The 115,343-nt window shown below is 55.4% G+C and carries 92 protein-coding genes and 3 pseudogenes (2 of these 95 only partly in view); 61 read left to right on the forward strand and 34 right to left on the reverse strand.

The annotated features are described in order from the left end of the window. The 7 genes from prmB to SD961_RS13160 form a co-directional block, all read left to right on the forward strand. Nucleotides 1–822, forward strand: the 3' portion of a protein-coding gene (gene prmB / locus SD961_RS13130; protein WP_318790799.1) for a 50S ribosomal protein L3 N(5)-glutamine methyltransferase. Its footprint begins 111 nt before the window's first position; the window shows 822 of its 933 coding nt (coding positions 112–933); the start codon falls outside the window, past its left edge; the stop codon is at nt 820–822. A gap of 21 nt (nt 823–843) precedes the next feature. Then, the gene (gene aroC / locus SD961_RS13135; RefSeq protein WP_318790800.1) at nt 844–1,929 is read left to right on the forward strand and encodes a chorismate synthase; all 1,086 of its coding nucleotides are present in this window, start codon (nt 844–846) and stop codon (nt 1,927–1,929) included. 4 nt (nt 1,930–1,933) lie between these two features. Continuing rightward, the gene (gene mepA / locus SD961_RS13140; protein ID WP_318790801.1) at nt 1,934–2,758 is read left to right on the forward strand and encodes a penicillin-insensitive murein endopeptidase; all 825 of its coding nucleotides are present in this window, start codon (nt 1,934–1,936) and stop codon (nt 2,756–2,758) included. A 9-nt stretch (nt 2,759–2,767) separates the two neighbouring features. Beyond that, on the forward strand, nt 2,768–3,571 hold the full coding sequence (locus SD961_RS13145) for a sulfite exporter TauE/SafE family protein (protein ID WP_318790802.1): 804 nt from the start codon (nt 2,768–2,770) through the stop codon (nt 3,569–3,571). A gap of 71 nt (nt 3,572–3,642) precedes the next feature. Next, complete coding sequence (locus SD961_RS13150; protein WP_318790803.1) at nt 3,643–4,188, forward strand: elongation factor P hydroxylase; 546 nt, start codon at nt 3,643–3,645, stop codon at nt 4,186–4,188. 28 nt (nt 4,189–4,216) lie between these two features. Continuing rightward, nucleotides 4,217–4,498, forward strand: a complete 282-nt coding sequence (locus SD961_RS13155; protein WP_318790804.1) for a YfcL family protein — start codon at nt 4,217–4,219, stop codon at nt 4,496–4,498. Between the two features lie 508 nt (nt 4,499–5,006). After that, entirely contained in the window at nt 5,007–5,945 is a 939-nt protein-coding gene (locus tag SD961_RS13160) for an Rpn family recombination-promoting nuclease/putative transposase (protein ID WP_412916682.1), read from the forward strand. Between the two features lie 390 nt (nt 5,946–6,335). On the opposite strand, the gene mnmC is transcribed toward SD961_RS13160, so the two are convergent. After that, nucleotides 6,336–8,345, reverse strand: coding sequence for a bifunctional tRNA (5-methylaminomethyl-2-thiouridine)(34)-methyltransferase MnmD/FAD-dependent 5-carboxymethylaminomethyl-2-thiouridine(34) oxidoreductase MnmC (gene mnmC / locus SD961_RS13165; RefSeq protein ID WP_318790806.1), 2,010 nt, complete (start codon nt 8,343–8,345; stop codon nt 6,336–6,338). Nucleotides 8,346–8,502: 157 nt separating this feature from the next. On the opposite strand from mnmC, the gene fabB reads away from it, so the two are divergent. Then, nucleotides 8,503–9,723 carry a beta-ketoacyl-ACP synthase I gene (gene fabB / locus SD961_RS13170; protein ID WP_318790807.1) on the forward strand — a complete coding sequence of 407 codons (1,221 nt, stop codon included), beginning with the start codon at nt 8,503–8,505 and terminating at the stop codon, nt 9,721–9,723. Between the two features lie 79 nt (nt 9,724–9,802). On the opposite strand, the gene SD961_RS13175 is transcribed toward fabB, so the two are convergent. The 6 genes from SD961_RS13175 to SD961_RS13200 all read right to left on the reverse strand — a co-directional run bounded on the left by SD961_RS13175 (nt 9,803) and on the right by SD961_RS13200 (nt 16,609). Continuing rightward, on the reverse strand, nt 9,803–10,408 hold the full coding sequence (locus SD961_RS13175) for an SIS domain-containing protein (RefSeq protein WP_318790954.1): 606 nt from the start codon (nt 10,406–10,408) through the stop codon (nt 9,803–9,805). An 89-nt stretch (nt 10,409–10,497) separates the two neighbouring features. After that, complete coding sequence (locus SD961_RS13180; protein ID WP_318790808.1) at nt 10,498–12,132, reverse strand: FGGY-family carbohydrate kinase; 1,635 nt, start codon at nt 12,130–12,132, stop codon at nt 10,498–10,500. Further along, nucleotides 12,129–13,088: an ABC transporter permease gene (locus SD961_RS13185; RefSeq protein ID WP_318790809.1), complete on the reverse strand. Its 960-nt coding sequence runs from the start codon at nt 13,086–13,088 to the stop codon at nt 12,129–12,131. The genes SD961_RS13180 and SD961_RS13185 overlap by 4 nt, the downstream gene beginning before the upstream one ends. Before the next feature lies 1 nt (nt 13,089). Continuing rightward, on the reverse strand, nt 13,090–14,076 hold the full coding sequence (locus SD961_RS13190) for an ABC transporter permease (RefSeq protein WP_318790810.1): 987 nt from the start codon (nt 14,074–14,076) through the stop codon (nt 13,090–13,092). Then, the gene (locus tag SD961_RS13195) at nt 14,069–15,562 is read right to left on the reverse strand and encodes a sugar ABC transporter ATP-binding protein (RefSeq protein ID WP_318790811.1); all 1,494 of its coding nucleotides are present in this window, start codon (nt 15,560–15,562) and stop codon (nt 14,069–14,071) included. Before SD961_RS13195 ends, SD961_RS13190 begins: the two co-directional genes overlap by 8 nt. Before the next feature lie 63 nt (nt 15,563–15,625). Then, entirely contained in the window at nt 15,626–16,609 is a 984-nt protein-coding gene (locus SD961_RS13200) for an autoinducer 2 ABC transporter substrate-binding protein (RefSeq protein WP_318790812.1), read from the reverse strand. 621 nt (nt 16,610–17,230) lie between these two features. Here SD961_RS13200 and SD961_RS13205 point away from each other — a divergent pair. Continuing rightward, nucleotides 17,231–18,406, forward strand: a complete 1,176-nt coding sequence (locus SD961_RS13205) for an MFS transporter (RefSeq protein ID WP_318790813.1) — start codon at nt 17,231–17,233, stop codon at nt 18,404–18,406. A gap of 179 nt (nt 18,407–18,585) precedes the next feature. Here the strand turns inward: SD961_RS13205 and SD961_RS13210 are convergent, their stop codons facing one another. The 9 genes from SD961_RS13210 to SD961_RS13255 all read right to left on the reverse strand — a co-directional run bounded on the left by SD961_RS13210 (nt 18,586) and on the right by SD961_RS13255 (nt 27,723). Next, on the reverse strand, nt 18,586–19,500 hold the full coding sequence (locus SD961_RS13210) for an NmrA family NAD(P)-binding protein (protein WP_318790814.1): 915 nt from the start codon (nt 19,498–19,500) through the stop codon (nt 18,586–18,588). 59 nt (nt 19,501–19,559) lie between these two features. Next, complete coding sequence (locus SD961_RS13215; protein ID WP_318790815.1) at nt 19,560–21,035, reverse strand: DHA2 family efflux MFS transporter permease subunit; 1,476 nt, start codon at nt 21,033–21,035, stop codon at nt 19,560–19,562. A 66-nt stretch (nt 21,036–21,101) separates the two neighbouring features. Next, a complete protein-coding gene (locus SD961_RS13220; RefSeq protein WP_318790816.1) occupies nt 21,102–21,848 on the reverse strand; it encodes an NADPH-dependent F420 reductase in 747 nt (248 codons plus the stop codon). Nucleotides 21,849–21,975: 127 nt separating this feature from the next. After that, the gene (locus tag SD961_RS13225) at nt 21,976–22,692 is read right to left on the reverse strand and encodes a nitroreductase (RefSeq protein ID WP_318790817.1); all 717 of its coding nucleotides are present in this window, start codon (nt 22,690–22,692) and stop codon (nt 21,976–21,978) included. Nucleotides 22,693–22,890: 198 nt separating this feature from the next. Further along, on the reverse strand, nt 22,891–23,322 hold the full coding sequence (locus tag SD961_RS13230) for a MarR family transcriptional regulator (RefSeq protein ID WP_318790818.1): 432 nt from the start codon (nt 23,320–23,322) through the stop codon (nt 22,891–22,893). 253 nt (nt 23,323–23,575) lie between these two features. Continuing rightward, nucleotides 23,576–24,613, reverse strand: a complete 1,038-nt coding sequence (flk, locus tag SD961_RS13240; RefSeq protein ID WP_318790819.1) for a flagella biosynthesis regulator Flk — start codon at nt 24,611–24,613, stop codon at nt 23,576–23,578. A gap of 168 nt (nt 24,614–24,781) precedes the next feature. Further along, nucleotides 24,782–26,287, reverse strand: a complete 1,506-nt coding sequence (locus SD961_RS13245) for a tripartite tricarboxylate transporter permease (RefSeq protein WP_318790820.1) — start codon at nt 26,285–26,287, stop codon at nt 24,782–24,784. 11 nt (nt 26,288–26,298) lie between these two features. Further along, a complete protein-coding gene (locus SD961_RS13250) occupies nt 26,299–26,730 on the reverse strand; it encodes a tripartite tricarboxylate transporter TctB family protein (protein WP_318790821.1) in 432 nt (143 codons plus the stop codon). Nucleotides 26,731–26,742: 12 nt separating this feature from the next. Then, nucleotides 26,743–27,723: a tripartite tricarboxylate transporter substrate binding protein gene (locus tag SD961_RS13255; RefSeq protein WP_318790822.1), complete on the reverse strand. Its 981-nt coding sequence runs from the start codon at nt 27,721–27,723 to the stop codon at nt 26,743–26,745. Nucleotides 27,724–27,844: 121 nt separating this feature from the next. Between SD961_RS13255 and tctD the strand changes: the two genes are divergently transcribed. Both tctD and SD961_RS13265 read left to right on the forward strand, forming a co-directional pair. Next, a complete protein-coding gene (gene tctD / locus SD961_RS13260; protein WP_318790823.1) occupies nt 27,845–28,510 on the forward strand; it encodes a transcriptional regulator TctD in 666 nt (221 codons plus the stop codon). Then, complete coding sequence (locus SD961_RS13265; protein WP_318790824.1) at nt 28,498–29,967, forward strand: sensor histidine kinase N-terminal domain-containing protein; 1,470 nt, start codon at nt 28,498–28,500, stop codon at nt 29,965–29,967. The genes tctD and SD961_RS13265 overlap by 13 nt, the downstream gene beginning before the upstream one ends. Here SD961_RS13265 and SD961_RS13270 read toward each other — a convergent pair. Beyond that, the gene (locus tag SD961_RS13270) at nt 29,876–30,784 is read right to left on the reverse strand and encodes a DMT family transporter (RefSeq protein ID WP_318790825.1); all 909 of its coding nucleotides are present in this window, start codon (nt 30,782–30,784) and stop codon (nt 29,876–29,878) included. The two genes, SD961_RS13265 and SD961_RS13270, sit on opposite strands and share 92 nt — an antisense overlap. Before the next feature lie 146 nt (nt 30,785–30,930). Between SD961_RS13270 and pdxB the strand changes: the two genes are divergently transcribed. The 14 genes from pdxB (at nt 30,931) to hisP (ending at nt 44,234) form a co-directional block, all read left to right on the forward strand. Further along, complete coding sequence (gene pdxB, locus SD961_RS13275) at nt 30,931–32,067, forward strand: 4-phosphoerythronate dehydrogenase PdxB (RefSeq protein WP_318790826.1); 1,137 nt, start codon at nt 30,931–30,933, stop codon at nt 32,065–32,067. A 77-nt stretch (nt 32,068–32,144) separates the two neighbouring features. Next, on the forward strand, nt 32,145–33,155 hold the full coding sequence (locus SD961_RS13280; protein ID WP_318790827.1) for an aspartate-semialdehyde dehydrogenase: 1,011 nt from the start codon (nt 32,145–32,147) through the stop codon (nt 33,153–33,155). Beyond that, nucleotides 33,155–33,970 (forward strand): tRNA pseudouridine(38-40) synthase TruA, encoded by an 816-nt coding sequence (truA, locus tag SD961_RS13285; RefSeq protein WP_318790828.1) that lies wholly within the window; start codon nt 33,155–33,157, stop codon nt 33,968–33,970. Before SD961_RS13280 ends, truA begins: the two co-directional genes overlap by 1 nt. A gap of 29 nt (nt 33,971–33,999) precedes the next feature. Continuing rightward, complete coding sequence (locus SD961_RS13290) at nt 34,000–34,662, forward strand: DedA family protein (RefSeq protein ID WP_318790829.1); 663 nt, start codon at nt 34,000–34,002, stop codon at nt 34,660–34,662. 147 nt (nt 34,663–34,809) lie between these two features. Next, the gene (accD, locus tag SD961_RS13295) at nt 34,810–35,721 is read left to right on the forward strand and encodes an acetyl-CoA carboxylase, carboxyltransferase subunit beta (RefSeq protein ID WP_318790830.1); all 912 of its coding nucleotides are present in this window, start codon (nt 34,810–34,812) and stop codon (nt 35,719–35,721) included. A gap of 64 nt (nt 35,722–35,785) precedes the next feature. Next, nucleotides 35,786–37,048, forward strand: coding sequence for a bifunctional tetrahydrofolate synthase/dihydrofolate synthase (folC, locus tag SD961_RS13300; protein ID WP_318790831.1), 1,263 nt, complete (start codon nt 35,786–35,788; stop codon nt 37,046–37,048). Continuing rightward, complete coding sequence (gene dedD / locus SD961_RS13305) at nt 37,038–37,769, forward strand: cell division protein DedD (protein WP_318790832.1); 732 nt, start codon at nt 37,038–37,040, stop codon at nt 37,767–37,769. Before folC ends, dedD begins: the two co-directional genes overlap by 11 nt. 399 nt (nt 37,770–38,168) lie before the next feature. Next, complete coding sequence (gene cvpA / locus SD961_RS13310; protein WP_306211542.1) at nt 38,169–38,654, forward strand: colicin V production protein; 486 nt, start codon at nt 38,169–38,171, stop codon at nt 38,652–38,654. A 36-nt stretch (nt 38,655–38,690) separates the two neighbouring features. Then, nucleotides 38,691–40,208: an amidophosphoribosyltransferase gene (gene purF, locus SD961_RS13315; RefSeq protein WP_318790833.1), complete on the forward strand. Its 1,518-nt coding sequence runs from the start codon at nt 38,691–38,693 to the stop codon at nt 40,206–40,208. A 105-nt stretch (nt 40,209–40,313) separates the two neighbouring features. Then, complete coding sequence (locus SD961_RS13320) at nt 40,314–40,883, forward strand: UbiX family flavin prenyltransferase (RefSeq protein ID WP_318790834.1); 570 nt, start codon at nt 40,314–40,316, stop codon at nt 40,881–40,883. Between the two features lie 284 nt (nt 40,884–41,167). Continuing rightward, on the forward strand, nt 41,168–41,950 hold the full coding sequence (gene argT, locus SD961_RS13325; protein ID WP_318790835.1) for a lysine/arginine/ornithine ABC transporter substrate-binding protein ArgT: 783 nt from the start codon (nt 41,168–41,170) through the stop codon (nt 41,948–41,950). A 103-nt stretch (nt 41,951–42,053) separates the two neighbouring features. Beyond that, nucleotides 42,054–42,740 (forward strand): histidine ABC transporter permease HisQ, encoded by a 687-nt coding sequence (locus SD961_RS13330; RefSeq protein WP_318790836.1) that lies wholly within the window; start codon nt 42,054–42,056, stop codon nt 42,738–42,740. Continuing rightward, complete coding sequence (locus tag SD961_RS13335; protein ID WP_318790837.1) at nt 42,737–43,453, forward strand: ABC transporter permease; 717 nt, start codon at nt 42,737–42,739, stop codon at nt 43,451–43,453. The genes SD961_RS13330 and SD961_RS13335 overlap by 4 nt, the downstream gene beginning before the upstream one ends. Nucleotides 43,454–43,460: 7 nt before the next feature. Continuing rightward, nucleotides 43,461–44,234, forward strand: coding sequence for a histidine ABC transporter ATP-binding protein HisP (gene hisP, locus SD961_RS13340; protein ID WP_318790838.1), 774 nt, complete (start codon nt 43,461–43,463; stop codon nt 44,232–44,234). A gap of 132 nt (nt 44,235–44,366) precedes the next feature. Here the strand turns inward: hisP and SD961_RS13345 are convergent, their stop codons facing one another. After that, complete coding sequence (locus SD961_RS13345) at nt 44,367–45,260, reverse strand: TIGR01777 family oxidoreductase (protein ID WP_318790839.1); 894 nt, start codon at nt 45,258–45,260, stop codon at nt 44,367–44,369. Between the two features lie 131 nt (nt 45,261–45,391). Here SD961_RS13345 and yfcF point away from each other — a divergent pair, with 131 nt between their 5' ends. Together yfcF and yfcD are read left to right on the forward strand one after the other, a co-directional pair. Further along, entirely contained in the window at nt 45,392–46,036 is a 645-nt protein-coding gene (gene yfcF, locus SD961_RS13350) for a glutathione transferase (RefSeq protein WP_318790840.1), read from the forward strand. Nucleotides 46,037–46,132: 96 nt separating this feature from the next. Then, nucleotides 46,133–46,675, forward strand: a complete 543-nt coding sequence (gene yfcD, locus SD961_RS13355; RefSeq protein ID WP_318790841.1) for an NUDIX hydrolase YfcD — start codon at nt 46,133–46,135, stop codon at nt 46,673–46,675. 119 nt (nt 46,676–46,794) lie between these two features. Here the strand turns inward: yfcD and SD961_RS13360 are convergent, their stop codons facing one another. After that, the gene (locus SD961_RS13360) at nt 46,795–47,787 is read right to left on the reverse strand and encodes a TIGR04086 family membrane protein (RefSeq protein WP_318790842.1); all 993 of its coding nucleotides are present in this window, start codon (nt 47,785–47,787) and stop codon (nt 46,795–46,797) included. Between the two features lie 203 nt (nt 47,788–47,990). On the opposite strand from SD961_RS13360, the gene SD961_RS13365 reads away from it, so the two are divergent. Next, nucleotides 47,991–48,149, forward strand: coding sequence for a hypothetical protein (locus SD961_RS13365; protein ID WP_318790843.1), 159 nt, complete (start codon nt 47,991–47,993; stop codon nt 48,147–48,149). On the opposite strand, the gene pta is transcribed toward SD961_RS13365, so the two are convergent. Together pta and ackA are read right to left on the reverse strand one after the other, a co-directional pair. Then, nucleotides 48,129–50,273, reverse strand: a complete 2,145-nt coding sequence (gene pta, locus SD961_RS13370; RefSeq protein ID WP_318790844.1) for a phosphate acetyltransferase — start codon at nt 50,271–50,273, stop codon at nt 48,129–48,131. The genes SD961_RS13365 and pta overlap by 21 nt on opposite strands. Nucleotides 50,274–50,376: 103 nt before the next feature. Continuing rightward, nucleotides 50,377–51,579 (reverse strand): acetate kinase, encoded by a 1,203-nt coding sequence (gene ackA, locus SD961_RS13375; RefSeq protein ID WP_318790845.1) that lies wholly within the window; start codon nt 51,577–51,579, stop codon nt 50,377–50,379. A gap of 332 nt (nt 51,580–51,911) precedes the next feature. Between ackA and yfbV the strand changes: the two genes are divergently transcribed. The 4 genes from yfbV (at nt 51,912) to SD961_RS13395 (ending at nt 55,598) form a co-directional block, all read left to right on the forward strand. After that, a complete protein-coding gene (gene yfbV, locus SD961_RS13380) occupies nt 51,912–52,364 on the forward strand; it encodes a terminus macrodomain insulation protein YfbV (protein ID WP_318790846.1) in 453 nt (150 codons plus the stop codon). A 149-nt stretch (nt 52,365–52,513) separates the two neighbouring features. Further along, the gene (locus SD961_RS13385; protein ID WP_318790955.1) at nt 52,514–53,008 is read left to right on the forward strand and encodes a YfbU family protein; all 495 of its coding nucleotides are present in this window, start codon (nt 52,514–52,516) and stop codon (nt 53,006–53,008) included. Nucleotides 53,009–53,022: 14 nt separating this feature from the next. Further along, a complete protein-coding gene (locus tag SD961_RS13390) occupies nt 53,023–53,682 on the forward strand; it encodes a sugar phosphatase (protein ID WP_318790847.1) in 660 nt (219 codons plus the stop codon). Nucleotides 53,683–53,759: 77 nt separating this feature from the next. Continuing rightward, the gene (locus SD961_RS13395; protein WP_318790848.1) at nt 53,760–55,598 is read left to right on the forward strand and encodes an SLC13 family permease; all 1,839 of its coding nucleotides are present in this window, start codon (nt 53,760–53,762) and stop codon (nt 55,596–55,598) included. Here SD961_RS13395 and yfbR read toward each other — a convergent pair. Then, on the reverse strand, nt 55,595–56,191 hold the full coding sequence (gene yfbR / locus SD961_RS13400) for a 5'-deoxynucleotidase (RefSeq protein WP_318790849.1): 597 nt from the start codon (nt 56,189–56,191) through the stop codon (nt 55,595–55,597). The genes SD961_RS13395 and yfbR overlap by 4 nt on opposite strands. Before the next feature lie 115 nt (nt 56,192–56,306). After that, nucleotides 56,307–57,521 carry a pyridoxal phosphate-dependent aminotransferase gene (locus SD961_RS13405; protein WP_318790850.1) on the reverse strand — a complete coding sequence of 405 codons (1,215 nt, stop codon included), beginning with the start codon at nt 57,519–57,521 and terminating at the stop codon, nt 56,307–56,309. Between the two features lie 1,006 nt (nt 57,522–58,527). On the opposite strand from SD961_RS13405, the gene lrhA reads away from it, so the two are divergent. The 15 genes from lrhA (at nt 58,528) to SD961_RS13480 (ending at nt 75,837) form a co-directional block, all read left to right on the forward strand. Next, nucleotides 58,528–59,454, forward strand: a complete 927-nt coding sequence (gene lrhA, locus SD961_RS13410) for a transcriptional regulator LrhA (RefSeq protein WP_318790851.1) — start codon at nt 58,528–58,530, stop codon at nt 59,452–59,454. A gap of 669 nt (nt 59,455–60,123) precedes the next feature. Then, on the forward strand, nt 60,124–60,561 hold the full coding sequence (locus SD961_RS13415) for an NADH-quinone oxidoreductase subunit A (RefSeq protein WP_318790852.1): 438 nt from the start codon (nt 60,124–60,126) through the stop codon (nt 60,559–60,561). Between the two features lie 15 nt (nt 60,562–60,576). Beyond that, on the forward strand, nt 60,577–61,251 hold the full coding sequence (locus tag SD961_RS13420) for a NuoB/complex I 20 kDa subunit family protein (protein ID WP_306211584.1): 675 nt from the start codon (nt 60,577–60,579) through the stop codon (nt 61,249–61,251). A gap of 177 nt (nt 61,252–61,428) precedes the next feature. Then, nucleotides 61,429–63,228 carry an NADH-quinone oxidoreductase subunit C/D gene (gene nuoC / locus SD961_RS13425; protein ID WP_318790853.1) on the forward strand — a complete coding sequence of 600 codons (1,800 nt, stop codon included), beginning with the start codon at nt 61,429–61,431 and terminating at the stop codon, nt 63,226–63,228. Nucleotides 63,229–63,230: 2 nt separating this feature from the next. Continuing rightward, the gene (gene nuoE, locus SD961_RS13430; RefSeq protein WP_306211588.1) at nt 63,231–63,746 is read left to right on the forward strand and encodes an NADH-quinone oxidoreductase subunit NuoE; all 516 of its coding nucleotides are present in this window, start codon (nt 63,231–63,233) and stop codon (nt 63,744–63,746) included. Continuing rightward, complete coding sequence (gene nuoF, locus SD961_RS13435; RefSeq protein WP_318790854.1) at nt 63,743–65,089, forward strand: NADH-quinone oxidoreductase subunit NuoF; 1,347 nt, start codon at nt 63,743–63,745, stop codon at nt 65,087–65,089. Before nuoE ends, nuoF begins: the two co-directional genes overlap by 4 nt. A 62-nt stretch (nt 65,090–65,151) precedes the next feature. After that, entirely contained in the window at nt 65,152–67,878 is a 2,727-nt protein-coding gene (nuoG, locus tag SD961_RS13440) for an NADH-quinone oxidoreductase subunit NuoG (protein WP_318790855.1), read from the forward strand. After that, nucleotides 67,875–68,852: an NADH-quinone oxidoreductase subunit NuoH gene (gene nuoH / locus SD961_RS13445; RefSeq protein ID WP_318790856.1), complete on the forward strand. Its 978-nt coding sequence runs from the start codon at nt 67,875–67,877 to the stop codon at nt 68,850–68,852. Before nuoG ends, nuoH begins: the two co-directional genes overlap by 4 nt. An 11-nt stretch (nt 68,853–68,863) precedes the next feature. Then, complete coding sequence (gene nuoI, locus SD961_RS13450) at nt 68,864–69,406, forward strand: NADH-quinone oxidoreductase subunit NuoI (protein ID WP_306211595.1); 543 nt, start codon at nt 68,864–68,866, stop codon at nt 69,404–69,406. Nucleotides 69,407–69,416: 10 nt separating this feature from the next. Further along, nucleotides 69,417–69,971 carry an NADH-quinone oxidoreductase subunit J gene (gene nuoJ, locus SD961_RS13455; protein WP_318790857.1) on the forward strand — a complete coding sequence of 185 codons (555 nt, stop codon included), beginning with the start codon at nt 69,417–69,419 and terminating at the stop codon, nt 69,969–69,971. Next, nucleotides 69,968–70,270: an NADH-quinone oxidoreductase subunit NuoK gene (gene nuoK, locus SD961_RS13460; protein ID WP_306211598.1), complete on the forward strand. Its 303-nt coding sequence runs from the start codon at nt 69,968–69,970 to the stop codon at nt 70,268–70,270. The genes nuoJ and nuoK overlap by 4 nt, the downstream gene beginning before the upstream one ends. Then, nucleotides 70,267–72,105 carry an NADH-quinone oxidoreductase subunit L gene (gene nuoL / locus SD961_RS13465; RefSeq protein ID WP_318790858.1) on the forward strand — a complete coding sequence of 613 codons (1,839 nt, stop codon included), beginning with the start codon at nt 70,267–70,269 and terminating at the stop codon, nt 72,103–72,105. The genes nuoK and nuoL overlap by 4 nt, the downstream gene beginning before the upstream one ends. 205 nt (nt 72,106–72,310) lie before the next feature. Next, nucleotides 72,311–73,831 carry an NADH-quinone oxidoreductase subunit M gene (gene nuoM / locus SD961_RS13470; RefSeq protein WP_318790859.1) on the forward strand — a complete coding sequence of 507 codons (1,521 nt, stop codon included), beginning with the start codon at nt 72,311–72,313 and terminating at the stop codon, nt 73,829–73,831. Between the two features lie 6 nt (nt 73,832–73,837). Further along, nucleotides 73,838–75,295: an NADH-quinone oxidoreductase subunit NuoN gene (nuoN, locus tag SD961_RS13475; protein ID WP_318790860.1), complete on the forward strand. Its 1,458-nt coding sequence runs from the start codon at nt 73,838–73,840 to the stop codon at nt 75,293–75,295. 83 nt (nt 75,296–75,378) lie between these two features. Next, on the forward strand, nt 75,379–75,837 hold the full coding sequence (locus SD961_RS13480) for a GNAT family N-acetyltransferase (protein WP_318790861.1): 459 nt from the start codon (nt 75,379–75,381) through the stop codon (nt 75,835–75,837). 437 nt (nt 75,838–76,274) lie between these two features. Here the strand turns inward: SD961_RS13480 and SD961_RS13485 are convergent, their stop codons facing one another. Together SD961_RS13485 and SD961_RS13490 are read right to left on the reverse strand one after the other, a co-directional pair. After that, nucleotides 76,275–77,933, reverse strand: coding sequence for a glucan biosynthesis protein (locus SD961_RS13485; RefSeq protein WP_318790862.1), 1,659 nt, complete (start codon nt 77,931–77,933; stop codon nt 76,275–76,277). A 187-nt stretch (nt 77,934–78,120) separates the two neighbouring features. Next, nucleotides 78,121–79,014: a LysR family transcriptional regulator gene (locus SD961_RS13490; RefSeq protein WP_318790863.1), complete on the reverse strand. Its 894-nt coding sequence runs from the start codon at nt 79,012–79,014 to the stop codon at nt 78,121–78,123. 118 nt (nt 79,015–79,132) lie between these two features. Here SD961_RS13490 and SD961_RS13495 point away from each other — a divergent pair, with 118 nt between their 5' ends. The 8 genes and pseudogenes from SD961_RS13495 to menE all read left to right on the forward strand — a co-directional run bounded on the left by SD961_RS13495 (nt 79,133) and on the right by menE (nt 87,387). Continuing rightward, a complete protein-coding gene (locus tag SD961_RS13495) occupies nt 79,133–79,558 on the forward strand; it encodes a VOC family protein (RefSeq protein ID WP_318790864.1) in 426 nt (141 codons plus the stop codon). 191 nt (nt 79,559–79,749) lie between these two features. Beyond that, on the forward strand, nt 79,750–80,061 hold the full coding sequence (gene elaB / locus SD961_RS13500; protein WP_318790865.1) for a stress response protein ElaB: 312 nt from the start codon (nt 79,750–79,752) through the stop codon (nt 80,059–80,061). A 134-nt stretch (nt 80,062–80,195) separates the two neighbouring features. Continuing rightward, entirely contained in the window at nt 80,196–81,488 is a 1,293-nt protein-coding gene (locus tag SD961_RS13505; protein WP_318790866.1) for an isochorismate synthase, read from the forward strand. A gap of 50 nt (nt 81,489–81,538) precedes the next feature. Beyond that, nucleotides 81,539–83,329 (forward strand): annotated as a pseudogene (gene menD, locus SD961_RS13510) (2-succinyl-5-enolpyruvyl-6-hydroxy-3-cyclohexene-1-carboxylic-acid synthase); the annotation flags it as partial. A gap of 98 nt (nt 83,330–83,427) precedes the next feature. Beyond that, complete coding sequence (gene menH / locus SD961_RS13515; protein ID WP_318790956.1) at nt 83,428–84,204, forward strand: 2-succinyl-6-hydroxy-2,4-cyclohexadiene-1-carboxylate synthase; 777 nt, start codon at nt 83,428–83,430, stop codon at nt 84,202–84,204. Beyond that, entirely contained in the window at nt 84,201–85,058 is an 858-nt protein-coding gene (menB, locus tag SD961_RS13520; RefSeq protein WP_318790867.1) for a 1,4-dihydroxy-2-naphthoyl-CoA synthase, read from the forward strand. Before menH ends, menB begins: the two co-directional genes overlap by 4 nt. Continuing rightward, nucleotides 85,058–86,026, forward strand: a complete 969-nt coding sequence (gene menC / locus SD961_RS13525; protein WP_318790868.1) for an o-succinylbenzoate synthase — start codon at nt 85,058–85,060, stop codon at nt 86,024–86,026. The genes menB and menC overlap by 1 nt, the downstream gene beginning before the upstream one ends. After that, complete coding sequence (menE, locus tag SD961_RS13530; RefSeq protein ID WP_318790869.1) at nt 86,014–87,387, forward strand: o-succinylbenzoate--CoA ligase; 1,374 nt, start codon at nt 86,014–86,016, stop codon at nt 87,385–87,387. Before menC ends, menE begins: the two co-directional genes overlap by 13 nt. A 131-nt stretch (nt 87,388–87,518) precedes the next feature. Here the strand turns inward: menE and SD961_RS13535 are convergent, their stop codons facing one another. Further along, on the reverse strand, nt 87,519–88,958 hold the full coding sequence (locus SD961_RS13535; RefSeq protein WP_318790870.1) for a catalase: 1,440 nt from the start codon (nt 88,956–88,958) through the stop codon (nt 87,519–87,521). Nucleotides 88,959–89,176: 218 nt separating this feature from the next. On the opposite strand from SD961_RS13535, the gene SD961_RS13540 reads away from it, so the two are divergent. Continuing rightward, on the forward strand, nt 89,177–90,373 hold the full coding sequence (locus SD961_RS13540; protein ID WP_318790871.1) for a nicotinamide mononucleotide deamidase-related protein YfaY: 1,197 nt from the start codon (nt 89,177–89,179) through the stop codon (nt 90,371–90,373). An 82-nt stretch (nt 90,374–90,455) separates the two neighbouring features. Here the strand turns inward: SD961_RS13540 and yfaE are convergent, their stop codons facing one another. The 4 genes from yfaE to SD961_RS13560 form a co-directional block, all read right to left on the reverse strand. Continuing rightward, a complete protein-coding gene (gene yfaE, locus SD961_RS13545; RefSeq protein WP_318790872.1) occupies nt 90,456–90,716 on the reverse strand; it encodes a class I ribonucleotide reductase maintenance protein YfaE in 261 nt (86 codons plus the stop codon). A 1-nt stretch (nt 90,717) separates the two neighbouring features. Then, on the reverse strand, nt 90,718–91,848 hold the full coding sequence (gene nrdB, locus SD961_RS13550) for a class Ia ribonucleoside-diphosphate reductase subunit beta (RefSeq protein WP_318790873.1): 1,131 nt from the start codon (nt 91,846–91,848) through the stop codon (nt 90,718–90,720). Nucleotides 91,849–91,933: 85 nt separating this feature from the next. Then, nucleotides 91,934–94,219, reverse strand: coding sequence for a class 1a ribonucleoside-diphosphate reductase subunit alpha (gene nrdA, locus SD961_RS13555; RefSeq protein WP_306211634.1), 2,286 nt, complete (start codon nt 94,217–94,219; stop codon nt 91,934–91,936). A gap of 181 nt (nt 94,220–94,400) precedes the next feature. Beyond that, nucleotides 94,401–94,697 carry a hypothetical protein gene (locus SD961_RS13560; RefSeq protein WP_318790874.1) on the reverse strand — a complete coding sequence of 99 codons (297 nt, stop codon included), beginning with the start codon at nt 94,695–94,697 and terminating at the stop codon, nt 94,401–94,403. A 223-nt stretch (nt 94,698–94,920) separates the two neighbouring features. Between SD961_RS13560 and SD961_RS13565 the strand changes: the two are divergent. Beyond that, nucleotides 94,921–95,037 (forward strand): annotated as a pseudogene (locus SD961_RS13565) (DUF2778 domain-containing protein); the annotation flags it as partial. Next, a pseudogene (locus tag SD961_RS13570) lies at nt 95,034–95,234 on the forward strand (hypothetical protein); the annotation flags it as partial. The pseudogenes SD961_RS13565 and SD961_RS13570, both read left to right, overlap by 4 nt. Nucleotides 95,235–95,417: 183 nt before the next feature. Here the strand turns inward: SD961_RS13570 and ubiG are convergent. Continuing rightward, nucleotides 95,418–96,146, reverse strand: a complete 729-nt coding sequence (gene ubiG / locus SD961_RS13575; protein ID WP_318790875.1) for a bifunctional 2-polyprenyl-6-hydroxyphenol methylase/3-demethylubiquinol 3-O-methyltransferase UbiG — start codon at nt 96,144–96,146, stop codon at nt 95,418–95,420. 191 nt (nt 96,147–96,337) lie between these two features. On the opposite strand from ubiG, the gene gyrA reads away from it, so the two are divergent. After that, nucleotides 96,338–98,977: a DNA topoisomerase (ATP-hydrolyzing) subunit A gene (gyrA, locus tag SD961_RS13580; protein WP_318790876.1), complete on the forward strand. Its 2,640-nt coding sequence runs from the start codon at nt 96,338–96,340 to the stop codon at nt 98,975–98,977. Nucleotides 98,978–99,118: 141 nt separating this feature from the next. Beyond that, the gene (gene rcsC, locus SD961_RS13585; protein ID WP_318790877.1) at nt 99,119–101,968 is read left to right on the forward strand and encodes a two-component system sensor histidine kinase RcsC; all 2,850 of its coding nucleotides are present in this window, start codon (nt 99,119–99,121) and stop codon (nt 101,966–101,968) included. Nucleotides 101,969–102,025: 57 nt separating this feature from the next. Here rcsC and rcsB read toward each other — a convergent pair whose 3' ends face one another. Genes rcsB through SD961_RS13600 form a run of 3 tightly spaced genes read right to left on the reverse strand, consistent with a single transcriptional unit; the run spans nt 102,026 to nt 106,513 of the window. Beyond that, nucleotides 102,026–102,676 (reverse strand): response regulator transcription factor RcsB, encoded by a 651-nt coding sequence (gene rcsB, locus SD961_RS13590; protein ID WP_306211643.1) that lies wholly within the window; start codon nt 102,674–102,676, stop codon nt 102,026–102,028. A 1-nt stretch (nt 102,677) separates the two neighbouring features. Then, nucleotides 102,678–105,338 carry a phosphotransferase RcsD gene (rcsD, locus tag SD961_RS13595; protein ID WP_318790878.1) on the reverse strand — a complete coding sequence of 887 codons (2,661 nt, stop codon included), beginning with the start codon at nt 105,336–105,338 and terminating at the stop codon, nt 102,678–102,680. A 20-nt stretch (nt 105,339–105,358) separates the two neighbouring features. Next, nucleotides 105,359–106,513 carry an MFS transporter gene (locus SD961_RS13600; protein ID WP_318790879.1) on the reverse strand — a complete coding sequence of 385 codons (1,155 nt, stop codon included), beginning with the start codon at nt 106,511–106,513 and terminating at the stop codon, nt 105,359–105,361. Between the two features lie 804 nt (nt 106,514–107,317). Between SD961_RS13600 and SD961_RS13605 the strand changes: the two genes are divergently transcribed. Beyond that, on the forward strand, nt 107,318–115,343 hold the start of the coding sequence (locus tag SD961_RS13605; RefSeq protein ID WP_318790880.1) for an Ig-like domain-containing protein. Its footprint extends 10,238 nt past the window's final position; 8,026 of the gene's 18,264 nt are visible here — the first part of the coding sequence; its start codon is at nt 107,318–107,320; its stop codon lies beyond the right edge, outside the window.

The raw sequence follows: 115,343 nt of genomic DNA on the forward strand, positions 1-115,343 counted from the left end.
ACCGATAATCCCTGGGATGAAGCCGTGCAGCTGGTATTGCCCACCCTCTATCTGCCGCTGGATATCCCGGAAGATATGCGCACGGCAAGGCTGACCTCCAGCGAGCGTCACCGCATTGTTGAACGTGTTATTCGCCGCATCAATGAACGTATTCCGGTCTCTTACCTCACTAACAAAGCCTGGTTCTGTGGTCACGAGTTTTACGTTGACGAGCGGGTGCTGGTCCCACGTTCGCCAATTGGTGAGCTGATCAACGACCGGTTCGCCGGGCTGATCTCCGGTGATCCGACGCATATTCTGGATATGTGTACCGGCAGCGGCTGTATCGCTATCGCCTGCGCTTACGCCTTCCCGGAGGCCGAAGTGGATGCGGTGGATATCTCTACCGATGCGCTGGCGGTGACGGAGCAAAACATTGAAGCTCATGGCCTTACGCACCAGGTAACGCCAATCCGCGCCGACCTGTTCCGCGAGTTGCCAAAAACCCCTTATGACCTGATTGTCACCAATCCGCCTTATGTGGATGAGGAAGATATGGGTGATTTGCCGGGCGAATTCCGCCACGAACCAGAACTGGGTCTGGCCGCCGGGAGCGATGGTCTGAAACTGGCCCGCCGTATTCTGGCTAATGCGCCGGACTACCTGACAGAACAGGGTGTGTTAATTTGTGAAGTGGGCAACAGCATGGTGCATATGATGGATCACTACCCGGACGTGCCTTTTACCTGGCTGGAATTTGAAAACGGCGGCGACGGCGTCTTTATGTTGACCCGTCAGCAGATTGTTGACGCCCGGCACCACTTCAGCATCTATAAAGATTAATAAAAATATTAAGAGGACATCATGGCCGGTAACACGATTGGACAACTCTTCCGCGTCACCACCTTCGGGGAGTCTCACGGACTGGCGCTTGGCTGTATTGTTGATGGCGTGCCGCCCGGCATTCCGCTGACGGAAGCTGATTTGCAGCACGATCTGGATCGCCGCCGTCCGGGCACGTCTCGCTATACCACTCAGCGCCGTGAACCGGATCAGGTGAAAATTTTATCGGGCGTGTTTGAAGGCGTCACCACCGGCACCAGCATTGGCTTGCTGATTGAAAATACCGACCAGCGTTCGCAGGATTACAGTGAAATCAAGGATGTATTCCGTCCCGGTCATGCTGATTACACCTACGAGCAGAAATATGGCCTGCGCGACTACCGTGGCGGCGGGCGTTCTTCAGCCCGTGAAACAGCGATGCGCGTCGCGGCGGGGGCTATTGCAAAAAAATATCTGGCGCTGAAACATGGCATCAAAGTGCGCGGCTATCTGGCGCAGATTGGCGATGTCGCCTGCGAGCTGAAAGAGTGGGCTCAGGTCGAGCAAAACCCCTTCTTCTGCCCCGATCCGGATAAAATCGAGGCGCTGGATGAGCTGATGCGCGCGCTCAAAAAAGAGGGCGACTCTATTGGTGCCAAAGTCTCTGTTATGGCAGAAAACGTGCCCACAGGCTTGGGTGAGCCGGTGTTTGACCGTCTGGATGCGGATCTGGCCCATGCGCTGATGAGCATCAATGCGGTGAAAGGGGTGGAGATTGGTGACGGCTTCGCCGTGGTCAGCCAGCGTGGCAGTCAGCATCGTGATGAGATCCGTGCGGATGGCTTCCAGAGCAATCATGCGGGCGGCATTTTAGGCGGCATCAGCAGCGGGCAGCCGATCCTGGCAACTCTGGCGATGAAGCCCACCTCCAGCATTACCGTGCCGGGCAAAACCATCAACCGCTTCGGAGAAGAAGTGGAGATGATCACCAAAGGCCGCCACGATCCCTGCGTAGGGATCCGCGCGGTGCCGATCGCCGAGGCGATGATGGCGATCGTATTGATGGATCATTTATTGCGTCAGCGTGCTCAGAATGCTGATGTGCACACGGATATTCCTCGCTGGTAACCGAATGAAAAAGACGCTGTTTGCGCTTTGTGCTCTGCTGGTCACTACCGCCACTCTGGCGGCCACGCCATGGCAATCCATTCGCCAGCCGATTAGCGGTTCGCCACAGTCGATTGGCCAGTTTGCCAACGGCTGTATCGTTGGCGCGCAGGCGCTGCCGCTTAACTCTCCTGATTACCAGGTGATGCGGCAGGATCAGCGCCGTTATTATGGTCATCCTGATCTGATCCTGTTTATTCAGCGTCTCAGCACCCAGGTGCATAACCTGCAGCTGGGTGAAGTGCTGATTGGCGATATGGGTATGGCGGCGGGCGGGCGCTTCAGCAGCGGTCACGCCAGCCACCAGTCGGGGCTGGATGTCGATATCTGGCTCCAGCTGCCGAAAACGCGCTGGACCTCGCAGATGTTACTCAAGCCGCAGCCGCTGGATCTGGTGGCCGCAAACGGTAAAAATGTGGTGGCGCGCCACTGGCAGCCGGAGATAGACAGCCTGATTAAACTTGCAGCTAAAGATGAGGAAGTAACACGGATCTTCGTTAATCCTGCAATTAAAAAGCAGCTTTGTGAAGATGCAGGGGCCGATCGTGACTGGCTGCGTAAAGTGCGTCCTTGGTTTGGACATCGGGCGCATATGCACGTCCGCCTGCGCTGTCCCGTTGGCAGTCTGGAGTGCCAGGATCAGCCTGTGCCGCCTGCCGGAGACGGCTGTGGTGCCGAGCTGCAAAGCTGGTTCCTGCCGCCAAAACCAGGCACGGGTACACCGGTGAAGCGTGAGCCGCCGCCGTTGCCGCCTTCCTGTCAGGCATTACTGGATAAACATCTGCTTTAGGAACCGAAGATGGATTGGTTTGTCATCAGCCCCCTGCTGGTTGGGCTGCTGTTCTTTGTGGCTATGCTGGCCGGATTTATTGATTCTATCGCCGGAGGCGGTGGATTACTCACCGTTCCTGCGCTGATGTCCGTGGGTCTCTCCCCGGCGCAGGCTATTGCCACCAACAAATTGCAGTCAGTGGGCGGCTCGTTCTCAGCGAGCCTCTATTTTGTGCGCAGGAAAGCGGTCAACCTGAGCGAACAGAAGCTCAATATTGCGATGACGTTTATTGGCGCGATAATCGGCGCAATCCTGATCCAGCATATCCGGGCGGAGCTGCTGCGCCAGATCCTGCCAGTGCTGCTGATTGCGATAGGCCTCTATTTTCTGCTGATGCCTAAAATTGGCGAGGAAGACCGCCAGCGCCGTCTGCATGGGCTGCCGTTTGCGCTGGTTGCGGGCGGCTGCGTGGGCTTTTACGACGGCTTCTTTGGCCCCGGCGCGGGTTCGTTCTATGCGCTCGCTTTTGTTACTCTGTGCGGCTATAACCTGGCGAAATCGACCGCGCATGCCAAAGTGCTCAATTTTACCTCCAACTTAGGCGGCCTGCTGTTCTTTATGTTTGGCGGCAAAGTGGTATGGGGTACCGGGCTGGTGATGCTGGTGGGGGCTATTTGCGGCGCACGTCTGGGCGCCCGCATGGTGCTGAGCCGTGGCCAGACGCTGATCCGTCCGATGGTAGTGATTGTCTCTGCGGTAATGAGCGCCAAATTGCTCTATGAGAGCCACGGCGCGGCCATCGCCGCATGGTGCCATCAGCTGTTTAGCTGAAGGCGAATGGCAGAGGGAACTGCCCGGATCTGGTGCAGCGTGTTAATTCAATTCAGAGTTTCAGAAGAAAAATGAACGAGACCCATCACTATTCGCAGCTGATTGAGATTTTTGACCGCTGCTTTTTTCATGATTTTCAGACACGCCTGATTAAAGGCGACGACGAACCGATCTATCTTCCTGCTGATGAGCAGGTTGACTATCACCGCGTAATCTTTGCTCACGGCTACTATGCCAGCGCACTGCACGAAATTTCACACTGGTGTATCGCAGGCAGCGAGCGGCGTAAACAGATCGATTTTGGCTACTGGTACTGCCCGGACGGGCGGGATGCCATGACTCAGAATCAGTTTGAAGCGGTGGAAGTGAAACCGCAGTCGCTGGAGTGGATGTTTTGTGTTGCGGCAGGGTTTCCCTTCAATGTAAGTTGTGACAATCTCAATGGAGATTGTGAACCGGATCGCATCGCGTTTCAGCGGAAAGTCCATGCTCAGGTAATGATGCATCTGGAGAAGGGCCTGCCAGCCCGTCCAGCCCGTTTTGTTACCGAACTCTGCTCGTATTACTCAACACCCCCGTTAACGGCGGCACAGTTTCCCTGGCCGGAAGATCTGTAACCGCGGGGAAGAATGGATAAGGAATGGTATGATCGATGAATTTGAGGCGCGTATTCTGGCTCTGATCGACGATATGGTGGAAAGCGCCAGCGACGACGAACTCTTTGCCAGCGGCTATCTGCGCGGGCATCTGACGCTGGCGGTGGCCGAGATTGAACAGAAGGGGGAACATACCCCGGAAGCACTGCAGATTCAGGTGCAACAGAGCCTGCAAAACGCCATTCACGCCGGTGAGCTGTCGCCGCGCGATCAGGCGCTGGTGATCGGCATGTGGGATAATCTCTTCCTGCAGGCCCGTAAACCAGTCTGAGACCGGGCGGCCACCGTGCCGCCTGGCTTCTTCATCAGCCTCTTTCAGCCTTTCCCTCATCAAGCCTGTTAAGCCCAGGGGTTCCTTGCAGAGTGATCTGACATAGTACGGAAATTCGTCACTCAGCGTGCAAATCCGGTCAGATATCTCTGAGGAGATCTCAAGTCCGAAATGCTCAAATCCACTTTCAACGATACGCTGACGGCCGGGAGAATGAAGTGCCGGCTCGAGCTGCCTTTCTCTGCCAAACAGCTTCTCTGGTGTTCTGACAGGTACGCTGAGCGTAAGCACTTCATTAAGCCTGGTTGCAAATGTATTCGAATCACAGCCAGCAATACTCATAGCCATTTGCTCCAGAAGTAGCATTACTGAATTTAGCTATTGTCCTGATTTCAGGAGAGTAAGACATTACATGGCGTAAGGAGTAGTAATACAACTCTCGGTCAATACCAGCGTTCTGGCGGCTGTGGTAACCTATCCGGGTCATTTTTCGAAACCCGGACTGATGATGAAGAAAAGCAGCATTTCCACACCCCACGATGCCATGTTCCGGCAGTTTCTGACGCAGCCGGATATTGCCCGTGATTTCATGGAACTTCACCTCCCCGCAGAACTGCGTGCCATCTGCGATCTCAACACACTGAAGCTGGAGTCCGGCTCTTTCGTCGAGGATGACCTCCGTCAGTATTTCAGCGACGTGCTCTACAGCCTGAAAACTTCAGCCGGTGACGGTTACATTCATGTACTGATCGAACACCAGTCAACGCCAGATAAACATATGGCATTTCGCCTGATCCGCTATGCGGTGGCCGCCATGCAGCGCCATCTGGAGGCAGGCCATAAAAAATTACCACTGGTAATACCGGTGCTGTTCTATACCGGTAAGCGCAGCCCGTATCCCTACTCCACCCGATGGCTGGATGAGTTTGACGATCCGGAACTGGCAGGCAGGCTCTACAGCACTGCTTTCCCGCTGGTCGATGTTACCGTCATTCCGGATGACGAAATCGCAGGTCATCGCAGTATGGCCGCCCTGACCCTGCTGCAGAAACATATTCATCAGCGGGACCTGGCAGAACTGGTGGACAGGCTGGTGCCTATTTTACTGGCCGGATATCTTTCTTCATCACAGGTAGTATCACTGGTACACTATATTGTACAGGCTGGCGAAACCTCAGACGCCGAAGCCTTTGTTCACGAGCTGGCACAGCGTGTGCCGCAACACGGAGACGCACTTATGTCCATCGCACAACAACTTGAAGAGAAGGGTATCGAGAAGGGTATCGAGAAGGGTATCCAGCTTGGAGAACAACGTGGCGTTGAGAAAGGTAAACTCGAAGGCAAACTTGAAGTAGCCCGAACCATGCTGCAGAACGGCCTTGATTGCAACACCATCATGAAAATGACTGGTCTTACTGAAGACGATTTGGCACAGATTCGCCACTAACTTCCTTTTCAGACGCTCCCTGTCTGACCGTCAGCACATACAGTTCATGCAGGACGACATCCTGGTCAGGTTCAGCCTGCCAGAATATTAAATAACTTCGCCAGACCGCCCACATTGTCGTCAGCCGTGCCACAGCGGATTAAGAGTTGTCGGCCATCATCCTCAAAAGCTCCATCGAAGCGTGGCCAGTTGCACCCAGGGATAAGGCGACGTCAGACCGAAACCGGCACGGGTAAGTATAAACGTCAACCAGCTCAAGTCCCGGACTACGGGGCCGGACTGAAAGACCAGCGACTCAGCAGAGATATTTTTAATGAACACAGCATAATGTCTGCTTTTCGTTCATAGCAGCCCATGGGTTCACGGCTTTCTCTGTCAGCCGCTTCCCTTTCAAAGGGATGTCTTCACCGCTTTTCCCTTCAGCAACTTTCTTATCCAGTAACGATTAGGGTGCATTGCGCCCAGCGTATCGGCATCCAGGGGGATCGGCTCACCACACATCTCTGCGGCCAGCACTTCTGCCGCCAGCGGGCCACTGCACAGACCGCGAGATCCCAACGCGCCCAGCACGAAGAGTCCCGGATAGAGGGGGGCCGGGGGGGCCTGCTCCCTTTTTTGCGCTAAATCCGCATAGGTTTCCAGCGTCCGTTGATAGTCGGGCAGCGGGCCAAACATCGGCAGATGATCGCGGCTGGCGCAGCGGACACCGCTGCGGGCCTCGCCTGCGCTGACGTCTACCTCCTTCGGCCAGTCTGCCTCAGGCAGGCAGCGGATCAGGCGCTCGCGATTTTCCTGCTGATCTCCTTCCCGGTATGCCGTTGAAGTATCGGCGCGGTGATAGCTGGCACCAATACAGTGATGCTGATTAACGGGGTTAGCGGGTGTCAGATAGCCATCGTAACAGAGCACCTGCCTGAGTCTGCTGAGCGCCGCTGTGGTGGGAATATGGGTGACCTGGCCGCTCACCGCATAGGCCGGCAGGTTTTCACTCTGTTCAAAGGAAGCCAGCGTGTGGCCGGTTGCCAGTACCACGTTGCCGTGGCGCCGTGTTGGCTGCTGGCTGAACCGGAGCTGCCAGCTCTCCTCCTCACTATGAAGGGATATCAGCTGATGTTCCCAGTAAACGCTCAGCCCTTGCTGACAGGCCAGCGCCAACAGTGCTGACGTTAACTCGCCGGGGGAAAGCCAGCCGCCCAGCGGATAAGTGATGCCGCCACAGCCGGTTTCAACGCCGCACAACGCTTCAGCCTCTGCGGTTGGAACCTCTTTAGCAATCACTTCGGGCAGCCCCATAGTTAAAAGCTTAGCGATTTTCTCACGGCTTTTCTCATCCCAACCCAACTGCGTGACGCCGCACCAGTCATGGTCAAAATCCACGGGCAGGCTGTCATATAACCGGCGGGCAAAGGTGAAGGCGCTGGGGAAAAAGCGTGCCAGCGCCGGGTCGTGCTGATTAAGCAACGGATAGAGCGCGCCCTGTCGGTTGCCGGAAGCGCCCTGAGCGGGAAGGGGATCGGCACAATAGAGCGTGACTTTTTTGCCCCGACGCAGCAGCGCCAGAGAGAGAAGAGCGCTGGCAATGCCGCCGCCGATGATGGCGATATCGTCATCTCTGGCAGCGGGACGTGAGTACCACGGCAGACGATCGGCAGCGGGAAGCGCCTCGTCCAGCGTGCCGCAGAGCATTTCGCGTTTAGGGCCAAATCCTTTGCTGCGCACCACGTTAAATCCGGCCGCCTGTAAACCCCTGCGAACAAAGCCTGCCGCAGTAAACGTGGCAAAGGTGGCGCCCTTACGGGCAAGGCGGGCCATGCAGCTAAACAGCTCTGGTGTCCACATATCGGGGTTCTTCGACGGCGCAAAGCCATCCAGGAACCAGGCATCCACCTGCTGTTGCAGAGTGTCATCAAAACCAGGGATTAGCTGGTTAATATCACCAAACCAGAGGTCAAGCGTGATGCGGCCCCCTGCCAGCAGCAGGCGATGACAGCCGGGCAGGGCAACCGGCCACTGCTCGCGCAGTCTGGCCGCATAGTCAGCCAGCTCAGGCCAGCTGGCATGGGCGCTGGCTAAATCGGTGACGCTTAAAGGATATTTCTCACAGCTGATAAAGTGTAAACGCTGTAACCTCGCTTCTGGCTGAGTTTTTAGGTAGCGATCGAACGCCTGCCACAGCGTTAAAAAATTAAGACCTGTCCCAAAACCTGTCTCGGCGGCAATAAAAAGATCGCGCGAATGATGAGCGAAACGATCGGGCAGCTGATTACCGCCCAGGAACACATGGCGCGTCTCTTCCAGCCCGCTCTCGTTTGAGAAATAGACGTCGCCAAAGGCTCGGGATACAGGTGTACCCTGATCGTTCCAGCTTAATTCAGCATGCTCGATTGGAGTGGTTTTCAAGGTAAAAGCTCAGTTATCAGGCGGTGCCGCGATTGTAACGGTGTGAGCTGGCCCACGCAAATTTACAAAAGTTAAACGCTGATCGGACTTGTTCGGCGTACAACTGTAAGCTAAAGTGCGTGTCGAATCCTAATATAAGCAGTGAATGAGGTATTGAATGAAACGTGCAGTGATTACTGGCTTGGGTATCGTTTCCAGCATTGGTAATAACCAAGAGGAAGTCCTGGCTTCTCTGCGTGAGGGACGCTCAGGCATCACTTTCGCTCAGGAGCTGAAAGATTCCGGCATGCGTAGTCACGTCTGGGGTAACGTCAAACTTTCTAAAGACGAAATTTCCAGCCTCATCGACCGCAAAGTGCTGCGTTTTATGAGTGATGCGTCCATTTATGCTTACATCTCTATGCTGGAAGCAGTAAAAGACTCCGGTCTGACCGAAGAGCAGTACCAGAACAACCCGCGTGTGGGTCTGGTTGCCGGTTCCGGCGGCGGCTCGCCTTTCTACCAGGCAGCCAGCGTTGACGGCATGCGTGCCAAAGGGCTGCGCGGCGTGGGTCCTTATATGGTGACCAAAGCGATGGCGTCTGGCGTATCAGCCTGTCTGGCCACACCGTTTAAAATTCACGGTGTGAACTACTCCATCAGCTCGGCGTGCGCCACCTCTGCTCACTGCATCGGTAACGCGGTTGAACAGATTCAGCTGGGCAAACAGGATGTGGTGTTTGCTGGCGGCGGTGAAGAGCTGTGCTGGGAAATGTCCTGTGAGTTTGACGCCATGGGCGCGCTCTCTACCAAGTACAACGAAACGCCGGAAAAAGCGTCCCGTACTTACGATACCAACCGTGACGGTTTTGTTATCGCTGGCGGCGGCGGCATGGTAGTTGTTGAGGAACTGGAACACGCGCTGGCTCGCGGTGCACACATCTATGCAGAAGTGGTGGGCTATGGCGCAACTTCTGACGGTGCGGATATGGTTGCCCCTTCTGGCGAAGGCGCAATGCGCTGCATGCGTCTGGCTATGGCTGACGTTGATACCCCAATCGATTACCTGAACACTCACGGTACCTCTACGCCAGTGGGCGATGTGAAGGAGCTGGGTGCAATCCGTGAAGTGTTCAGCGACACTATGCCTGCGATGTCTGCTACCAAAGCTATGACCGGTCACTCGCTGGGTGCGGCAGGCGTACAGGAAGCTATCTACTCGCTGCTGATGTTGGAGCACGGTTTCATCGCGCCAAGCATCAATATTGATGAGCTGGACCCGGCGGCAGAGGGCCTGAACATCGTGACCAAACCTACCGAGCAGAAGCTGAAGACCGTGATGTCCAACAGCTTTGGCTTTGGCGGGACCAACGCCACGCTGGTGATGCGTAAGCTGTAATCGCGGCTCACCACAACGTAAAAACGCCCGCTGTTTCAGCGGGCGTTTTTGTTTGCATCGCATAAACAGCTGCTATAAATCACTCACCCCGCAGCGTTTTCCCTACGTTTCCCCCCGGATGGACAGCCAGCAGCTGCTCTTTACCAAAGCCGCTCTCACTCATCAGCCCCGCGATCATGCCGTCAAACAGCGCCAGCACCACCATAATGGAGGTGGTTGCCAGCATCTTCAGCGGGTCAATCTCCTCAACCCGTGGCGTCAGCAACAGCTGGTCTGCGCTTCTGGCCAGCGCAGAGTCGGGATTTTCGGTAACACAAATCAGCTTTGTCCCTTTGGCCTTAACCGTGGGAAGCAGCCGCGTCAGCTCGTCAGAGTTGCCGCCGCGTGAAAGCATAATCAGCAGATCCTCGGGGCGAAGAAAACCGCTGTCGCCATGTGCCGCATCTGCCGCACTGAGCCAGATTGCAGGTTGCTCGATGCAGGCCAGCATATGGGCAATTTTCCGCGCCGCGATCCCGGAAGTGCCAACGCCGGTTACCGCGATTTTGCCCCGGCATCCGGCGATAAGCGCCAGCACCGCCTGCCACTGCTGGCGATCTACCTGCGTATCCAGCACCGCCAGCGTCTGGCTCCAGGTGTGCCAGCCTTGCTGCGCCTGTTGCCAGGCTTGCTCTTCCTGCTGCATCGTGCTTGCGGCATTCTCTGAGGTGACTTCATGTTCCTTCGCCTTCAGGCTTCCGGCATTGCCTGGAGCAACTTCGTGTTCCTTTCCCATCACGCCTCCTGCATCATCTGGCGATACTTCATATGGTCGTGATACATTTCACGGAAAACCTGGTATTTCTGGTCATAGAACCGTTTTATTTCATTGGTTTGCGGGGTGACGGTTTTGCCAATGCGGCTCATGGCATTCATCGCTTCGGGCAATGATTCGTAGACGCCTGCGGCCACGGTGCCCATCATGGCGCTGCCCAGAAGCATCGCTTCGCTCTCTTCCGGCAGCAGCATGGCGCAGCCAGTGGCGTTGGCGTGTTCCTGCACAAAGACAGGGTTTTTTGTGCCGCCGCCGCTGGCCATAATCGTGTCGATGCTGTAACCCGTCTGGTTCATGGTTTCGATAATATGCCGTGCACCCAGCGCGATAGCCTGAACGGTAGCCAGATAGTGCAACGCCATATCTTCCGGCGTACGTGAGAGCTTAAGACCAGTCAGAATACCGGTAAGGTTCGGATTAGCGCGGGGCGAACGGTTGCCGTGGAAGTAGGGGAGCATATGAATATCGCGGGTCAGAAAGGCGATCTTTTCCGGCTCCCCCGCCATTTTCCGCAGCCGATCGTTCAGCACTTCGTAAATCGTTTTCCCCTGGGCTTTGCCCTGATCGCGCAGCGTGGCATAACAGGGGTGCGACTGGATCATATGGTCAATCAGCGCACCGGTGGCTGACTGCCCACCCTCATTTAGCCAGAGATCGGGCAAAATAGCGGAAAAGTAGGGGCCCCAGACGCCCTTAATAAAGCGTGGCTCTTTGGAAATAGCCATATGGCCGGTGGACGTGCCGCCGATTAACGCGATCCGGCGGTCAAAGTCCGCATGCTCACCGGATGCCCCGGCAGCGCCAAGCGTGCCCAGGCTGCCTGCATGAGCATCAATGATCGAGACGCTGACTGCGGTGCCGGGCAATAATCCCATTTCGCTGGCAGCGCGCTGCGTCAGTCCGTGGCCCAGAGGTTCGCCCATCGTTTTTACTTCGCGCCCGATTTTAGCAGCGTCGTGCTCAAGCAAATCTTCCAGCCCAATCTGGCGGAAATAGCTCTCATCCCAGCGGTTTTCATGGCCCATATAGGTCCATTTGCATGCCAGTGAGCAGAGCGAGCGGGTCTCATCCTGAGTTGCGCGCCAGGTAAGGAAGTCGGGCAGATCAAACAGGTGGCCGATATTCTGCCAGCTGTTAGGCATATGCTGCTTCAGCCATAACAGCTTTGGCGTTTGCATCTCTGGTGAGATCACGCCGCCGACGTAATCCAACACCCGATGTTTCGTTGCGTTAATGCGTTCCGCCTGAGAAATAGCACGATGATCCATCCAGACGATAATATTCTGCTCGCTGCGGCCGGAAGGGCTGACCGTCAGCGGTTTACCCTCTTTATCCAGCACCACCAGCGAGCAGGTGGCATCAAAGCCGATGCCTTTAATCTGCACGGGATTGATGTTGCTCTGATTAACAGCATCGCGTACGGCCTGACATACCGCCTGCCAGATATTGTCGGAAGATTGCTCAACAAAATCTGCCTGCGGGCGAAACAGCGCGATTTCGCGGCTGGCCTGACCCATCATTCTTCCCTTAAGGTCGAAAATACCTGCCCTCGCGCTACCGGTTCCTACATCCACACCCAGATAATAACTTGTCATTGTCGGCCTCTGCGATTCTGTAACGCGATAAACAGGATAAGCACACCGCCCCAAAGCGCCATCGTGAGATAGCTGCTTACCCCCAGCAAATTCAATCCACTCTCCAGCATTTGCAGCACGATAAGCGCCAGCACCATGCCAATGACCCGGCCAAATCCCCCTTCCGGGTTGATGCCGCCCAGCACCGAAGCCAGAATGGTCACCAGCAGCCAGGACTCGCCATAGCCCGCCTTGGCGGAGTTGAACATTGACATCATCAGCAGCGCTGCGCCCCAGCTCAGCAGAGCCGAGAAGATATAAACCGTGATCTGCACCCTGGCCGTGTTAACGCCGCTGAAGCGGGTAGCCTGCTCGTTCGACCCCAGCAGATAAATGCTGCGTCCCAGCGTGGTCTGTTCCAGCAAGACCCACAGGGCAAAAGCCACCAGCAGAAACAGCAGCAGGGCAAAGGGCACGCCAAACAGATCGCCATTGCCCAGAAACTGAATCAGCGGGGGGAAACCTGAAATCACCGCGCCGTTGGAAAGCAGGATGTTCAGTCCGGCGATCAACGTCATGGTGCCGAGCGTGGCAAGAATGGGGGAGACGCCAATAACCGCAATCAGCAGGCCGTTCAGCGTACCGATCACCACAGCCAGCAGCGCACCGGCGATCAGGGCCAGCAGCAGGAACAGCGGCTGATCGGGATGCGCAACGATAATTGCACCCATCAGCAGCGAGCAGGCGTTGGCGCTGGCAATAATCGACAGGTTAATCCCGCCGGTGAGCATGGTCAGCCCCATACCCAGCGCCAGCAGGCCCATTACGGGAAGCTGGGTCGCTATCGACTGAAAATTACCGGCGCTGAAGAAGCGGCCGCCCAACGTGAGCGAGAACAGCGCCAGCACAATAACAATCATCAGCAGCTGCAGGCGGATGATCCGGTCGCCGGGTAAGAGAGTACTTAAGGTGTTCATGCTATATCCCCTTCGCCAGTTTGCGTTTTTCATTCCAGGCTGTGGCGCTGACGCTGACCAGAATAATCAGCCCGCTAAACACCATATGCCAGTAGGAGGAGACCGCCAGCAGCGTCAGCCCGTTTTGCAGGAAAGCGAGCAGTAGCACCCCCAGCAGCGTACCCACCAGCGACCCGCGGCCACCGGTCATGCTGGTGCCGCCCAGTACCACGGCGGCCAGCACCGTAAGTTCATATCCGACCAGCGAGTTAGGCGCCACCGACTGTGTGGTCTGCGCCTGTACCACCGCCGCAACGCCCGCCAGCAGGCCCATATAGCCGTAAACGTAGAAGTGCAGCGTCAGCAGGTTCATTCCCAGCCGCGAAGCAGATTCCCGGCTGCCGCCCATGGCATAAATCTGTCTGCCCAGACGGGTGTAACGCATCAGGATGCCGGTCAGCACAAATACCGCCAGCAGGCAGAGCAGGGGAAGGGTCAGGCCATATTCATAGCCGTCGGCGGCGGTGAAGGAGAGCCAGTTAATGCCGTTCATAAACCAGTCGGGAAAACCATAAAGCCAGGTGCCGTTGGTGAACCAGACCAGCAGTCCATAGAACAGATTTAGCGTGGCTATGGTAATAATGATCGCCGGTACGCGCAGAAAATAGACCAGGGCACCGTTGATCAGGCCAAGGATTAATCCGCAGGCCATGGCAATAGCGAAGACCAGCAGGAAATTGCCGCCATGAGCCAGCATCGTGCTGGCCATCACATACTGGGCGATAGCGGTCATCGCCGGAAAAGAGATATCAATGCCGCCGGCAATCAGCACCACAAACAGACCGCAGGCCAGAATGCCCAAAATGGCGTAGCTGGTAGCAACATCTGTGAGATTGCCAAGGGTCAGAAACTCGCTGGTACGCAGGCTCAGCCCTGCCGCAAGCAGCAGGATTAACATCCCCAGCCAGAACTCGTGATGGGTAATAAGATGACGCAATTTGTTATTCATTCACCACTCCGGCAATCTCTTCCTGCTGACACTGATGAGGGGCAAAGCTGGCCACCAGCTCTCCTTTGCGCATCACCAGCACGCGATGGCTGTTGTAATACGCCTCGGGAATTTCATCGCATATCATCAACACTGCCATGCCAGATTCGGCGAGATCGCGGGCAATGCGATAGATCCCCTCTTTGTTAGCAATATCGACTCCGACGGTGGGGGAGTCCAGGATCAGGACTTTAGGCTGGGCGGGAACCCATTTGGCAATAGCGACGCGCTGGGCGTTGCCGCCGGAAAGCGTCTGTACGGGGAGCTGGCTGTCCGACACCTTGATATTAAGATCGTGGATCAGCGTGGCTACCTGATGACGAGCTTTGCGTCTGTCGAGCAAGCCGGCACGGCTACGAATACGGTTAAATACCGGCACCAGCAAATTGTCAAAAATGGACTGCTGCATCACCAGTCCCTGGGTCTGGCGATCTTCAGAGACATAGGCAATTCCGTGACGAATGGCGTCACGATTGCTCTTCAGGCGCACCTCTTTGCCTTCAATGCTGATGCCGCCGCTGTCCGGCTGAGTCATGCCAAACAGCGAGAGACAAAGTTCGGTACGCCCTGCACCCAGCAGACCAACGATAGAGGTGATTTCACCCCGTCTCAGGCTGAGGTTCACTGAGTGATACTCCCCTTTACGAGAAAGGTTATGTACTTCTAACAGCGGCGTTTCACTTTTGTCCGCGCGCGCCGGGAGATGGCTGAAGGTAAAACGCTGTCCGGTCATCAGGAACGACAGCTCATCGCTGTTCAGCTCGCTGGCTGGGAAGGTGCCCACCAGCTTGCCATCGCGCATCACGCTTATCCGGTCTGCAACCTCCATCACTTCATCCAGCTTGTGGCTGACAAAGACCACACAGATCCCCGCAGCCTTCAGCTCATTAACGACCCGCAGCAACCCGTTCACTTCATGGCGCGTCAGCGAGGCGGTGGGTTCATCCATAATCACAAGGCTGGCATCCGCCGCCAGCGCCCGACAGATGGCAACCAGCTGACGATCGGCAATGGAGAGCTTTTCCACTTTTCTGTCGGGATCGAGCGTGACGCCGATGCGCTGGAGCGTGTCGAGCGCCAGTTTGCGCATGGCGCTGCGTTTTACCCAGAAACCTCCGCCGGGCAGATAGCGGTGTACGGCGATATTCTCCGCGACGGTGAGATTTGGAAACAGCGACAGATCCTGATAAATCACCTGTACGCCATAAAAAGCGGAGAGCGAAGGGGAGAGATGGCTGAACAGCTTGCCATCAATGCCAAGGTGCGACCCTTTGTCAGGCTGATAAACGCCGGAAATCACTTTGATTAGCGTGCTTTTCCCGCAGCCATTCTGCCCGGCAAGGCAGTGGACTTCCCCTTTTTTCAGGGTCAGGCTGACGTTATCCAGCGCTCTGACACCGGGAAAGGATTTACTGATGTTTTCAAGAGAGAGAAACGTTTGCGACATAGAATAGCTACCCCTGGAAGCGGCCTGAATGCCGGTCAGCCGTCGACCGGCAGGATCCAGCCACTAAAAACCGAGCGTTTTGGCGTTATCTTTGGTGACTTCCAGAATGCGGTTAAAGCGGATCACATGCGTTTTCATATCCACATCCGCCTTGCCCACTCCATCGATGGTCAGATCGCTGTTGACCTGTTTGCCCTGAAGCAGCTGGTCGGCCAGGCTGACCAGCGCAAAACCGGCGTCTTTCGGGTCCCACAGCAGCGCTTTTTTGATATCGCCAGAGGCCAGATAAGGCGCAGCCTGAGCAGGCATCGCGATGCCTACGACGGCAATTTTGTTTTTAGCGCGTTTACTTTTCACCGCCTGACCGGCGCCAATCGGGCCGAGTGAACCAAAACCGATAATGCCTTTCAGGTCAGGATAGGTACGCATCAGATCCAGCGTGGTAGCGTAGGATTTATCGATACTTTCAGCTACCGGCAGACGCGAGGTTACTTCCTTCATCTCCGGGTACTTCTCTTTCTGATATTTGATAGCCGCATCGGCCCAGGCGTTGTGCAGCGGCACGGTCAGCGAGCCGACATAAATGGCGTAGCCCCCTTTACCGCCCATGGCGCTGGCCAGCTCATCCATGTTCTTTTCAGCGTACTTCTGGCTGTCGATGGTTTCGACATCCCACTGGCCAATCTGCTGGTCTGGTGATTCATGCGACAGCACTACGATGCCCTGCTCGCGAGCTTTCTTCAGCACCGGCTCAAGCACTTTGGCATCGTTGGGTACCACAATAATGGCGTCGACTTTTTTAGCGATCAGATCTTCAATCACTTTGACCTGCTGAGCCGGATCGGGGGTGGAGCCGCCAACCTGGTAGGCATTAACGTCAAGCCTGGCGGCTGCTTCTTTTACCCCGACTTCCATTCGGGTAAACCACGGGATACCTGTCACTTTTGCCACCACGGCGATATCATATTTTTCTGCTGAATAAGAGGGTGTTGTGAACAGCATGCAGGCAGAAACCAAACCTGCACATAATGCGACGTTGAATTTCATAGCAATACCTTTCTGTAGGGGCGGAGTATTCGTTTTATTGCCTGCATGTTGCAGGCTTATAGTGACCCAAGGTGATTTTCACTACGCAAGCAAGATAGCAATCACTTTCGCCAGAGCAGGCGGGTTTCCGACAGAAGTGTGACGGGTGACTTTTTATGTTATAAAAATTCATCTATATGGTTAATAAATAGTTAAAAATGCAAATCATGTAGGAATGTTACGTCATATAAATGTTTTTATTTTGTTAAAATATAAGCAATTGAAGATATTTTGATAACATTTATCTCGGGCGTTGCCGTTACAGCAGACAAAAAGCCTCAATAAAGCCGCTATGTGAGAAATTCTTTATTGAAACTGCGAGAGAGATCCCAGATATGTTGAGATACTCGCAGCATTTAGCAGCTTTTATGGTTGTTTTACCCCGTAAACGGGTTACAGAGCGTTTTTTGTGGCAATTGACGGTGGAGAGCCTTTGCTCCACAATTTTACGGAAAGTTTCTCCCTTCAACGTCGTCACGATGTTGCGTAAGCGTTTGATGTTAATCAGCGTGCTTCTGACAGTGCTACAGCAATGATGGATGTGCGGGCGAAGCGCGCCATTACGTAATAACAAGGATATCCATGCCGACCACCTTCACTGACCGTTCGACCAGCCCCGGAACCTCGCTGGCCAGCATCTCTTTTGCCGTTTTTCTTACTTATCTGACCGCAGGGCTTGCTCTGCCGGTGATCCCGCTCTTTGTACATCAGGAGTTAGGGCTGAATAACGTCATGGTGGGCATTGCCGTTGGTATCCAGTTCTTCGCGACGCTACTGACGCGAGGCTATGCCGGCAGACTGGCCGACCAGCGCGGTGCCAAACGCTCGGTGATGCAGGGCATGCTCGCCTGTACGCTGGTGGGGCTGGCCTATGTGCTGGCTGCTCTCCTTCCGCTGCCGGTGATGGGTAAATTTGCGCTGTTGGTGGTGGGGCGGTTGCTGCTCGGTTTTGGCGAAAGCCAACTGCTGACAGGAAATCTCACCTGGGGCCTGGGGCTGGTGGGGCCAAAGCGTTCCGGCAAGGTGATGTCCTGGAACGGCATGGCGATTTATGGTGCGCTGGCGGCCGGTGCGCCGCTTGGCCTGATGTTGCACAGTCAGGGAGGATTTATGCTGATGGGCATTGCCACCATGATCCTGCCAGCGATCGCTTTGCTGTTTAATTTCTGGGTCAAACCAGTGCCCACCCACGGCGGCGAACGCCCGTCATTATGGTCGGTGGTGGGGCAGATCCTCTCTCCCGGATTCGGCCTGGCATTGCAGGGCGTGGGCTTCGCCGTGATTGGCACTTTCACCACGCTCTATTTTGCCAGCCAGCAGTGGGGCAATGCGGGTTTTGCCTTAACGGCGTTTGGCATCGCTTTTGTGGTAGTGAGAATTCTGTTTGGCTGGATGCCGGACCGTCTGGGTGGCATCAGAGTTGCTCTGATTTCGCTGAGCATTGAAGCAGCAGGGCTGCTGGTGCTGGGATTTTCTGCCACGGCCTGGATGGCGCTGGCCGGGGCCGCGCTGACCGGCGCCGGTTGTTCACTGGTTTTCCCCGCACTGGGGGTGGAAGTGGTAAAACGTGTCGCTCCACAGGTGCGCGGCACGGCGCTGGGAGGATTCTCCGCCTTTCAGGATATTGCTTACGGTGCCAGCGGTCCGTTAACCGGTATTCTTGCCACATCGTCAGGGTATGGTTCGGTCTATCTGGCGGGTGCCGCCTGCGCAGTCGCAGGGATTGCAGTGATCTTAAACTTCGCCCGTCATCAGTGATCATGCTGCGTGTCGTGTCGTGTCGTGTCGTGGACGGACCGACAGCTGCATGGCCGTCCGGCGATAAAAAACCCCGCCGTTCACGGCCGCTAAACTCTTAAGCTGCGGGGATTTTTTTCATTGTTCCAACCTCTTCCCTGAAGAGGGGTAGCTTTGCTCAGACCCTGCCGGAAAATTCTTCAGGTCGATGGACTATCAACGAATGCCAGCAACTGCGCTTTGTGCATCTCCGCCCAGGCGCGGACCCCGATCGCCGGTCTACCCAGCAGATAGGGCACATCATTCTTGACGGTGCCCATGTATCCCATCCGACCGTCGGCGAACTGCGTCAGAAGCTCGAACGAGCTGCGGGCATACCAGTCCTCAACCTCCACCGTGCCTTGCTTGAAATGAGCCTCCATCTCTGAGGGTTCGAGCACATTGCAGTGAATCGTGCGGTCGAGCACTTCGCCGAATACGGTGGCCAGCTCCGGGCCGGTCATGGTTTCGGTGCTGAGGTAATAATCCTTTGAGGCATGGCGTTCGGGGCCGTCGCGCAGGACCCTGGCGGTTACGGCGGCCAGATCGTGGAGTGCGACGTAGCCGACCCGGTGCTCGCCCCAGAATACTGAGAAGGTACCGCCAACAGGCTGTGATACGCTCAGCATGTTTTCGAGAAACACGTTGGGATGCAGGTGCGTCCAGGCGATGCCACTGGCCTCGATATAGGCTTCGACCAGCGCGAACCAGCAATATTTCGAATCGGTAGCGTCTTCCGCAGCAAAGACGCCCTGGTTGACGATGTGTTTCACACCCGCCTTCTTCGCCGCGTCCACCACGGTCTTGGTCTGGTGGGTCATGGCGATGGTATAGCCGGTCAGGATGTTCATGCGATCGACGCCGCAGAGCGCTTCGGCAAAGGTCAAGGGATTGTCAAGGTCGAACAGAACGGCGTCGCGACCCTCAGCGCGCAGCCGCTCCAGATCCTTCTGCTTGCGTACACCGATGCGGATGCGTACGTCACCGGGGTTTCGGTCGAAATCCTCCAGAATCAGGCGGCCAGTCTGGCCGGTGGTGCCCATAAGGAAGATGAGAGGAGTGGTATTGTTCGTCATAAATATTCTCCGATTATGATGTAATGGTTTGAATGGACCGCGCGGGTGTAGGGGTCACGTCAGTGCGTCGCCACAGTGGAGCTCGCAGAGGCGACCTGGCGAGGCAGGAAGAGAGCGGCTACGAGGGCTGCCAGCCCGAAGCCGCTAAAGACGAGGTAGGTCCATTGCGAGCCGTACGCCATCGCGGAAGCAACGTGTTCGCCAGCTTTGATGTATCCCTCGCTGACGGTGCCCATGACCGAGAACGCGATGGCGATGCCCGCTGCCCCGACCAGCTGCTGGAGCGTGTTTAAGATAGCGCTGCCATGGGGAAGAAGGTGCGGACTCAGAACACCAAGGGAGGCGGTGAACAGTGGGGTCCACATAAGAGCCTGTCCGAGGACGATAAAGAGGTAGGTGCCGAGGAGCAACCAGATGGGGGTGCCAGGGTCGAGGGTGGACAAGTAAAATTGTCCCACAGCGATGATGATCGCGCCGGTGACGACAAACAGGCGCGGCCCGACGCGAGGGTACATGCGCCCAACAAAGGCGGAAGTAATGGCGATGGTGATCCCGCCGGGCATGATGAAGAGGCCTGTCTGAAGAGGCGTTAACCCGTACGACGCCTGGAGAATAACGGGCATCAGGGCCAGAGTGCCATAACCGGCCGTAATGAAGCACAGCATCGCCGCGGCGCAGACGCTGAAGGTGCGGATCCTGAACGGGCGCATATCAAGTTGCGCGCGGTCGGACTTTTGCAGCTGGATCTGTCGGGCAAGGAATACCGCGACCACTGCCACTCCCAGCCCAAGGGAAGGCCAGGGCGAAATTATTCCCTGCGCCGCACCCTCTCCGAATGACGCGAGGCCATAAACGACACTGGCGAACCCCACCGCCGAGAGAACTACCGAAAGGGCGTCCAGCCCTACCTTCCGCGGGGTACCCGGCACGCGAATCATGATGTTCCCGATGACCAGGGAGCTCACGGCAATGGGCAACAGCGTGATGAAGAGCCAGTGCCAGTCGAGGCGCGACAGAATTGCGCCTGTGACCACCGGGCCGATTGAGGGCGCGGCGGATGCGGCGACAGTGATAAGTGCCATCACGCTACCACGGCGCGTCTCCGGCACCAGCGTACTGACGGCAGTGTAGGAGAGCGGCAGCACAATCGCAGTGCCGACCGCCTGAATGATGCGGCCGACCAGCAGCACGTCGAAGCCGGGAGCAATGGCGGCGACAAGGGTCCCGGCCGTGAAGAGCGACATCGCCAACGTGAAGACCGTGCGCATCCGATACCGTTCGGTCAGGAACCCGGTCGCCGGGATCACAACGGCCATCGTCAGCATATATGCTGTCGTCAGCCACTGCGCAGTTGCGGCGGAAAGGTCAAGATCCGCCATAACACGAGGCAGGGCGATCACCATCAGCATCTCATTGAGGATCACGGTGAAGGTTGAGATGACGAGCACCGTAATGATCACGACGGCTTCACGTGTCAGCTTCTCCCGAGCGGCAGAAGGAGGCAGCGGGGCACGCCTGGTTGCGGGAAACGACATGTCTGGTACCTGTTACAGAGGTAATTGGAAGCAACGGGCTGGAGATCCTCCCGCCCGTTGCGTCAGTCACATGAAGAGCGCGCGAGTCAGACGCACGGCGTAGTCCGAGTCGGGGTTGGTGGTACTGTCGCCAACCCGTTCCATGATCGCCTCAATCGCGAGGTCGCGGCGTCTGGGCAGACGGGCCCGCTCGGTCGCGGCCAGGGCAGCGGGCAGCTCGTCGCGCGTCAGGTCCGTGCAGTAGCTCGGCGATCCGGGCTGCTGGCGCCATGACTCGCTGAGCGGTCCTGAATAAACGGCGTCGAGTCCGGTCTCGTCCACCAGACTCATCGCCACATCGCGTTCCCGCTCGCCGTCGGCGGCAACGGGAATGGCGATCCGTCCGGCTGTTCCTGCGGGGAGGCCCTTCTGCGCGAAGGAAGCTGAGGTGATAGCGTTCCACGCTTTGGCGATGGAGCGGCCAAGCTGCCCGGCAACCCACTCACTCTCGGTTTGACCGGCTTCGATGGCAGCGATCTCGCCGTCACGTTTGGGATAGTAGTTGGATGTGTCGATCACGACGGTGTTGGCGGGTACCCCCGCCAACAGCGGGGCGATTTTCTGAATGGCGCTGAGCGGCGTCGACAGGATCACCACGTCAACACCAGCCACTGCTTCGGTGGAGGTGACGGCCTGAGCGCCGTGGGTCAGGATGTCGCCTTCGATTGTGTCGGGGCCGCGCGAGTTAGCGACCTTTACGTCATGGCCTGCAGCGCTGAGTTTCAAAACCAGCGTTTTGCCGATGTTGCCGGTGCCCAGTATGCCAATCTTCATGATGTTATCCTCGTGTGATTGATCGCCGAGAGGGAGTCGGCAGATCGCGCGGCAAAGTCATATCACCGCCGTGTGACTGATGCGGTAGAGGGCGCGGCGGGCAAAACGAGGCCGCTCCCCTGGTATTTCAATCGTGGAAGGTCACGCTTGTGTCGACCGGCACGCGATCCATGTGGATCCGGTTGCCGGGTGCTGCCTCGTCCGGGTAGCCGAAAGAAATGCCAAAGAGCAATTTCAACTCGTCGGGAATGCCGAGGAATTCGCGGATTGTTTCGGCAAAAAAACCGAGTGCGGTTTGGGGGATGCCACCGAGACCGCGCGCCGCCAGCGAAAGCAGGAAAGTTTGGCCATACATACCTATGTCACCTGCAACACGGACATTGTCGCCAAACGAGGGCATGAACAGGAACGCAACCTGCGGAGCATTGAAGAACGAGTAGTTCATTGCTCCCACGCGCCGCCGCCCATCCTTGTCCTCGCGCATTACATTCATGGCTTCGTAATAGGCTTTGCCCAGGGCGTCGTTACGCTTACGATAGTCGCCGTAATAGTCGTTCTGGTCGAAAGAGAAGTCCGGCGTGAACTCTCCCGCGTCGTTTTTGGCGTGCAGGATTTGGGAAAGCTGCCTGAGTTTCTCGCCGCGGACAATGTGAGTATTCCAGGGCTGCGTATTGCAGTTGGACGGTGCGCACTGGGCATCCTCCAGCACCTCACGGATTATGCTTACCGGCACGGGCTTGTCGAGAAAGCCGCGGATCGAGCGACGCATGCGGGTCGCCTCTTTGAACGACAGCGTCTCGTCGGGCGACGTTTCGGTCTCAGGCTGGATAAGATTCATAGTCATAACTACTTCCTTAGTCAGGGGGTTAGTGGTTACCGGGGAACCTGACCAGCACAGCGATAGTCACGATGGCTCTGAAGGAGAGTTTCTTTCGACCATCCGATGACCTCAGCTGCGGGTCGTCATTTTGCACAATATCTCTAGTTCCCCATAATATAGTGTACTAGATAAAATGGCGCGAATATGTTGTCGTCGCTATCTCTACTCTTGCCGCGGCCTACTGAGATCCTGCAAGGTATCGCGAAGCTCGATTAGCCCAGTTTCATCCAATTTACAGGCGCTCTTGATCTTCTGACTAATGCTCCAGATTTCGTCCCGAATGCTCTCGGCCTTTGGGGTCAGATCGACAAGCACACGTCGTTCATCGTTCGGGTCGCGAGTACGAGTAACAAATCCCGCAGTCTCGAGCCGTTTGACAAGAGGCGTGATAGTGCCGGTGTCCATGTCGAGAGAAGCGCCAAGCGTGCCCACAGATAACGGCGATCCATTCAGCAGTTCAAGCATCACCAGGTATTGCGGGAACGTCAGGCCTAACGGCTCCAGGAACGGCTTATGCATCCGGGCCATGCGGTTAGCCGCTCCATAGAGAGCGAAAGAGAGCTCCATACCGACGCTGCGGGACTTTTTCATCATTATCTCGACCAATATCTTCTAGCGCACTAGAGTAAACCATCACTAAATAATTTCAAGAGCCATTCGCCCCTGCAACGGGCAAAAAATGGCTCAACCAAAGATGCGTGGAAGCTGACGTCAGCAGGGTATCAGGGAAAGGAGTTAAGTAGCAGGCTCGATTTCTGGTTACGTGACCAGCATCCGGTCACGCAGGGAAAGACAGCAGTAGAGTGACCTGCAGAGTTAACGTTAAACGAGAGTGTTTGTCAGAGACTCAAAGGAAAATCCACAGCAGGAACAGGATCAGCACCAGCACCGCAAATGCGGTAAACGCCGGACGGTTCACCAGCGGCTGCAGAACCGGCGGCACATAACCAAACAGCGGCGCAACAATCGGCTGCGGCTGGATATCGATATCGGCCACCAGCTGTTCGCGCAGGCGTTCGGCGCGGCGGGCAAACAGCAGGTTCATCAGATCCTGGGCCTGGGCGGGGGTAAGGATCGCCAGCGGCGGCTGCTGAAAACGTTGCAGGCTGGCATCTTCGAGCATGCGCTGCTCGGCATGGTCCGGCGGCACCTTCAGCGAGGAGAGCAGCATCGGCAGCGTTGGGGCGGCATGCTGGCTTAGCGTCTGGCTGACCTGGAGATACTGTGTCAGCAGCGGGAACAGGCGCGAAGGAACAGGATCGCCGCTATGCAGGTTAACCACTTTCATAACCGAAGCCCACAGCTTCACTGGCTGTTCGCCCGTGGCGGCAGCCAGGCGGGCGATTTGCTGATTCAGCGTATGATGTTCAGCAGGCAGTAGCGTGCGGTCGCTGATACGGTTTTGCTGCGGCTGCGGGATCGCCATCTGACCATTCTGCAACATGGTTAATACCTGACGCAGCTGGTCCGGATTGAGCGAGCTGAGCACCGTATGGCCAAACTGTTGACGGATAAAGTCGCTCACCGCCTGACGATTGTTCCCCTGCGGCAACAGATCCGTCAGTTGCTGGAAAAGCTGGCGGTTAGCGTGGGTATTTTGCACCTGAGAGAGGCGGGTATTGAGAAACTGTTCCGCCGCAGGGAAATGGCGCGCCAGCAGACCCGCATCGTTTTTCACCCCCACTTCATGACGCAAGCCAGCCCACAGCTCGGGCGACTTCAGCGAACTCAACGCCATAATTTTGACAATCAGTCTTTCCAGCGTGGTGCGCTGGACCGGCGTTAGCGGCTGATCTCCAGGGCCAGGGCGGGTAGTGCCTGCTTTGGCATCGACCGCTGTACGATCGCCAGGGATCGGCGCACCGGGGCCGCTAAGAGGTTGCATGAAAAAATCCTTAACTCAAAGGTCAACATCCGGGGCAGGCCGGAGAAAGGGTGATTGGCTATGATAACAATCCCGCCCGGTGATAGGTAGTAGCGTGGGCCTGGCGGGGGGAAATATTTTCCTCTTAGCGGCTAAAGAAAAGGCCGGGTTGCCCCGGCCGCTTTTTATTTACTCAGTAACAGCCTGTAAACGCCTGCGCCGCCAGCGTTTCCAGATAAAGGGCACCACCAGCACGGCCACGGCCAGCACCAGCAGTACTTTACAGATCAGGCTTTCCCACAGGATAGGAAGATTACCGTTGCTGATTGACAAGGCGCGGCGCAGGTTCTGCTCCAGCATTTCGCCCAGCACAAAGCCCAGGATCAGCGGCGACATCGGGAAATCCATCTTACGCAGGATATAGCCGAATATACCCAGCCCGACCATCAGCAGCAGGTCAAAGGTATTGCTGTGCACGGCATAGACGCCTACCGTTGAGATGGCCGCAATAGCCGGGACCAGGAACCAGAGCGGGATTGTCAGCATCCGTGCAAAAATATTGATCATCGGGATGTTCATGATCAGCAGCATCACGTTACCAATCAGCAGGGCAGCAATCAGCCCCCAGACAATATCGGGCTGCTCGGTAAACATCGCAGGACCCGGCGTGATGTTATACAGCGTCAGGGCACCCACCATCACCGCCGTGGTGCCGGAACCGGGAATACCCAGCGTCAGCATCGGGATAAACGACCCGCAGGCCGAGGCGTTATTTGCGGCTTCCGGTGCCGCCACGCCGCGAATGTCACCTTTACCAAAGGTTTCGCCACCGCGAATTTTCTTCTCGGTCATATAGGCAATAGCACTGGCGATGGTCGCCCCTGCACCTGGCAACACACCAACAAAAAAGCCGACAAATGATGAGCGCAGGGTTGCACCTGTACAATCAGCCGCCTCTTTCAGATTGAACATCATGCGGCCGCTGGCCCGCACGACTTTCTGCCCGCCGCTGGTGGATTCCAGCATCAGCAGAATTTCGCTGACCGAGAACAAGCCAATGACAACCACAACAAACTGAATGCCGTCAGAGAGATGCACACTTTCGAAGGTGAAGCGATAAACGCCCGTGTTGGCATCGACGCCGACTGTCGCCATGCCCAGGCCGATTAACGCGGCCAGGAAAGATTTCAGCGGGTTCTGGCTCATCATGCTGCCCAGGCAGGCAATGGCGAACACCATCAGCGCAAAGTATTCCGCCGGGCCAAAGGCCAGCGACCAGTTTGCCAGAATGGGAGCAAACAGAATAATGCCCAGAATGGCGATGGTTGATCCAACAAACGAGCTGACGGCGGAAATGGAAAGCGCAACGCCAGCGCGCCCCTGTTTCGCCATAGGGTAGCCATCCAGTGCGGTCATAATGGCACCAGCATCCCCCGGCACGTTCAGCAGAATGGAGGAGATACGTCCGCCATATTCGCAGCCAATATAGACCGTAGCCAGCAGGATCAACGCTGATTCCGCAGGCAGGTGCAGCGCAAAGGCCAGCGGCATCAGGATGGCTACGCCGTTAATCGGGCCAAGCCCCGGCAGCAGACCGACAATGGTACCGATAAAGCAGCCAACTAAAGCAATCAGCAGGTTGGTTGGCGTCATCGCGACCGCAAACCCCTGCATAAGAAAGGACCAGGTTTCCATGCGGTTCTCCGTTAGCTCAGCCAGCTGCCGAGCGGTAAAGTCACTTCCAGCAGGCGGTCAAACGCGTAAAACAGCGCCACGCCCATGATCACGCCAGAGATCGCCGCAGCCCACCAGCGTGCGCCAAACAGCATACCGATACCAAAGGTGAGGAGCGTGGTCATGACCGGGAAGCCGAGGCGCTCAAAAAACAAGCCGTACAGCATCATGATCGCCATCAATGCCAGCAGCCTCAGCAACGTCCCGCGTTTTGGCCAGTGAATAGTATCGGGCTTTCGCAGCAGCATGCAGATTGCACAGAGAGCCATCAGCCCGAGGATAATCATCGGAAAGGGGCGGGGGCCTACAGGCTCGTAGCTATACTCGCTGTGCAGCCCCCAGGCGATATAAAGACCGCCCACACAGAGCAGCAGCCAGATGCCGGCAAAAATACGATCGCTCATTGGGCGCTCCTGTTATTTCGCCAGGCCAAAGGATTTGGCTTTTTCACGGTAGTCGTTGACCTGATTCTTCACATAGCTATCCAGCTCCTGACCGAACATATTGAATTCAAACAGGCCACGCATATCACGCTGTTTCTTGAACTCATCCGTAGCGACCATCTTTTTGAACGCGTCAGACCACCAGTTATATTCCGCATCGGTGACTTTCGGCCCCAGATAGAAGCCACGGATCACCGGCCATTCAATATCGAAGCCCTGCTCTTTAGCTGTAGGAACATCCGCAAGCTGCCCCGGTAGTCGGTTCGGTGCCATTACGGCCAGCACGCGTAGCTTGCCCGCTTTCAGGTGGGGAACCATCTCACTCATATCGCCGGAAACCACCTGAATGTGGTTGCCCAACAGCGCCGTAACGGGTTCACCGCCGCCTTCAAACGCCACATAGCGCATTTTGCGGGGATCGATTCCAACCTCGCGGGCGAGCAGGGCAGTTTTCATCCAGTCCTGGCTGCCAATGGAGGCGCCGGCTCCCACCACCACTTTGTTCGGGTCGGCTTTCATTGCGGCCATCAACTCTTTCAGATCTTTATAGGGTGAGTCTGCCCGCACCGCGACCATGCCGTAATCGGTGCCCACGGCGGCCAGCCATTTCACGTCATCGACGGTATAACGACCAAATTTTCCCTGAGAAAGATTGAGTAACGAGCCGCCGGAAAAGGCCACTACGGTTCCGGCCTCAGCCGGGCGCTGGGCAACGATGGCGTTGTAAGCCACAGCGCCCACGCCGCCGGGCATATAGGTTACGCGCATTGGCGACTCAATCTGTTTGGTTTCCTGTAGCGAAACCTGAAGCAGCTTACAGGTCAGATCAAAGCCGCCGCCAGGTTTTGCCGGGGCAATACATTCGGTACGATCCGGGGCTTCAGCGGCAAAGCTGGCCTGCGAAGCCAGGGTCAGCAAAGCAGCGGCAAGCGCAGTGCGGGTCATTTTTTTCATTAATTGCTCCGTTCTTTTCTTCCAGAGTGTGAGCTTTCCCGAACTTCCGGGGTTGTAGAATTGTTAAAACATTAACCTTTCATTTACCTTTCAGTGGGCAGGAAAACTGACAGGATGTGATATGCGTCTCTTACTGGTAGAAGATACGGCCGGACTGGCTTGCTGGCTGCAAAAGGCGTTAACCCAGGCAGGGTTTGCCGTTGACTGGCTGGCCGATGGGTTGGCTGCGGATCAGGTATTACAAACGGAACAGTACTCGCTGGTGGTGCTGGATATCTCGCTGCCCAGGCTGGATGGTCTGTCGTTGCTGGGGCGAATGCGAAAAAGAGGGCAAAACGTGCCGGTGCTGCTGCTGACGGCAAGAACCGGAGTGGCAGACCGCGTACGCGGGCTGAATCAGGGAGCAGATGACTATCTGAGCAAGCCTTTCGAGCTGGAAGAGCTGGAGGCGCGCATCCGCGCATTGCTGCGGCGCAGCCAGGGCCAGAGCCAGGAAGCGCAGGCCTTTGGCGAGCTGATTTTCCATGATGAAGGCTACTTTGAACTTCAGCATAAGCCGCTGGCGTTGACCCCGCGTGAATCCAGCGTGCTTACCACACTGATGCAAAGGCGCGGACGTCCGGTCTCGCGGCAGCAGCTCTATGAGCAAACCTTTACCCTGGCGGATGAGGCCAGCCAGGAAAGCATTGAACTCTATGTGCACCGCGTCAGAAAAAAACTCTCCGGCAGTAATGTCTCAATCGTTACGCTACGTGGATTGGGCTACAGCCTCGAATGCCAGTCATAAAGTCGGTTTCCCTGCGTCGGCAGCTGCTGTTATGGCTGGGGCTGCCGCTGATCCTGCTGTGGGGACTTTCTGTTTACACCCACTATGCAAGCGCATTGCAGGCCGCTACCCAGGCTTACGATCGCTCGCTGCTGGCTTCAGCCCGCACCGTGGCGGAACGGCTGCGGGTGAAGAACAATCGTCTGGAAGTGGATGTCCCCTGGGTGGTGCTGGACAGCTTCGAGCGCAACATGAACGATCAGTTGTTTTACCAGGTCATCTCGCCGGAAGGCAAAACGCTTTCCGGTTATGACGATATCCCCCCGCTGCCTGCGGATGTGCCGCGTTCAGTGAATTATCCCGCGTTGGTACACTTCTACGACGCGACTTACCGTCAGCAGGCTATCCGGGTGGCCGCGCTCTGGCAACCGGTGAGCGAGGAGAACCTTCACGGCATGGCGCTGATACTGGTAGCAGAAACGCTGACATCCCGCGAAGAGTTTGCGGGAAAATTACTGAAGACTGCGCTGCTCAGCCAGGGGGCGCTGGTTTTGATGACGCTGCTACTGGCCGCCGTGATGCTGAAAAAAGTGCTGCGACCGTTGCGCCGCTTGTCTGGCCTGATGGCGCGACGAGACCCTGGCGATCTCACCCCTTTACCGGCAGTATTGCCGTGGACTGAAATGCAGCCGCTGATACTCTCTGTGAATCGCTATATAGAGCGGCTGCGTCAAATGATGGCGCGCCAGCAACGATTTAGCGCCGATGCCTCGCATCAGTTGCGTACGCCGCTCACTATCCTGAAAACACAGGTGGCCGTAGCCCTGAAAAGCGACCACCCCGAAAGCTGGAAAGAGAGTTTACAAGCCATGCGCGTCACGTTGGATGAAACCATCTCGCTCACCAATCGCCTGTTACAGCTTTCACGCCTGCGGGCACACCAGACTACGGAGGTGCCGTTGCAGGCGGTTGATCTGGCCGCTCTGGCCAAAGAGGCCTGTTTCTCCCATTTTGCTCAGGCCAGAGCAAAGCAGATCGATTTGGGCTATGAGGGGGAAGAGGGGTTTCTGGTGCGCGGTGACGCGCTGCTGATCGGGGAGCTTTGCGCCAATCTGATCGACAATGCCATCAAGTACACCCCGGCTAAAGGTACAATAACCGTCAGCGTGCGCGACGGCGTACTGACGGTTGAAGACAGCGGGAAGGGGATAGCCGCCGCACAGCGCCAGCAGGCGATGCAGCCCTTTCATCGTTTAACGGAGATCGGTGCCGTGGGCGGTGCCGGGCTTGGACTGGCGCTGGTGAAAGACATTGCCGACTGGCATGGCACTCACGCCGAACTGCATAGCAGTCCGGCGCTGGGAGGGCTGCTGGTCCGGCTGGCGTTTACGCAGTGGGATCGGAATCCGCCGCCGCTGCCCGCTTCAGCCGCAGAGGAGTTCGCAGGCGCTGCGCCAGAAAAACGCCCAGCAGAGTAATGCCGCCGCCGATAAAGTGATAGCTGTGCAGCGTCTCGTGCAGGAACAGCACGGCGATAATCGCCGTGAAGATCGGGGCCAGATTCATAAAAATGGTCGCGGTATTGGCTCCCATCCGCATCACGCCCTGGATCCACAGGAAAGGGGCGATAATTGACGCCGGGATCCCGGCAAACAGCACCAGCGGAATATTGTGCAGGTTAAGCGAAACGTCCTGCGCCAGCAAAAAGTTGGGCAGCAGCAGCAGTACGCCGAACACAATCTGCATATAGAGGCTTTGCCAGTTGGGCAGTGCAATGGCCCACCGTTTGGTCAGTACGCCGTACAGGGCGTAAGAAGTGGAGGCGGCAAACATCATCACTTCCCCCTTTCCTAAGCCTTGCGAAATCAGTTGCTGGGGGTTGCCCTGACTCACCAGCCACACCAGCCCGCTAAACGACAGCAGGCTGCCCAACAGGATCCCCAGCGTCGGTGCCAGCCGCAGCAGCAGCAGACTGATCAGCACTGTTAATAGCGGGATCAGCGCGTTCAGGATCCCCATAAACAACGCGGTCACGCTGTGCGCTGCGTAATAGGCCAGACTCTGATAGAGCACCATACCTAACAGCCCCAGGATCAGCAGCTTCCACCACACCTCTTTGATTTGCTGACGATTGCGCCAGACAGCAGGCAGCACGAAAGGCGTCAGGGTCACTAAAGCTAACACCCAGCGATAGAATGAAATAGCCGCCGGATCGATCGCTCCAGCCGACACTTTGCTGACAATGGCATTCACCGACCAGATCAGCACCGCCAGCAGGGGAAACAGAAAATTCATAGTAAGATCCGCCAGGTAAGAAAAGGGGGGCAGTGTACGCTCTCCTCTCCGCAAGGGTAAACTCTTAATCAGCGCACCTGAGGGTTATCCGGTTCGCAGGTTTATGGCAGAATATCGGCCCACTCCTCTCCAGGCAGGACCCGATTGTGAAAATCCTTGTTGATGAAAATATGCCATATGCCCTTGAGCTTTTCAGCCGCACGGGCAACGTGCTGGCTGTGCCGGGTCGTCCGGTGCCGCAGGCGGAACTGGATGATGCGGATGCTCTGATGGTGCGTTCGGTGACTAAAGTGAATGCGGAACTGCTGAGCGGCAAGCCGGTGAAGTTTGTCGGCACGGCCACTGCCGGAACCGATCACATTGACGAGGCCTGGTTACAGGCGCAGGGTATCGCCTTCTCTGCCGCGCCGGGCTGCAATGCCATTGCGGTGGTGGAATATGTCTTCTCTGCGCTGCTGCTGCTGGCAGAGCGTGACGGTTTTCAGCTGAAAGATCGCACGGTGGGTATTGTCGGCGTGGGTAACGTTGGCGGCCGTTTGCAGGCGCGCCTGGAAGCGCTGGGCATCAGAACGCTGCTGTGCGATCCGCCGCGTGCCGATCGCGGTGATGAGGGCGAGTTTCTGCCGCTCTCAACATTGGTGGAAGAGGCCGATATTCTGACCTTCCACACGCCGCTCTTTAAGCAGGGCGAATACAAAACGCTGCATCTCGCTGATGAGGCGTTGCTGATGGCTCTGCAGCCAGGGACAATCTTAATCAACGCCTGCCGTGGGCCGGTAGTGGATAATGCCGCGCTGCTGAAGGTGCTGCAACAGCGTGACGACCTCAGCGTGGTACTTGATGTCTGGGAGCCGGAGCCGGAGCTTTCGCTGCCGTTGCTGGAGAAGGTAGATATCGCCACTGCTCACATCGCCGGATACACGCTGGAAGGCAAGGCGCGCGGCACTACCCAGGTGTTTGAAGCCTGGACCGCCTTCCTCGGCGAGCCTCAGCAGGTGCTGCTGGAGACCTTATTGCCCGCTCCAGAATTTGGTCGCATCACTCTTCACGGTGAGCTGGACCAGCCAACGCTGAAAAGAGTGGTGCATCTGGTGTATGATGTGCGCCGCGATGATGCGCCGCTGCGCGCGGTGGCGGCTGTTCCCGGCGAATTTGATCGCCTGCGCAAGAATTACCTTGAACGTCGCGAGTGGTCCTCTTTGCAGGTCGCTTGTGATTCTGAGCAGGCTGCTACCCTGCTGGCGAAACTCGGTTTTAATGCCGTTTATGAGCCAGCTTCCTGAAGGCCCTGCCTTATCTGACTCTGCGGGCGGCGTAACTACCGCCTTCTCTTTTGTCTTATTTTCTGGAGTAAACCAACATGTCTGACGGCTGGAACATTGCGCTACTGGGCGCGACAGGCGCAGTAGGGGGAGCTGTACTGGAACTGCTGGCTGAACGCCAGTTCCCGGTTGGTGAGTTATATCTGCTGGCGAGCGAGCGCAGCGCGGGTGAAACCCTGCGCTATGAAGGGAAATCGATTTTAGTCACCGATGCCAGCAATTTTGACTGGTCGCAGGTGCAGCTGGCCTTTTTTGCCGCAGGCCGTGAAGCCTCCGCACGTTATGCGGATGAGGCGGCCAACTCGGGCTGCCTGGTGATCGACAGCAGCGACCTGTTTGCCATGGAGCCGGACGTGCCGCTGGTGGTGCCGGATGTCAATCCGCAGGTGCTGGGTGATTACCGTAACCGCAACATTATCAGCGTGGCCGACAGCGTCACCAGCCAGCTGCTGTGCGCCATCAAGCCGCTGATGGACCAGGCGGGTTTAAGCCGTCTGCAGGTGACCAGCCTGATTGCCGCTTCTGCCCACGGCAAAGCCGCGGTGGATTCGCTGGCCGGTGAGAGCGCTCGTCTGCTGAATGGCCTGCCTGCGGAAGAGGGCTTCTTTAACCGTCAGCTGGCCTTCAACATGCTGCCTTTGCTGAACGATGCGGAAGGCAGCGTGCTGCAGGAGCGTCGTCTGGTGGATCAGGTGCGTAAGGTGCTGCAGGACGAAGGACTGCCGATCACAGTTTCGACCGTGCAGGCCCCGGTTTTCTACGGCAACGCGCAGATTGTGCATATTGAAAACCTGCGCCCTATCTCCTCTGACGAAGCGCGCGAAGTCTTGCTACAGGCAGAAGATATTGCTCTCTCTGATGAAGATAACTATCCGACGCAGGTTGGCGACGCTTCCGGCAGCAACCATCTGAGCCTGGGCTGCGTGCGTAACGACTACGGCATTCCGGAAATGCTGCAATTCTGGTCCGTAGCGGACAACGTGCGTTTTGGTGGCGCGCTGATGGCGGTGAAAACCGCTGAGAAGCTGGTTCAGGAGTATATGTACTGATGTCAGAAGCAGGCTTGCCTGAGCAGAAGCACAAGCTGGCGCTCGGCATTGAATATGATGGCAGCCGCTACTATGGCTGGCAGCGGCAGCAGGAAGTGCGCAGCGTGCAGGAAAAGCTGGAAAAAGCCCTTTCCAAAGTCGCTAACCATCCGGTTACCGTATTTTGCGCAGGCAGAACGGATGCTGGCGTTCACGGCACCGGTCAGGTTGTGCATTTCGAAACCACCTCCGTACGCAAGGAGGCTGCCTGGACGCTGGGGGTTAATGCGAATCTGCCGGATGATATCGCTGTGCGCTGGGCCAAACCGGTCGCGGATGATTTTCATGCCCGCTTCAGCGCCACCGCCAGGCGCTATCGCTACGTCATCTATAATCGTCGCCTGCGCCCGGCGATCCTGCATGGTGGCGTGACCCATTTTTACCATCCGCTGGACGTGGAAAAAATGCAGCGGGCAGGGCAGTGCCTGCTGGGCGAAAACGACTTCACTTCGTTTCGTGCGGTGCAGTGCCAGTCCCGGACGCCGTGGCGCTATATGATGCATCTGAACGTCAGCCGTTATGGTGACTGGGTGGTTGTGGATATTAAAGCTAACGCGTTTGTGCACCATATGGTGCGTAATATTGTCGGCAGTCTGATGGAAATCGGCTGCGGTAATCAACCTGAGAGCTGGATGGCAGAGCTGCTGGCGGCGAAAGATCGCACGCTGGCTGCGGCCACTGCCCGCGCAGAAGGGTTATACCTGGTGGCAGTCGATTACCCGGAACAGTATGAACTACCTCGTCCGCCGATGGGACCGCTGTTCCTCGAGGATTAAATAATGCCTGGACAATTAAGGAAACGTGTATGGAACTGATTCATTTTGTTGTCGACTTCATCCTGCATATTGATGTTCATCTGGCGGAGCTGGTGGCGCAGTATGGTATGTGGGTGTATGCCATTCTGTTTCTGATCCTGTTTTGTGAAACAGGTCTGGTTGTCACGCCCTTCCTGCCAGGAGATTCCCTGCTTTTCGTCGCCGGCGCGCTGGCAGCGTTACCCACTAACGATCTCAATATCCATATGATGGTGGTCCTGATGGCGGTAGCCGCGATTGTGGGCGATGCGGTGAACTATACGATTGGTCGGCTGTTTGGCGACAAATTGTTCAGCAACCCGAACTCAAAGATCTTCCGTCGCAGTCACCTGGATAAAACCCATCAATTTTACGAGCGTCACGGCGGGAAAACGATTATTCTTGCGCGCTTCGTGCCGATCGTCCGGACATTTGCGCCGTTTGTCGCCGGCATGGGAAAAATGTCCTACCGCCACTTTGCCCTTTACAACATCTCGGGCGGGTTGCTGTGGGTGCTGCTGTTCTCCTACGCGGGCTATTTCTTTGGCAATATGCCAGCCGTGCAGGAGAATCTGAAGCTGCTGATTGTGGCCATCATCGTGCTGTCGGTACTGCCGGGCGTGATTGAGGTTTGGCGCCAGCGTCGCGCTGCCCGTCAGCAAAAATCGCAGTAATACATCGCTAAACTGCCGTCCGTTGACCAGATTTTTATCCACAGCATCGGGCGGTTATGGTTTAATGAGCGACATTATGGTCTGCGCTGCCGTGCGGCGTGGAAAAAAGAAAACTGGTTTCACCAGGTTCAAACAGAAAGGTCATCAATGAGCTGGATTGAACGAATTCTCAATAAAAGCACCATCACCCCTTCGCGCAAAGCCAGTATTCCGGAAGGGGTCTGGACCAAGTGCGACAGCTGCGGCCAGGTTCTGTACCGCGCCGAGCTGGAGCGTAATCTTGAAGTTTGCCCGAAATGCGACCACCACATGCGTATGCATGGTCGTGACCGTCTGCACAGCGTGCTGGACGAAGGGTCGATGGTGGAACTTGGCAGCGAGCTGGAACCGAAAGATCTGCTCAAGTTCAAGGATTCCAAGAAGTATAAAGATCGTCTGGTTGCGGCTCAGAAAGAGACCGACGAAAAAGACGCGCTGATTGTGATGAAGGGAACCCTGCACGGCATGCCTGTAGTAGCCGCCGCGTTTGAGTTCTCCTTTATGGGCGGTTCAATGGGGTCGGTAGTTGGCGCACGTTTTGTGCGTGCCGTTGAGCAGGCGCTGGAAGACAACTGTCCGATGATCTGCTTCTCCGCTTCGGGCGGCGCCCGTATGCAGGAAGCGTTAATGTCGCTGATGCAGATGGCCAAAACCAGTGCTGCGCTGGCAAAAATGCAGGAGCGGGGACTGCCTTATATCTCCGTGCTGACGGACCCGACCATGGGCGGCGTCTCTGCCAGCTTCGCCATGCTGGGCGATTTGAACATTGCGGAACCGAAAGCGCTGATCGGCTTTGCCGGCCCACGCGTTATCGAACAAACGGTCCGTGAAAAACTGCCCCCTGGCTTCCAGCGCAGCGAGTTCCTGATCGAAAAAGGCGCAATCGATATGATCATTCGCCGTCCGGTAATGCGCTTTAAGCTGGCAAGCATTCTGGCTAAAATGATGAATCTGCCCGCACCTGAGGAAGACCTCGTTAAAGAGGTTGTTGAGGATGCGCCGCAGAGCCCAGAGGCCTGACTGCCAACCGAAAGGGGCGCAGCGCCCCTTTTACCAATGAACCGTACGACATTGAACGGGACACATGGATAAATTTCCTCAAGCCACGTCGCCTCTGGTCACGTGGCTTCATTATCTTGAGAATCTCCATACTCAAGCTATCGAACTCGGGCTGGCACGCGTCCAACGCGTGGCTGCTGCGCTCGACCTCTTAACCCCGGCCCCCGTTGTATTTACCGTGGCGGGCACCAACGGCAAAGGTACCACCTGTCGGACGCTTGAAACGCTGCTGATTGCTGCGGGCTATCGCGTAGGCGTGTTCAGCTCACCTCATCTGCTGCGTTATACCGAACGGGTCCGTATTCAGGGAGAAGAGCTGCCGGAAGCGGATCACACCGCCTCGTTTGCGGATATCAACGCCGGACGTGGCGAAACCTCGCTCACCTATTTTGAATTTGGCACGCTCTCTGCGCTGTGGCTGTTCAAACGCGCCCGACTTGATGTGGTGATCCTGGAAGTGGGACTGGGCGGGCGGCTGGATGCCACCAACATTGTCGATGCAGATGTTGCCGTGGTGACCAGCATTGGGTTGGATCATACCGACTGGCTGGGGCCGGACCGCGAAAGCATTGGCCGTGAAAAAGCGGGCGTGTTCCGTGCCGGAAAACCGGCCGTAGTAGGCGAGCCGGAGATGCCGCAAAGCATTGCAGATGTAGCCGATAAGCTCGGCGCGTTGCTGCTTAAGCGCGACAGAGAGTGGTCTTATTCATTAGCTGACGGAAACTGGACGTTTACCGATGCGCATGGCTCGCTGAAAGCGCTGCCGATGCCGCAGGTGCCGTTGCCCAATGCTGCTACCGCGTTGGCTGCTCTGCGCGCCTCTCCCCTCAGCGTCGATGAAAAAATTATTTATCAGTGGCTGGATAAGGCCATTTTGCCCGGCCGCTTTCAGACGATAGCGAACTCACCCCGCGTGATTCTGGATGTGGCACACAATCCTCATGCAGCCGCCTGGCTGGCCGGGCGCCTCAGCGAAATGGCGAAAACCGGCAAGGTTCACGCTGTGGTCGGCATGCTGCATGATAAAGATATTGCCGGTACGCTGGCCTGTCTGGAACCGGAAGTGGATCAATGGTATTGCGCGCCGCTGGAAGGCCCGCGCGGTGCCAGCGCTGAGCAGCTTAAGGCATATTTGCCGCAGGCTCAGACCTTTGCCAGCGTGGCTGAGGCGTATCATTACGCGCTTCAGCAGGCGGCAGAGCAGGATATTGTGCTGGTGTGTGGCTCTTTCCACACCGTAGCGCACGTAATGGAAACGAGGGAAACGGAGAACGGCAGTGGCCAGTAAGTTTCAAAACCGTTTAGTCGGGACCGTCATCATCGTAGCACTTGGCGTGATCGTTTTGCCGGGCCTGCTCGACGGCAAGAAAAAGCATTACAAAGAAGAGTTCGCGGCCATTCCGCTGGTGCCGAAACCGGGTGACCAGCAGGAAAACGATCTGGTGCCGCCGGTCACGCAGCCTTTACCATCGCAGCCGCCAGAAGGCGCGGCAAGCGTTGTTACCGGACAAAACAGCGGCAACAGTTCTCAGGCTGAAAGTGGCTCCACGGCACCGCAGTCACACAATCAACCCAGCGTAGTCGCACCGCCGCCGGTGGTCGAGTCTAAACCTGTTCCTCAGCCGAAGCCGGTTGAGAAGCCTAAACCGAAGCCGGTGGAAAAACCGAAGCCTCAGCCTAAGCCTGAACCTGTTCCTCAGCCGAAGCCTGAACCTGCTCCGGCGCCTCAGCCTGCAGAGCCTGCTCAGCAGGCGGGCGCACCGGGCGGCCAGGCCTACGTTGTTCAGCTGGGCGCACTGAAAAATGCCAGCAAGGTAAATGAAGTGGTGGCGCAGCTGCGTCTCTCTGGCTATCGCGCCTTTACCGTGCCTTCCACGCCGGTTCAGGGGCAGATAACCCGCATCTACGTTGGACCGGATGCGTCGAAAGCGAAGATGCAGGCAGCGGTAGGGGAGCTGAAAAGCATTTCAGGATTAGGCGGAGTAGTGAAACCTTACAGCGCGCGTTAGCAGCTGAAGGCTCGTTTATCCTGCAGAAAAGGTAGCGACAGGGCGCAGAGTCTCACCGTAACGTCCGGCAGGTTTTTTTCAACGGGTGGCGGCTTTTCCACCCGTAAAATCTGAGCCTGTGGCTATTAGTGTAAGAGCCTCTGCCTTATTTATAACCTTAAATGCCCGGCCTCCGCCCCAGAGCATCCTGTTGCGGGCGGGCGTTACCTGAAGCAAATCAAAACATTGCATTATCAGGCCTTCCGTCAGGTGAGGGAGGCCGCCAGCAGGCATTCTTGCTGGTTTTTTTAACACACCTCTTTAAATAAACTGGTAAAGGAAAACGTTACGCAAACGTTTTCTTTTTCTGTTAGAATTCGCCCCGAACTGGATGCAGGGGCACAGTCGCTGGAAGAGTTCATGGTCTGGATAGATTACGTCATTATTGCGGTTATTGGTTTTTCGGCTCTTGTCAGCCTGATCCGGGGATTCGTTCGGGAAGCATTATCTCTCGTTACCTGGGGTTGCGCATTTTTTGTCGCCAGTCATTACTACTCCTACTTAGCCGTCTGGTTCACAGGGTTTGAAGACGAACTGGTTCGAAATGGAATCGCCATTGGGGTGTTGTTCGTTGCCACGCTGTTAGTCGGGGCAATTGTCAATTACGTCATTGGTTCGCTGGTTGAAAAAACTGGCCTGTCAGGTACTGACAGAGTGTTGGGCGTCTGTTTCGGGGCTTTACGTGGCGTGCTGATTGTCTCAGCCATTCTGTTTTTCCTCGATACATTCACCGGCTTTTCCAAAAGCCCGGACTGGCAACAGTCCCAGCTGGTTCCCCAGTTCAGTTACGTCATCAGGTGGTTTTTTGACTACCTGAAAAGTACGTCGAGTTTTTTGCCCCGGTAATAGAACCGGGGTTACGGCTTATGAGGAAATAACCACATGTGCGGTATTGTCGGGATCGCCGGATTCATGCCGGTCAACCAGTCGATTTATGACGCGTTAACGGTGCTCCAGCACCGTGGGCAGGATGCCGCAGGCATCGTTACCATTGATGCATTGAATTGCTTCCGCCTGCGTAAAGCAAACGGTTTGGTTAGCGATGTATTTGAAGCCCGCCATATGCAGCGTCTGCAGGGCAATATGGGGATCGGTCACGTCCGTTACCCAACGGCCGGAAGCTCCAGCGCTTCTGAAGCGCAGCCCTTCTACGTGAACTCGCCTTATGGCATTACGCTGGCGCACAACGGTAATCTGACCAACGCGCACGAGCTGCGTAAGCAGCTATTTGAAAGCGGCCGTCGTCACGTTAACACCACTTCAGATTCTGAGATCCTGCTGAATATCTTTGCGGTTGAGCTGGATCGTTTTCAGCATTACCCGCTTGAAGCAGATAACATTTTTGCTGCGGTGGCTGCCGTGCATCAACAAGTCCGCGGTGCCTATGCCTGCGTGGCGATGATTATCGGCCATGGTCTGGTGGCGTTCCGCGATCCTAACGGCATCCGTCCGCTGGTGATTGGCAAGCGCGGCATGAAAGATGGCCGCAGCGAATATATGGTGGCGTCTGAAAGCGTGGCGCTGGATACGCTGGGCTTTGAATTCCTGCGCGACGTTGCGCCAGGCGAAGCGGTCTACGTCACTGAAAAAGGGCAGCTGTTTACCCGTCAGTGTGCGGAGAACCCTAAATTCAATCCGTGCCTGTTTGAGTACGTCTATTTTGCCCGCCCGGACTCTTTCCTGGACAAAATTTCCGTTTACAGCGCCCGCGTGCGTATGGGCACCAAGCTGGGCGAGAAAATTGCCCGCGAGTGGGAAGACCTGGATATTGATGTGGTCATTCCTATTCCGGAAACCTCCTGCGATATTGCGCTGGAAATGGCGCGTATCCTGGATAAGCCTTATCGTCAGGGGTTTGTGAAAAACCGCTACGTAGGCCGTACCTTTATCATGCCGGGGCAGCACCAGCGCCGCAGCGCGGTTCGCCGCAAGCTTAACGCCAACCGTGCCGAGTTCCGTGGCAAAAACGTGCTGCTGGTGGATGATTCTATCGTGCGCGGCACCACCTGCGAGCAGATCATCGAGATGGCACGTGAAGCAGGGGCGAAGAAAGTCTATCTGGCTTCTGCAGCACCGGAAATCCGTTTCCCTAACGTTTACGGCATCGATATGCCAAGCGCAACGGAACTGATTGCTCATGGCCGTGAAGTGGAAGAGATCCGTCAGCTGATTGGCGCCGATGGCCTGATCTTCCAGGATCTGGACGATCTGATTGAAGCGGTGAAAGAGGAGAACCCCGATATCGTGCAGTTCGAATGCTCGGTGTTCAACGGTATCTACGTCACCAAAGATGTCGATCAGCAATATCTGGAGTATCTCCAGTCACTGCGTAATGATGATGCCAAAGCGATGGCGCGTCAGAACGAAGTAGAAAACCTGGAAATGCACAACGAAGGCTAATACCCTGAGTTCTGCAGGCAGGTAAGATGGGCCGGAAGCGATTCCGGCCCATTTCTTTTTTGGCCGGCCATGTCATACTCAGCCCTCTAACTTCGCAGGATTATTATGAAACGACTCATTATTGGCATCTCCGGTGCCAGCGGCGTCATCTATGGCGTACGCGCGCTGCAGATTTTGCAGCAGGTAAACGAGGTGGAAACCCATCTGGTGATGAGTCAGGCTGCCCGCCAAACCCTGGCGCTGGAGAGCGATTACTCCGTGCGGGAGGTCCAGGCGATGGCCGATGTGGTACATGATGTGCGGGATATCGCTGCCAGCATCTCTTCCGGCTCCTTTAAAACGGACGGCATGGCTATTCTGCCCTGTTCAATGAAAACCCTCTCCGGTATTGTGCACAGTTATACCGACGGCTTGCTGACGCGTGCTGCCGATGTAGTGCTGAAAGAGCGCCGCCGTCTGGTTCTCTGCGTGCGTGAAACGCCGTTGCATCTGGGCCATCTGCGTATGATGACTACCGCCGCTGAACTGGGCGCAATTATCATGCCGCCGGTGCCAGCATTTTACCATCGGCCCACCAACATCATGGATATTGTCGACCAGACGGTAAACCGTGTGCTTGATCAGTTTGATATCACCCTCGATAAAGATCTTTTCGCGCGCTGGCAGGGTGCATAACCCCGCAATAAATGCACTGCAATAGTGCGTTTGTTGGTGCTGAATCGCTTTTTGGGCATTCAGTGCACCAAAATGCATCATTGCATTCCCCGAAAGGTTACAAACCTGTTATAAATTTCCCTGCATTGCCGCTGTTTGCCTCGTCACAAGGCGTAATGCGGGGATTGCGCAGCGATGGGGCAAAGCCCGGCAAAATTGGCATGAAATCTGCAAAAGACAATTGCTTTTACTGCGCTAACAACATCACGACTGAGATAATAAAAAACCATACTCGAGGGTAATTTATGAAAAAGCAGGTCCTGGCTCTTTCTCTGCTGCTGGCTCTCTCTTCAGCGGGTAGCGCCTTTGCTGCCGTGCCGAAAACGCTGCGCATCGGTACCGATCCAACTTATGCACCTTTTGAATCTAAAAATGCTCAGGGGCAACTGGTTGGCTTTGATATCGATCTGGCGAATGAGATCTGTAAGCGTATCGAGACCAAATGCACCTATGTGGAAAGTGATTTCGATGCTTTGATCCCCTCGCTGAAAGCGAAAAAAATTGATGCCATCATCTCTTCGCTCTCTATCACCGAAAAGCGTCAGCAGGAGATCGCCTTCTCGGAGAAACTCTATGCTGCTAACGCCCGTCTGATTGCGCCGAAAGGCTCTAAAATCATGCCGACGCTTGATTCGCTGAAAGGCAAAACCATCGGCCTGCTACAGGGCACTACGCAGGAAACCTACGCCAACCAAAACTGGCGTCCTCAGGGCATTACCGTTACCCCGTACGCTAACCAGGATCTGGTTTATCAGGATCTGACGGCTGGCCGTATCGATGCTGCCTTCCAGGATGAAGTCGCTGCCAGCGAAGGCTTCCTGAAGCAGCCTGCCGGTAAAGATTATGCGTTTGCGGGTCCGGCCGTGAAAGATGAAAAAATCTTCGGTGTGGGTACCGGTATGGGCATGCGTAAAGATGATGCCGACCTGAAAGCAGCCATTGATAAAGCGTTTGATAGCTTGCGCAAAGATGGTACCTACGACAAATTAGCTAAAAAGTATTTCGACTTTGACGTGTACGGCGGTTAAGTAAAACCTGTCATGGGGGTTAGCCTGTCTGCGAACGGCGACCCCCGTTTTGTACGCCACGGGCGGATGAAACGCGAAGTTAATCCAAAGACAGGACATCATTATGCTGTATGGCTATTCGGAAGTAATTTTAAAAGGGGCGTTGGTCACGCTGGAACTGGCTCTGAGTTCCGTGCTGCTCTCCGTTATCCTGGGATTGATTGGCGCAGGGGCCAAACTCTCCAACAACCGCCCGTTACGGATAATTTTTGAAGGTTACACCACCCTTATTCGTGGCGTACCCGACCTGGTGCTGATGCTGCTGATTTTCTATGGCCTGCAGATAGCCCTGAATCAGTTCACTGATATGTTGGGCCTCGATCAGTTCGATATTGATCCGATGGTTGCCGGCATCATCACTCTCGGCTTTATCTATGGCGCTTACTTCACTGAAACTTTCCGCGGTGCTTATATGGCCGTACCGAAAGGGCAGATTGAAGCCGCAACCGCTTTCGGCTTTACCTCCTCCCAGACCTTCCGCCGCATATTATTCCCCGGCATGATGCGCTATGCGTTGCCGGGCATCGGCAATAACTGGCAGGTGATCCTCAAGGCGACCGCGCTGGTCTCCTTACTGGGACTGGAAGATGTGGTCAAGGCGACGCAGCTGGCGGGAAAAAGTACCTGGCAGCCGTTCTACTTTGCCATTGTGGCCGGCGTGATTTACCTGGTCTTTACTACGCTCTCCAACGGCGTCCTGTTGTGGCTTGAACGCCGTTATACGGTGGGTGTGAGAAGGGCGGATCTATGATCGACATTATTCAGGAATACTGGAAAGCTCTGCTGTGGACCGACGGCTACCGTTTCTCCGGCGTGGCCATTACGCTCTGGCTGCTGATTATCTCGGTGGTGCTGGGCGGCTGTCTGGCAGTACTGCTCTCTATAGCACGCGTCTCCTCTGTCACCGCCGTGCGTTTTCCGGTGTGGCTCTTTACCTATGTTTTTCGCGGTACGCCGCTCTATGTGCAGCTGCTGATCTTCTACTCCGGCATGTACACGCTGGAAGTGGTCAAAGGCAACGATCTGCTGAATGCTTTCTTCCGTAGCGGCCTGAACTGTACGCTGCTGGCGCTGACCTTAAATACCTGCGCCTATACCACGGAAATTTTTGCCGGAGCTATCCGTGCCGTTCCGCATGGGGAAATTGAGGCTGCACGCGCTTATGGCTTCTCCACGTTTAAACTCTATCGCTGCATCATCATGCCTTCAGCGCTGCGCACGGCACTCCCGGCCTACAGCAATGAAGTGATCCTGATGCTGCACTCTACGGCACTCGCTTTTACCGCCACGGTGCCTGACCTGCTCAAGGTTGCCCGCGACATAAACTCGGCAACCTATCAGCCGTTTGCGGCCTTTGGTATCGCTGCGGTGCTCTATCTGATTATCTCGTATGTGTTGATTAGTCTGTTCCGCAAGGCGGAGCATCGCTGGCTGAAGCACGTTAAACCCTCATCGACCCATTGAGTGAACTATGGCCGACAACAAATTAAACGTAACAGAACTGCATAAACGTTATGGCGAGCATGAGGTGCTGAAGGGCGTATCACTGCAGGCAAATGCCGGTGATGTCATCAGTATTATCGGCTCATCCGGCTCCGGGAAAAGTACTTTTCTGCGCTGCATTAACTTCCTGGAGAAGCCAAGCGAAGGCACTATTTCCGTCAACAATCAGATGATCAATCTGGTCAGGGACACCGACGGTCAGCTGAAGGTCTCTGACAAAGAGCAGCTGCGCAAATTGCGTACCAGCCTGACGATGGTGTTTCAGCACTTTAATCTCTGGAGCCATATGACGGTGCTGCAAAACGTGATGGAAGCACCGATTCAGGTTCTGGGGTTAAGCAAAGCGGAGGCGCAGTCGCGAGCCATCAAATATCTCGATAAAGTGGGTATTGATGAGCGCGCCAGGGGTAAATACCCGGTGAACCTCTCCGGAGGTCAGCAGCAGCGCGTTTCGATTGCCCGTGCGCTGGCGATGGAACCGGAAGTGCTGCTGTTTGATGAGCCCACCTCGGCGCTCGACCCCGAACTGGTGGGTGAAGTGCTGAAAATCATGCAGAAGCTGGCGGAAGAGGGCAAAACTATGGTGGTGGTAACCCATGAAATGGAATTCGCCCGCCACGTTTCCAGCCATGTTATCTTCCTGCATCAGGGCAAAATTGAAGAAGAGGGGCCGCCGCATGAGGTATTCACCAGCCCGAAAAGCACCCGTCTGCAACAGTTTCTCTCTGGCGCGTTAAAATAGTCCCGCCAGCGGCACAAAGCATGCTGAGGGGCAGCCCCGGCACCTCTTGTTGGCAGATTTTCACCTTAAGCTTACAGGCGGGCAGTAACCGGCTCAACGCCACTGGTATTACTGCCTGCCTCTTTCCCGGCGCTATACCACGTCTTTTAACGCCTCATTCAGCTGATACCAGCGGAAGGTAAATCCTGACTCCTCCAGCCGCTTAGGCAGCACGTGTTGACTGCCAAGAACCAGTACAGCGGATTCCCCCATCATCACTTTAATGGCGGCGGCAGGCGTGCGCATAAAGGCCGGACGGTGCATCGCCTGACCCAACATGGCGGCAAATTGTTCATTACGCACCGCATAAGGCGCCACCATATTAAAAGGCCCCTGCAACGTTGGGTTATCCAGCAGCCACAGGATGGCGTTCAGCATGTCGTCCAGATGGATCCAGGGCATGTACTGCTTGCCGCTGCCAATTGGTCCGCCAATGCCCATTTTAAAGGGCAGTTTCATCTTGCTCAGCGCCCCTCCCTCTTTAGCCAGCACCACGCCGGTACGCAGCAGGCAGACCCGCGTCTGTTCGCTTTCCGCTGCCTGGGCCAGCTTCTCCCAGTGAGCGCAAAGCTGGTGGGTAAACTCCTCGTGCCCCGGATCTTCTTCCGTCAGGATCACATCGCCCGCGTCACCGTAAAATCCGGTGGCTGAACCGGAAATCAATACCGAGGGTGGCGTGGCGCTGGCATTGATTAACGACGCCAGACGCTCGGTTATCTGCCAGCGGCTTTCGCACAGCAGATTTTTCTGCTTTTCCGTCCAGCGTTTGTCAGCAATGGGTTCCCCAGCCAGGTTGATAACCGCGTCGATATCATTGAGATCGCGTTGCTGATTCAGCCCCGACCAGAGGTTAACCCTGTCGCCAAATTTGCTGCGCGCTGCCGCCACGTCGCGGGTAACGACGCTTACCTGGTCGCCCCGTTGCAGCAGGCGAGGGATAAGCTGGCTGCCAATCAGGCCTGTGCCGCCTGTGAGTAAAATATGCATGCTGTCTGTCCTTAATCAGAGAAGTAAAAATGCCAACAGCCTGCTTTCAGCTTAGGTGAAGTTTGGGGGATTGCCTTTCTGCTGAAAAATCGGTAAACAAGAGGCAGACAACGCTTTGTAAGGATATCAGGATGAACTACCCAAACGTGATGCTGTGGTCCGATGCCTGTTTTTTTAGCCCCTATGTGATGTCCGTATTTGTGGCGTTGAGCGAGAAAGGCGTGCCTTTTTCACTACAGCGTGTCGATCTCGCCAGCCAGCAGCATCTGCAACCCGCTTATGGTGAAATTTCGCTGACCCGGCGGGTGCCAACCCTGCAGATTGACGATTTCCTGCTCTCTGAATCTTCCGCCATTGCCGAGTATCTGGAAGAGCGCTTCCCTGCCCCCGAGTATGAACGGCTCTATCCCCGTGATATCGAAAAGCGGGCCAAAGCGCGTGAACTACAGGCCTGGCTTCGCAGTGACTTTATGCCGCTGCGTCAGGAGCGTCCGACGGAGGTGTTATTTGCCAGTGAGAAGTACGCGCCATTAAGTGAAGCGGGAGAGGCGGCTGCCAGAAAACTGTTTGATGGCGTGGGGCGGTTACTGAAAGCAGGTCAGCAAAACCTCTTTGGCGAGTGGTCGATTGCCGATACTGATCTGGCGGTGATGATCAACCGGCTGGCCTTACATGGCGACGAGGTGCCGCAACAGATCGCGGATTACGCCTATTTTCAGTGGCAGCGCGCTTCTGTGCAACTCTGGCTTTCGGAATCCTCCAAGACCGCCTGTTAATGACACAGGTGGATTATAATTTACCGGCTGTCCGTGGCAAACTGTGCGGGCAAGAGTCAACGAGCGCTGAAGCGCCAGAACAAATAAGGGTTACGGATGGTGGAGCAAGAGAGCGGCACGGAATGGGTGGATATCGTTAGCGAAGATAACGAGGTCGTTGCACAGTCCAGCCGCGCGCAAATGCGGGCACAATGTTTGCGTCATCGCGCGACCTACATCGTGGTTCACGATGGGATGGGTAAAATTCTCGTCCAGCGCCGCACCGAAAGCAAAGATTTCATGCCCGGTATGCTGGATGCCACCGCCGGTGGCGTGGTGCAGAGCGGGGAGGATATGCTGGAGTCGGCTCGCCGTGAAGCGGAAGAGGAGCTTGGCATCGCTGCCGTGCCGTTTGCCGAACATGGCCTGTTCTATTTTGAAGATCAGCACTGCCGCGTCTGGGGTGGATTGTTCAGCTGCGTCTCACACGGTCCCTTCGCCATGCAGGAAGAGGAGGTGGATGAGATATTCTGGATGACGCCGGAAGAGATCACCGCTCGCTGCGATGAGTTTACGGATGATTCGCTGAAGGCGCTTTCTCTGTGGCTCAGCCGTAATAACGAGTCCAGGCGCGCCAGCGCGGATACCTCTTCAGCCTGACCACCGGCTGCAAAAAATGAAAATGGGACGAATCGCTTCGTCCCATTTTTTTGTGCTGACTTTCTGTAACTCAGTTTAAAGCGTCAACCTGACTCTTTATCAGATTAACGCCGGCTGAGTTAACGAGCCACAACCTGATGTGGCTGCGTTTTACGGCCCATTTTACCCAGCACCCCAGCGATAACGGCTTCAATCAGCAGGACAACCAGCGCCATCCAGCTCGCCTTAGCGGTTGCAGCAGCAGCCTGTTCCGCTGCTTCACGCGCTTTTTTCTCAGCATCCGCTTTTAGCTGCTGATATTTCTGACGCGCCTGCTCATAGCTTTTTTGCGTCTGGGCAACAATCTGGTCAACTTCCTGATCGCTCTTACCGGTACGCGCTTTAATGATATTTTTCAGCGCGTCGAGATCGGCAGCCTGAAGCGTATCCTGGTTACGTTGAATAACACCGCTGAACCAGCTGGTTAAATCAGTGTCGGCAGTTTGCGGATGATTAGCGGTATTTTGCGCCTGATTCTGGGCATTATTCGCTTCTTTATTTGCGTCATTTTGCAGGTTTTGCGGCTGCAGTTCGGGTTTACCCGTTTGCTGTAGGGTTTTTTCAAGCTCGCTCTGCATATTGCCCAGGTCAATATTATTTTCCTGCAACTTCTCTTTCGCGGTATTAGCAAGCGAAGGTGCCGCTGCTGAAATACCGTTACCCAGCATGCTGAAGCCCGAGCCAATTACACTGGCCGTTCCGCTCACAGCACTGCTTATTACCATCACCGCAATCCACAGACAAAGCAGTGTATTCACGGCCCACATCAATATGCCATGTAATGCCCCTTCACGCTGTGCCAGTCGGCCAGTAATGAAAGCGCCCGCGCCAACGGAGATCAACATGCTTAATCCGGTCCAGACGGCAGCGCCCGTCCCTAAACCATCAAGTGGATTCTGTTCTTTCAGTGGATCGATTGTGGTCGCGCCTATTGCCGTACCTAAAATAGCTAGCAGCAAATAAATAACGGTTGAAAGTATTACGCCAGCAAAGACAGCGCTCCAGGAAATACGCTTCAGTGGAACGCCATTATTTACTTCACTGTAAACCGGATGAATTGTGTTGTCGCTCATGTGAGACTCTCCCTTGGCCTGATTATTAACGGCTACTTTCAGGCATTATGATTTTTGAAGATATTTCATGAAATAGTTTACCTTGCCTGTGTAAGACTAGTCCTGGCATGCCATTTAAGCCAAAAAAAATAATCATTTGTGTAACCTTTTCTTATTTTTCAGTGGATTAAGTGTGGCAGTCCGCCTGGTTTTCAGGGTGATTATTGCAGCTGTTTATTCTTTTAGCAGGTAAAGCAGAGGGGAAATTTAAAAATTTGGCAAGCAGAGACTTTTTAACAGCTGAGGGCATAAAAAAAGCGAATCTTGCGATTCGCTTTAATCAGATCCAGCAGAAGCTGGAATTAGCCTTCAGCCTGTTTTGACTGAATGGCCGTCAGCGCGATGGTATAGACAATGTCATCTACCAGAGCACCGCGAGAGAGGTCGTTTACCGGCTTACGCATCCCCTGCAGCATCGGCCCGATAGAGATCAGGTCGGCAGAACGCTGTACGGCTTTGTAAGTGGTGTTACCGGTGTTCAGATCCGGGAAGATGAACACCGTAGCGCGGCCCGCTACAGGCGAGTTTGGCGCCTTCGATTTGGCCACATCGGCCATAATCGCTGCGTCGTACTGCAGAGGTCCATCGATAACCAGATCCGGACGTTTTTCCTGCGCGATGCGGGTCGCCTCGCGGACTTTTTCCACATCGCTACCGGCACCAGAGTTTCCGGTTGAGTAGGAGATCATCGCCACGCGAGGTTCAATACCGAAGGCCAGCGCGGAGTCGGCAGACTGTATAGCAATTTCCGCCAGTTGCTCAGGGTTAGGGTCCGGGTTAATGGCGCAGTCGCCATACACCAGCACCTGCTCTGGCAGCAGCATAAAGAACACAGAGGAGACCAGCGAGCTGTTTGGCGCCGTTTTAATCAGCTGTAACGGAGGACGAATGGTATTTGCCGTGGTATGAACCGCGCCGGAGACCAGTCCGTCGACTTCGCCACGCTCCAGCATCATGGTGCCAAGCATAACGTTATCTTCCAGCTGTTCCTGCGCCACCACTTCGGTCATGCCTTTGCTTTTACGCAGTTCAACCAGACGGGCAACGTAATTTTCGCGCACCACTTCCGGGTCCACAATCTCAATCCCTTTACCCAGCTCTACGCCCTGTACCGCAGCAACACGCTGGATCTCTTCCGGATTCCCCAGCAGGATACAAGTTGCAATACCGCGCTCGGCACAGATAGCTGCTGCTTTAACGGTACGCGGTTCATCACCTTCCGGCAGCACGATGCGTTTGCCCGCTTTACGCGCCAGCTCGGTGAGCTGGTAACGGAACGCTGGTGGAGAAAGACGACGGCTGCGGTCTGAAGCCGCAGTCAAAGATTCAATCCACTCCGGGTCGATATGGCTGGCGACATACTCCTGCACACGCTCGATGCGCTGCGTATCGTCGCTTGGCACTTCCAGGTTGAAGCTCTGCAGGCTCAGCGAGGTCTGCCAGGTGTTGGTGTTCACCATAAAGATAGGCAGACCTGTGGCAAACGCACGCTCACACAGTTTGCGAATAGGGGCATCAATCTGGTAACCACCGGTCAGCAGTACGGCGCCAATTTCCACGCCGTTCATGGCAGCCAGACAGGCTGCAACCAGCACGTCCGGACGATCGGCAGAGGTCACCAGCAACGAACCGGGACGGAAGTGCTCCAGCATGTGAGGAATGCTGCGTGCGCAGAAGGTTACAGATTTTACGCGGCGGGTAGCAATATCCCCTTCATTGATAATCTCCGCATTCAGATGACGGCACATATCAATAGCGCGGGTCGCAATCAGGTCAAAGCTCCAGGGCACGCAACCCAGCACCGGCAGCGGGCTGTTGGCGAAGAGCTGTTTAGGATCGATATTTGCGACGCTGGCCTTGTTGGAGTCATCAAATATTTCCGACAGATCCGGGCGCGTACGCCCCTGATCGTCAACCGGCGCATTGAGTTTGTTAATGATCACGCCAGTGATATTCTTGTTTTTGCTGCCGCCAAAGCTGCTTTGCGTCAGCTCAATCCGCTCTTTCAACTGGGCAGGAGAGTCATTGCCCAGCGACATCACAAAGACGATCTCCGCATTCAGCGTTTTGGCAATCTCATAGTTCAGCGCAGAAGCAAACTGATGCTTGCGGGTCGGCACCAGGCCCTCTACCAGCACCACTTCAGCGTCTTTGGTGTTCTCGTGGTAGCGCGCAATAATCTCTTCCATCAGCACGTCCTGCTGATTTGAACCCAGCAGCGATTCCACACGGCTCATCTGCAGGGGTTCGGCGGCGGGAATGGTGGAGTTTTTACGAATGATAGTGGTGGTCTGGTCCGGAGCATTTTCACCGCTGCGCGGCTGGGCGATAGGTTTGAAGACGCTGAGACGCACGCCTTTGCGTTCCATCGCGCGGATCACACCGAGGCTGACACTGGTTAAACCGACGCTGGTGCCGGTAGGAATTAGCATAATGGTACGAGACACAATAAACCTCTCGAATAGACTCTTTCAGGCTTCAGCGCGTTTGAGTCCAGGTTGGTGATGTCAAAACAACTCCGCCAGCCTGAGCTGACGGAGAGGGAAGGGCTTAAGCAGTCAGACGGCTGGCGTCCTGGGCAATAACCAGCTCTTCATTGGTTGGGATAACCAGAGCCGGGCGGGTGCCTTCTTTATTGATAAAGCCCGATTTACCGAAGCGGGCCGCGAGGTTGCGCTCGTGATCCACTTCAAAGCCCAGCAGGGCCAGTCTGCCCAGGGAGAGTTCGCGAACCATCGCCGCATTTTCCCCGATGCCACCGGTGAAGATTACCGCATCCAGGCGGCCATCCATCATCGCGGTGTAAGAACCGATATATTTCGCCAGGCGGTGGCAGTAAACATCCATCGCGCGTTTGGCATCTTCTTTGGTGGTGTAGTTATCTTCCACGTAGCGGCAGTCGCTGGTGACGCCGGTCAGACCCAACAGGCCAGACTCTTTGGTCAGCAGCTTGTTGATGGCATCCACGCTCATGCCCAGGGTGTCATGCAGGAAGAAGACCACGGCCGGGTCGATATCGCCTGAACGGGTGCCCATGACCAGACCTTCCAGCGGCGTCAGGCCCATCGAGGTATCCACGCAGACTCCGTTGCGGATAGCCGCTACGGAGCCGCCGTTGCCCAGGTGGCAGGTAATGATATTCAGCTCTTCCACCGGCTTGTTCAGCACTTTTGCCGCTTCGTGAGTCACATAGAAGTGGCTGGTGCCGTGTGCGCCATAACGGCGAACGCCATGCTCACGGTACAACGCGTACGGCAGGGCATAAAGGTAGGACTCTTCCGGCATTGTCTGATGGAAAGCGGTGTCGAAAACCGCCACATTCTTATCAGAAAGATGCGGGAAGTTCTTCATCGCTTCCTCAATCCCGATCAGGTGTGCAGGATTGTGCAGCGGTGCAAAAGAAGAGGCGTCTTTGATGCCCTGAATGACATCCTGATCGATAATTACAGACTGGGTAAGCTTTTCACCGCCATGAACGATACGATGACCAATTGCAGTAATTAGTGCAGACAGCTCTGGTTTTTGTGCCAGAATAGATTTAACGATGAAATTGAGGGCTTCGCTGTGCGCAGCGCCGGCGCCTAATGCCTCTTCGTGTTTAGCCCCTTCCATTTTCCACTTAATACGGGCTTCGGGCAGGTGGAAACATTCGGCTAAACCGGAGAGGTATTCTTCGCCATTTGCCGGATCGATGATGGCGAACTTCAGGGAAGAACTGCCGCAGTTCAGAACCAAGACTAACTTACTCGACATGGAAGGTCCTATTGGTTAAAGGTGGCGAAATAAAACTCAACAGACTATCAGCGTAGCGCATGAAAGCTGGTACATTAATGATGAACGTCATGCTCAGGGCAAATTTTGTCTGAAAGCAAAAAAACTTGATAAATCTTACGTGATTTTTTGAATTATTATCAGATGCTGATGGTCCTGCATGCAGAGTGATAGCAACCCTGTAACAGCCCTTCAACAAACGCGCACAGGATAACCAGTGCGCCGCGTAAAGACAAAATATTTTGAAAGACATCATGTAAAGTTGTTGAGTTGCACGTTTTGTTTATTTTTTATCTCCGAAGTTGAGGTCAGCCATGGCTAATGAATCCGGCTCTGTCGGTTGGTTTAAACTGTTCCAGCGGGGACAGCATTATATGAAGACATGGCCTGTCGATAAGCGTCTGGCGCCCATGTTTCCAGAGAATCGGGTCTCACGCGCTACGCGTTTTGCCATCCGGTTTATGCCACCGCTGGCGGTGTTCTCGATGACCTGGCAAATTGCGCTGGGTGGACAATTGGGTCCGGCCGTGGCTACGGCTCTGTTCGCCTGTAGCCTGCCAGTGCAGGGATTATGGTGGTTGGGTAAGCGTTCCGTAACGCCATTGCCGCCTACGCTGCTCAACTGGTTCCATGAAGTGCGTGAAAAACTTCAGGCTGCTGGCCAGGCGATAGCGCCAGTGGAAGGAAAGCCGACCTATCAGTCTCTTGCCGACGTGCTTAAACGTGCCTTTAAGCAGCTGGACAAAACCTTCCTCGACGATCTTTAACTCTCCGACCGGCTTTTCTCTGCTTTTGCAGGGGAAAACCGGGTCTGGATCAAAGAAGCCTCTGCTTGCCATACCGTGCTTCAGCAGGTTATGCGATCTTCACTCATCCCTTGCAATTTTGTTTGCCCGATGTGGCACAGGAGTGAATGATGGAAATGACCAATGCGCAGCGTTTGATCCTCTCTAATCAATATAAAATGATGACAATGCTCGATCCGGATAATGCGGAGCGCTATCGTCGTCAGCAAACTATTATCGAGCGCGGTTACGGCCTGCAAATGCGGGAACTTGACCGCGAATTCGGCGAACTGAACGAAGCGGTATGCCGCATGATTATCGACATCATGGAAATGCACCATGCGCTGCACGTCTCATGGACAAATCTGAAAGATCCCTCCTCGCTGGAGGAGCGTCGGCTCGCCTTTCTGGGCTTTGATGCTGCAACAGAAGCGCGTTACCTCGGCTACGTGCGCTTTATGGTGAATGTAGAAGGGCGCTATACCCACTTTGATTCCGGCACGCACGGATTTAATGCACAAACCCCGATGTGGGAAAAGTATCAACGTATGCTCACTGTGTGGCACACTTGTCCAAGGCAGTACCATTTGAGTGCGAATGAGATCGCGCAAATCATCAACGCCTGATAAGGAAAAACGTAGTGAAGTGTAAAGGTTTTCTGTTTGATCTGGACGGCACGCTGGTGGATTCATTACCGGTAGTCGAACGCGCCTGGGTGAACTGGGCATCGCGGCACGGCATTGCGGCCGATGAAGTGCTGAACTTCATTCACGGCAAGCAGGCAATTACCTCACTGCGTCATTTTATGGCCGGCGCTTCGGAAGAGGCGATTCAGCAGGAGTTCTTTGCCCTCGAAAAAATCGAGGCTGAAGACACTGACGGTATCACCGCTCTGCCGGGCGCTCAGCAGCTTCTCGCTACGCTGACGGAGCTGGACATTCCCTGGGCAATCGTGACTTCCGGCTCGATGCCGGTTGCTTCTGCCCGTCGCAAAGCGGCCGGATTGCCTGAACCTGAAGATTTTGTCACTGCAGAGCGTGTGCAGAATGGTAAACCAGAACCGGATGCTTACCTGCTTGGTGCCCAGTTGCTTGAGCTTGAGCCGGAAGAGTGCGTGGTAGTGGAAGATGCTGCAGCTGGCATTCTGTCGGGTCTGGCCGCAGGCTGCCATCTTATTGCCGTCAATGCGCCAGCTGACGCGCCGAGGCTGGAAGATGTGGATATGCTGCTCACCTCGCTGGAAGAGCTGATCATACACAAAAATCCAGACGGCACGATTGATGTGCACCGAAAACACTAAGTGATGATGTAACCCCGCTATAGCGGGGTTTTTTTATGCGATGATCTCAGGCGTGTTCCCTCTACAGAGACCCCGCTGTGAACAAAGAACTGATTTGGGTAGTTTCCCTTCTGCTGATCGCTATCGCATTATTTATCTCCGGCAAGCTACGTATGGACGTTGTTGCGCTGCTGGTTATCATCGCCTTTGTGCTCAGCGGCACGCTGACATTGCAGGAGGCCACGCTCGGCTTCAGCGATCCCAACGTCATTTTGATAGCGGCACTTTTTATTATTGGCGAAGGGTTAGTAAGAACGGGCGTGGCGCTGAATATGGGCGACTGGCTGATTAAAGTAGCGGGCAGCAGCGAAACAAAAATGCTGGTGCTGCTGATGCTCACCGTTGCCGGGCTGGGAGCAGTGATGAGCTCAACCGGCGTGGTAGCGATTTTTATCCCTGTTGTGCTAAGCGTGGCGGCAAAGATGGGCAGCTCGCCGGGCAGACTGATGATGCCGCTGAGCTTTGCCGGGTTGATCAGCGGCATGATGACGCTGGTAGCCACGCCGCCTAATCTGGTCGTTAACAGCGAACTGCAGCGGGAAGGGCTGAAGGGGTTTGGCTTTTTTGATGTGACGCCACTGGGCCTTGTAGCGCTGTTGCTGGGTATTGGTTACATGCTGATAGCCCGGTTCTGGCTGGTGACGCCGGGGCAGGAAGAGGGCAGTAAACAGCAGTTCAGAAGAACCTTCCGCGATCTGATCCGCGACTACAAGCTGAGTGGCAGAGCCAGGCGGCTTGGCCTGCGCGTGGGGTCACCTCTCATCGGGCAACGACTTGACGATCTGCAACTTCGCGAACGTTATGGCATCAACGTAGTAGGGCTGGAGCGCTGGCGTAAGTTTCGCAGGGTAATGGTGCCAGTTACTGCTGAGACTATTTTTCGTGCGCGCGACGTATTGCTGATTGATATGTCTGATTCCGCTGTAGATCTGCGTGAATTTTGCAGCGAATGGCTGCTTGAGCCGATGATTTTACGCGGCGACTATTTTTCCGAGCGTGCCAGGGACGTGGGCATGGCCGAAGCGATAATTATTCCGGATTCAGCGCTACTGGGGAAAACGCTGGGCGATATTGCCTTTCGCTCGCGCCATGATGTCAGCGTGGTCGGTATCCGGCGGCGGGGTGAAGTACTGGAAGGTAAGCTGACCGTACAGCCGCTGGAGCTGGGTGATACGCTGCTGGTGATCGGTGACTGGAAAAAAATCCGGGCCATTCAGCAGCAAAAACGCGACCTCATTCTGTTGAGCTTACCGGCTGAAGTGGACGACGTCGCCCCTGCGGCCAGCCAGGCTCCTCATGCCATTTTTTGCCTGGCTCTGATGGTAGCCATGATGCTGACAGAGGCTATTCCCAATCCCATTGCGGCATTGATCGCCTGCCTGCTGATGGGTAAATTCCGCTGTATAGATATGGAGAGCGCCTACCGTTCTGTTCACTGGCCAGGGTTGATACTTATCGTCGGGATGATGCCTTTTGCTCTTGCTCTGCAAAAAACAGGCGGCGTGGCGCTGATCGTAAAGGGGCTGATGGATGTGGCGGGCGGAAAAAGCCCGCATGTCATGCTGCTCTGCCTGTTCATACTCTGTGCGACTATTGGTCTGTTCATCTCCAATACCGCCACGGCTGTGTTGATGGCGCCTGTTGGCGTGGCTGCTGCACATCAGATGGGGCTTTCACCCTATCCGTTTACTATGATTGTAGCGGTAGCAGCTTCTGCCGCCTTTATGACGCCCATATCATCGCCGGTGAACACTTTAGTCCTGGGGCCTGGCGGATACCGGTTTGGCGATTTTGTGAAAATCGGCGTGCCTTTTACCCTGATTATCATGCTGGTCAGTATTTTACTGGTACCGCTGCTTTTCCCGTTTTCAGGTTAAAGCGACTCCTGGCTAATTTCATCCAGTGAGAGACTGAAGCTGGGGACAAATACCTCAACAAAGTAATCCATCTCAGGGCTGTGGCGTTCGATCAGGGTTTTTTCCAGCCGCGCCTTGGCCAGCTGGAATTCATGATTGCCTGCGGAAAGCTCTTCGAGGCATTTCAGATAGGCGCAAAGCGCATCGGCCTGTTTGACGATCGCCTTTTCACCTTCGCTGTGCTGCTGCTCATCAAGCAGCGGCCGGTAGGCGTTACGTAACTCTTCCGGCAGCATCTCAATCAGCTTTTGCTGGGCAATTTTTTCAATTTTTTTATATTCATGGGCAATCTGCGCGTTGTAATACTTTACCGGCGTGGGTAAATCGCCGGTCAGCACTTCACTGGCGTCGTGATACATCGCCATCAGCGCTATGCGCTCAGCATTCAGATTACCGTTAAACTTTTGATTTTTAATCACGGCAAGCGCGTGAGCGACCATCGCCACCTGTAAACTGTGCTCGGAGACATTCTCGGTACGGACGTTACGCATCAGCGGCCAGCGATTGATAAGCTTAAGGCGGGAGAGATGGGCGAAAAAATGACTCTGATTCATGGGGTGCGGTTTCCTGTAGCAAGACTGCGGGGAACGAACTGGCGTTCCCCTGCGGCCAGTATAGCGCCATCTTTACCGCAGCGGCAGTGCCTTAAGAGGGCGCTCTGGTAACAGCTTACTGACGATAACCTTCAAGGAAGCGCCCAAATTTACCAATGGCCATCTCCAACTCGTGCACGTGGGGCAGCGTCACAATACGGACATGATCCGGATTAGGCCAGTTAAACGCCGTTCCCTGAACCAACAGCACTTTTTCCTGTAACAGGAAATCCAGCACCATTTTCTGGTCATCCTGCAGATTAAACTTCTTCGCATCGATGCGGGGGAACATATAGAGCGCCCCGGCGGGCTTCACGCAACTGACACCCGGAATATCGTTGATCAACTCCCACGCTCTGTTGCGCTGCTCATACAGCCTTCCGCCCGGCACGATAAACTCGCTGATGCTCTGATAACCGCCAAGCGCGGTCTGGATTGCATGCTGCGCGGGGACATTGGCACACAGGCGCATAGAAGCCAACATCTCCAGCCCTTCAATATACCCTTTTGCATGCTTTTTCGGGCCGTTGAGCACCATCCAACCCTGACGGAAACCCGCCACGCGATAGGTTTTTGACAAACCGTTGAAGGTAATGGTCAACAGGTCGGGTGCCAGCGTACCGATGGAGTGATGCTGAGCCGCGTCATACAAAATTTTGTCATAAATTTCATCAGCAAAAATGATCAGGTTATGCTGACGCGCCAGCTCTACAACTTCCAGCAGCAGCTCTTTACTGTAGACCGCACCCGTTGGGTTATTGGGATTGATAATTACAATCCCTCGCGTACGTGGCGTAATTTTCCTGCGGATGTCGTCCAGGTCAGGGAACCAGCCAGCTGACTCATCGCACAGATAGTGCACCGCATTGCCGCCGGAAAGAGAGACTGCTGCGGTCCAGAGCGGATAATCGGGGGCAGGTACCAGCATTTCATCGCCGCTATTCAGCAACGCCTGCATGGATTGCACAATCAGTTCTGATACGCCGTTGCCGATATAGACATCTTCAACCGTCATATCCCGCATGTCGCGTGCCTGATAGTGCTGCACAATTGCTTTACGGGCGGAATAGAGACCTTTTGAATCGCAATAACCCTGGGCGCCCGGCAAATTGCGGATCACATCTACCAGAATCTCATCAGGGGCTTCAAAACCAAACGGCGCTGGATTGCCTATATTCAGCTTGAGAACTTTATTCCCTTCTTCCTCAAGACGCTTTGCTTCTTTTAATACCGGTCCACGGATGTCATAACACACGTTATCCAGCTTGCCTGATTTTTCTATTGGATTCATTTCTCTCGCCTTAAACATACGCAACTGCCTTCCTGCCATGGAAAACGACCTCGCACAATGTACTCCTCTCTGTGGCGCTTTTGAAGGGCATCTCAGGGCTTTGGAGCGTTCCCGGAGGAAAACTCACCTGCCTGGCAGGAGAAAACGCAACGCCGCAGCAGGCTGGCATAATATTCTTAAACAGGAGTTTAAGGCGATATATTTAACTGCCTGGCAGGATGGTTTATCCAGACAGGAGACACGTTTCAGGAAGAAAATGATCGTTTTATGAAAGCATTTGGTAAAAATTGGTGAATTGATGAACTTTGTAACTGTCAAAAATGTCTTAATTGAGTGGTGAAAAAGCAGGCTATTTGGCTTAAGGGCTGTTCAGGCAGGCCAAAGGGGCTTGTTTAACCGATTCAGGCCCAGACAGCGCTGGAGCGTCGGCCAGCAATAAATTTTCCCAGGTAAAGGCTTACTGGAGAGGCTTTAGCCAATAAAATGTTACTTTACTGATAAGAATAATAGGATTGGGGCTTAAAAAGTAATCGACAGTATGTCAGGATAATATTCAGGGGAGCTTGCACCGGGCGTGCGGGTTTCTCAGGTGATATTAAGCTCAACTCTGTCACCGGTAAGCTTAAGCATGGCTTATCATTATTCCGCTGCCCGTGCAGCGTTCTGGACGTTCAATTTTACATGGTTGTTTTACATTAACAGCGTCATTGCCTGAGTATCAGTCAGGCTTACGGCGTCAATTGATCATTTCAGCACCGCTTGCCGCTTCTTATGGGTTAGTGCTGTATTCATTGATGATGTATCAGACGGAACAAACTGTCTTCAGCTTCACCTGCGGCCGGTGCCGGGGATATTCAGGCTGTTGAGGTTTCCATGTCTGCGAAGCAAAGTAATGCTGGACGCATTTCGTTGGGCATTATGCATTGATTATCGCTATATCCCTTTGATATGGCAGGTAATAACACCAGGGTAGCTGTTCGTAAAAAACTTATAAAGTGAAGAAAACATGACTAGTGCAAATCGTCCGATCCTTAATCTTGACCTCGATCTGCTGAGAACATTTGTTGCTGTTGCCGATCTGAATACCTTTGCTGCTGCGGCGGCTGCGGTCTGCAGAACGCAATCAGCTGTGAGCCAGCAGATGCAGCGTCTGGAACAATTGGTGGGCAAAGAGCTGTTTGCCAGACATGGACGTAACAAGTTATTGACGGAGCACGGTATCCAGCTTCTGGGCTACGCCAGAAAAATACTGCGTTTTAATGATGAAGCCTGTACCTCTCTGATGTACAGCAACATCCAGGGCGTACTGACTATCGGTGCCTCTGACGATACGTCCGATACTATTCTGCCTTTCCTGTTGAACCGCGTTACGTCCGTTTATCCCAAGCTGGCTATCGACGTCAGAGTGAAGCGTAATCCGTTTATGATGGAGATGTTGAATCAGGGCGAAGTGGATCTGGTTGTAACCACCTCCAGTCCGATGAACTTCACCTGGCAGGTACTACGCACCTCACCAACGCTTTGGTATTGCGCCGCCGACTACATTTTCCAGCGCGGGGAAGCGATTCCTCTGGTGCTGCTGGATGAGCCGAGCCCTTATCGCGATATGGCCATCGACCACCTCAATGAGGCGGGCATTCCGTGGCGCATCTCTTATGTCGCTTCGACTCTTGCGGCCGTACGCGCCGCGGTTAAAGCGGGTCTTGGCGTCACCGCCCGTCCTGTTGAGATGATGAGTCCTGAACTTCGCGTGATGGGCGCTGCCGAAGGCTTGCCTGTGCTGCCGGATACGGAATACCTGCTGTGCCGTAATCCTGAAAGCGACAACGAGCTGGCGCTGGCTATCTTCAATGCGATGGAATCGAGTAACGATCCTTATAACCTGATTACGGCCGGTCAGGACAGCGCTTCATTTACGGATGAAGATGAATAGCAGAAGATCGCTATCGATATCTTTACTGATTAATTAATATCAACTAATCAGCAAAGTGTCTCACAATAAAGCCTCTCAGTGACTTTTCTTGCTGAGGGGCTTTTTTATGCGCTTTATTCCCGTTCTGTACCGCCATTTTTACCTCAGGTAATTGCTCTTGAGTTTTAAAAATAAGCGGCAGACAAATCTGCGCCGCCCGCTTACCCAGCCTCGTGCATAAGCCGACAGTGAATTGATTTTGCGCAGGTTACAACGCTGAATTTTGCATCATAAAAGATAAAACTGTGTGCTGGATCAAAAAAATAGCCCCATTAAGGGGAAGGAAAACCCGCTGAATCCTGCGAAAATAGAGATTGTTAAAACCGCGATCCATGCAGGGAAATACCCGCTACACTTTACCACGCAGCGCTGACTGACTCGATTTAGCTGGAAAAATGCGCAACTAATGTTAAATAAATGCTGCGGGTGTAAATTAATGTGTGGATACTTTTGTCAAAGTTGACAGAAGGTTATAGAAAGGAGTAAAAAACCACATAAAATCGCTGTCTAATCAAAAAAGTCAGCAAAATTTATAAGGTTTTTTATTTTTTCCCTTGAATCGATGGGGTGGGTTAACTGCCGGAACAGAGCAGAACACCTTTCACCCCCTTGTTGAGTTAAGCAGAGCGTATGTCAACTACTTCCGACGTTATGGCCCATAACTGGGCTTTTGCTGTATTCCTGATCGTCGCTATCGGCCTTTGCTGTGCAATGCTGGCTGGAGCATGGTTTTTAGGCGGTAAAGCCCGTGGCAGGTATACCAACACGCCTTTCGAGTCCGGTGCGCCCGCAGTAGGCACCACCCACCTTCGCATGTCTGCCAAGTTTTACCTGGTGGCTATGTTCTTCGTCATCTTCGACGTTGAAGCCCTCTATTTATACGCGTGGTCGACAGCAATCCGTGAAAGCGGTTGGGTCGGCTTCGTGGAAGCCGCAATTTTCATTTTGGTACTGCTTGCTGGTTTGGTTTACCTGGTGCGTATTCGCGCGCTGGACTGGGCGCCCGCACCTCGTCGTGTGGTCGTCAAGCCAACTACTATCTCGCATTCCAACCGTCATACGCAGTAAAAGCGAGGCTTAAAGATGGACTACACGCTCACCCGCGCGGACCCGAACGGCGAGAATGACCGTTACCCATTACAAAAGCAGGAGATCGTCACCGATCCCCTGGAAAAGCACGTTCACCAAAGCGTTTATATGGGCAAGTTAGAACATGCCCTGCACGATATGGTGAACTGGGGGCGCAAAAACTCATTGTGGCCGTTTAACTTCGGCCTTTCATGCTGTTACGTTGAGATGACAACCTCATTCACCTCGGTGCATGACGTAGCGCGATTTGGCTCGGAAGTCATCCGTGCCTCGCCGCGTCAGGCTGATTTCATGGTGGTTGCCGGTACTCCTTTCACCAAGATGGCTCCGGTTATTCAGCGTCTGTATGACCAGATGCTGGAGCCGAAATGGGTGATCTCAATGGGGGCTTGCGCCAACTCCGGCGGCATGTACGACATCTACTCTGTGGTTCAGGGCGTGGACAAATTCCTGCCTGTCGACGTGTATATTCCGGGTTGCCCACCGCGTCCTGAAGCCTATATGCAGGCGCTGCTGCTATTGCAGGAGTCGATCGGTAAAGAACGTCGTCCCCTCTCCTGGGTAGTAGGCGATCAGGGTGTCTACCGCGCCAACATGCAGTCAGAGCGTGAAAGAAAGCAGGGTGAACGCATTGCCGTCACTAATCTGCGCTCGCCTGACGAAATTTAACCGCTACCCCCGCTGACGTTGCCTGTTGCCTCTGGCCATATGCAGCGTCATAAGAACCAGGTAGAGCAGTTTATGGATGTGGCCTGACTTGCAGCGCATAAAAATCACAACACGCGCACGGCCCATCCTGACGCCAATACTGAGTGCCTGCCAGCAGGCCCACAGGGTGAACAACTTATGACAGATTTGACCACGCAAGATCTCGCTCAGCCTGAATGGCAAACCCGTGATCACCTGGATGACCCGGTGATCGGCGAGCTGCGTAACCGTTTTGGGCCTGACGCCTTTACCGTACAACCTACCCGTACCGGCGTGCCGGTAGTGTGGGTTAAGCGTGAGCAGCTGCTGGAAATCACTGAATTCCTGCGCAAGCTGCCGAAACCTTACGTGATGCTGTATGACCTTCACGGGATGGATGAGCGTCTGCGTACTCACCGCGCCGGTTTACCGGCTGCGGATTTTTCCGTGTTCTATCATTTCATCTCTATTGAACGTAACCGCGACATCATGCTCAAGGTGGCGCTTTCCGAAAAAGACCTGCATGTGCCCACCCTCACCAAAATTTTCGCTAATGCCAACTGGTATGAGCGGGAAACCTGGGAAATGTTTGGCATTACCTTTGATGGTCACCCACACCTGACGCGCATCATGATGCCGCAGGACTGGGAAGGGCACCCGCTGCGTAAGGATTATCCTGCGCGCGCCACCGAGTTCGATCCGTTTCAGCTGACTAAGCAGACGGAAGATCTGGCGATGGAGCAGATGACCTTCAAGCCGGAAGAGTGGGGCATGAAGCGTGGCACCGCCAATGAGGACTTTATGTTCCTCAACCTCGGGCCTAACCACCCTTCAGCGCATGGTGCTTTCCGTATCATCCTGCAACTGGATGGCGAAGAGATTGTCGACTGCGTGCCGGATGTCGGTTATCACCACCGCGGCGCGGAAAAAATGGGTGAGCGCCAGTCCTGGCACAGCTATATCCCCTATACCGACCGTATCGAATACCTTGGCGGTTGCGTCAACGAAATGCCGTATGTGCTGGCCGTTGAAAAGCTGGCTGGCATCAAGGTGCCAGAGCGCGTTGATGTCATCCGCGTGATGCTTTCAGAGCTGTTCCGTATAAACAGCCACCTGCTCTATATCTCCACCTTTATTCAGGACGTTGGGGCGATGTCTCCGGTGTTCTTTGCCTTTACCGATCGCCAGAAAATCTACGACGTTGTGGAAGCTATCACCGGGTTCCGTATGCATCCGGCCTGGTTCCGCATCGGCGGCGTGGCGCATGACCTGCCGAAAGGCTGGGACGGCCTGCTGCGCGACTTTATCAACTGGCTGCCAAAACGTCTTAAAGCCTATGAACAAACCGCCCTGAAAAACTCCGTGCTGATTGGCCGTGCGAAAGGCGTTTCGGCTTACAACATGGAAGAGGCGCTGGCCTGGGGAACCACCGGCGCGGGTCTGCGTGCTACGGGTCTGGACTTTGACGTGCGAAAATGGCGTCCTTACTCCGGCTACGAGAATTTCGATTTCGAAGTGCCAATCGGTGATGGCATAAGCTGCGCCTACACCCGTGTGATGCTGAAGATGGAAGAGATGCGCCAGAGTCTGCGTATTCTTGAACAGTGTCTCAACAACATGCCGGAAGGGCCGTTCAAAGCGGATCACCCGCTGACCACGCCGCCGCCGAAAGAGCGCACGTTGCAGCATATTGAAACCCTGATTACGCACTTCCTGCAGGTTTCCTGGGGTCCGGTGATGCCGGCGAACGAATCCTTCCAGATGATTGAAGCCACTAAAGGGATCAACAGCTACTACCTGACCAGCGACGGCAGCACCATGAGCTACCGCACCCGTGTGCGTACGCCAAGCTTCCCGCACCTGCAGCAGATCCCGTCAGTGATCAACGGCAGCCTGGTATCCGATCTGATCGTATACCTCGGTAGTATCGATTTTGTTATGTCAGACGTGGACCGCTAATTATGCACGATCAAAGAATTGCGATCGAAACGATCGAAGATAACGAGGCCTTTGTTCTGAGTGCTTTTGAGCATGATGCCATTGAACATGAGAAGCACCATTACGAAGATGCCCGGGCCGCCTCTATCGAAGCACTGAAAATCGTGCAGAAGCAGCGTGGCTGGGTGCCGGATGGCGCGATCAATGCCATTGCCGAAGTGTTGGGCATCCCAGCCAGCGACGTGGAAGGTGTGGCAACGTTTTACAGCCAGATCTTCCGTCAGCCGGTTGGCCGTCATGTGATCCGCTACTGTGACAGCGTGGTTTGTCATATTACCGGCTTCCAGGGCATTCAGGCTGCGCTTGAAGATAATTTGAATATCAAGCCTGGCCAGACCACCGCAGATGGCCGCTTTACGCTGCTGCCGACCTGCTGTCTGGGCAACTGTGACAAAGGGCCGACGATGATGGTGGACGAAGATACTCACGTCCATCTGACGCCGGAAAATATCGCCAATCTGCTGGAGCAGTATCAATGACATTCAAACAGATCATTCGTACTGCGGAGATGCATCCGCTGACCTGGCGTATGCGCGATGACAAGCAGCCGGTCTTCTTCGACGAATACCGCAGCAAAAACGGCTACGCCGGTGCAGAAAAAGCGCTGAAAACGATGTCGCAGGATGAGATCGTGGCGGCAGTGAAAGAGTCCGGTCTGAAAGGGCGTGGCGGCGCGGGTTTCTCCACGGGACTGAAGTGGAGCCTGATGCCGAAAGATGAGTCCATGAACATCCGTTATCTGTTATGTAACGCCGATGAAATGGAGCCAGGCACCTATAAAGACCGCCTGCTGATGGAGCAGATGCCGCATCAGCTGGTGGAAGGGATGCTGATCAGCGCCTTCGCGCTGAAAGCCTATCGCGGCTACATCTTCCTGCGTGGTGAGTACATTGAAGCCGCAGTAAATCTGCGTCGCGCTATTGCGGAAGCTACTGAAGCGGGTTATCTCGGGAAAAATATTCTCGGCACCGGTTTTGACTTTGAACTGATCGTTCACACCGGCGCGGGTCGCTACATTTGTGGTGAAGAGACGGCGCTGATTAACTCACTGGAAGGACGTCGTGCTAATCCACGCTCCAAGCCGCCATTCCCCGCTTCAGCAGGCGCATGGGGCAAGCCTACCTGCGTGAATAACGTGGAAACCCTCTCTAACGTGCCGGCCATTCTGGCTAACGGCGTGGAGTGGTACAAAGGCATTTCCAGCAGCGACGACACCGGCACCAAAATGATGGGCTTCTCTGGCCGGGTGAAAAACCCGGGCGTCTGGGAGCTGCCGTTTGGTACCACCGCGCGTGAAATCCTTGAGGATTATGCGGGCGGTATGCGTGACGGCCTGAAATTTAAAGCCTGGCAGCCTGGTGGCGCGGGAACCGATTTCCTGACCGATGCGCATCTCGATCTGCCGATGGAATTTGCCAGCATTGGCAAAGCGGGTAGCCGTCTGGGCACGGCGCTGGCGATGGCTGTTGACCATGAGATCAACATGGTGTCGCTGGTGCGTAACCTGGAAGAGTTTTTTGCTCGTGAATCGTGCGGCTGGTGTACACCATGCCGCGATGGCCTGCCGTGGAGCGTAAAAATTCTCCGCGCGCTGGAGCGCAAAGAGGGTCAGCCGGGAGATATCGAAACCCTGCTGCAACTCTGCCGCCAGCTTGGTCCGGGCAAAACCTTCTGTGCGCATGCGCCAGGTGCAGTAGAGCCACTGCAGAGCGCGATTAAATATTTCCGCGAAGAGTTTGAGGCAGGTATTGCGACTCAGGTCTTCAGCAATGCGCACGCGATTGCCGGTATCCAGTCAAACCTGTTAAAGGCGCGCTGGTAAACACTGCAGATTTGAATTGATTAACGCCCGTCTCTGACGGGCCTTACGGAAGCATGTTCACTATGGCTACAATTCATGTAGACGGTAAAGAATATGATGTTGATGGTGCGGACAACCTGCTGCAGGCTTGCCTCTCCCTCGGCTTAGATATTCCTTATTTTTGCTGGCATCCGGCGCTCGGTAGCGTCGGCGCCTGCCGCCAGTGTGCGGTGAAGCAATTCCAGAATGCCGAAGATACCCGTGGTCGCCTGGTGATGTCCTGTATGACACCAGCGTCTGACGGCACCTTCATCTCTATTGATGATGGTGAAGCGAAAGAGTTTCGCGAAAGTGTGGTGGAGTGGCTGATGACCAACCACCCGCACGATTGTCCGGTCTGCGAAGAGGGCGGTAACTGCCACCTTCAGGATATGACCGTGATGACCGGCCACAGCTTCCGCCGCTACCGCTTTACTAAGCGTACGCACCGCAATCAGGATCTCGGCCCGTTCATCTCTCACGAAATGAACCGCTGTATCGCCTGTTATCGCTGCGTGCGTTACTACAAAGATTATGCTGACGGCACCGATCTTGGCGTATATGGCGCGCACGACAACGTCTACTTTGGACGTCCGGAAGACGGTACGCTGGAAAGCGAGTTCTCCGGTAACCTGGTCGAAGTCTGTCCGACCGGCGTGTTTACCGATAAAACGCACTCAGAACGCTATAACCGTAAGTGGGATATGCAGTATGCCCCAAGTATCTGCCAGCAGTGCAGCGTCGGCTGCAACATCAGCCCAGGTGAGCGTTACGGTGAACTCAGACGTATTGAAAACCGCTATAACGGCAGCATCAACCACTATTTCCTTTGCGACCGTGGCCGCTTCGGCTATGGCTACGTAAACCTGAAAGATCGTCCTCGCCAGCCGATGCAGCGTCGTGGCAATGACTGGATCGCGCTTAATGCCGACCAGGCCATGCAGGGTGCGGCGGATGTGTTGCGTCAGGCGAAAAAAGTGATCGGTATTGGTTCACCGCGCGCCAGCGTCGAGAGCAACTTTGCGCTGCGCGATCTGGTGGGAGCAGACAATTTCTCCACCGGCATTCCGGCGGCCGAGCAGGCACGCCTGGAGCTGATGCTGAAAGTGCTGCGCGACGGCGGGGTACATACGCCTGCGCTGCGTGAAATTGAAAGTTACGATGCGGTGCTGGTGCTGGGTGAAGATTTGACTCAGGTAGGCGCGCGCGTAGCCCTTTCCGTTCGTCAGGCGGTGAAAGGCAAATCACGCGAAATGGCTGCTGCTCAGAAAGTGGCAGACTGGCAGATTGCCGCCATCCTCAATATCGGCCAGAACGCAAAACATCCGCTGTTTGTGACCAACGTGGATAAAACCCGTCTTGATGATATTGCCGCGTGGACCTACTGTGCGCCGGTGGAAGATCAGGCGCGTTTAGGCTTCGCAATTGCTAACGCCCTGGATGAGACTGCCCCGGCGGTAAGCGGTATTGACCGTGCGCTGGCAGGCAAAATTGACGTTATCGTGCAGGCACTGGCGGGGGCCAAAAAACCGCTGATTATCTCCGGGGTTCACGCCGGTAGCGAAGCGATGATTCAGGCAGCGGCGAACGTAGCCAAAGCACTGAAGGGACGCGGGTCTGACGTGGGGATCACGTTGCTGGCAGGCGCAGCGAACAGCGTTGGCCTGGGAATGATCGGCGGACATCCGCTTGAGAATGCCCTGGACGAGCTGGAAAGCGGTGCAGCCGATGCGGTAATCGTATTAGAAAACGATCTCTACCGTCATGCACCAAAAGCCAAAGTGGATGCTGCGTTAAGCAACGCCGCTAACGTGATCGTTATCGATCACCAGCGCACAGCAACCACAGATAAAGCCGGGCTGATCCTCTCTACCGCAAGCTTTGCGGAAAGTGATGGCACCCTGGTGAATCAGGAAGGCCGCGCACAGCGCTTCTTCCAGGTTTACGAGCCTTCCTATTACGACGACAGAATAGAAATGCTGGAAAGCTGGCGCTGGCTGCATTCGCTCTCCAGCACCATTACCAGCCGTCAGCCGGATTGGACCCAGCTGGATCACGTTATTGATGCCTGCATTGCGGCGCTGCCGCAACTGGCTGGCATCAAGGATGCGGCACCGGATGCCAGCTTCCGTATTCGCGGTCAGAAACTGGCTCGTTCTCCTATTCGTTCCAGCGGTCGTACCGCCATACGCGCCAATATCAGCGTGCATGAGCCGCGCCAGCCGCAGGACAAGGACACCATGTTCGCCTTCTCTATGGAAGGGAACAACCAGCCGTCCGCCGCCCGTTCACAAATTCCTTTTGCCTGGGCACCAGGCTGGAACTCCCCACAGGCGTGGAACAAGTTCCAGGATGAAGTCGGCGGTAAACTGCGTAACGGCGATCCGGGCGTGCGCCTCTTTGAAGCGGGTGATGCACAACTGGGTTGGTTTGACGTGGTGCCAGCAGCCTTTGCTGGTGAGAGCAACAGCTGGCGCGTAGCGCCTTACTTCCACCTTTTCGGTAGCGAAGAGATGTCTCAGCGTTCCGCGGTGATCCAGCAGCGTATGCCTGAGCCTTATGTGATGGTGAACCCGGCAGATGCGGCAAAACTTGGCGTAAACGCCGGTTCGTCAGTGGAGTTCAGCTGCGCAGGTGAAACCCTTCGTCTGCCGGTGCGCTTCTCCGAGACGCTGCAGGCAGGGCAGGTTGGTCTGCCGCTCGGCATGCCGGGCATTCCACCATTCCTGCTGGGTGCCAACGTTGACAAGATGCAGGAGGCGGCACAATGAGCTGGCTGACACCGGAAGTTATCGATGTTCTGATTGCCGTAGGTAAAGCATTAGTGATCCTGTTGGTGGTGGTAGGCTGCGGTGCCTTTATGAGCTTCGGCGAACGCCGTCTGCTCGGCCTGTTCCAGAACCGCTACGGACCGAACCGCGTAGGCTGGGGCGGCTCGCTGCAGCTGGTCGCGGACATGATCAAAATGTTCTTTAAAGAGGACTGGACGCCACCGTTTACCGATCGGGTTATTTTCACCCTGGCGCCGATGATCGCCTTCACCTCGCTACTGCTGGCGATGGCTATCGTGCCGGTCACCTCTACCTGGATGGGCGCAGACCTGAATATCGGTCTGCTGTTCTTCCTGATGATGGCTGGTCTGGCGGTCTACGCCGTGCTGTTCGCTGGCTGGTCCAGTAACAACAAATACTCATTGCTGGGTGCCATGCGCGCCTCGGCGCAGACTCTGAGCTACGAAGTGTTCCTCGGCCTGTCGCTGATGGGCGTTGTGGCCCAGGCCGGTTCGTTCAATATGGTCGATATCGTCAACAGCCAGCAGCATCTGTGGAATGTCATTCCGCAGTTCCTGGGGTTCCTGACCTTCGCCATTGCGGGCGTTGCGGTTTGTCACCGTCATCCTTTTGACCAGCCGGAAGCAGAGCAGGAGCTGGCCGATGGTTACCACATTGAATATGCCGGTATGAAGTTCGGCCTGTTCTTCGTAGGTGAATATGTCGGCATCGTGACCGTTTCTTCGCTGATCGTGACGCTGTTCTTCGGCGGCTGGAACGGCCCGTGGCTGCCGCCCATTATCTGGTTTGCCCTTAAAACGGCATTCTTTATGATGATGTTCATTCTGATTCGTGCTGCGTTACCGCGCCCACGCTATGACCAGGTGATGTCGTTCGGCTGGAAAGTTTGTCTGCCGTTGACGCTATTGAACCTGCTGGCGACTGCCGCAGTGATTCTGTACAACGCGCAGTAAGAGGTAACATTATGAATTTAAAAGACATAGCGGTTGGGTTTGGCACCACGGTACGCAGTATCTTCCTGATCGGCATGAACGCGTTCGCCAAGCGTGAAACCATGATGTATCCGGAAGAGCCGGTTTATCTGCCGCCGCGCTATCGTGGCCGCATCGTGCTGACGCGTGACCCGGACGGCCAGGAGCGCTGCGTGGCCTGTAACCTGTGCGCCGTGGCCTGCCCGGTGGGCTGTATTTCGCTGCAAAAAGCGGAAATGCAGGATGGCCGCTGGTATCCCGAGTTCTTCCGCATCAATTTCTCGCGCTGCATTTTCTGTGGCCTGTGTGAAGAGGCTTGCCCGACCACTGCGATTCAGCTTACCCCCGATTTCGAACTGGGTGAGTTTAAGCGTCAGGATCTGGTTTACGAGAAAGAAGATCTGCTGATCTCCGGCCCCGGAAAGTACCCGGAATATAACTTTTACCGGATGGCGGGCATGGCGATCGACGGGAAAGACAAGGGCGACGCCGAAAGCGAAGCTAAACCTATCGACGTCAAGGGCTTGTTACCTTAAGGAGCCAGGCATGGAATTTGCTTTTTATCTTTGCGGACTGGTGGCGGTGCTGACAACGTTGCGTGTTATCACCCATACCAACCCGGTGCACGCGCTGCTGTATTTGATCATCTCCTTGCTGGCCGTTGCCGGAGTGTTTTTCTCGCTGGGCGCCTATTTCGCCGGTGCGCTGGAAATCATCGTCTATGCCGGTGCGATCATGGTGCTGTTCGTGTTTGTGGTAATGATGCTGAACCTGGGTGAGAGCATCCAGGCACAGGAGCGTGAATGGCTGAAGCCTGGCGTCTGGATCGGGCCTGGCCTGCTGTCGCTGGTGCTGCTGGTGGTGATGGTTTACGCCATCCTCTCTATTAACGATCAGGGTATAGACGGCAAGATGATCGACGCGAAAGCGGTAGGTATCAGCCTGTTTGGTCCTTACGTTCTGGCCGTCGAGCTGGCTTCAATGCTGCTGCTGGCGGGTCTGGTGGTGGCTTACCATATCGGCCGTGAACAGCGTCAGGGTGAAGTGTTAAGTAATCGCCCCGGTGACGCACCTAAAAGCAACAAGGAGGAACGCGCATGATCCCTCTGCAACACGGCCTGATTCTGGCGGCCATTCTGTTTGTCCTCGGGCTGACCGGCGTCGTGATCCGCCGTAATTTACTGTTTATGTTGGTCAGCCTTGAAATCATGATCAACGCTGCTGCACTGGCGTTCGTGGTGGCGGGGAGCTACTGGGGGCAGGCCGACGGCCAGGTGATGTATATCCTGGCGATCAGCCTTGCCGCTGCTGAGGCCAGTATCGGCCTGGCGCTGCTGCTTCAGCTCCATCGTCGCAGCCAGAACCTCAACATTGATAAAGTGAGCGAGATGCGCGGATGAATCTTCTCTATTTAACAGTACTGTTTCCGCTGATTGGCTTTTTACTGCTGGCCTTTTCTCGCGGCCGCTGGTCAGAAAACCTCTCTGCCACTGTGGGCATGGGCTCTGTTGGTCTGGCGGCGCTGACCACCGTTTTCGTGGGAATGGATTTCTTCAGTCAGGGTCAGGCACCTTATACTCAGGCGCTGTGGACCTGGATGCAGGTTGGCAATTTTAAGATTGACGTTAACTTCACGCTGGATGGTCTCTCGCTGACCATGCTCTCCGTGGTGACCGGCGTGGGCTTCTTTATCCACATGTTTGCCTCGTGGTACATGCGTGGGGAAGAGGGCTATTCCCGCTTCTTTGCCTATACCAACCTGTTTATCGCCAGCATGGTGGTTCTGGTGCTGGCCGATAACCTGATGCTGATGTATCTGGGTTGGGAAGGGGTCGGACTCTGCTCCTATCTGCTGATCGGTTTCTATTACACCAACCCGAATAACGGCGCGGCGGCAATGAAAGCGTTCATCATCACGCGTGTGGGTGACGTCTTCCTGGCCTTTGCCCTGTTTATTCTCTACAACGAGCTGGGTACGCTGAACTTCCGTGAGATGGTTGAGCTGGCGCCGGCGCACTTTGCAGCGGATAACCACATGCTGCAGTGGGCGACGCTGATGCTGTTGGGTGGTGCGGTTGGTAAATCTGCTCAGCTGCCGCTGCAAACCTGGCTGGCGGATGCGATGGCCGGTCCGACTCCTGTTTCTGCGCTGATCCATGCGGCAACGATGGTAACCGCAGGCGTCTATCTGATTGCCCGTAGCCATGGTTTGTTCCTGCTGACGCCTGAAGTGCTGCATCTGGTGGGTATTGTCGGGGCTGTGACGCTGGTGCTGGCGGGCTTCGCTGCGCTGGTGCAGACCGACATCAAACGCGTCCTGGCTTACTCTACCATGAGCCAGATTGGCTACATGTTCCTGGCGTTGGGAGTACAGGCCTGGGATGCGGCGATCTTCCACCTGATGACGCATGCGTTCTTTAAAGCTCTGCTGTTCCTCTCGTCCGGTTCGGTGATTTTGGCCTGTCACCACGAGCAGAATATCTTCAAAATGGGCGGCCTGCGTAAAAGCATCCCGCTGGTCTATATCTGCTTCCTGGTCGGGGGCGCGGCGCTCTCTGCGTTGCCGCTGATTACTGCAGGCTTCTTCAGTAAGGATGAAATCCTCGCCGGGGCGCTGGCTAATGGACATCTGAACCTGATGGTTGCGGGTCTGGTAGGGGCGTTTATGACTTCGCTCTATACCTTCCGCATGATCTTTATCACTTTCCACGGTGAAGAGAAAATTCACGCGCACGCAGGCAAAGGGATCACTCATCACCTGCCGCTTATCGTGCTGCTTATCCTCTCAACCTTTATTGGTGCGATGATCGTTCCACCGCTGGCAGGCGTGCTGCCGGAAACCACTGAGCTGGCGCACGGTAGCGTGCTGACCCTGGAGATCACCTCTGGTGTGGTCGCTATCGTTGGTATTCTGCTGGCGGCTGTGCTGTGGCTGGGCAAACGTACGCTGGTAAGCAATATTGCTAACAGCGCACCGGGCCGCTTCTTCAGCACCTGGTGGTTCGCCGCATGGGGCTTCGACTGGCTGTATGACAAAGTCTTCGTGAAACCTTATCTGTTTGTTGCCTGGGCACTGCAACGCGATCCGTTGAATGGTCTGATGAACATTCCGGCGCTGTTCTCCCGCCTGGCTAACAAAGGGCTGGTGGTGAGCGAAAATGGCTATCTGCGCTGGTACGTTGCTTCAATGAGCGTAGGGGCCGTGGTGGTCCTGGCGCTGCTGATGACGATCTAAAGGTTAGTGAGCGGGACGGGAAAGCCTCGTCCCTCGGCAAGAGAATGTTGAAAATTACCTGAAAACTGGGCGTTATCAGTTCAGTCAGTTTTGTCCCAAGGCGCAGGCAGCCGCAGCATACGTTGGTATGTGAGGAGTGCAGGCGCCGGGCAAAAATGGCCAGCCAGATAGCCCATTCAGGTTCAGAAAAGGGAAACAAATCGCCATGTTACTACCTTGGCTTATCCTCATCCCGTTCATCGGTGGCCTGCTCTGCTGGCAGCTTGAACGCTTCGGCGCAAAAGTGCCGCGCTGGATTGCGTTGATCTCGATGGGATTGACGCTGGCGCTCTCTTTGCAACTCTGGTTGCAGGGCGGCTATTCTCTGACTCAGGCCGTTGGTCTGCCGCAATGGCAGTCTGAATTCCTTGTATCGTGGATCCCTCGTTTTGGGATTAACGTGCATCTGGCGCTGGATGGCCTCTCGCTGCTGATGGTGGTGCTGACCGGCCTGCTGGGCGTGATGGCTATTCTCTGTTCGTGGAATGAGATTGAGAAATGGCAGGGCTTTTTCCACCTCAATTTGCTGTGGATCCTGGGTGGCGTGATTGGCGTGTTCCTGGCCATCGATATGTTCCTGTTCTTCTTCTTCTGGGAGATGATGCTGGTACCGATGTACTTCCTGATTGCGCTGTGGGGACACAAGGCATCAGACGGGAAAACGCGTATTACCGCGGCCACCAAATTCTTCATCTACACTCAGGCCAGCGGTCTGGTGATGCTGATTGCGATTCTGGCGCTGGTGTTTGTGCACTACAACGCGACGGGCGTCTGGACCTTCAACTATGAAGATCTGTTGAAAACGCCAATGTCGCACACCGTAGAATATCTGCTGATGCTGGGCTTCTTTATCGCCTTTGCGGTAAAAATGCCGGTGGTGCCGCTGCATGGCTGGCTGCCGGATGCCCACAGCCAGGCGCCAACCGCAGGTTCCGTTGACCTGGCAGGGATCCTGCTGAAGACGGCAGCTTACGGTCTGCTACGTTTTGCGCTGCCGCTATTCCCTAACGCCTCTGCCGAGTTTGCACCCATCGCCATGTGGTTAGGTATCATCGGTATCTTCTACGGCGCGTGGATGGCCTTCTCTCAGTACGATATTAAACGTCTGATCGCCTATACCTCCATCTCACATATGGGCTTCGTGCTGATTGCTATCTACACCGGCAGCCAGCTGGCGTTCCAGGGGGCAGTGGTGCAGATGATCGCACACGGTCTCTCTGCTGCTGCGCTGTTTATCCTGTGTGGTCAGCTCTATGAACGTCTGCATACCCGTGATATGCGCCAGATGGGCGGTCTCTGGTCACGCATCAAATGGTTGCCAGGGCTATCGCTGTTCTTCGCGGTTGCTAACTTGGGGATGCCGGGAACCGGTAACTTCGTTGGCGAATTTATGATCCTTACCGGCAGTTTCCAGACGGTGCCAGTCATCATTGTAATCGCGACCTTCGGTCTGGTATTTGCCTCCGTTTACTCGCTGGTCATGATGCAACGCGCTTATTACGGCGCACCAAAATCTGAAACGCCTCTGCGCGGTATGTCCGCTCGTGAGTTCCTGATGATTATGGTGCTGGTGGTTCTGCTGGTGCTGTTGGGGATCTATCCACAGCCGATTCTGGACACCTCACATGCTGCGATGAGTAACATCCAGCAGTGGTATACCGCTTCAATCTCAACTACAAGGCCGTAATTCGCCATGACAATAACTCCTCAACAATTGATCGCGCTTCTGCCGCTGCTGATCGTCGGATTGACGGTGGTAGTTGTGATGCTGTCCATTGCGTGGCGACGCAACCACTTCGTCAATGCCACGCTGGCGGTGATTGGCCTGAACATTGCGCTGGTTTCGCTGTTCTTTGTTGGCCAGGCTGGCCCAATGGACGTCACGCCGCTGCTGCGGGTAGATGGATACTCTATGCTCTATACCGGGCTGGTGATCCTTGCCAGCCTCGCAACCTGTACTTTTGCCTATCCCTGGCTGGCGGGCTATCCCGATAACCGTGAAGAGTTCTACCTGCTGGTGCTGATTGCCGCAATGGGCGGCATTGTGCTGGCCAGCGCCAACCATCTCGCTTCGCTGTTTATCGGTATTGAACTGATCTCCCTGCCGCTGTTTGGCCTGGTAGGTTACGCCTTCCAGCAAAAGCGTTCGCTTGAAGCGGCTATCAAATACACCATTATGTCTGCTGTAGCCTCCTCTTTCCTGCTGTTCGGGATGGCGATGGTCTATGCAGATTCCGGTAACCTGAGCTTTGTGGCGCTGGGCAAGAGCCTGAATGATGGCCTTATCCATCAACCGCTGCTGCTGGCAGGGCTGGGTATGATGATTGTAGGCCTGGGCTTCAAGCTGTCGCTGGTTCCCTTCCACCTCTGGACGCCGGATGTGTATCAGGGCGCACCTGCGCCGGTTTCGACCTTCCTGGCGACTGCCAGCAAGATCGCCATCTTCGGCGTGGTAATGCGTCTGTTCCTCTATGCACCGGTAGCGGACAGCGAAGCTGTACGTCTGGTGCTGGCTATCATTGCCGTTGCTTCTATTCTGTTCGGTAACCTGATGGCTATCTCGCAGAGCAACATCAAACGTCTGCTGGGCTACTCTTCCATTGCTCACCTGGGCTATCTGCTGGTGGCGCTGATTGCTATCCAGACGCATCAGCTGTCGCTGGAAACCGTGGGCGTCTATCTGGCGGGTTATCTGTTCAGCAGCCTCGGCGCGTTTGGCGTGGTCAGCCTGATGTCCAGCCCTTATCGCGGCCCGGATGCAGATTCGCTCTACTCCTACCGTGGCCTGTTCTGGCACCGTCCTATTCTGTCAGCAGTAATGACGGTGATGATGCTGTCGCTGGCGGGTATTCCCATGACGCTGGGCTTCATTGGTAAGTTCTACGTAATTGCCGTTGGTGTGGGCGCTCACTTGTGGTGGCTGACTGGTGCGGTAGTGGTCGGCAGTGCGATTGGCCTTTACTACTATCTGCGTGTGACGGTAAGCCTTTACCTGAACCCACCAGAGCTGCTGCAACGTGATACGCCAGCCAACTGGGCCTTCAGCGCAGGCGGTGTGGTAGTACTGATCTCCGCGATTCTGGTACTGCTGCTGGGTATCTATCCTCAGCCGCTGATTTCGCTGGTGCAGATGGCTCAGCCGCTGATGTAAGCTACAGGGTAAGTGATAAACGGGCTCACTGGAGCCCGTTTTTTTTGGCTTAATTAAAACCAGCGAAGAGCGGGGCAACCTAAATGGAAGTGTACTGGCAGGATCTGCATCACAGCGACCTCAGCGTCACGCAGCTTTATCAGATTATGGCTCTGCGCAACGCGGTATTTATCGTCGAGCAAAATTGCCCTTATCAGGATCTGGATGGGGCTGATTTAGCGGGTGAAAACCGGCATCTGCTGGCGGTTTTTGATCATCAACTGCTGGCATATGCGCGGATACTTGCGCCGGAATCGCTGGAGAAACCGGTAAAAATTGGCCGGGTGATTGTCGCAAGCGAGGCGCGAGGATTAAGCCTGGGAAACCGGCTGATGGAACAGGCGATCGCCTGCTGTGAACACTACTGGCCGCAGCACAAAATTTTCCTTTCTGCGCAGGCCCATCTTCAGGAATTCTATGGTCGCTTTGGCTTCCGGGCAGTCAGTGATATCTACCTTGAGGATAATATTCCCCATGTTGATATGGTGCGTGCTGCAAAATAGTGGGGTCAACATCCGTCACCGCAAGATGAGTAATGTTGACAGACTACTGGCTGTTAACGCTTCTTATAGATATCGGCCGTACCATGCATTTGTTATGAGTATTGCCGGATGTCAGCACAAAAATATCGCCTCCTTTATCATCAGCCATTTTGGATAGCTCAGCATGCGTCAGCTGCGCTGGTTGCACCCGAGGCGGAGACGCTCCCCACTTTTACGTACTGATCCTGCACTTTTTCAAATCAGCCCTTAAGTTGGCTACTCGTCTGGATTGTGCCGCTTTTTATCCGTGCTGAAGACCTTAAACAAAAAAAGCAATTCACCGATCTTTGAAGCTAAACCCGAACAGGACCCGCAGCCAGGCAGATTGAAAGCAGAACAAGGGGGTTACTGGCGAGAAAGTAAAAAAGGGTGAGGAGATGCTCCTCACCCTGATTGATTTACCCGGCAGTCATCTGCCGGTCATCAACATATTTGCGTTTATCTGGCGGTGGCGGGAAGTACTGATAGAGCCACGTTTCGCTCAGCGTTTCATCTTTAGTGCGCAGGAACAGGCGCAGATTCACCGGCTCGGTCGAGTCGCTATCCGGATACCAGTCAAACAAAATACGGTAGCCATCAACAGGTTCAACGTAGAGGATCTCAACCTGCTTAATGGTACCGGAGGTGGTGGTGATCACCGGCTCAATGCCTTTCGGCGCGGCTGCTTTCAGATCGCCCCCCACAAAGTCCACCGCAAAACGGCGGGCCCAGACATCGGGATAGTGTTCACCCGGCGCCCAGCCTTCCGGGAAGCCGCCCATGCCGGTGCGGGTGGCATTCACGCGGGATAAGCCGCTGCGAACCGGTGGCAGGCCACTCCAGTAAAGCTTGTAGCTGAAACTGTGCTCACTGCCTGCTTTGATCGCTTCTGACGGACGCCAGAAGCAGACAATATTATCCAGCGTTTCACCAGTGGTGGGGATCTCCATCAGGTTGATGGCGCCTTTACCCCATTTGCCAACGGGTTCCACCCACAGACTTGGACGCTTGTTATACCAGCCAATCACATCCTGATAATCCTGGAAGTCATGGTTTAGCTGTAGCATGCCGAAACCGCGAGGATTTTCATCCTGGTAAGCGTTGTAGGTCAGACGCTGAGGATTATTCAGCGGACGGCAGATCCATTCTCCCATGCCGGTCCACATCGCCAGACGGTCGGAGTCGTGAATTTGCGGGTGGATGGTGTCGCACATGCGGCGCTCATTGTTGCCGCAGCTGAACATGGTGGTCATTGGCGCGATGCCGAGCTGATCGATATCTTTACGGGCATAAAGGTGGTTTTCCACCTCCATTACCACGCGCTTCTCTTCACAATGAATGATGAATTTGAAGGCACCCGTGCAGCTTGCGCCATCCAGCAGCGTGTAAACGGTAAAGGTGGTGTCACCGGCCTTGGGTGTTTCAAACCAGAAGGCGGTAAAGTCCGGGAACTCTTCTTTGCCGTTGCTGAAGGTATCGATCGCCACGCCGCGAGCGGAGAGACCGTACTGATAGGTCTCATCCACTGCGCGGAAGTAGCTTGCGCCCAGGAAGGAGACGATATCCCGGCTCGCCAGCTCAGGCTTTTTAAAGGCGCGGAAACCAGCAAAGCCTAAATCGGTTTTGCCTTCCAGCTGTTTGGTGTCCACTCTGGCGTTGTGATAGTTGAACAACTCCGGACGGAAGTGAATTTCACGCGCTTCGCGGCTTGCGGCATCCACTGAGAACATGCGCAGACGGCGCTTAAAGCCCATACCAACGTGGAAGAACTGAACGTCAAGCTCACGGTCAGGAATATCGTTCCACAGCGAGTGACTGGCGTCGTACTGAATTTCGTTATAAGCCTGCGGCGTCAGGGTGGCCAGGGTTTCTGGCAGCGGAGCTGGCGCGCCACCGTAGGGTTTTTTGGCTAAGTCGGCCGCCATCTGCTTCAGCACGTTAAAATCAAACCGCTTAGCAGAGCCGTCGGCGATATCGGTATCTGCCCAGGCTGCCTGTGCAAACAGCGTAGATAAACCGGACATACCGCTTACCGTAGCGAAAGCCATTGACGCTTTCATAAACATTCTTCGATTCATGCCAGAAGTCATTCCCTTTGCTGAACGGAGTTGGTAGAGACTATCGTGTAGTTACACTCTGCTTTACCCGGATGTGACACAGGTCACAGGGAGTTACGACAGCTTGTGGGTGTAAAAATTCATTTCAGCAAAAATTTATCAGATAAATCCGGCAAAAGCAGTGCATTCCTGTGAAACCGCAGCTTATTCACTCCACTGCTGGCAGCTGAAGGGGGGAAGCAGCGTGATGACGAAGCCTGTCGGTAATAAACTTATGCAAAGGGGCCTGGCGGTTTGCATGACGCATCACCACGATCAGTTCGCGATAAAAAGTCAGCCCGGCCAGCGGGATGATGCGTACGTTAGCCGGACGGTCGCGCCAGAGGCCAGCCAAAGGCACAAGCGCAACGCCAAGGCGCATTTCTACCATTTTGACGATGGCATCAATTTCATCAATTTCCAGCGCCAGCTGCGGCTCCAGCCGCTGCTCACGCAGAAACTGGCTGACCATTCTGCCGCCAAATGAAGAGCGGTCGTAACGGATAAAGGGATGTTGGCGGATCAGATCTAATGCGTTATCACCGCTCACGTCGGGCGGCGTAATCAGCACGTAAGGCTCTTTCTGCAGCGTCTCGGCATAGAGATCTTTAGTCAGCGCAAAGCTGGGTTTGATGATCACCGCTAAATCGATATTTCCGGCATCCACCTGCGTCAGCAAACTGGAGGAGACGCCGGGAATAAGCTTGGTTTCCAGCGCTGGCGCCTGCTGATGCACGCTAACCAGTACCGCTGGCAGTAAACCCGTTTGCACCGAAGAGATGGCCCCTATCTTGATAGCACCGCGATAGTCCACAAGATCCTCCGGCTGCGCCATGCGGGAAAAAAGCGCCAGCATCTCCCGGGCCATCGGCAGGATACGAACGCCTTCGGCGTTAAGCGCCACGGCGCGGCCCGAGCGGTCAAACAGCCTGATGCCGAGCGCATTCTCCAGCGTTCGCATTTGTGCGCTGACGGCAGACTGTGTCAGGCCAGTCTGCTGCCCGGCGGCGGCAAAAGTGCCAAACTGGCTGACGGCAACAAAGGTTTTAATTTCACGCAGCATAACGACCGATTCCGCAAAAAAATTGTTGATTCATTGTAAAGATATTCGCTTTTCATAAAAAATATTATCGCTAAGAATAGACAAACATCTCGTCCTTTATCCGCTACCGGAGAATTCAATGGCTCTTAGCCCGTTTCATCTGGCAATACCCGTGCATGACCTCGCCGCTGCGCGCCATTTCTACGGCACCGTGTTCAATCTTCCGGAAGGACGCTCCAGCGAGCAGTGGGTAGATTTCGATTTTTATGGTCACCAGTTAGTGATCCATCAGGCACCAAAAACCGCAGCGCAGGATGCCGTGCATACTAACCATGTTGATGGCCACGGCGTACCCGTTCCCCATTTTGGGCTGGTGCTGAGCTGGGAAGAGTGGGAGCAGCTGGCGGCGCGCCTGCGTGATTTCCAGATCAAATTTGAGATTGAGCCTTATATCCGTTTCAAAGGGCAGGTGGGTGAGCAGGCGACAATGTTTTTCTTCGATCCCTGCGGCAATGCGCTGGAGTTCAAAGCTTTTAAAGATATCAGCCGGATGTTTGCGAAGTAACCTCGCCCCGGACGCTCTTCTTCGGGCATCCTGTTACAAAGAGCGCTTCATGGTCGCCGGTCGTGGTGACCGGTTTTTGGGTTTTGCGCCTTAACAGCAGCATTATCAGGCAATTCCTGGAAAGGTTCGCGGGCAGGCTGGCAAATAGTGTCTATAGTTAATGGAGAATTTTATTCGCACAAGGAGATGTTATGGCTACAACAATCGCACCTGAAGAGAACCGCCTGGATGACGACCTGGCGCTGCTGACGCAAACGCTGGAAGATGTTCTGAAATCCTCCGGCGATCCGGCAGATCAAAAATATCTCGACCTGAAAGCCAAAGCAGAAGCCTCGTTGAACGACGTGAAATCCCGCGTCAGCAACGCGACCGACACTTATTATGTTCGTGCGAAACAAGTTGCTTACCGGGCAGATGAATACGTGCACGAAAAGCCGTGGCAGGGAATTGGCGTTGGCGCCACTCTGGGGCTGGTTGTGGGGCTGTTGCTGGCACGCCGTTAAGGCTTTGCATCAGTCATAAGCAACGGGCGTCCTTCGGGGCGCCCGTTGTGCTTGTGGGCAAGTTAGCCCAGATCAAAACAGAGAATCTGTTCCCCCGCTAAACTGGAGAAATTCTGCTCTCTCCGGACGCCGTAATGCCGCTCTCTTTCGCTCTGCACCAGCTGCAAAGGCAGCTTCATGCCGTCTCCCCTGGTCAGCAGGGTTTCCTGCATCTTTCTGCTGCGGCGGGTTCATCCAGCGAAGCTTTAGCCTGGCTGGCTGCTCAGTCTCTCTGGCCACAATTTTACTGGCAGGCCAGAGAAGGGAACGAAACGTTGATTGCTCTGGGCGAGGTAGTGCGCGCTGAAACGCTGGCTCAGGCTGCCCGGCTGCTCAACACCCTGCCCGACGCAGGTTGCCTGGTTGGCGTCAATGAATTTGCCCTGCAACGATGTTATCTCTTTTTACCCCGCTTGCTGTGGCGCAGAGAGAGGTTGAACGTTTTCCTTTGTGGCGATCTCTGTCAGCAGGCGCAAGCCACACTGCGTCTCCTCTCCACACTCCAGCCCGCCGTGCCGCTCCCCGCACTGCCCGCTTGCCCATCTGCCTGCCAGCATTCTCCCGACAAACAAGGCTGGAGAGAGAGCGTGGCGCTGGCGCTTCAGGCAATCAAAGCTGGCGAGCTGGAGAAAGTGGTGCTGGCCCGCGCCACCAACGTCAGTTTTCCCGAGCCTCTCTCCCCACACTCTCTGCTGGCCGCCAGCCGTGAGGTCAATCATCACTGTTATCACTTTCTGTTGGCGCTAAGCCCCCACCAGGCTTTTGTTGGCTCCAGCCCGGAGCGGCTTTATCACCGTCAGGGGCTGGCGCTGAGAACAGAGGCGCTGGCCGGAACCTGTGAAAACAGCAAGGATGCGCTACAGGCCTCTTTGTGGGCCGAAGCGCTGCTTGCTGATGAGAAAAACAGGCGTGAGAATGGCCTCGTTGTGGAGGATATCTGCCAGCGACTGCACGCTGTGACCCAGGGGCTGGATGTTGCTCCGGCGCAGATTGTTCGTCTGCGTAAGGTCCAGCATCTTCGTCGTGAGATCCAGGCCAGGTTGCACCAGCCGGACGATAAGCAGATCCTGCAACAGCTACAGCCCACCGCAGCGGTCGCCGGGCTTCCCCGCAAGGCGGCTTTAAACTTCATTCATCGCCATGAACCTTTTTCACGTAACTGGTATGCCGGTTCTGTGGGATGGCTTTCAGCCGGAGAAAGCGAATTCTCCGTGGCTTTACGCTCAGCCTGGGTGGAAAAAAGTAGCGTGCGCTTCTTTGCCGGCGCAGGAATCGTGGCCGGTTCTGAAGCAGACCTGGAGTGGCAGGAGATCAACCAGAAGGCTTCGGGCCTGGCAAGTCTGGCCGGGGTAGAAATTGCGGGGGGATCCTGCCCCAAATCAAATTGAGCTGTACTTAGCTCTTTTATACTGGTGCCTGCTTTGCTCAGGAGTGGGATATGTCACACAGTACCTTTAACCGCCGCTGGGCGGAGGTGATACTTGAAGCCGTGACGCGTCATCAGGTGCGCCATATTTGTATCGCTCCGGGTTCGCGCTCTGCGCCCCTAACGCTTGCCGCTGCTGGTCATACCCGGCTGGTTTGCCATACCCACTTTGACGAACGCGGTCTGGGCCATCTGGCGCTGGGGCTGGCAAAATCTACCGCAGAGCCGGTGGCCCTTATCGTGACCTCCGGCACGGCCGTTGCCAATCTCTATCCCGCTATCATTGAAGCCAGGCTCACCGGCGAGCGGCTGATCGTCCTCAGCGCAGACCGCCCGCCAGAATTGATCGACTGCGGGGCAAATCAGGCCATTGAGCAGACGAGGCTGTTTGCCAGCCATGCCGCTACGCTTAACCTCCCGCGCCCGACCGCTGATATTCCTGCCCGCTGGCTGGTGTCAGCTATTGATTCAGTGTTAAGCCAGCAGACCTCTGGCGCAGTGCAGATCAATTGTCCTTTTGCCGAACCGCTTTATGGCGGCGATCCTGCTGCTTATAAGAGCTGGCACGCCGGCCTTGGAAAATGGTGGCAGGAGCAACGGCCCTGGCTTGAACACACTTGTGCAACGCAAACGCCGGTTAACAGCGACTGGCCCAGCTGGCGGCAAAAGCGGGGCGTGGTGATTGCCGGAAAAATGCGTGCGGAAGAGGGGAGGGCCGTTGCCGCATGGGCAAGCCGTTTGGGCTGGCCGTTGCTTGCTGATGTACAGTCGCAAACAGGGCAGCCGCTGCCTTACGTCTCACGCTGGCTTTCCGACCCCCGTGCGGTTAACTGGCTTTCCGGGGTGGAAATTGTGGTGCAGTTTGGCAGCCATCTTGTCGGCAAAGCCATTCTGAACTGGCTGTCGCTATGCCAGCCGGTGGCGTACTGGCTGGTGGAAGCGATGCCGGGCAGACGGGATCCCGCTCATCTTCGCGGCTGCCGTATTCAGGCTGAGATCCAACCCTGGCTTGCAGCCCATCCCGCGCTGGAACAGCCTGAGTGGTGTCCTGAATTGCGTTCGCTGGTGGCCGACTGCTCAGCATCCTGCCAGCCCGCTTCCGGTGAAACCGATCAAGCTCAATTAACGGCGCAGCGGGCAGGGCTTAGCCAGCCCGCTTCCGATGAATTCAGTCAGGCTGTTGCAGCAGAGGGAGGAGTATATTGCCAGCCCGCTTTCGCTGAAGCTGAACCAGCGCCAGAACCGGAAGCATCCTGCCACTCTGTGCTGAGTGAGGTTGGCCTGGCGCAGCGCTTGCCTGCTTTGCTCCCGAAACAGGGCGTACTGTTCCTTGGTAACAGCCTGACTATCCGGTTGGTGGATAGTTATGCTCAGCTTCCCGCAGGCTATCCGGTGTTTGCCAACCGGGGCGCCAGCGGTATTGATGGACTGATCGCAACAGCGGCGGGCGTACAGCGTGGCGGCAACAGGCCATTGCTGGCGGTGATCGGCGATATCTCTGCGCTTTATGATGTAAACAGCCTGGCGCTGCTGCAAAACTCCCCCGGCCCGGTGGTCGTGATCGTTATCAATAACCACGGCGGCCAGATTTTTTCGCTGTTACCTACGCCGGAAACGGAACGGGAACGCTACTTTTCGATGCCGCAGCAGGTCGATTTTTCCGCCGCCGCACGGCTGTTTGGGCTGGCTTATTACCGGCCTGATGGGTGGCAGTCGCTAAAGAATGCCCTGACACAGGGGTGGCAAGGTGGTGCAACGCTGATCGAGTTGCAGGTAGCCGACGCCGCGGGCGCCAGAAGCCTGGCGCAGGGCTGGCACGGTGAGCTGGCGCATAATAAATCGCAAACAAATCATGCCGATCGGACCCGGACTCTGGCAGACGCCGGGAAGGGGGAATGGCAATGATCCTGCATGCGCACTGGCAGGGCAAGCATAGCGGATCGGAACCGGTGCTGGTCTGGTTGCATGGGCTGCTTGGCGATGCTGAAGAGTGGCGGGAGGTGCAATCCCTGATGGGCAAAAGGCCCCAGTTGAGTATCAATTTGCCAGGGCACGGCGGCTCTCAGGGGCAGTTTACCAACGGCTTTGAGGCGCTGTCCGCCGCGCTAAGCCATACGCTCCGTTATCATCGTGTCCGGCGCTACTGGCTGATTGGCTACTCCCTTGGCGGACGTTTGGCGATCTACTACGCCTGCCGCCATGCAGAGAGGGGGCTTGAAGGTGTGGTCGTGGAGGGAGGGCATCCCGGTCTTTACTGCTCTGAACAGAGAGCACTCAGGCTGGAACAGGATAACCGCTGGGCCAGGCGTTTCCGCGAGCAGCCTCTGCTCCACACGCTTGAGGCCTGGTATCAGCAGCCGGTCTTTGCCACGCTCACCACGTATCAACGCGCCTCGCTGATTGCTGAACGGCGGCATAATCATGGCGCAGCGGTAGCAGCAATGTTATCAGCAACCTCTCTGGCAAAGCAGCCCTGGCTGCTACCCGAACTGCACCGACTCTCCGTGCCGTTTCACTATTTTTGTGGTGAGCAGGACCGCAAATTTCAACAGCTGGCGGCTCAGGCTTCACTCCCTTGTGAGCTGATACCTGGTGCAGGCCACAATGCCCACCGTGCCAACCCCTCCGCCTTTGCCCATCAACTGGCGCAGCGGCTTACTCCTGAGGAACTCCGATGATTTATCCCGATCAACAGCTGCTTTCCGCCCCGATTGAATGGCTCAATTTCGGCCAGGCTTTCAGCGACATTCATTACCATAAATCCGCAGACGGCATCGCAAAAATCACCCTTAACCGGCCTGAGGTGCGCAACGCTTTCCGGCCGCAAACGGTGAAGGAGATGCTGACGGCGCTACAGGATGCCCGTCTCGATGAGCAGATTGGGGTAATTATTTTAACCGGGCAGGGCGATGAGGCCTTTTGTGCCGGTGGCGACCAGAAGGTGCGGGGTGACTACGGTGGTTACCTGGACGCCTCGGGGGTTCATCACCTGAACGTACTGGATTTTCAGCGCCAGATCCGCACCTGCCCGAAACCGGTGGTGGCGATGGTAGCGGGCTACGCCGTGGGCGGCGGCCATGTGCTGCATATGCTGTGCGACTTAACCATTGCCGCAGATAATGCGCAGTTTGGTCAGACAGGCCCGAAAGTCGGGTCGTTTGACGGTGGATGGGGTGCGGCCTATATGGCGCGTATTGTCGGACAGAAAAAAGCCCGTGAGATCTGGTTCTTGTGCCGGATGTATAACGCACAGCAGGCACTGGAGATGGGGCTGATCAATACTGTGGTGCCGCTGGCTGAGCTGGAGCGAGAAACGGTGCGCTGGTGCCGCGAGATGCTGCAGAACAGCCCGATGGCGCTTCGCTGCCTGAAGGCGGCGCTGAACGCAGATTGTGATGGTCAGGCGGGGCTACAGGAGCTGGCGGGCAATGCTACGATGCTGTTCTATATGACCGAAGAGGGGCAGGAAGGCCGAAACGCGTTTAACCAGAAGCGTCCGCCAGATTTCAGCAAATTTAAGCGTAATCCCTGATGCGCGGCGCGGAGGTATTTGCCTGGGAGATCCCCCTTGAAGCCGGTGTGGTTTTACGTGACAGGCGGCTTAAAACCCGTAGCGGCCTGCTGGTCAGGCTGAGCAGCGGCACCCGACAGGGATGGGGGGAAATTGCCCCTCTGCCCGGCTTTAGTCAGGAAACCGTGGCAGAAGCGCACAGAGAAACTGTTACCTGGCTGGCGTCGTGGTGCGCAGGCAGGCAGCCGGTGGAGAGTCTTTTACCTTCGGTCGCCTTTGGTCTGAGCTGTGCGCTGGCGGAGCTTTCAGCAACGCTGCCAGCAGAGGGCAGTTACCACAGCGCGATACTGTGCACGGGAGATCCCGATGAACTGCTTCTGCGCCTGCAACAGCAGGCTAACCCGCTGGCAAAAATGAAGGTTGGCCTCTGTGAACCGGTGCGCGATGGCATAATGGTCAATCTGCTGCTGGAGGCGCTGCCCACGTTAACTCTGCGGCTGGACGCTAACCGTAGCTGGACGCTGGAGAAGGCGCTCAATTTTGCCCGCTTTGTTGCTGTCGAGCTGCGTCCCCGCATCGCTTTCCTTGAAGAGCCTTGCCGCACTCCGGTTGACTCTCTGCGTTTCTCGGCAGAAACAGGTATCGCGCTGGGTTGGGATGAAAGCGCCAGAGAAACGGGGTTCCGGCCACTGGGCGAGCCGGGCGTCAGGGCCATTGTCATTAAGCCGACGCTGACAGGGAGCCTCACCAAAGTGCGCCAGCTGATCGCTCAGGCTCACCAGGCGGGGCTGAAAGCGGTGATTAGCTCGTCGCTGGAGTCCAGCCTCGGGTTATCTCAGCTGGCCCGTATCGCACACTGGCTCACTCCTGACGTCACCCCAGGGCTGGATACGCTGGCTATGATGCAGCATCAGCTGGTGCGTAGCTGGCCCGATTGCACGCTTCCCGTGCTTGCACCCGGCCAGCTGGAGTGCGTATGGCGGCAGTAACAGAATGGCCCTGGCGCTACTGGGCAGAGCGTAAACCTCAGCAGATTGCGCTGATCAATGAGAAGCAGAGGCTTACCTGGGCGGATCTGGCCGTGCAGATTGAACGGCTGGCTGCGGGGTTTATGCTACAGGGCGTAGATCAGGGGTGTGGCGTGGTGCTGAAAGCGAAAAGCAGTCAGCAGGGGCTGTTGGCTTACCTCGCACTGCTGCAATGTGGAGCACGGGTATTGCCGCTCAATCCTCAGCTTCCGACAGTACAATTAATGGCTCTGTTGCCTGCGTTGAATTGTGAGTTTGCCCTGTCGCTGGAGGGCGCATCTCTGCCGTCGCTGACAGCGCTGACCTTACGTTCGCTGCCCTTTCAGGCCCGCTATAGCTGGAATGCGCAACAGATTGCCACGCTTACCCTGACCTCTGGTTCCAGCGGTCTGCCGAAAGCCGCTGCCCATACCTTCAGCGCCCATCTTGCCAGCGCCGCTGGCGTGGTGAGCGCACTCAATTTCACCTCTGAAGAGAGCTGGCTGCTTTCGTTGCCGCTTTACCATGTTTCCGGGCAGGGCATCGTCTGGCGCTGGTTGCTGAGCGGTGCCGGGCTGGGGATAGTAGGGGAGCTGCCCCTGCATCAGGCGCTGGAAACCTGCACCTTCGCCTCGCTGGTGCCCGCACAGTTATGGCGACTGCTGCAACGCCCATCGCTGCCAGCAACGCTCCATAGCGTCCTGCTGGGCGGAGCGGCAATACCAGAAGCGTTGACAGAGCAGGCCGGGGCGCGGGGGATCGCCTGCTGGTGCGGTTACGGCATGACGGAAACGGCCTCCACCGTGGCCGCTAAGCGGGCGGACGGGCGTCCTGGCGTGGGCCGGGTGCTGCCAGGGCACAATATGCGGATAGTGGCAGGCGAGGTCCAGCTGCGTTCACCCGCGCTTGCCTGCGGCTACTGGCAGCATGGCAATCTGATAAGGTTAACCGATGCGCAGGGCTGGTTTGCCACGAAGGACAGCGGAGAGATCAATGAGGATGAGTTGCTACTGAAGGGCCGCCTGGATAACCAGTTTTTCTCGGCAGGTGAGGGTATACAGCCAGAGTGGGTTGAATCCCTTCTGATGCTGCATCCTGGGGTAACACAGGCTTTTATTGTACCGCTTGAGGATAGCGAGTATGGACACCGGCCGGTTGCGCTGGTGACAATGCGTGAGCCTCTGACGCTCTCCGCTCTGGCAGAATGGGCAGCGACCAGGCTGGCAGGCTTTCAGCGACCGCAACGCTGGTACACTTTGCCAAATCTGGATAGCGGCGGTATCAAGATCTCCCGTCAGGCATTAATTAACTGGGTGGCTGAACAGGAAAAAAGGCGGCATTAAGCCGCCTTCCCGAGACGGCAATGCCGCTTCAGCCTGAGACGCAGGCTACAGCCTGGTTTCAGTTATTTATCACGACCTCTGTCGTCGGCCAGGGTGCCGAGTAAAACAGCCTCAGCCTGACTTTCAGGCTCTTACTTCAGCTCTGCAAGCGCACGCTCAACACCCGCGCCGTAAGCGGGATCGACCTGATGGAACAAGGCGATCTGGCGCTGCTGGATAAACTCAGGGATCTGAATCAGTTCTCCTGCAATACGTTTAAACATGCGCTGATGCTCTTCCTCGCCCAACAGGTTGAAGAGGGCGCGCGGCTGGGTAAAGTAATCTTCATCCTCGCGATGGTTCCAGTGGTCGGCGGCCCCTTCCAGCGACAGCGGCGGCTCGCTGTAGTCCGGCTGCTCCTGGAAAACATTAAAGCTGTTCGGTTCGTAGGTTGCACCGTTGCCGCTGTTGCCGTCCACGCGCATCGCGCCGTCGCGGTGATAGTTATGGAACGGGCATTTAGGTGCATTCACCGGGATCTGATGATGATTCACGCCCAGGCGATAGCGGTGGGCATCGCCATAGGAGAAGAGGCGGCCCTGCAACATACGGTCCGGAGAAAAGCCGATGCCCGGTACCACGTTAGCCGGGCTCATTGCAACCTGCTCCACTTCGGCAAAGTAGTTATCGGGATTGCGGTTCAGCTCAAACTCACCCACTTCAATCAGTGGATAATCCGCATGGGGCCAGACTTTGGTTAAATCAAACGGGTTATAAGGCGTTTGCGACGCTTCCGCTTCCGGCATCACCTGCACAAAGAATTTCCAGCGCGGGAAGTTGCCTTTTTCAATGGCTTCAAACAGATCGCGTTGTGAGCTTTCGCGGTCCCGGCCAATTAACAGCGCGGCTTCGTCATCCATCAGGTTGGCAATACCCTGCTCGCAGCGCATGTGGAACTTCACCCAGAAACGCTCCAGTTGCTCGTTAATAAAGCTGTAGGTATGGCTGCCAAAGCCGTGAATATGCCGGTAGGAGGTGGGCAGTCCCCGGTCGCTGAAATCAATGGTCAACTGGTGCAGCGACTCCGGAAGCTGGGAGAAAAAGTCCCATTTATAGGTTGGGTTACGCAGATTGGTACGCGGATCGCGCTTTACCACGTGGTTCAGATCGGGAAACTTCATCGGATCGCGCAGATAGAACACCGGGGTGTTATTGCCCACCAGATCCCAGTTGCCCTCTTCAGTGTAAAACTTCATTGAGAAACCACGGATATCGCGCTCTGCATCCGCGCCGCCGCGCTCACCTGCAACCGTGGAGAACCGCATAAACAGATCCGTTTTTTTGCCGATGTCTGAGAAAATTTTGGCCCGGCTGAAGCGGGTGATGTCCTGAGTCACGGTAAAAGTCCCGTAGGCCCCGGAGCCTTTGGCGTGCATGCGGCGCTCCGGGATCACTTCCCGATCAAAATGCGCTAATTTTTCCAGAAACCAGACATCCTGCAACAGCATCGGGCCACGGCGGCCGGCGGTCATAGAGTTATTGTTGTGGGCCACGGGTGCGCCAGCAGCGGTAGTCAGTCCTTTTTTAATCATCGGGCATCTCTCTTTTGAGTAAGATATACGCTATAAAAGAATGGTTATTAATTGGTGTTCTCTATTGTTATTGCCATTGTGCCCCGGCGGATCGATCCCCGGCAATCTGGCTCTGGCTATCGCTGCCATCTCTGAAACAAAACAGAGCTAAAAATGACGTTGTGTTTATCGGGGTCTGTTCATACAGTTAACCGACGCTGCCCGAACTGGAGAACAACATGATAAGAGTGGAAATGCTCGCAACTGGCGATGAAGTCCTGCACGGTCAGATTGTGGATACCAACGCGGCCTGGCTTGCCGGGGTGCTGTTTGAAAATGGCCTGCCGATGACCAGCCGCCAGACCACCGGAGACAATCTTGACGAGCTGGTAACGGTGCTGACCGAGCGCAGCAAAGTCGCCGACGTGCTGATTGTCAACGGAGGGTTGGGACCTACCAGCGACGATCTCAGTGCGCTCGCGGCGGCTAAAGCAGCGGGCGTAAAACTGGTGATGCACCAGCAATGGCTGGCGAAGATGGAGGCCTTTTTTGCCGAACGGGGCCGGAAAATGGCTGACAGCAACCGCAAGCAGGCTGAAATTCCGGAAGGGGCCGAGATGCTGGATAACCCGGTCGGTACCGCCTGCGGCTTCGCGATGCAGCTGAACCGCTGCTGGATTTTTTTCACTCCTGGCGTTCCCTCAGAATACAAAGTGATGGTCGAAGAGCAAATTTTGCCGCGGCTGAAAGCCCGTTTCGACCTGCCGGAACCCCCGGTTTGCCTGCGACTGACTACCTTTGGCCGCGGAGAGAGCGATCTGGCCGCCGAAATTGAGCCGTTGCCGCTACCGGAAGGGGTGGTGATGGGCTATCGCGCTTCCATGCCGATTATCGAACTCAAGCTGAACGGGCCTGCCTCTAAGCTGGTTGAAATGGAGCAGTTTTGGCAGCGGGTGCGCGAAATTGCTGGCGAGAGCACTATTTTTGAAGGGATGGAAGGGCTGCCCGCTCAGCTCGCACGCCGTCTGAGCGAAAAAGGTTACACGCTTGCGGTAAGCGAGCAGTTTACCGCCGGATTATTGCATTGGCAGCTTGCTTCGGCACAAGTGCCGCTGGCGGCGGGGAACGTGCTGCCTGCACAGCAGGAGTCTCTGCAGGCGCTGATCGAGCGCAGCAGGCAGCTTGCCGCCACGTCCGGCGCATCGCTGGCGCTGCTGGTAGGCGGGATTTATGATGAGCAACTGGGCTTTGCGTTACATACTCCAGAAGGCAGTTGGGCGCAGCGCGTGAAGTTTAACGTCAACCGTCATGGCCTGAAGACCCGCCAGGATACGGTGGCAATGATGGCGCAGAACATGCTGCGCCGCTGGCTTAACGGTATGGACGTTTCAACCGGACACGGCTGGATTGATGTGGTGAAAACGCTGAAAGATTGAGCCGGGATCGGCCGGTAAAAAAATGCCCCCGGCAGAATCTGTCGGGGGCATTTTTTATGGCAATTGCGAGAAAAAAGCAGCGCTACATCTCCAGTTCAATATCACCGTTGGCTTTGCAGCAGCAGGGGAGAATTTCATCATCCTGCACGAAGGCCAGCGGTTTGGCGGCGTAGCTGACTTCACCCTTCAGCAGTCGGGTGCGGCACGAGCCGCAGAAGCCTTCCCGACACTGGTACTCAACGCAAATCTGATGGGCTTCCAGCGCGTCCAGCAGCGAAGGGTGCTCCTTCTCACATTGCAGCTGCGTGCCGGAAGCACGCAACACGATGAGTGACCCGGCCATTTTACAGCTGGAAGTCGTCGAAGTCGTTTTCACCCACTTCAGAGTCAATCTGACCCACCAGATAGGAGCTGACTTCAACTTCCTGCGGAGCAACCTGCACGTTGTCAGAAACCAGCCAGGAGTTGATCCACGGGATAGGGTTAGAGCGCGTTTTGAACGGCAGATCCAGACCCACCGCGTGCATACGGATATTGGTAATGTACTCAATATACTGGCACAGAATATCTTTATTCAGGCCGATCATGGAGCCGTCACGGAACAGGTATTCTGCCCACTCTTTCTCCTGCTGGGCGGCGAGTACAAACAGGTCATAACACTCCTGGCGGCATTCACGGGCGATCTCCGCCATCTCAGGATCGTCTTCACCGCTGCGCAGCAGGTTCAGCATATGCTGGGTACCGGTCAGGTGCAGCGCTTCGTCACGGGCGATCAGCTTGATGATTTTGGCGTTGCCTTCCATCAGCTCACGCTCGGCAAAGGCAAACGAGCAGGCAAAGCTGACGTAGAAGCGGATCGCTTCCAGCGCGTTCACGCTCATCAGGCAGATATAGAGCTGTTTTTTCAGGGCGCGCAGGCTGACGGTAACGCTTTTGCCGTTGACCTGATGCGTACCTTCACCCAGCAGATGCCAGTAATTGGTCATCTCAATCAGATCGTCGTAATAGGCAGAGATATCTTTAGCGCGCGACAGGATCTGCTCATTGGTCACGATATCATCAAATACAATCGCCGGATCGTTAACGATATTACGGATGATGTGCGTGTAAGAGCGTGAGTGAATGGTTTCAGAGAACGCCCAGGTTTCAATCCAGGTTTCCAGCTCAGGGATGGAAATTAGCGGCAGCAGCGCCACGTTCGGGCTGCGCCCCTGAATGGAGTCCAGCAGCGTCTGATATTTCAGGTTACTGATGAAAATGTGCTTTTCATGTTCCGGCAGGCCCTGATAGTCGATGCGATCGCGTGAGACATCCACCTCTTCCGGGCGCCAGAAGAAGGAGAGCTGCTTTTCAATCAGCTTTTCAAAGATTTCATATTTCTGCTGATCGAAGCGGGCGACATTGACCGGCTGACCGAAAAACATCGGTTCATCCAGCTGATTGTTTTTGTTTTGCGAAAACGTTGTGTAAGCCATGAATAGTGATCCGTAGAGCGGGCCGCGCAAAGCAGCCCTGACAGATGATTGATGGAGGCGACAGGCGTCGCCCCACAGTTAACGCTTAAATTTTGCAGGCGCCGCTTTCACAGCCGTCGTCCTGAATGGACGGCACCATATCTTCCTGCGTATCTTCTGCACCGTCACGGGTGTTCTGATAGTAGAGCGTTTTTACGCCAAATTTGTAGGCGGTAAGCAGATCTTTTAACAGCTGTTTCATCGGCACGCGACCGTTGGCGAAACGCGTTGGGTCGTAGTTGGTGTTCGACGAGATAGCCTGGTCGATAAACTTCTGCATCAGGCCAACCAGCTGCAGATAACCGTCGTTGTTTGGCATATCCCACAGCAGCTCGTAGCTCTCTTTCAGGCGCTCATACTCAGGCACAACCTGACGCAGAATGCCATCTTTCGATGCTTTGATGCTGATATGGCCGCGCGGTGGCTCAATACCGTTAGTGGCGTTTGAGATCTGCGATGAGGTCTCAGACGGCATCAGTGCAGAGAGCGTTGAGTTGCGCAGGCCGTGGGTTTTGATCTCTTCGCGCAGCGCTTCCCAGTCCAGGTGCAGCGGCTCGTTACTGATCGCATCGAGATCTTTCTTATAGGTGTCGATAGGCAGAATGCCCTGCGCATAGGTGGTTTCGTTAAACCACGGGCAGGCACCTTGCTCTTTCGCCAGCTCGTTTGAGGCTTTCAGCAGATAGAACTGAATAGCTTCGAACGTTTTGTGGGTCAGGTTGTTTGCGCTGCCGTCGGAGTAACGAACGCCATGCTTCGCCAGATAGTAAGCGAAGTTGATCACGCCTATTCCCAGTGTACGACGGCCCATCGCGCCGCGTTTTGCCGCCGGGATTGGGTAATCCTGATAATCCAGCAGCGCATCCAGCGCACGCACGGCCAGTGTCGCCAGCTCTTCCAGATCGTCCAGGCTCTCAATCGCGCCCAGGTTAAACGCTGACAGCGTACAAAGAGCGATTTCCCCATTCTCATCGTTGACGTCCATCATCGGCTTGGTTGGCAGCGCAATCTCCAGGCAGAGATTGGACTGACGAACCGGTGCGATAGCGGGATCGAACGGGCTGTGGGTATTGCAGTGGTCAACGTTCTGAATATAGATACGGCCGGTAGAGGCGCGTTCCTGCATCATCAGCGAGAAGAGGTCAACGGCCTTCACGCGCTGCTTACGGATGCTGTCATCAGCTTCATATTTGGTGTAAAGGCGCTCGAACTCGTCCTGATCGGCGAAGAAGGCGTCATACAGGCCTGGTACGTCAGAAGGGCTGAACAGCGTGATCTCCTGACCTTTCAACAGGCGCTGATACATCAGTTTGTTGATCTGGACGCCGTAGTCCATATGACGAACACGGTTTCCTTCCACGCCACGGTTATTTTTCAGAACCAGCAGGCTTTCCACTTCCAGGTGCCACATTGGATAGAACAGCGTGGCCGCACCGCCACGAACGCCGCCCTGAGAGCAGGACTTCACCGCAGTCTGGAAGTGTTTGTAGAAAGGAATACAGCCGGTATGGAAAGCTTCCCCACCCCGGATCGGGCTGCCCAGCGCACGAATGCGGCCAGCGTTAATGCCAATACCTGCACGCTGTGAAACGTATTTCACGATAGCGCTGGAGGTGGCATTAATGGAGTCCAGGCTGTCGCCGCACTCGATCAGCACGCAGGAGCTGAACTGGCGGGTAGGGGTGCGCACGCCGGACATGATTGGCGTAGGCAGCGAGATTTTGAAAGTAGAGATCGCATCATAGAAACGCTTCACGTAGTCCAGACGCGTTTCGCGCGGGTAGCCGGAGAAGAGGCAGGCGGCCACCAGGATATAGAGGAACTGCGCGCTTTCGTAAATATCCCCGGTCACGCGGTTCTGCGCCAGGTATTTACCTTCAAGCTGTTTCACCGCCGCGTAGGAGAAGTTCATATCGCGCCAGTGGTCGATATAACTGTCCATCTCTTCGAACTCTTCTGCGCTGTAATCTTCCAGCAGATGGCTGTCATATTTGCCCATATCGACCATACGCTTCACCTGATCGTAGAGCTTTGGCGGTTCAAACTGGCCGTAGGCTTTTTTACGCAGGTGGAAGATGGCCAGGCGCGCCGCCATGTACTGATAGTCAGGCGCATCGCGAGAGATCAGGTCAGCAGCGGACTTGATGATGGTTTCATGGATATCAGAGGTTTTCATGCCCTCGTAGAACTGGATATGAGAACGAAGCTCTACCTGGGAGACAGAGACGTTGTGCAGCCCTTCTGCAGCCCAGTCCAGCACGCGGTGGATTTTATCGAGGTTGATGCGTTCGGTGCGGCCATCGCGTTTGGTGACAAGCAGACTCTGATTCATGCCGTGTAATATCCTGTCCGTGAGGGTGAAAACAAAAAATATCCCCCGTTTATACACAGAATGTCCGGATGTGCGTAACTCTGTGGATAAACACTACATATAGGGGGTCATGGAATTTTGAACAACAATATGGTGAGTATTCTAGTAATTTCTGCCGGGTTAACAAGGCTTGATTTTCACATCAAATTGCTGATCGGGCCGTGGCAGTTTTCCTAAGTCCGCGTTTCTCAAGGGCCAGGGGCCATGTCAACAGATTGATTATTTTTTTAGAAATTTGATCAAGCGCGGGTTTCTTGTTCAGCCCTGAAAAATTGCCCATTTTTTTGCGTAAAAAAGAGCCGGAAGCGACCCACTTTTTACCGCGTTTGCAAAAGGGAATGAATTTAACGTGCGTTTTATCCTGCCGCGAACCGGGTATGCCGCCTGAAGGATCACGATCTGACAGTGGGACTGTCAGAGAGGCTGGTGCCAGCGGCATAAAGGCCACTCCGTGGAGGGGAGCTATGGGAAGCAGGGGAATTCATCAGGAAAGAGAGCGGCTAAAGCTCTTTAACAGAATCTCAGGCAACAGCATAGTTAACTGTTAAAACAAGCCATTAAATTTTTTGTCCGCTTTTGTCAGGTTGCTCTTCAAATTTCTGAATCGCTTAAAAATCGCCTTAACTATAAACCCTGTAATTTACAGGGATAAGGGAGGGTTTATGGCGTTACAGGGAAAGATGATCCTGAACGGTGCTGACTACGCACCTTTCACCCTGTATGGCGTTGGCGTGTTTATGGCCTTTTCGGGGAATGGTGTTTACCGAAACAAGGAGGCATGAACTGCGGCATACCCAACGTTAAATTAGCGGGCAATGTTAAAATGAATCATGTTGAAAGCGTCAGTATGCAGTATGAAAAAATCACCTGGCGCAGTGTAGAGGGCAATATCCAGTATACGGATGCCTGGAACGAAAGAAATACGGCATGCAAAGAGGGGCGCGCTGTGCCACGGCAAATTATCGTGTGCCTGTAACACCGCGTGTTTTTCCCCGGCAGAATGATTCTGTTAAAAAAATATAAAAAATTGCTGGCCTGGACAGTATTGTTTCAGCAACCGGAATAATTTTCTTAAGTTGGGGACAAAATTTGCCTGGCAATAACAGACAGGCTCCGGCGTAAGCCGGGCCTGCCTGAGGTACCTCAATTAAGGGCAGGTTTACGCTTTCAGCGCGTGGGTATGCACCATGTAATTGACGTCCACGCCCGGCGCGAGCTTAAAGGTGTTGGTCAGCGGGTTATAGTGCAGGCCAATAATATGACGTTCGCGCAGAGGGGTTTCATCCACCCAGTTCAGCAGTTCAGCCGGACGGATAAACTTTTTGATATCATGCGTTCCGCGGGGCACCATGCGCAGCAGATATTCTGCACCCACAATGGCCATCAGCCAGGCTTTACTGTTGCGGTTAAGCGTGGAGAAAAATACTTCGCCACCAGGTTTGACCAGTTTTGCACAGGCATGCACCACCGAACGTGGGTCCGGCACATGCTCCAGCATCTCCATACAGGTCACGACGTCATACTGACCGGCAAACTGTTCGGCGTGCTCTTCCACAGTTTGCTGCACGTAATCCACCTTCACGCCGCTTTCCAGCGCATGCAGACGGGCCACTTCTAAAGGCTCCGCGCCCATGTCCAGCCCGGTCACCTCAGCACCTTCGCGCGCCATACTCTCGGCAAGAATGCCGCCGCCGCAGCCGACATCCAGCACTTTTTTACCGAACAGGCCATTGCTGTGCTGAGCAATATAGCCAAGACGAAGAGGGTTGATACGATGCAGAGGTTTAAACTCGCCTTCCAGATCCCACCAGCGGGATGCCACGGCTTCAAACTTGGCAATTTCGTTATGATCCACGTTAGCCGTGGCGGCGCTTTTTTCAGCCTTCATAGGTGTCTCGCTCACTAAAAGTTTATGGGCAGTATACCTGTTTCCTGAGGGGAATGTGCAGCGCCCGGCGTTCCGGTTGTTAAGCACGCATTAAAGCGTGCAAAAAGACGCTTTCCGTTCACCACCTGGCCTAAAGGTGATATACTTTCGCACCTTTGAATCCGGGTATAATGTAGAGGGATAGCGGCTCCATGAGCGATCTAGCCAGAGAAATCACACCGGTTAATATCGAAGAAGAGTTAAAAAACTCTTACCTCGACTATGCCATGTCGGTCATCGTTGGCCGTGCATTGCCAGATGTTCGCGATGGTCTGAAACCAGTTCACCGTCGTGTGCTCTATGCCATGAACGTGCTGGGCAATGACTGGAACAAACCCTATAAAAAGTCTGCCCGTGTTGTCGGCGACGTTATCGGTAAATACCACCCTCACGGCGATACGGCCGTGTACGACACCATTGTTCGTATGGCGCAGCCCTTCTCGCTGCGCTATATGCTGGTAGACGGCCAGGGTAACTTCGGTTCCGTCGACGGCGACTCCGCCGCCGCAATGCGTTACACCGAAGTGCGCATGTCGAAAATCGCCCATGAACTGCTGGCGGATCTGGAAAAAGAGACCGTCGACTTTGTGCCGAACTATGACGGCACCGAGCAGATCCCGGAAGTGATGCCGACCAAAATCCCTAACCTGCTGATCAACGGCGCTTCAGGTATTGCTGTCGGCATGGCGACCAACATCCCTCCGCATAACCTGACGGAAGTGATCAACGGCTGCCTGGCCTACATTGAAGATGAAAACATCAGCATCGAAGGGCTGATGGAGCACATCCCAGGGCCGGACTTCCCAACAGCGGCGATCATTAACGGTCGTCGTGGGATTGAAGAAGCTTACCGTACCGGTCGCGGAAAAATTTATATCCGCGCCCGCGGCGAAGTAGAAGTCGATGCCAAAACCGGCCGCGAAACAATCATCATTCATGAAATTCCTTATCAGGTGAACAAAGCTCGCCTGATTGAGAAAATGGCTGAACTGGTGAAAGAGAAGCGTCTGGAAGGGATCAGCGCGCTGCGCGATGAGTCTGATAAAGACGGCATGCGCATTGTGATTGAGATCAAGCGTGACGCGGTTGGCGAAGTGGTTCTGAATAACCTCTACTCCCTGACGCAGCTGCAAACCTCTTTCGGCATCAACATGGTTGCTCTGCATCAGGGACAGCCAAAGATCATGCCGCTAAAGGATATTCTGGAAGCGTTCGTGCGTCACCGCCGCGAAGTGGTGACCCGCCGTACCATTTTCGAGCTGCGTAAAGCACGCGATCGCGCCCATATCCTGGAAGCGCTGGCCATCGCGCTGGCAAACATCGACCCGATTATCGAGCTGATTCGCCATGCGGCTAACCCAGCCGAAGCGAAAGCGGGCCTGGTCGCGCGCTCATGGGCGCTGGGCAACGTCTCTGAAATGCTGGCGCGTGCCGGTGATAACGCCGCGCGTCCTGAATGGCTGGAAGATGAGTTCGGTATCCGTGACGGTGAATACTACCTGACCGAGCAGCAGGCACAGGCAATTCTGGATCTGCGCTTGCAGAAACTGACCGGCCTTGAGCATGAAAAGCTGCTGGATGAGTACAAAGAGCTGCTGGCCCAGATCGCTGAACTGCTGCGCATTCTGGAAAGCTCCGACCGTCTGATGGAAGTGATCCGTGAAGAGCTGGAACTGATCCGCGATCAGTTCGGCGACCAGCGCCGCACCGAAATCACCGCCAACAGCGCGGATATCAACATCGAAGACCTGATCAATCAGGAAGATGTGGTAGTCACCCTCTCTCATCAGGGCTACGTGAAGTATCAGCCTCTGACCGATTACGAAGCACAGCGTCGTGGCGGTAAAGGCAAGTCTGCGGCACGTATTAAAGAAGAAGACTTTATCGACCGCCTGCTGGTGGCCAACACCCACGACACCATCCTCTGCTTCTCCAGCCGGGGCCGTCTGTACTGGATGAAGGTCTATCAGCTGCCTGAAGCGAGCCGTGGCGCGCGGGGACGTCCTATTGTCAACCTGCTGCCGCTGGAGGCGAACGAACGTATTACTGCCATCCTGCCGGTACGTGAGTATGCCGAAGGGTGGAACATCTTTATGGCGACCGCCTGCGGCACCGTGAAGAAAACCGCGCTGACTGAATTCAGCCGGCCGCGCAGTGCCGGGATCATTGCCGTCAACCTGCGTGATGACGATGAGCTGATCGGCGTCTCGCTGACCAACGGTGGCGACGAAGCGATGCTCTTCTCAGCGGCAGGTAAAGTTGTGCGCTTCGCGGAGAGTGCCGTGCGTGCCATGGGCCGTACCGCTTCCGGCGTACGCGGCATCAAACTGGCAGAAGGGGACCGCGTGGTGTCGCTGATTGTGCCGCGTGATGATGGCGCCATTCTTACCGTTACCCAGAACGGCTACGGTAAGCGCACCAGCAATGCCGAGTATCCGACCAAGTCCCGTGCAACTCAGGGCGTTATCTCGATCAAAGTGACCGAGCGTAATGGTCCGGTGATTGGTGCGGTACAGGTTGTCGACAGCGATCAGATTATGATGATCACCGATGCCGGCACGCTGGTTCGTACCCGCGTTTCTGAAGTGAGTGTGGTAGGGCGTAACACCCAGGGTGTTATTCTGATCCGCACCGCAGAAGATGAAAACGTGGTTGGCCTGCAGCGCGTGGCCGAGCCGGTTGCTGAAGAAGAGCTGGATGCTATCGACGGCAGCGTAGCGGAAGGGGATGAGGATATCGCCCCGGAAGTTGAAAATGAAGATGAAGCACCGGAAGGCGATGAAGAGGAATAATCTTCACAGCGTTTAGTGCCTGAGGCCGGTTCGAAAGAACCGGCCTTTTTATTGAGTACGCCTGCGGCCACAACTGGCTTTTTTCACCTGCTGGCGGTACTGTATCGGGATCGTCGTCAGCCCCACCGCTAAAGGATTCGCTTGAAATATCTCGTCTCGTTCAGAACCACGTTAAGGATTTCCCGTTACCTTTTCCGGGCGCTGGCACTTATGCTCTGGACGCTTGGTGCGCTGCTGACCACGTTTTATATTATTAATGTGCTGCATGAGAAAGAGTCGCAGGTCCGTCAGGAACTTGGCGCCAACTTCGAGCAGGCGCAGTGGTATGTGCGTCACTCCGCTGATGTCACCCGCGAGCTGAAATATATCGCAGAAAACCGCCTGAATTCATCGGCTAACGGCCTTGATGTGCTGAACGGCGTTTTTCCCGGCAAAACGGCTTTGCCCCAGTTTTATCCGCTCTATTCCGATTCTGACTGCAGCTCCATGAGCAACACCTGGCGTAGCTCGCTGGAGTCGCTGAGCTATTTTCTGCATTACTGGAAAGAGAACTTCGCCTCCGCCTATGAGCTCAACAGAGTCTTCTTTGTGGGGGGAGAAAGCCTCTGCCTGGCCGATTTCGGCGTAGGCAACGCCTCGGCCAACCGTGAGCGGGCGCTGAAATCGCTGCATGAACGTATTCTTAAATACCGCAACGGCAATGATGAAGAGCGCAAAAGCAGCCTGGTGTGGATCGCCCCTTCCGGGCAGCCGGGCGTGGGCTATTACTATCTGCTGACGCCGATTTATGTCGCCAGTAAAATGGCGGCTCTGCTGGGCATTGAACAGACCATTCGGCTGGAAGATTTTGTCACGCCGGGCAGTTTCCCTGTGACCGCAACTATCATTGATGCCAATAACCAGCGGCTGATGTCCACCTCCCGTACCGGCGGCGGCATTTCGCTGGATGATCTGCCGGACGATCGCAGCTGGTTCGGCTACGTTAACGGCTATAAGAAGCTGGTGCTGAAGAAAACGCTGATGCCTTCAGAGCTGACGGTGGTCTACTCTGTCGAGACTGATGAGCTGATAGCCAAGCTGAAAGTGCTGATCATCAACGCCATTCTGCTTAACGTTATCAGCGCTATCATTCTGTTTACGCTTGCCTGGCTGTTTGAGCGCCGTATGTTTCTGCCTGCGGAGGATAATGCTCACCGGCTGGAAGAGCACGAGCAGTTCAACCGTAAAATTGTGGCTTCAGCCCCGGTAGGGATCTGCATCCTGCGCACCAGCGACGGCACCAATATTCTCAGCAACGAGCTGGCGCACAACTATCTCAGCATGCTGACCCAGGAAGACCGCCAGCGGCTGACGGAAATCATCTGTGGTCAGCAGGTTAACTTTGTCGATGTGCTGACCGGCAGTAACACCAACCTGCAAATCAGCTTTGTGCATTCGCGCTACCGCAACGAAAACGTGGCTATCTGCGTGCTGGTGGATGTCAGCGCCCGCGTGAAGATGGAAGAGTCGCTGCAGGAGATGGCGCACGCCGCCGAGCAGGCCAGCCAGTCCAAATCGATGTTCCTCGCCACGGTCAGCCATGAACTGCGTACGCCTCTTTACGGCATCATCGGCAATCTGGATCTTCTGCAGACCAAATCGCTGCCACAGGGGGTGGAGTCGCTGGTCACCGCCATGAACAACTCCTCCAGCCTGCTGTTAAAAATAATCAGCGATATTCTCGACTTCTCCAAGATTGAATCTGAACAGCTGCGCATTGAGCCGCGTGAATTCTCCCCGCGCGAAGTGATCACCCATATTGCTACCAACTATCTGGCAATGGTGGTGAAGAAACGCCTGACGCTGTGGTGCTTTATCGACAGTGACGTACCCGTGACCCTGGATGGCGATCCGCTTCGTTTACAGCAGGTGATCTCAAACCTGCTGAATAATGCCATCAAATTCACCCATACCGGTGGCATTATCCTGCAGGTATATGTGAAGGACGGTTATCTTGCCTTCCGCGTGCGTGATACCGGCGTGGGCATTCCGGCTAAAGAGATCACCCGCCTGTTCGATCCTTTCTTCCAGGTCGGCACGGGCGTTCAGCGCAACTTCCAGGGGACCGGCCTGGGGCTGGCGATCTGTGAAAAGCTGATCAATATGATGGACGGCGATATTGAGGTCGATTCGGAACCTGGCATGGGCAGCCAGTTTATCGTTCGTATCCCGCTCTATAACAGTAAGGTTATGACGCCCACGCTGCATGATGGTCTGCAGGGGAAAAAATGCTGGCTGGAATTACGCAACGACGGTCTGGCGAGCTTCCTGGAAAAACTGCTGCGGGAACATGGCATCAACGTGCAACGTTTACAGGAAGGGCAGTGCGGCCCGGAAGATGTGCTGGTGACAGATTACGACTATCCGCTACAGCAGGCGCTGCGTGCGGTGATCCGCTTTGATGGCAGCCATAACGACGGCCCGCTGGAGCTGTCGGCCGGCCGTTGGGTTTACGGCACCACCACACCTCATGAGCTGCCAGCCCTGTTGGGCAGGATCTACCGGGTGGAAGTGGCAATGCCGGATGCGCTACCGGGCCTGCCGGAAGCGGAAGAGAAGCGCGCCAGCAATGAAGATATTTTGATTCTGGTGGTGGACGATCATCCTATCAACCGTATGCTGCTCTCCGATCAGTTAGGATCGCTGGGGTATCGCGTGAAGACGGCACAGGATGGGGTAGATGCGCTGAACGTGCTGAGCCGCAACGAGATCGATATCGTGCTGACCGACGTTAACATGCCCAATATGGATGGCTACCGCCTGACTCAGCGCCTGCGTCAGTTAGGGCTGACCTTCCCGGTGGTGGGCGTAACGGCTAATGCGCTGGCAGAAGAGAAGCAGCGCTGTATGGAGGCTGGAATGGATAACTGTCTGTCGAAGCCGGTCACGATGGATACGCTGCAGCAGGCGCTGGCGTTTTATGCAGAACGCGTCAGAAAGGGCAGGGAGTAGTTATTCTGGCATAAAAAAGGGCGGAACAGAGTCCGCCCTGATGCAGCTTAGTACTACTTAGTCTTTATCGACCGGCATGCTGCTGACGGAAGAGAGATAGTTCAGCAGCGCAATATCGTTATCCACGCCAAGTTTCATCATTGCTGATTTCTTCTGGCTACTGATGGTTTTGATACTGCGGTTCAGCTTCTTGGCGATTTCCGTTACCAGGAACCCTTCGGCAAACAGGCGCAAGACTTCACTCTCTTTTGGAGAGAGACGTTTGTCGCCGTAGCCACCCGCGCTGATTTTTTCCAGCAGTTTTGCCACGCTGTCCGGGGTATATTTTTTGCCTTTCTGTAAAGCAGCCAGCGCTTTTGGCAGATCGGTTGGCGCGCCCTGTTTCAGAACAATCCCTTCAATATCCAGGTCCAGAACAGCGCTCAGGATGGCTGGATTACTGTTCATGGTCAGAACAATGATCGATAAATCGGGATAATGACGCTTGATGTATTTAATCAGCGTAATGCCGTCGCCATATTTTTCGCCCGGCATCGACAGATCGGTGATTAAGACATTGGCATCCAGTTTTGACAGGCTGTTGATTAATGCTGTGGAATCTTCGAACTCACCAACTACGTTGACCCATTCAATTTGTTCGAGAGACTTACGAATACCGAACAAAACAATCGGATGGTCATCGGCAATAATTACGTTCAAGTTGTTCATTTTATTGGTTACCTTGCTGCAGCAGTTTACTGACATAGTGGTCAATATCACTGGTGGTATTTTTAATGTTTGAATCGTCACACTCGGTAATGTGTTGTTCTAACGTTTCACAAAGCTGCTTGCCGGGTGTCAGGTTGAGCATGGCAAACACGCCTTTCAGGCGATGCGCAGTCTGAGCAAGGGAACTCAAGTCCCCTTCCGCCGCCTCATTATACAGTCTCTTTACATCATCTGGTACTGTATCAACAAAGAGCTGATAGTAACCAGGCGCAAAAAGCTTAGCCGTATCCTGATCTTCCATCACCTCTGCTTCGTTTTCATCCTGGGCCAGCTGTTGTTCAATAAGCTGCAGCAGCGCATCCTGCATCGCGCTGCTGATATTGAAGTTGACCCGATAGCTGTCGCGGGAAAGCGCGGTAAAGCCCGTTTCGTCATCCGTCAGGAGTAACGACCAGGGCGTGAGACGTGCGGGATCGTCGGTGACCAGCACATCGTGGTCCTGACCGGAGAAACGTTCATCGGGGGTGATACAGCTTGCTCCCCAGTTTTCCAGCTGATGCACCACGATTTTTCTGACTTCATCAACGGTGATATCAATCAGCGTGGTCAGGCCTTCCAGCAGCTTCTCTTCCTGCGCATGCTGCTCCTCCTGCGGCGCATGGATCTGAATGCTGTAACGGGTACCGATATCGGGACGCGCCACAATTTCCAGATGCCCGCCCAGCTGTTTACAGAGCTGTTTGCAGAGGAAAAAGGCCAGCCCGGAAGCCTGACCAAAGCGATCGTGACTGGTCTCGCCAAGGAATGGGAAATCGGTATTGCCCATTTCATCCACCATCAGTCCCGCGCCGGTATCGACAATCTCGATCGCCAGACGGTCGGGACGATCTGCCGGATGATTTACCTCAATGCTTATCCGTCCCCAGCTGGTGCTGGTGATGGAGTAGTGCAGCAGGGTCGTCAGGATCTTATAAAGCGCCCGGCGGTCACCGTAACGGCTTTCATCGCTGTTCAGCCGGTTACAGACCACCAGCTTCAACCCTTTGCGCCGCATCGAAGGCAGCGCTTCCATCACCAGTTCATCCAGCACGCTTTGCAGCATAAAGGAGCCTGATTCCGGCGCCCAGTCATGGGTTTCAAGGCGGTTGAGCAGCACAATATCATCCACCAGGCGGCTCAGCGCCTGGGATTCTTCCAGCGTATCGCTGAGATCGTCTGCCGGATGCGCTTCGCTGATGGCCTGCAGATGCGCAATCACTTTATCCAGCGGTCTGTTGAGCGCATGCCCCAGATTCTGCAACAGCTGCTGACGCGTCTGATGGTTCTTATCCAGCACCTGCTGCGCTTTTTGCAGTTTTTTATTCACCAGCAGTTCACGATCCTGGTCGCGCATCATAAAGATCTGCGTATTGGGGGAAAGTACGCTGCGGGCGTGGCGGATTTCGTAAACTTCATTATTTACCGTGGCCTGCAATACGCCCTGATGCTGGTCGGACATATTGATGATTTTTTGCAGGTTAAGGTGGGGAAGCAAGTGCTCAGCGATCTTGTTGCTGATAATGGTACGATTATTCGCAAAGTCATATACCAGCAGCCCGACGGGCAGACTGCCGACAATCTCTTCATTCAGCACGCGTAGCGAGTCCAGCTCGGCACTCTGGTTCTCGCTGGGACGCAGTGATTGCTGTCGCAGCAGAAATAGTCCGGCCAGCGAGAGCAGCAGCAGCCCCAGGTTCGCCAGCAGCGGCCACATCAGATTATGCAGCGTATCCATAAACAGCCCCATCAACGGCACGCGGTAAACCAGTTGCAATGGCGTGCTGGTGAGCGAGGCTGCAATTTCGATATTAGGGTTAGCCAGCGTTACCTTTGTGCTGTGGGTCTGATCGTCCGGATCGCTGCTAACCGGCGCGCTGTTCGCATCCTGCTTGAGCTGGAAATACTCCAGCGGCATATTCAGCGGGATCAGATCGTTAATAGGTAAATCAAAGGCTACCACGGTCGCCAGATGGCCAGGCTGATTAAAGGTGGTGCGGACGGTGAAGTAGTGGTCATTCTGCCAGGTGAAACGACGCAAAGGCGAGAAGCTTTCACGCTCGTCCAGCGCATTCGCCTGCTGTAGCATCTCGGCGCGGCGCGCCTCAACAATATTGCTGATGGCGCTCTCTTTATAGCGTGTCGCCATATCTTTCAGCGGCAGGGTAGAGACCAGAATCAGGCTGTTATCCTGTCCGTTGAGGAAATACATCGACCAGGTGCTGTTTTCCGCTCCCCACAGCGTATCCAGGTAGTTGGACATCCGCAGCGTCATATCGAGCGTGCTGCTGTCGTGGGAACCAAAAATCAGCGATTCTGTTTTACGGCGTGTCTTCTCAAGATAGTAAACATCCGGACGCAGGCGAGTCTCCTGCAGGCTGTTGGGTGGCGACCCGGCAGCGTTAGCGGCCAGGTTTTCATAAATCTGCCAGGTTGCAAAGCGATAGGTATCGATGCGCTTTTGCATGGCGTGAGCGATATCCGCCAGCGCATAACGCTTGTCGGTCAGCCAGGCGTTCACCGAATTGTGGATCATAAATCCTGACGCCAGCAGCAGCATCAGAATAAACATCACAAAAAAGCGTGTGACATTGCCTGATGTCAGAGGAAATTTGTATGGCAACATAGCTTAGCGTGGGACCCCAGTTAACGTGTAATCAGCCGGGCGCTTGCGGCCACAGCTAACAGCAGTACGGCAATGGCGGAAAACGCCGTCGCAAGGCTGTACCACTGTGAGATAAAGCCGATGAGTGCCGGACCTGCCAGAATACCCGCATAACCAATCGTTGTCATGGAAGAAATTGCCAGATTCACCGGCATGGTTTTCTGATTCCCTGCTGCGCTGAACATAATAGGGACGGCGTTAGAGGCGCCAAAGCCTACCAGCACAAAACCCAGCAGTGTGACCACAACGTTTGGTACAAATACGGCCAGTAAAAGACCGAATGAGGCGCAAAGCGTGCCGCAGAAAAGCGTCAGAAAGCGTCCAAAAGAGATGACGAGGCGATCGCCAGTCAGCCTGCCCACCGTCATCGCTACAGAAAAGAGCGCATAGCCCAGGCCCGCGTGTGAATGCGCTAAGTCGCGTGTCTGCGTCAGGAACAGGGCGCCCCAGTCCAGTATCGCCCCTTCTGTCAGAAAAAGAATAAAACACAAAACGCCGAGGAACAGCACCCAGCCGCGCGGCACCACAAAAAGCGGCGCATCAGGCTGATGAACCCGGTTGCTCAGCAAATGACGCTGAGAGAAGAGATAGATAGCGATAATGATCAGGCCGATCACGCTAACGGCCAGCAGCGGAGAAAGCCCGAAAGCGAGTCCGGCGCTGACTGCCCCTGCGCCTGCAATTCCGCCAACGCTAAAGAAACCATGGAAGCCGGACATCATCGCCCGTTGAGAGGCCTTTTCCACCTCTACCGCCTGAATATTCATCGCCACATCGACGAGGCCGATGGAGGCACCAAAAACCATCAACGCCAGAGCCAGCGTAACGGGCGTGGAGAGGGTCGCCAGTAACGGCAAAGCGATCAGAATAAAGACGCTGCCCAACGTTATGACGCGCTTACAACCCAGGCGACCTGCCAGCATGCCGGTGAGCGGCATCGCTATCAGCGAGCCCAGCCCAAGGAACAGCAGCAGCGTACCCAGCGCGCCATCGCTGAGCTGTGCACGATCTTTCGCGTAAGGAACCAGCGGTGCCCAGGCGGCCATACCTATTCCGGCAATAAAGAAGATGGCACGCGTAGCGTGTTGCGTGGCTACTGCGCTGGCATTTGCGGGTCGAGCATCCAGTGTCGTCATGATATCCGTTTAAAATCTGCCTTGAGGTGCGCTTCTTTTACCACAAGAACTTTGTTTAAAGAAGATTGCTCATACCTGTCAGGTTTGTGGCTCACGGATTACGCCAGTAGGGCCATGGCCTGACAATTGTTAACCCCTAAAAATAGCACTGTTAACAGGATTTGTCGCTGCAGGCCCATTTTCCAGATAACTCCTGAAACAAAGGTGAAATCGTGCGCCTTAACTCAAATCATTGGTATAGGGTGAAAAATCGCCATTATTCCCCTTTACGGCAAAATCAGGGCGAATAAAAAATAACCAAAGCCAGCCTGGGCAACTTGTGCTGTTTATCACGAATTTACAGGAAATTTTGGCCTGTCAGCGCTGCCTTTTTAGCCGTAAATGGTCAGTTCAGGAAGCATAAAAAGAGAAAGCCTGCAAAATGCATAAGAATTTTCCTCGCTTTAAATCAAATCCTTATCTTCCATACTCAACCATTATTTAGCCTTTATGGAAAACGGTTCTTGTTAAAAACTTGTATGTTTGATTAAATATTTTTATCTTTCAGATAAATATTCATCAAGTAAAGCTGTCAGTTCTTTCTTACTATGGGTAAGGAAAAGCTAGAAAAAATAGCAACTCAGCACGCCCGATTGCCCTGAGCAATCTCTTTCGCTCCCTGTGGGGGCGGTTATGCACCAGGTAAAAACCAGTCCGGTATCGGTCACTGGTTATCCCTTGCTTTGCGCCTGAATGTGAAGGTTTGCTTTATCTTCATGCGCAAAACACATAATGATAATTTTCTGGTGCATATAGAGGTTACCCATGGCACAGCTCAATGATGGCCGCGTTGAAATTGTTTCACGCGATGATGGAACAATCCTGTCACAGGCTAATGCAGGCACGTCTCATAACGTCCTGTTAAACCAGCCCAGCGTAGTGAAAATTCACGGTACGCGTGACATGGTGACCGGTTTTGAACGCCAGGGTAATGACCTGATCCTGCACATGCGCGACGGCAGCGTCGTTCGCTACCAGCAATTCTTCTTTGATGATGTTGACGGTGACCACAGCGAGTTGGTGTTTGACGATGGGATCAACCCGCCTGAACATGCTCTGTTCCCGGTGACCAATGAGTTTGCCGATGCGCAGACGGCAATGGTAATTACACCGGAATATGAATCACTTGGCTCGATTGAACCCTTATTGCTGGCAGATACTGGCGCTTCCAACGGCGTCATTACCGCGGCAGGTATCGGTGCGCTTGGTCTTGCAGGGCTTGCCGTGGGAGCGCTGGCTGGCGGCGGAGGCGGTGGTGGTGGTGACAATGGTGGCAACGCTGGCGGTGGCGATGGCGGTAATCCGGGCGGCGGTGATGGTGGCGACGGGGATGGCGATGGCGATGGCGGAGGAACAACGCCCTTAACGCCAACTATCAGCGTTAATGCCTTCACCGGAGACAATCTCCTGACCCCGGCGGAAAAAGGCAGTAACCAGACGCTGAACGGTACGACTACCAATGCTGAAGTCGGCAGCACCGTAACCATCGTTCTCAACGGCAAAACCTACACCACAACTGTAGGGGCAAACGGAAGCTGGACCCTCTCTATTCCGGCAGCCGATTTGGCTACCTTGCCTGACGGCAATAATACCATTCGCGTGAGCGTGACAAATGGGGACGGCAACACCGCAACTTCAAACGAAGTGATCAATGTTCAGGCCGAAATTACTCAACCCGGTACGCCTGCGATTACTATCGGCACTTTTGCAGGTAATGACATCCTGGACGGCGCAGAGAAACAAAGCTCTCTGACCCTCAGCGGTACCACCACCAACGTTCAGCAGGGACAAGTGGTTACCGTGACGCTTGGCGGCCAGACCTATAGTGCCACCGTAGCCGCTAACGGTAGCTGGTCTATTACCGTACCGGCAAACGCTTTACAGGGGCTTGAGGATGGCAGCAACACCATTACTGCGCGGGTAAGCAATACCGCCGGAACGGCCGCCACAGCAACGCACACTTTCGATGTCCAGCCTGTTTCCGTCGGCAGTATCAGTATCAGCCCCATCAGCGGCGACGGTCAGCTTAATGGCACCGAATCACAGTCTCCACTGACCATCTCGGGCTTTGCCACGGGTGTACCCGCGGGCACGCTGATCAGCGTTACGCTGGGCGGTAAGGTTTACAGCGCCACGATCGGAGCAAACGGTAGCTGGACCGCAACCGTACCTGCCGCAGATCTGCAACTGCTGTCTCAGGGCTCAAATCTGGTGACTGCCACCGTTACGCTTGCTGATGGCACCGTGCTGCAGAACAGCTCTGCCGCTGCGCTTAACGTGCACACTACCGCACCAAACGCCACCATCGACGTGCCGTTTGGTGACGGCGTACTCAGCGGCAATGAAGCTAACAGCGGACAGACGCTGACGGGCAATACTGGTGAGACGGGCGCAGGGCAAACCGTTAAGGTGACCGTTGGCGGCACGGAGTATAGCGGAACGGTTAATAACGACGGCAGCTGGAGCGTAACCCTGCCATCTGCCGGACTGCAGAATTTGCCGCAGGGCAGTAACAATATCACCGTGGTGGTAACGGATTCGGCAGGTAACTCTGCCACTTCCACCACTCCGGTAAACGTGATTACCGCACCGCCGGCGCTCACCGTTACGCTCTCTGACACGCTGTTAAATCAAAATGATCTCAACGATCCTTTGACCATCAGCGGCTCCAGTAATGGCAGCCAAAGCATCACCGTCACTTTAAACGGCGTCACCTATACCACCACTGTTAATGCCAACGGCACCTGGAGCCTCAACGTTCCTGCTTCCGACTTGCAGAGCATTACCGACGGTAATTACACCGTTACGGTGACCTCTACCGATGCCCAGGGTAACAGCATCACCTCTTCAACGGCCCAATTGGCTGTGGATACCACCGCTCCGGTAGTCTCCGTAGAAACTGTCTCCGGTAATGGTTATGTCGACGCCAGTGAGAAAGGCTCTCCTGTGGCGTTCACCGGCCAGACCGAGGCGGGAAGTACCGTTATCGTCCGGCTGGATACGCTGGATCCCATGCAGAGTATTAATCTCTCTGCCACCGTGGACCCGGTTACCGGTCGCTGGACCGCCACCCTGACTGGCGATCAGCTGGCCGCGATCACCGATGGAAGTTATACCGTGACGGTCGTTGCTACTGACGCGGCGGGCAACAGTTCACAGGCTTACACCAACGTTACCTTCATCACCGAACCGGCCAATCTGCCTGCCATTACGGTTAACCCTCTGACCGGCGACGATGTGCTGAACGGAGCGGAAGTGGCGCAACCCCAGTTCCTGACCGGCACCACCCTGCGCGTGCAGACGGGCAGTGAAGTGACTCTGACGCTGGCGGATGGCTCGACCTACACGGGCCTGGTTCAGCCAGGAGGAGAGTGGCGTATTGAGCTGCCCGCTGAGGTACTGGGCGGCTTAACTAACGGTCCGCAAAACTATACCGTTGTGGTGCAGGACATCACGGGCAACAGCGGTCAGGCAACTGGCTCCTTTACGGTCGATGTGGCAGCCAATACCGGTTCGCTCAATATTAATCCTGTCAGCGGTGATAATGCCCTGAACGCCACTGAGGCGCAGTCCGATCTGGCGATCAGCGGAACCAGCCTGGGTGTAACGGCAGCAACGCCGCTAACGGTGACTTTTAACGGCGTGACCTATAACACCACCGTTGGCACGGACGGTACCTGGAGCCTGACCGTTCCCTCCGCGGCGCTGACTGGCCTGGGGAATAACAGCTACGCCGTAACTGTTTCCACCACGGGAACGGATGGCGCTACGGTGACCGCCTCCAGCAATCTGCAGGTGCGAACCACCTTCCCGGATAACATTGTTGTTAATGCGCCATTTGGCGACAATATCCTTAACGCAGACGAAACGGGCGTGCCGCAGACGCTGTCAGGTTCATCTGGCGTGGCCTATGCGGATCAGGTTGTGACAGTGACGATTGGCGGCGTGGATTATAACGCTACCGTCAACACTTCCTCAGGAGCATGGACGCTGACGCTGCTGCCGGACCAACTGCAGGCCCTGCAGGAAGGCGCTTCCACCGTGACCGTTACGGTAAGCGATTCGCTGGGTAACAACGTAAGCTCCAGTTCACCCTTCTTGGTGGATACCACGCCTCCCGTCCTTACCGTCTCTGCGGTGGGGGATAACAGTGGCGCGGTTAACGGCGATACCCAGAATCAGCCGCTGATCGTCAGCGGCACAGCGGAAGCGAACAGCGTGATCAGGCTGGAGCTTAACGGCGTGACGGTGCTTACCGCCGCTGATGCTGACGGCAACTGGAGCGCTGCCGTTTCACCAGCCGTGCTGCAAGCGCTGCCGGATGGAAAATATGATTTGAGCGTGACGGCCACGGATGCAGGCGGCAACCAGACCACCACGTTTACGCCAGTCCTCAAAGATACGATTGCGCCAGACGTTACCTTGTCGCCAGTTTCCGGTGACGGCTATCTCAACGCCGCTGAACATGGCGCGGCCCTGACGCTGACCGGTACGGCGGAGCTGGGCTCCTCCGTGATCGTCACGCTGAATGGTGGAGGCTATCCCGCCACGGTGGATGCTAACGGCAACTGGAGCGTAACGGTACCTGCTGGGGCAGTGACGGCGCTGGCCGACGGCACCTACAACGTCAGCGTGCAGGCCACCGATGCAGCGGGTAACAGCGCCACCACCGCGCTTCCGCTGGTGGTGGTTGCCAGTGCGGCCGACCTGCCAACGATTAGCGTTGCGCCGTTTACCGGTGACAACATTCTGGATGGCGCGGAGAAAGGACTTTCACAGCTAATGACCGGCACCACCACTAACGTGCAGGCTGGTCAACTTGTTACTGTCACCCTTAACGATGCCCAGTATACCGGGACGGTTCAGGCTGACGGCAGCTGGAGCGTGCTGGTCCCGGCCACGGCCTTCTATCAGTTGGCAAACGGGACGCAGAGCTACACCGTGAACGTCAGCGATGTGGCGGGCAATCCCGCTGCCGCCACCGGCAGTTATACCGTTAACAGCGATTTCAGCGCCATTGCCATCGGCATCATCAGTGATGACAACATGCTGAACACCGTTGAAGCGCAAAATGATCTGGTGATCCAGGGGAACAGCCGTTTTGTAGCGTTCGGTGCCAGGATCCTGGTCCGCTTTAATAATGCCAATTATGAAACAACGACCAATTCTGACGGAAGCTGGAGCGTGACTGTTCCGGCCGCAGCGGTCAGTAACGTGCAGAATGGTGACATTACGGTGACGGCAACCGCCACGGATCAGGATGGTAACGTCATCACCACTACCCACAGCCTCACGGCTAACGTTGACCCGAACTTTAGCGTCACGGTAAATACGCCGTTTAACGATGGCACGCTCAACGGGAGTGAATCCCTTAGCGATCAGACGCTGACCGGAAGTACTGGCGTGGATGGCATCGGCCAGACCGTGAGTCTGGTGCTGGGTGGCATTACTTACACCGGTACGGTGGATGCCAACGGCAACTGGTCCGTTGCATTACCGAATGCTGTGCTGCAAGCCCTGCCACAGGGCAGTAACGCCTATAACGTCACCGTAACGGATGCGTCCGGGAACACCACTTCTTTCGGCAGCACCTTTACCGTGGACACGGTGGCACCAACTTTAACTGTGGATGCAATTTCCGAGGATAACCGTCTTAACATTACCGAACATGGCGAGGCACTGACGCTTTCAGGAAGCGGCGCGGAAGGTGATCAAATCAGCCTGACCCTGAATAACGTCACTTATACGGTAACGGTAGAAGCAGGCGGCAACTGGAATATCGAGATCCCTGCACAGGCCGTACAGGCTCTCAGTGAGGGGCTTAACCAGCTGCAGGTTGTCTCTACGGATGTAGCAGGCAACGTGACCAGCACAATCAGAACGCTGGAGGTGGATCTCACTCCTCCACCAGTGACTATTGATCCTGTCTCCGGCGATGGCTACCTCAATCAGGCTGAAAGTACCCAGCCGCTGGTGCTGACCGGCACGGGAGAGATCGGCAACACTATTACCCTTGAGCTGAATGACCGCACTTACAACACTACGGTAGGGGCTGATGGCCAGTGGACGTTGACTCTGCCTGTTACAGTGGTGGAAACTTTTGTAAACGGCGTGCAGCCTTTCACCATTACCGCCAGTGATGCTGCGGGAAATCTCACCCCTCTCAGCTCGCAGGTGGTGGTCGATAAGACTCCGCCGTCCATCGCGATCGCCAACGTCACCAGCAACAACATCGTGGATGCCTCAGAGCAGCAGTCAGAGCAGATCATCAGCGGCACATCCACCAGTGTGGAAGCCGGGCAGACGCTGACGCTGACAATTGGCGGTACTGAGTACACCACGACCATCCTCTCCGGCGGCAACTGGCAGGTCACCGTGCCTGCGGGTGCGCTGGGCAGCCTGAGTGACGGACCACAATCGCTGACAGCAACCACCACCGATCTGGCAGGAAACAGCAGTACCACCACCAAAAACTTCACTGTAGACAGCACCGCGAGCAGCATCTCTGTTGAACCTCTCAGTACCGATGGCTATCTCAACGCTGTGGAAGCAGGGCAGGATTTGGTAGTGAATGGTTTTACTTCGAACGTGGCAGAAAACAGTACGGTCACCTTCACCCTTAACAACGTTTCCTATACGGGTTTAGTGCAGGCCGATGGAAGCTGGTCAGTCACCGTTCCGGCTGCAAACGTGGGGGATATCGGCAATGGCCGTCAGACAGCAACGGTCAGCGTGACGGCTGAAAGCGGACTTGCCGTGACCAATCAGGCCTCGCTGACGGTCATCGCCGATCCAACGCTCAATCCTACCCTGATCCAGCCATTTACTGACGGTATTCTCACCAACGCCGAGGCGGGCGTACAACAGACGCTCACCGGTACAACGGGCCAAACGGGTGAGGGACAGACCGTTACGGTTAACGTCGGCGGAACGGATTATACCGCAACGGTAAACAGCTCTGGTATCTGGTCACTACTGCTTTCGCCAGACGCTCTTCAGGCGCTGCCGCAGGGCAGTTCAACGGTAACGGTCAACGTTACCGACATCGCAGGCAACACCGCCGCCCTTACGCCGCCAACCACCATCACCGTGGCCTCAACGCTGCCAACGCTGACGCTGGGCGACGTGGCGGGTGGCGACAATATTATCAATGCGGATGAACAGGGTGGCGGGCTGGCATTAAGCGGTACCGTTACCCCAGGCGACACGGTAAGCGTAACGCTTAACGGTACCAGTTATGATGCCAGCGTAGCCGGAGACGGTAGCTGGAGCCTGTTGATCCCGGCAGAAGTAGTCGGTCAGTTGGCTGAGGGAGCACAGGCACTGAGCATCGCCGCGACCGACGCTTTTGGCAATACCACGGCGCAAAACGTGCCGTTAAGCGTGGACACCGCTGCACCGATCTTCACCGTTGATCCGGTTGCCGGTGATAACATTATTGACCGCATTGAGCAGGGCCAGCCGCTGCAAGTCACCGGGACAGGCACGCTGGGCGACAGCGTATCGGTCACGCTGGGCGGGCAAACCTATACCACCACAGTTGGCAACAATGGGCAGTGGAGCGTCACCGTTCCGGCAACTACGCTGGGTAACCTCACAGAAGGTGATAACACCGTTTCCGTGGTAGTCACCAACCCTGCGGGTAACAGTGATATCAGCGATACCACGGTTTCACTTGAGACCTTCGTTGATGCTGGTGTCATTGTGAATAGTGTAGCGGGTAACGATCTGATCAATGCTGCGGAGGCGCAGCAGGGTCTTACCGTGACCGGCAGCGTAGACGATGCGAATACCGTAGTAACGGTGACCTTAAATGGCGTTGATTATCCGGCAACCGTGGGCGCGGATGGCCTCTGGAGCGCCACTATCCCCGCCAACGTGGTGACTGCGCTGACGGATGGCAACTATACAATTTCGGTAACAGGAGTGCCTGTCGCCGGGCCTGCTGTCACCGTTCAGCATCCTGTCACTCTGGATACCACCGCACCAGCGCTGAATATTGCGGTAATTGCCGATGACGGCCAGCTTAATACTACGGAACAGGGTCAGCCTCTGGCTATCTCTGGTACCGGCGAGGCGGGCGACAGCGTACGAGTCTCACTGAACGGCACTACCTATCAGACTGACGTGGACGGTAACGGCAACTGGACAGTTAACGTGCCAGCTGCTGACGCAGGCGATCTGATTAATGGTACCTATCCTGTCACCGTAACGGTGGCGGATGCCGCAGGTAACACCACTACCCGCGACAGCAGCCTGATTGTCGATCTTTCGCCACCGGCGCTCAGCGTCGATCCTGTTGCCGGGGAGGGCGTGCTCAACGCGGCTGAGCAGTTGCTACCTTTGACCGTTAGCGGCGCAGGGGAAAATGGCGCTGAGATCACCGTAACTTTCCAGGGCGCAGAGTACACCACCACCGTGGGGGCAAATGGCCAGTGGACGCTGGATATTCCGGCAGATGCGCTGACCGGGCTGACAAATGGCACTTACACCCTGAACGTCGTGGCAACCGATCTGGCGGGCAACAGCACCACGCAGCCGGTATCGCTGACCGTGGTGGCTGATGCGGCCACTCTGCCAACGCTGACGTTAAACGATTTTGCCGGAAACAATGTGCTGGATGGCGCTGAGCAGCAGGCCGATCAGCTGATTAGCGGCACCACTACCAATGTGCAGGCGGGACAATTTGTTACCGTGACGTTTAATGGCGTCAGCTACAGCGGCGTGGTTCTGGCGAGCGGTGCCTGGAGCGTCAGCGTTCCTTCAGCGGCACTGGCAGGGCTGGCGGAGG

Source organism: Erwinia sp. MMLR14_017, from assembly GCF_033657285.1.
GTDB lineage: Bacteria > Pseudomonadota > Gammaproteobacteria > Enterobacterales > Enterobacteriaceae > Erwinia.

Bases quoted from the DNA above. Each gene is read 5' to 3' on its own strand.
- SD961_RS13230 (WP_318790818.1), bottom strand. From the start codon at position 23,322: ATGATGAAAAAGTCCCGCAGCGTCGGTATGGAGCTCTCTTTCGCTCTC.
- tctD (WP_318790823.1), top strand. From the start codon at position 27,845: ATGCGTCTCTTACTGGTAGAAGATACGGCCGGACTGGCTTGCTGGCTG.
- elaB (WP_318790865.1), top strand. From the start codon at position 79,750: ATGGCTACAACAATCGCACCTGAAGAGAACCGCCTGGATGACGACCTG.
- SD961_RS13535 (WP_318790870.1), bottom strand. From the start codon at position 88,958: ATGATTAAAAAAGGACTGACTACCGCTGCTGGCGCACCCGTGGCCCAC.
- nuoJ (WP_318790857.1), top strand. From the start codon at position 69,417: ATGGAATTTGCTTTTTATCTTTGCGGACTGGTGGCGGTGCTGACAACG.
- SD961_RS13195 (WP_318790811.1), bottom strand. From the start codon at position 15,562: ATGTCGCAAACGTTTCTCTCTCTTGAAAACATCAGTAAATCCTTTCCC.
- SD961_RS13290 (WP_318790829.1), top strand. From the start codon at position 34,000: ATGGAACTGATTCATTTTGTTGTCGACTTCATCCTGCATATTGATGTT.
- yfbR (WP_318790849.1), bottom strand. From the start codon at position 56,191: ATGAATCAGAGTCATTTTTTCGCCCATCTCTCCCGCCTTAAGCTTATC.
- nuoL (WP_318790858.1), top strand. From the start codon at position 70,267: ATGAATCTTCTCTATTTAACAGTACTGTTTCCGCTGATTGGCTTTTTA.
- mepA (WP_318790801.1), top strand. From the start codon at position 1,934: ATGAAAAAGACGCTGTTTGCGCTTTGTGCTCTGCTGGTCACTACCGCC.
- nuoK (WP_306211598.1), top strand. From the start codon at position 69,968: ATGATCCCTCTGCAACACGGCCTGATTCTGGCGGCCATTCTGTTTGTC.
- SD961_RS13495 (WP_318790864.1), top strand. From the start codon at position 79,133: ATGGCTCTTAGCCCGTTTCATCTGGCAATACCCGTGCATGACCTCGCC.
- SD961_RS13250 (WP_318790821.1), bottom strand. From the start codon at position 26,730: ATGAGCGATCGTATTTTTGCCGGCATCTGGCTGCTGCTCTGTGTGGGC.
- SD961_RS13180 (WP_318790808.1), bottom strand. From the start codon at position 12,132: ATGACAAGTTATTATCTGGGTGTGGATGTAGGAACCGGTAGCGCGAGG.
- SD961_RS13175 (WP_318790954.1), bottom strand. From the start codon at position 10,408: ATGCAGCAGGAAGAGCAAGCCTGGCAACAGGCGCAGCAAGGCTGGCAC.
- truA (WP_318790828.1), top strand. From the start codon at position 33,155: ATGTCAGAAGCAGGCTTGCCTGAGCAGAAGCACAAGCTGGCGCTCGGC.
- SD961_RS13600 (WP_318790879.1), bottom strand. From the start codon at position 106,513: ATGACGACACTGGATGCTCGACCCGCAAATGCCAGCGCAGTAGCCACG.
- SD961_RS13155 (WP_318790804.1), top strand. From the start codon at position 4,217: ATGATCGATGAATTTGAGGCGCGTATTCTGGCTCTGATCGACGATATG.
- purF (WP_318790833.1), top strand. From the start codon at position 38,691: ATGTGCGGTATTGTCGGGATCGCCGGATTCATGCCGGTCAACCAGTCG.
- SD961_RS13540 (WP_318790871.1), top strand. From the start codon at position 89,177: ATGATAAGAGTGGAAATGCTCGCAACTGGCGATGAAGTCCTGCACGGT.
- cvpA (WP_306211542.1), top strand. From the start codon at position 38,169: ATGGTCTGGATAGATTACGTCATTATTGCGGTTATTGGTTTTTCGGCT.
- SD961_RS13385 (WP_318790955.1), top strand. From the start codon at position 52,514: ATGGAAATGACCAATGCGCAGCGTTTGATCCTCTCTAATCAATATAAA.
- yfcF (WP_318790840.1), top strand. From the start codon at position 45,392: ATGAACTACCCAAACGTGATGCTGTGGTCCGATGCCTGTTTTTTTAGC.
- rcsD (WP_318790878.1), bottom strand. From the start codon at position 105,338: ATGTTGCCATACAAATTTCCTCTGACATCAGGCAATGTCACACGCTTT.
- nuoF (WP_318790854.1), top strand. From the start codon at position 63,743: ATGACATTCAAACAGATCATTCGTACTGCGGAGATGCATCCGCTGACC.
- SD961_RS13320 (WP_318790834.1), top strand. From the start codon at position 40,314: ATGAAACGACTCATTATTGGCATCTCCGGTGCCAGCGGCGTCATCTAT.
- gyrA (WP_318790876.1), top strand. From the start codon at position 96,338: ATGAGCGATCTAGCCAGAGAAATCACACCGGTTAATATCGAAGAAGAG.
- menB (WP_318790867.1), top strand. From the start codon at position 84,201: ATGATTTATCCCGATCAACAGCTGCTTTCCGCCCCGATTGAATGGCTC.
- SD961_RS13270 (WP_318790825.1), bottom strand. From the start codon at position 30,784: ATGAATTTTCTGTTTCCCCTGCTGGCGGTGCTGATCTGGTCGGTGAAT.
- fabB (WP_318790807.1), top strand. From the start codon at position 8,503: ATGAAACGTGCAGTGATTACTGGCTTGGGTATCGTTTCCAGCATTGGT.
- menC (WP_318790868.1), top strand. From the start codon at position 85,058: ATGCGCGGCGCGGAGGTATTTGCCTGGGAGATCCCCCTTGAAGCCGGT.
- yfcD (WP_318790841.1), top strand. From the start codon at position 46,133: ATGGTGGAGCAAGAGAGCGGCACGGAATGGGTGGATATCGTTAGCGAA.
- accD (WP_318790830.1), top strand. From the start codon at position 34,810: ATGAGCTGGATTGAACGAATTCTCAATAAAAGCACCATCACCCCTTCG.
- SD961_RS13345 (WP_318790839.1), bottom strand. From the start codon at position 45,260: ATGCATATTTTACTCACAGGCGGCACAGGCCTGATTGGCAGCCAGCTT.
- lrhA (WP_318790851.1), top strand. From the start codon at position 58,528: ATGACTAGTGCAAATCGTCCGATCCTTAATCTTGACCTCGATCTGCTG.
- menE (WP_318790869.1), top strand. From the start codon at position 86,014: ATGGCGGCAGTAACAGAATGGCCCTGGCGCTACTGGGCAGAGCGTAAA.
- SD961_RS13360 (WP_318790842.1), bottom strand. From the start codon at position 47,787: ATGAGCGACAACACAATTCATCCGGTTTACAGTGAAGTAAATAATGGC.
- nrdB (WP_318790873.1), bottom strand. From the start codon at position 91,848: ATGGCTTACACAACGTTTTCGCAAAACAAAAACAATCAGCTGGATGAA.
- SD961_RS13225 (WP_318790817.1), bottom strand. From the start codon at position 22,692: ATGACTATGAATCTTATCCAGCCTGAGACCGAAACGTCGCCCGACGAG.
- SD961_RS13485 (WP_318790862.1), bottom strand. From the start codon at position 77,933: ATGAATCGAAGAATGTTTATGAAAGCGTCAATGGCTTTCGCTACGGTA.
- SD961_RS13560 (WP_318790874.1), bottom strand. From the start codon at position 94,697: ATGCCGCTGGCACCAGCCTCTCTGACAGTCCCACTGTCAGATCGTGAT.
- SD961_RS13150 (WP_318790803.1), top strand. From the start codon at position 3,643: ATGAACGAGACCCATCACTATTCGCAGCTGATTGAGATTTTTGACCGC.
- SD961_RS13185 (WP_318790809.1), bottom strand. From the start codon at position 13,088: ATGAACACCTTAAGTACTCTCTTACCCGGCGACCGGATCATCCGCCTG.
- SD961_RS13505 (WP_318790866.1), top strand. From the start codon at position 80,196: ATGCCGCTCTCTTTCGCTCTGCACCAGCTGCAAAGGCAGCTTCATGCC.
- nuoM (WP_318790859.1), top strand. From the start codon at position 72,311: ATGTTACTACCTTGGCTTATCCTCATCCCGTTCATCGGTGGCCTGCTC.
- nuoH (WP_318790856.1), top strand. From the start codon at position 67,875: ATGAGCTGGCTGACACCGGAAGTTATCGATGTTCTGATTGCCGTAGGT.
- SD961_RS13205 (WP_318790813.1), top strand. From the start codon at position 17,231: ATGCCGACCACCTTCACTGACCGTTCGACCAGCCCCGGAACCTCGCTG.
- SD961_RS13255 (WP_318790822.1), bottom strand. From the start codon at position 27,723: ATGAAAAAAATGACCCGCACTGCGCTTGCCGCTGCTTTGCTGACCCTG.
- SD961_RS13420 (WP_306211584.1), top strand. From the start codon at position 60,577: ATGGACTACACGCTCACCCGCGCGGACCCGAACGGCGAGAATGACCGT.
- nuoN (WP_318790860.1), top strand. From the start codon at position 73,838: ATGACAATAACTCCTCAACAATTGATCGCGCTTCTGCCGCTGCTGATC.
- nuoI (WP_306211595.1), top strand. From the start codon at position 68,864: ATGAATTTAAAAGACATAGCGGTTGGGTTTGGCACCACGGTACGCAGT.
- SD961_RS13265 (WP_318790824.1), top strand. From the start codon at position 28,498: ATGCCAGTCATAAAGTCGGTTTCCCTGCGTCGGCAGCTGCTGTTATGG.
- argT (WP_318790835.1), top strand. From the start codon at position 41,168: ATGAAAAAGCAGGTCCTGGCTCTTTCTCTGCTGCTGGCTCTCTCTTCA.
- SD961_RS13245 (WP_318790820.1), bottom strand. From the start codon at position 26,287: ATGGAAACCTGGTCCTTTCTTATGCAGGGGTTTGCGGTCGCGATGACG.
- SD961_RS13215 (WP_318790815.1), bottom strand. From the start codon at position 21,035: ATGTCGTTTCCCGCAACCAGGCGTGCCCCGCTGCCTCCTTCTGCCGCT.
- nrdA (WP_306211634.1), bottom strand. From the start codon at position 94,219: ATGAATCAGAGTCTGCTTGTCACCAAACGCGATGGCCGCACCGAACGC.
- flk (WP_318790819.1), bottom strand. From the start codon at position 24,613: ATGCAACCTCTTAGCGGCCCCGGTGCGCCGATCCCTGGCGATCGTACA.
- yfbV (WP_318790846.1), top strand. From the start codon at position 51,912: ATGGCTAATGAATCCGGCTCTGTCGGTTGGTTTAAACTGTTCCAGCGG.
- SD961_RS13490 (WP_318790863.1), bottom strand. From the start codon at position 79,014: ATGCTGCGTGAAATTAAAACCTTTGTTGCCGTCAGCCAGTTTGGCACT.
- folC (WP_318790831.1), top strand. From the start codon at position 35,786: ATGGATAAATTTCCTCAAGCCACGTCGCCTCTGGTCACGTGGCTTCAT.
- SD961_RS13160 (WP_412916682.1), top strand. From the start codon at position 5,007: ATGAAGAAAAGCAGCATTTCCACACCCCACGATGCCATGTTCCGGCAG.
- SD961_RS13405 (WP_318790850.1), bottom strand. From the start codon at position 57,521: ATGAATCCAATAGAAAAATCAGGCAAGCTGGATAACGTGTGTTATGAC.
- SD961_RS13330 (WP_318790836.1), top strand. From the start codon at position 42,054: ATGCTGTATGGCTATTCGGAAGTAATTTTAAAAGGGGCGTTGGTCACG.
- nuoC (WP_318790853.1), top strand. From the start codon at position 61,429: ATGACAGATTTGACCACGCAAGATCTCGCTCAGCCTGAATGGCAAACC.
- hisP (WP_318790838.1), top strand. From the start codon at position 43,461: ATGGCCGACAACAAATTAAACGTAACAGAACTGCATAAACGTTATGGC.
- SD961_RS13415 (WP_318790852.1), top strand. From the start codon at position 60,124: ATGTCAACTACTTCCGACGTTATGGCCCATAACTGGGCTTTTGCTGTA.
- SD961_RS13280 (WP_318790827.1), top strand. From the start codon at position 32,145: ATGTCTGACGGCTGGAACATTGCGCTACTGGGCGCGACAGGCGCAGTA.
- nuoE (WP_306211588.1), top strand. From the start codon at position 63,231: ATGCACGATCAAAGAATTGCGATCGAAACGATCGAAGATAACGAGGCC.
- nuoG (WP_318790855.1), top strand. From the start codon at position 65,152: ATGGCTACAATTCATGTAGACGGTAAAGAATATGATGTTGATGGTGCG.
- aroC (WP_318790800.1), top strand. From the start codon at position 844: ATGGCCGGTAACACGATTGGACAACTCTTCCGCGTCACCACCTTCGGG.
- SD961_RS13335 (WP_318790837.1), top strand. From the start codon at position 42,737: ATGATCGACATTATTCAGGAATACTGGAAAGCTCTGCTGTGGACCGAC.
- SD961_RS13200 (WP_318790812.1), bottom strand. From the start codon at position 16,609: ATGAAATTCAACGTCGCATTATGTGCAGGTTTGGTTTCTGCCTGCATG.
- menH (WP_318790956.1), top strand. From the start codon at position 83,428: ATGATCCTGCATGCGCACTGGCAGGGCAAGCATAGCGGATCGGAACCG.
- SD961_RS13190 (WP_318790810.1), bottom strand. From the start codon at position 14,076: ATGAATAACAAATTGCGTCATCTTATTACCCATCACGAGTTCTGGCTG.
- SD961_RS13480 (WP_318790861.1), top strand. From the start codon at position 75,379: ATGGAAGTGTACTGGCAGGATCTGCATCACAGCGACCTCAGCGTCACG.
- yfaE (WP_318790872.1), bottom strand. From the start codon at position 90,716: ATGGCCGGGTCACTCATCGTGTTGCGTGCTTCCGGCACGCAGCTGCAA.
- ubiG (WP_318790875.1), bottom strand. From the start codon at position 96,146: ATGAAGGCTGAAAAAAGCGCCGCCACGGCTAACGTGGATCATAACGAA.
- SD961_RS13145 (WP_318790802.1), top strand. From the start codon at position 2,768: ATGGATTGGTTTGTCATCAGCCCCCTGCTGGTTGGGCTGCTGTTCTTT.
- ackA (WP_318790845.1), bottom strand. From the start codon at position 51,579: ATGTCGAGTAAGTTAGTCTTGGTTCTGAACTGCGGCAGTTCTTCCCTG.
- rcsB (WP_306211643.1), bottom strand. From the start codon at position 102,676: ATGAACAACTTGAACGTAATTATTGCCGATGACCATCCGATTGTTTTG.
- SD961_RS13210 (WP_318790814.1), bottom strand. From the start codon at position 19,500: ATGACGAACAATACCACTCCTCTCATCTTCCTTATGGGCACCACCGGC.
- SD961_RS13220 (WP_318790816.1), bottom strand. From the start codon at position 21,848: ATGAAGATTGGCATACTGGGCACCGGCAACATCGGCAAAACGCTGGTT.